The organism is Micromonospora sp. bgisy143 (genome assembly GCF_057708145.1).
This window is the reverse complement of record NZ_JBYIRN010000003.1, coordinates 57,672-173,014: the sequence shown is the minus strand read 5'-3', so window position 1 is coordinate 173,014 and position 115,343 is coordinate 57,672. Positions and strand designations below refer to the sequence as shown.

Annotated in this window: 95 protein-coding genes and 3 pseudogenes (1 of these 98 only partly in view); 51 read left to right on the top strand and 47 right to left on the bottom strand. The window is 68.8% G+C overall.

Translation table 11 applies throughout. The features are described 5' to 3' along the window. Nucleotides 1-490 precede the first annotated feature (490 nt). The 5 genes from AC3EN4_RS06445 to AC3EN4_RS06425 all read left to right on the top strand — a co-directional run bounded on the left by AC3EN4_RS06445 (nt 491) and on the right by AC3EN4_RS06425 (nt 8,162). Nucleotides 491-2,050, top strand: coding sequence for a hypothetical protein (locus AC3EN4_RS06445; protein ID WP_435204989.1), 1,560 nt, complete (start codon nt 491-493; stop codon nt 2,048-2,050). A 198-nt stretch (nt 2,051-2,248) separates the two neighbouring features. Further along, nucleotides 2,249-3,202: a DUF5954 family protein gene (locus AC3EN4_RS06440; RefSeq protein WP_435204988.1), complete on the top strand. Its 954-nt coding sequence runs from the start codon at nt 2,249-2,251 to the stop codon at nt 3,200-3,202. A 207-nt stretch (nt 3,203-3,409) separates the two neighbouring features. Continuing rightward, complete coding sequence (locus AC3EN4_RS06435) at nt 3,410-4,678, top strand: hypothetical protein (protein WP_435204987.1); 1,269 nt, start codon at nt 3,410-3,412, stop codon at nt 4,676-4,678. 137 nt (nt 4,679-4,815) lie between these two features. After that, a complete protein-coding gene (locus AC3EN4_RS06430) occupies nt 4,816-5,355 on the top strand; it encodes a hypothetical protein (protein WP_435204986.1) in 540 nt (179 codons plus the stop codon). Between the two features lie 155 nt (nt 5,356-5,510). Beyond that, on the top strand, nt 5,511-8,162 hold the full coding sequence (locus tag AC3EN4_RS06425) for an ATP-binding protein (protein ID WP_435204985.1): 2,652 nt from the start codon (nt 5,511-5,513) through the stop codon (nt 8,160-8,162). A 569-nt stretch (nt 8,163-8,731) separates the two neighbouring features. Here AC3EN4_RS06425 and AC3EN4_RS06420 read toward each other — a convergent pair. The 5 genes from AC3EN4_RS06420 to AC3EN4_RS06400 form a co-directional block, all read right to left on the bottom strand. Next, the gene (locus AC3EN4_RS06420) at nt 8,732-9,961 is read right to left on the bottom strand and encodes an EVE domain-containing protein (RefSeq protein WP_435204984.1); all 1,230 of its coding nucleotides are present in this window, start codon (nt 9,959-9,961) and stop codon (nt 8,732-8,734) included. 497 nt (nt 9,962-10,458) lie between these two features. Beyond that, nucleotides 10,459-10,941 carry a hypothetical protein gene (locus AC3EN4_RS06415; RefSeq protein ID WP_435204983.1) on the bottom strand — a complete coding sequence of 161 codons (483 nt, stop codon included), beginning with the start codon at nt 10,939-10,941 and terminating at the stop codon, nt 10,459-10,461. A 223-nt stretch (nt 10,942-11,164) separates the two neighbouring features. Continuing rightward, the gene (locus AC3EN4_RS06410) at nt 11,165-11,713 is read right to left on the bottom strand and encodes a DNA cytosine methyltransferase (protein ID WP_435204982.1); all 549 of its coding nucleotides are present in this window, start codon (nt 11,711-11,713) and stop codon (nt 11,165-11,167) included. A gap of 108 nt (nt 11,714-11,821) precedes the next feature. Continuing rightward, nucleotides 11,822-12,829: a TRM11 family SAM-dependent methyltransferase gene (locus tag AC3EN4_RS06405; protein WP_435204981.1), complete on the bottom strand. Its 1,008-nt coding sequence runs from the start codon at nt 12,827-12,829 to the stop codon at nt 11,822-11,824. Continuing rightward, nucleotides 12,813-13,727 (bottom strand): hypothetical protein, encoded by a 915-nt coding sequence (locus tag AC3EN4_RS06400; protein WP_435204980.1) that lies wholly within the window; start codon nt 13,725-13,727, stop codon nt 12,813-12,815. The genes AC3EN4_RS06405 and AC3EN4_RS06400 overlap by 17 nt, the downstream gene beginning before the upstream one ends. 832 nt (nt 13,728-14,559) lie before the next feature. Between AC3EN4_RS06400 and AC3EN4_RS06395 the strand changes: the two genes are divergently transcribed. The 3 genes from AC3EN4_RS06395 to AC3EN4_RS06385 all read left to right on the top strand — a co-directional run bounded on the left by AC3EN4_RS06395 (nt 14,560) and on the right by AC3EN4_RS06385 (nt 17,383). Continuing rightward, complete coding sequence (locus AC3EN4_RS06395) at nt 14,560-15,441, top strand: hypothetical protein (protein ID WP_435204979.1); 882 nt, start codon at nt 14,560-14,562, stop codon at nt 15,439-15,441. Between the two features lie 623 nt (nt 15,442-16,064). Then, entirely contained in the window at nt 16,065-16,466 is a 402-nt protein-coding gene (locus AC3EN4_RS06390) for a pilin (protein ID WP_435204978.1), read from the top strand. Between the two features lie 2 nt (nt 16,467-16,468). Next, a complete protein-coding gene (locus AC3EN4_RS06385) occupies nt 16,469-17,383 on the top strand; it encodes a TrbL/VirB6 family protein (RefSeq protein ID WP_435204977.1) in 915 nt (304 codons plus the stop codon). A gap of 118 nt (nt 17,384-17,501) precedes the next feature. On the opposite strand, the gene AC3EN4_RS06380 is transcribed toward AC3EN4_RS06385, so the two are convergent. After that, on the bottom strand, nt 17,502-18,512 hold the full coding sequence (locus tag AC3EN4_RS06380) for a hypothetical protein (protein WP_435204976.1): 1,011 nt from the start codon (nt 18,510-18,512) through the stop codon (nt 17,502-17,504). A 489-nt stretch (nt 18,513-19,001) separates the two neighbouring features. On the opposite strand from AC3EN4_RS06380, the gene AC3EN4_RS06375 reads away from it, so the two are divergent. From AC3EN4_RS06375 to AC3EN4_RS06280, 20 genes are all read left to right on the top strand, one after another. After that, a complete protein-coding gene (locus AC3EN4_RS06375; RefSeq protein WP_435204975.1) occupies nt 19,002-19,970 on the top strand; it encodes a PrgI family protein in 969 nt (322 codons plus the stop codon). Beyond that, nucleotides 19,967-21,811: a VirB4 family type IV secretion system protein gene (locus tag AC3EN4_RS06370; protein ID WP_435204974.1), complete on the top strand. Its 1,845-nt coding sequence runs from the start codon at nt 19,967-19,969 to the stop codon at nt 21,809-21,811. The genes AC3EN4_RS06375 and AC3EN4_RS06370 overlap by 4 nt, the downstream gene beginning before the upstream one ends. Then, nucleotides 21,808-24,309 (top strand): helicase HerA domain-containing protein, encoded by a 2,502-nt coding sequence (locus AC3EN4_RS06365; RefSeq protein ID WP_435204973.1) that lies wholly within the window; start codon nt 21,808-21,810, stop codon nt 24,307-24,309. The genes AC3EN4_RS06370 and AC3EN4_RS06365 overlap by 4 nt, the downstream gene beginning before the upstream one ends. 242 nt (nt 24,310-24,551) lie before the next feature. Further along, entirely contained in the window at nt 24,552-25,478 is a 927-nt protein-coding gene (locus AC3EN4_RS06360) for a replication-relaxation family protein (RefSeq protein WP_435204972.1), read from the top strand. A 174-nt stretch (nt 25,479-25,652) separates the two neighbouring features. After that, entirely contained in the window at nt 25,653-26,171 is a 519-nt protein-coding gene (locus AC3EN4_RS06355) for a P-loop nucleotide/nucleoside kinase family protein (RefSeq protein ID WP_435204971.1), read from the top strand. Nucleotides 26,172-26,734: 563 nt separating this feature from the next. Beyond that, the gene (locus tag AC3EN4_RS06350; RefSeq protein ID WP_435204970.1) at nt 26,735-27,547 is read left to right on the top strand and encodes a hypothetical protein; all 813 of its coding nucleotides are present in this window, start codon (nt 26,735-26,737) and stop codon (nt 27,545-27,547) included. A 407-nt stretch (nt 27,548-27,954) separates the two neighbouring features. Then, entirely contained in the window at nt 27,955-28,794 is an 840-nt protein-coding gene (locus AC3EN4_RS06345; protein ID WP_435204969.1) for a hypothetical protein, read from the top strand. Beyond that, complete coding sequence (locus tag AC3EN4_RS06340) at nt 28,791-29,108, top strand: hypothetical protein (RefSeq protein ID WP_435204968.1); 318 nt, start codon at nt 28,791-28,793, stop codon at nt 29,106-29,108. The genes AC3EN4_RS06345 and AC3EN4_RS06340 overlap by 4 nt, the downstream gene beginning before the upstream one ends. A gap of 257 nt (nt 29,109-29,365) precedes the next feature. After that, nucleotides 29,366-30,520 (top strand): FAD-dependent monooxygenase, encoded by a 1,155-nt coding sequence (locus AC3EN4_RS06335; RefSeq protein WP_435204967.1) that lies wholly within the window; start codon nt 29,366-29,368, stop codon nt 30,518-30,520. A 32-nt stretch (nt 30,521-30,552) separates the two neighbouring features. Beyond that, nucleotides 30,553-30,903, top strand: a complete 351-nt coding sequence (locus tag AC3EN4_RS06330; RefSeq protein WP_435204966.1) for a histone-like nucleoid-structuring protein Lsr2 — start codon at nt 30,553-30,555, stop codon at nt 30,901-30,903. 177 nt (nt 30,904-31,080) lie between these two features. Beyond that, nucleotides 31,081-32,079, top strand: coding sequence for a prolipoprotein diacylglyceryl transferase (locus tag AC3EN4_RS06325; RefSeq protein ID WP_435204965.1), 999 nt, complete (start codon nt 31,081-31,083; stop codon nt 32,077-32,079). A 95-nt stretch (nt 32,080-32,174) separates the two neighbouring features. Beyond that, the gene (locus AC3EN4_RS06320; RefSeq protein WP_435204964.1) at nt 32,175-32,822 is read left to right on the top strand and encodes a diguanylate cyclase domain-containing protein; all 648 of its coding nucleotides are present in this window, start codon (nt 32,175-32,177) and stop codon (nt 32,820-32,822) included. Between the two features lie 143 nt (nt 32,823-32,965). Then, complete coding sequence (locus tag AC3EN4_RS06315) at nt 32,966-33,439, top strand: hypothetical protein (protein ID WP_435204963.1); 474 nt, start codon at nt 32,966-32,968, stop codon at nt 33,437-33,439. A 193-nt stretch (nt 33,440-33,632) separates the two neighbouring features. After that, nucleotides 33,633-34,076 carry a hypothetical protein gene (locus tag AC3EN4_RS06310; protein WP_435204962.1) on the top strand — a complete coding sequence of 148 codons (444 nt, stop codon included), beginning with the start codon at nt 33,633-33,635 and terminating at the stop codon, nt 34,074-34,076. A 102-nt stretch (nt 34,077-34,178) separates the two neighbouring features. After that, on the top strand, nt 34,179-35,252 hold the full coding sequence (locus AC3EN4_RS06305) for a peptidoglycan DD-metalloendopeptidase family protein (RefSeq protein ID WP_435204961.1): 1,074 nt from the start codon (nt 34,179-34,181) through the stop codon (nt 35,250-35,252). A 113-nt stretch (nt 35,253-35,365) separates the two neighbouring features. Beyond that, entirely contained in the window at nt 35,366-36,031 is a 666-nt protein-coding gene (locus tag AC3EN4_RS06300) for a hypothetical protein (protein WP_435204960.1), read from the top strand. A 77-nt stretch (nt 36,032-36,108) separates the two neighbouring features. Then, nucleotides 36,109-37,206, top strand: a complete 1,098-nt coding sequence (locus tag AC3EN4_RS06295) for a DUF4314 domain-containing protein (protein ID WP_435204959.1) — start codon at nt 36,109-36,111, stop codon at nt 37,204-37,206. Between the two features lie 100 nt (nt 37,207-37,306). Next, nucleotides 37,307-37,432 (top strand): hypothetical protein, encoded by a 126-nt coding sequence (locus AC3EN4_RS06290; RefSeq protein ID WP_435204958.1) that lies wholly within the window; start codon nt 37,307-37,309, stop codon nt 37,430-37,432. 737 nt (nt 37,433-38,169) lie between these two features. Continuing rightward, nucleotides 38,170-39,345: an AAA family ATPase gene (locus tag AC3EN4_RS06285; RefSeq protein WP_435204957.1), complete on the top strand. Its 1,176-nt coding sequence runs from the start codon at nt 38,170-38,172 to the stop codon at nt 39,343-39,345. A 36-nt stretch (nt 39,346-39,381) separates the two neighbouring features. Then, nucleotides 39,382-41,019 carry a VWA domain-containing protein gene (locus AC3EN4_RS06280; RefSeq protein ID WP_435204956.1) on the top strand — a complete coding sequence of 546 codons (1,638 nt, stop codon included), beginning with the start codon at nt 39,382-39,384 and terminating at the stop codon, nt 41,017-41,019. Nucleotides 41,020-41,310: 291 nt separating this feature from the next. Here AC3EN4_RS06280 and AC3EN4_RS06275 read toward each other — a convergent pair whose 3' ends face one another. The 3 genes from AC3EN4_RS06275 to AC3EN4_RS06265 all read right to left on the bottom strand — a co-directional run bounded on the left by AC3EN4_RS06275 (nt 41,311) and on the right by AC3EN4_RS06265 (nt 43,924). Further along, on the bottom strand, nt 41,311-41,709 hold the full coding sequence (locus AC3EN4_RS06275; RefSeq protein ID WP_488179809.1) for a hypothetical protein: 399 nt from the start codon (nt 41,707-41,709) through the stop codon (nt 41,311-41,313). 193 nt (nt 41,710-41,902) lie between these two features. Further along, nucleotides 41,903-42,754 carry an ATP-grasp domain-containing protein gene (locus AC3EN4_RS06270; protein WP_435204954.1) on the bottom strand — a complete coding sequence of 284 codons (852 nt, stop codon included), beginning with the start codon at nt 42,752-42,754 and terminating at the stop codon, nt 41,903-41,905. Between the two features lie 198 nt (nt 42,755-42,952). After that, entirely contained in the window at nt 42,953-43,924 is a 972-nt protein-coding gene (locus AC3EN4_RS06265) for a hypothetical protein (protein ID WP_435204953.1), read from the bottom strand. Nucleotides 43,925-44,512: 588 nt separating this feature from the next. Here AC3EN4_RS06265 and AC3EN4_RS06260 point away from each other — a divergent pair. The 3 genes from AC3EN4_RS06260 (at nt 44,513) to AC3EN4_RS06250 (ending at nt 46,335) form a co-directional block, all read left to right on the top strand. Continuing rightward, complete coding sequence (locus AC3EN4_RS06260; RefSeq protein ID WP_435204952.1) at nt 44,513-45,124, top strand: hypothetical protein; 612 nt, start codon at nt 44,513-44,515, stop codon at nt 45,122-45,124. A gap of 366 nt (nt 45,125-45,490) precedes the next feature. Continuing rightward, nucleotides 45,491-45,859: a hypothetical protein gene (locus tag AC3EN4_RS06255; RefSeq protein WP_435204951.1), complete on the top strand. Its 369-nt coding sequence runs from the start codon at nt 45,491-45,493 to the stop codon at nt 45,857-45,859. Between the two features lie 14 nt (nt 45,860-45,873). Further along, nucleotides 45,874-46,335 (top strand): DUF4262 domain-containing protein, encoded by a 462-nt coding sequence (locus tag AC3EN4_RS06250; RefSeq protein ID WP_435204950.1) that lies wholly within the window; start codon nt 45,874-45,876, stop codon nt 46,333-46,335. A gap of 3 nt (nt 46,336-46,338) precedes the next feature. Here AC3EN4_RS06250 and AC3EN4_RS06245 read toward each other — a convergent pair whose 3' ends face one another. Next, nucleotides 46,339-47,361, bottom strand: a complete 1,023-nt coding sequence (locus AC3EN4_RS06245; protein WP_435204949.1) for a DUF2637 domain-containing protein — start codon at nt 47,359-47,361, stop codon at nt 46,339-46,341. Then, on the bottom strand, nt 47,358-50,432 hold the full coding sequence (locus tag AC3EN4_RS06240; RefSeq protein ID WP_435204948.1) for an AfsR/SARP family transcriptional regulator: 3,075 nt from the start codon (nt 50,430-50,432) through the stop codon (nt 47,358-47,360). Before AC3EN4_RS06240 ends, AC3EN4_RS06245 begins: the two co-directional genes overlap by 4 nt. A 403-nt stretch (nt 50,433-50,835) precedes the next feature. Here AC3EN4_RS06240 and AC3EN4_RS06235 point away from each other — a divergent pair, with 403 nt between their 5' ends. Beyond that, nucleotides 50,836-51,312: a DUF4279 domain-containing protein gene (locus tag AC3EN4_RS06235; protein ID WP_435204947.1), complete on the top strand. Its 477-nt coding sequence runs from the start codon at nt 50,836-50,838 to the stop codon at nt 51,310-51,312. 266 nt (nt 51,313-51,578) lie between these two features. On the opposite strand, the gene AC3EN4_RS06230 is transcribed toward AC3EN4_RS06235, so the two are convergent. From AC3EN4_RS06230 to AC3EN4_RS06220, 3 genes are all read right to left on the bottom strand, one after another. After that, nucleotides 51,579-53,672, bottom strand: a complete 2,094-nt coding sequence (locus AC3EN4_RS06230) for an AfsR/SARP family transcriptional regulator (protein ID WP_435204946.1) — start codon at nt 53,670-53,672, stop codon at nt 51,579-51,581. A gap of 1 nt (nt 53,673) precedes the next feature. After that, nucleotides 53,674-55,311: an Hsp70 family protein gene (locus AC3EN4_RS06225; RefSeq protein WP_435204945.1), complete on the bottom strand. Its 1,638-nt coding sequence runs from the start codon at nt 55,309-55,311 to the stop codon at nt 53,674-53,676. 340 nt (nt 55,312-55,651) lie between these two features. Continuing rightward, nucleotides 55,652-55,999: a hypothetical protein gene (locus AC3EN4_RS06220; RefSeq protein WP_435204944.1), complete on the bottom strand. Its 348-nt coding sequence runs from the start codon at nt 55,997-55,999 to the stop codon at nt 55,652-55,654. Between the two features lie 787 nt (nt 56,000-56,786). On the opposite strand from AC3EN4_RS06220, the gene AC3EN4_RS06215 reads away from it, so the two are divergent. Beyond that, the gene (locus tag AC3EN4_RS06215) at nt 56,787-57,017 is read left to right on the top strand and encodes a hypothetical protein (RefSeq protein ID WP_435204943.1); all 231 of its coding nucleotides are present in this window, start codon (nt 56,787-56,789) and stop codon (nt 57,015-57,017) included. A gap of 558 nt (nt 57,018-57,575) precedes the next feature. Next, nucleotides 57,576-57,824 (top strand): hypothetical protein, encoded by a 249-nt coding sequence (locus tag AC3EN4_RS06210; protein WP_435204942.1) that lies wholly within the window; start codon nt 57,576-57,578, stop codon nt 57,822-57,824. 58 nt (nt 57,825-57,882) lie between these two features. On the opposite strand, the gene AC3EN4_RS06205 is transcribed toward AC3EN4_RS06210, so the two are convergent. After that, entirely contained in the window at nt 57,883-58,557 is a 675-nt protein-coding gene (locus tag AC3EN4_RS06205) for an HNH endonuclease family protein (protein WP_435204941.1), read from the bottom strand. A gap of 788 nt (nt 58,558-59,345) precedes the next feature. Here AC3EN4_RS06205 and lexA point away from each other — a divergent pair. Next, nucleotides 59,346-60,014, top strand: a complete 669-nt coding sequence (gene lexA, locus AC3EN4_RS06200) for a transcriptional repressor LexA (protein ID WP_435204940.1) — start codon at nt 59,346-59,348, stop codon at nt 60,012-60,014. A 10-nt stretch (nt 60,015-60,024) separates the two neighbouring features. On the opposite strand, the gene AC3EN4_RS06195 is transcribed toward lexA, so the two are convergent. The 4 genes from AC3EN4_RS06195 to AC3EN4_RS06180 form a co-directional block, all read right to left on the bottom strand. Beyond that, nucleotides 60,025-62,055: a hypothetical protein gene (locus tag AC3EN4_RS06195; RefSeq protein WP_435204939.1), complete on the bottom strand. Its 2,031-nt coding sequence runs from the start codon at nt 62,053-62,055 to the stop codon at nt 60,025-60,027. Between the two features lie 54 nt (nt 62,056-62,109). After that, a complete protein-coding gene (locus AC3EN4_RS06190) occupies nt 62,110-64,101 on the bottom strand; it encodes an ATP-binding protein (protein WP_435204938.1) in 1,992 nt (663 codons plus the stop codon). Further along, entirely contained in the window at nt 64,101-64,784 is a 684-nt protein-coding gene (locus AC3EN4_RS06185; RefSeq protein WP_435204937.1) for a hypothetical protein, read from the bottom strand. Before AC3EN4_RS06185 ends, AC3EN4_RS06190 begins: the two co-directional genes overlap by 1 nt. Nucleotides 64,785-64,979: 195 nt before the next feature. After that, a complete protein-coding gene (locus AC3EN4_RS06180; protein ID WP_435204936.1) occupies nt 64,980-66,131 on the bottom strand; it encodes a hypothetical protein in 1,152 nt (383 codons plus the stop codon). Between the two features lie 142 nt (nt 66,132-66,273). On the opposite strand from AC3EN4_RS06180, the gene AC3EN4_RS06175 reads away from it, so the two are divergent. After that, nucleotides 66,274-66,453: a hypothetical protein gene (locus tag AC3EN4_RS06175; RefSeq protein WP_435204935.1), complete on the top strand. Its 180-nt coding sequence runs from the start codon at nt 66,274-66,276 to the stop codon at nt 66,451-66,453. Nucleotides 66,454-66,854: 401 nt separating this feature from the next. Here the strand turns inward: AC3EN4_RS06175 and AC3EN4_RS06170 are convergent, their stop codons facing one another. Continuing rightward, a complete protein-coding gene (locus tag AC3EN4_RS06170) occupies nt 66,855-68,096 on the bottom strand; it encodes a hypothetical protein (protein WP_435204934.1) in 1,242 nt (413 codons plus the stop codon). A 328-nt stretch (nt 68,097-68,424) separates the two neighbouring features. On the opposite strand from AC3EN4_RS06170, the gene AC3EN4_RS06165 reads away from it, so the two are divergent. Then, nucleotides 68,425-69,528 carry a gamma-glutamylcyclotransferase family protein gene (locus AC3EN4_RS06165; RefSeq protein WP_435204933.1) on the top strand — a complete coding sequence of 368 codons (1,104 nt, stop codon included), beginning with the start codon at nt 68,425-68,427 and terminating at the stop codon, nt 69,526-69,528. Here the strand turns inward: AC3EN4_RS06165 and AC3EN4_RS06160 are convergent. Beyond that, nucleotides 69,509-69,892: pseudogene (locus AC3EN4_RS06160) on the bottom strand (transposase); the annotation flags it as partial. The gene AC3EN4_RS06165 and the pseudogene AC3EN4_RS06160 sit on opposite strands and share 20 nt — an antisense overlap. A 185-nt stretch (nt 69,893-70,077) precedes the next feature. Here AC3EN4_RS06160 and AC3EN4_RS06155 point away from each other — a divergent pair. Continuing rightward, nucleotides 70,078-71,202, top strand: coding sequence for a DUF4238 domain-containing protein (locus tag AC3EN4_RS06155; protein WP_435204932.1), 1,125 nt, complete (start codon nt 70,078-70,080; stop codon nt 71,200-71,202). A gap of 157 nt (nt 71,203-71,359) precedes the next feature. Here AC3EN4_RS06155 and AC3EN4_RS06150 read toward each other — a convergent pair whose 3' ends face one another. From AC3EN4_RS06150 to AC3EN4_RS06130, 5 genes are all read right to left on the bottom strand, one after another. Continuing rightward, nucleotides 71,360-74,893, bottom strand: coding sequence for a hypothetical protein (locus AC3EN4_RS06150; RefSeq protein WP_435204931.1), 3,534 nt, complete (start codon nt 74,891-74,893; stop codon nt 71,360-71,362). Then, entirely contained in the window at nt 74,890-75,291 is a 402-nt protein-coding gene (locus tag AC3EN4_RS06145; protein WP_435204930.1) for a hypothetical protein, read from the bottom strand. The genes AC3EN4_RS06150 and AC3EN4_RS06145 overlap by 4 nt, the downstream gene beginning before the upstream one ends. Before the next feature lie 215 nt (nt 75,292-75,506). Next, nucleotides 75,507-75,977: a hypothetical protein gene (locus tag AC3EN4_RS06140; protein ID WP_435204929.1), complete on the bottom strand. Its 471-nt coding sequence runs from the start codon at nt 75,975-75,977 to the stop codon at nt 75,507-75,509. Nucleotides 75,978-76,016: 39 nt separating this feature from the next. Beyond that, complete coding sequence (locus AC3EN4_RS06135) at nt 76,017-76,994, bottom strand: tetratricopeptide repeat protein (protein WP_435204928.1); 978 nt, start codon at nt 76,992-76,994, stop codon at nt 76,017-76,019. Nucleotides 76,995-77,209: 215 nt separating this feature from the next. Next, complete coding sequence (locus tag AC3EN4_RS06130) at nt 77,210-78,133, bottom strand: DEAD/DEAH box helicase family protein (RefSeq protein WP_435204927.1); 924 nt, start codon at nt 78,131-78,133, stop codon at nt 77,210-77,212. Nucleotides 78,134-78,540: 407 nt separating this feature from the next. Here AC3EN4_RS06130 and AC3EN4_RS06125 point away from each other — a divergent pair, with 407 nt between their 5' ends. The 5 genes from AC3EN4_RS06125 to AC3EN4_RS06105 all read left to right on the top strand — a co-directional run bounded on the left by AC3EN4_RS06125 (nt 78,541) and on the right by AC3EN4_RS06105 (nt 84,790). Then, nucleotides 78,541-78,678, top strand: coding sequence for a hypothetical protein (locus AC3EN4_RS06125; RefSeq protein ID WP_435204926.1), 138 nt, complete (start codon nt 78,541-78,543; stop codon nt 78,676-78,678). A gap of 281 nt (nt 78,679-78,959) precedes the next feature. Further along, the gene (locus AC3EN4_RS06120; protein WP_435204925.1) at nt 78,960-80,420 is read left to right on the top strand and encodes a tyrosine-type recombinase/integrase; all 1,461 of its coding nucleotides are present in this window, start codon (nt 78,960-78,962) and stop codon (nt 80,418-80,420) included. Nucleotides 80,421-80,487: 67 nt separating this feature from the next. Then, nucleotides 80,488-82,305, top strand: coding sequence for a hypothetical protein (locus AC3EN4_RS06115; RefSeq protein ID WP_435204924.1), 1,818 nt, complete (start codon nt 80,488-80,490; stop codon nt 82,303-82,305). 344 nt (nt 82,306-82,649) lie between these two features. After that, nucleotides 82,650-84,380: a hypothetical protein gene (locus tag AC3EN4_RS06110; protein WP_435204923.1), complete on the top strand. Its 1,731-nt coding sequence runs from the start codon at nt 82,650-82,652 to the stop codon at nt 84,378-84,380. Continuing rightward, the gene (locus AC3EN4_RS06105; RefSeq protein WP_435204922.1) at nt 84,377-84,790 is read left to right on the top strand and encodes a hypothetical protein; all 414 of its coding nucleotides are present in this window, start codon (nt 84,377-84,379) and stop codon (nt 84,788-84,790) included. The genes AC3EN4_RS06110 and AC3EN4_RS06105 overlap by 4 nt, the downstream gene beginning before the upstream one ends. Nucleotides 84,791-85,290: 500 nt before the next feature. Here the strand turns inward: AC3EN4_RS06105 and AC3EN4_RS06100 are convergent, their stop codons facing one another. Together AC3EN4_RS06100 and AC3EN4_RS06095 are read right to left on the bottom strand one after the other, a co-directional pair. Continuing rightward, a complete protein-coding gene (locus AC3EN4_RS06100; RefSeq protein WP_435204921.1) occupies nt 85,291-85,722 on the bottom strand; it encodes a pyridoxamine 5'-phosphate oxidase family protein in 432 nt (143 codons plus the stop codon). 10 nt (nt 85,723-85,732) lie between these two features. Continuing rightward, the gene (locus tag AC3EN4_RS06095) at nt 85,733-86,455 is read right to left on the bottom strand and encodes a class I SAM-dependent methyltransferase (RefSeq protein WP_435204920.1); all 723 of its coding nucleotides are present in this window, start codon (nt 86,453-86,455) and stop codon (nt 85,733-85,735) included. Between the two features lie 86 nt (nt 86,456-86,541). Here AC3EN4_RS06095 and AC3EN4_RS06090 point away from each other — a divergent pair, with 86 nt between their 5' ends. Next, nucleotides 86,542-88,224, top strand: a complete 1,683-nt coding sequence (locus AC3EN4_RS06090) for a carbamoyltransferase family protein (protein WP_435204919.1) — start codon at nt 86,542-86,544, stop codon at nt 88,222-88,224. An 8-nt stretch (nt 88,225-88,232) separates the two neighbouring features. On the opposite strand, the gene AC3EN4_RS06085 is transcribed toward AC3EN4_RS06090, so the two are convergent. The 5 genes from AC3EN4_RS06085 to AC3EN4_RS06065 form a co-directional block, all read right to left on the bottom strand. Next, nucleotides 88,233-88,913, bottom strand: coding sequence for a histidine phosphatase family protein (locus AC3EN4_RS06085; RefSeq protein WP_435204918.1), 681 nt, complete (start codon nt 88,911-88,913; stop codon nt 88,233-88,235). Continuing rightward, entirely contained in the window at nt 88,910-89,431 is a 522-nt protein-coding gene (locus AC3EN4_RS06080) for an AAA family ATPase (RefSeq protein WP_435204917.1), read from the bottom strand. The genes AC3EN4_RS06085 and AC3EN4_RS06080 overlap by 4 nt, the downstream gene beginning before the upstream one ends. Next, entirely contained in the window at nt 89,424-90,179 is a 756-nt protein-coding gene (locus AC3EN4_RS06075; protein ID WP_435204916.1) for a hypothetical protein, read from the bottom strand. The genes AC3EN4_RS06080 and AC3EN4_RS06075 overlap by 8 nt, the downstream gene beginning before the upstream one ends. Continuing rightward, nucleotides 90,169-91,914 carry a hypothetical protein gene (locus tag AC3EN4_RS06070; protein WP_435204915.1) on the bottom strand — a complete coding sequence of 582 codons (1,746 nt, stop codon included), beginning with the start codon at nt 91,912-91,914 and terminating at the stop codon, nt 90,169-90,171. Before AC3EN4_RS06070 ends, AC3EN4_RS06075 begins: the two co-directional genes overlap by 11 nt. Nucleotides 91,915-92,285: 371 nt before the next feature. Beyond that, nucleotides 92,286-92,627 carry a hypothetical protein gene (locus AC3EN4_RS06065; protein WP_435204914.1) on the bottom strand — a complete coding sequence of 114 codons (342 nt, stop codon included), beginning with the start codon at nt 92,625-92,627 and terminating at the stop codon, nt 92,286-92,288. A 157-nt stretch (nt 92,628-92,784) separates the two neighbouring features. Here AC3EN4_RS06065 and AC3EN4_RS06060 point away from each other — a divergent pair, with 157 nt between their 5' ends. Together AC3EN4_RS06060 and AC3EN4_RS06055 are read left to right on the top strand one after the other, a co-directional pair. Then, entirely contained in the window at nt 92,785-93,717 is a 933-nt protein-coding gene (locus tag AC3EN4_RS06060; RefSeq protein ID WP_435205272.1) for an ATP-dependent DNA ligase, read from the top strand. A 129-nt stretch (nt 93,718-93,846) separates the two neighbouring features. Next, the gene (locus AC3EN4_RS06055; RefSeq protein WP_435204913.1) at nt 93,847-94,044 is read left to right on the top strand and encodes a hypothetical protein; all 198 of its coding nucleotides are present in this window, start codon (nt 93,847-93,849) and stop codon (nt 94,042-94,044) included. Between the two features lie 1,174 nt (nt 94,045-95,218). Here the strand turns inward: AC3EN4_RS06055 and AC3EN4_RS06050 are convergent. The 9 genes and pseudogenes from AC3EN4_RS06050 to AC3EN4_RS06010 all read right to left on the bottom strand — a co-directional run bounded on the left by AC3EN4_RS06050 (nt 95,219) and on the right by AC3EN4_RS06010 (nt 103,316). After that, the gene (locus AC3EN4_RS06050; RefSeq protein ID WP_435204912.1) at nt 95,219-95,464 is read right to left on the bottom strand and encodes a hypothetical protein; all 246 of its coding nucleotides are present in this window, start codon (nt 95,462-95,464) and stop codon (nt 95,219-95,221) included. Further along, nucleotides 95,461-96,363, bottom strand: coding sequence for a phosphotransferase (locus AC3EN4_RS06045; protein WP_435204911.1), 903 nt, complete (start codon nt 96,361-96,363; stop codon nt 95,461-95,463). The genes AC3EN4_RS06050 and AC3EN4_RS06045 overlap by 4 nt, the downstream gene beginning before the upstream one ends. After that, nucleotides 96,344-96,739 carry a hypothetical protein gene (locus AC3EN4_RS06040; protein WP_435204910.1) on the bottom strand — a complete coding sequence of 132 codons (396 nt, stop codon included), beginning with the start codon at nt 96,737-96,739 and terminating at the stop codon, nt 96,344-96,346. The genes AC3EN4_RS06045 and AC3EN4_RS06040 overlap by 20 nt, the downstream gene beginning before the upstream one ends. Nucleotides 96,740-96,764: 25 nt before the next feature. Beyond that, nucleotides 96,765-97,106: a glycosyltransferase gene (locus AC3EN4_RS06035; RefSeq protein ID WP_435205271.1), complete on the bottom strand. Its 342-nt coding sequence runs from the start codon at nt 97,104-97,106 to the stop codon at nt 96,765-96,767. Nucleotides 97,107-97,475: 369 nt separating this feature from the next. Next, nucleotides 97,476-99,404 (bottom strand): annotated as a pseudogene (locus AC3EN4_RS06030) (lantibiotic dehydratase family protein); the annotation flags it as partial. Nucleotides 99,405-99,472: 68 nt separating this feature from the next. After that, nucleotides 99,473-99,610, bottom strand: a complete 138-nt coding sequence (locus AC3EN4_RS06025; RefSeq protein WP_082159628.1) for an FxLD family lanthipeptide — start codon at nt 99,608-99,610, stop codon at nt 99,473-99,475. 23 nt (nt 99,611-99,633) lie between these two features. Continuing rightward, nucleotides 99,634-100,872 (bottom strand): methyltransferase, FxLD system, encoded by a 1,239-nt coding sequence (gene fxlM, locus AC3EN4_RS06020; protein ID WP_043330488.1) that lies wholly within the window; start codon nt 100,870-100,872, stop codon nt 99,634-99,636. A gap of 432 nt (nt 100,873-101,304) precedes the next feature. After that, the gene (locus tag AC3EN4_RS06015; RefSeq protein WP_046569670.1) at nt 101,305-101,847 is read right to left on the bottom strand and encodes a flavoprotein; all 543 of its coding nucleotides are present in this window, start codon (nt 101,845-101,847) and stop codon (nt 101,305-101,307) included. Then, entirely contained in the window at nt 101,844-103,316 is a 1,473-nt protein-coding gene (locus AC3EN4_RS06010) for a helix-turn-helix transcriptional regulator (RefSeq protein WP_435204909.1), read from the bottom strand. Before AC3EN4_RS06010 ends, AC3EN4_RS06015 begins: the two co-directional genes overlap by 4 nt. 349 nt (nt 103,317-103,665) lie before the next feature. Between AC3EN4_RS06010 and AC3EN4_RS06005 the strand changes: the two genes are divergently transcribed. Then, nucleotides 103,666-104,013: a hypothetical protein gene (locus AC3EN4_RS06005; RefSeq protein WP_091113588.1), complete on the top strand. Its 348-nt coding sequence runs from the start codon at nt 103,666-103,668 to the stop codon at nt 104,011-104,013. A 5-nt stretch (nt 104,014-104,018) separates the two neighbouring features. Further along, entirely contained in the window at nt 104,019-104,468 is a 450-nt protein-coding gene (locus AC3EN4_RS06000; RefSeq protein ID WP_124778772.1) for a hypothetical protein, read from the top strand. Between the two features lie 422 nt (nt 104,469-104,890). Here AC3EN4_RS06000 and AC3EN4_RS05995 read toward each other — a convergent pair whose 3' ends face one another. Beyond that, nucleotides 104,891-108,382: a M28 family peptidase gene (locus AC3EN4_RS05995; RefSeq protein ID WP_435205270.1), complete on the bottom strand. Its 3,492-nt coding sequence runs from the start codon at nt 108,380-108,382 to the stop codon at nt 104,891-104,893. 71 nt (nt 108,383-108,453) lie between these two features. Here AC3EN4_RS05995 and AC3EN4_RS05990 point away from each other — a divergent pair. Next, a pseudogene (locus AC3EN4_RS05990) lies at nt 108,454-111,285 on the top strand (helix-turn-helix transcriptional regulator); the annotation flags it as partial. On the opposite strand, the gene AC3EN4_RS05985 reads toward AC3EN4_RS05990, so the two are convergent. Then, on the bottom strand, nt 111,271-111,390 hold the full coding sequence (locus AC3EN4_RS05985; protein ID WP_223201434.1) for an IS3 family transposase: 120 nt from the start codon (nt 111,388-111,390) through the stop codon (nt 111,271-111,273). The pseudogene AC3EN4_RS05990 and the gene AC3EN4_RS05985 sit on opposite strands and share 15 nt — an antisense overlap. Before the next feature lie 505 nt (nt 111,391-111,895). On the opposite strand from AC3EN4_RS05985, the gene AC3EN4_RS05980 reads away from it, so the two are divergent. Then, a complete protein-coding gene (locus tag AC3EN4_RS05980) occupies nt 111,896-112,417 on the top strand; it encodes a P-loop NTPase family protein (protein ID WP_435204908.1) in 522 nt (173 codons plus the stop codon). 24 nt (nt 112,418-112,441) lie between these two features. Beyond that, the gene (locus AC3EN4_RS05975) at nt 112,442-112,663 is read left to right on the top strand and encodes a hypothetical protein (protein ID WP_435204907.1); all 222 of its coding nucleotides are present in this window, start codon (nt 112,442-112,444) and stop codon (nt 112,661-112,663) included. Between the two features lie 2 nt (nt 112,664-112,665). Here the strand turns inward: AC3EN4_RS05975 and AC3EN4_RS05970 are convergent, their stop codons facing one another. The 3 genes in view from AC3EN4_RS05970 to AC3EN4_RS05960 are tightly spaced (at most 2 nt apart) and all read right to left on the bottom strand, a layout consistent with a single transcriptional unit that may run on beyond the window. Then, nucleotides 112,666-113,829 carry a hypothetical protein gene (locus tag AC3EN4_RS05970; protein ID WP_435204906.1) on the bottom strand — a complete coding sequence of 388 codons (1,164 nt, stop codon included), beginning with the start codon at nt 113,827-113,829 and terminating at the stop codon, nt 112,666-112,668. A 2-nt stretch (nt 113,830-113,831) separates the two neighbouring features. Further along, nucleotides 113,832-114,779 (bottom strand): thiopeptide-type bacteriocin biosynthesis protein, encoded by a 948-nt coding sequence (locus AC3EN4_RS05965; protein WP_435204905.1) that lies wholly within the window; start codon nt 114,777-114,779, stop codon nt 113,832-113,834. Then, on the bottom strand, nt 114,761-115,343 hold the 3' portion of the coding sequence (locus tag AC3EN4_RS05960) for a lanthionine synthetase C family protein (RefSeq protein WP_435204904.1). Its footprint extends 581 nt past the window's final position; only the last 583 of its 1,164 coding nucleotides appear in the window; its start codon lies beyond the right edge, outside the window; its stop codon occupies nt 114,761-114,763. Before AC3EN4_RS05960 ends, AC3EN4_RS05965 begins: the two co-directional genes overlap by 19 nt.

Genomic DNA, 115,343 nt, shown 5'->3' with positions numbered 1-115,343 from the left:
CCCGACCGGTATGGACTGCATGCGGCTCGGGCCGGGCCCGAGGCTCGGCGGAATGTGCGCTCGAAGACCCACAGCTCGTCGCCATCATCGATGGAGTCGTGATTGTCAAGACCGATACTCATGGTTTTTAGCGGATGAACAGGTCCAGGCTTACCTCCTCGCCGTCGACGAGGTCTGTGCCACTGTGATCGATTACCAGCCACCACACCGGCTCAGCCTGCCGACAACAGCTAGTCCGGTCTATAAGTTCGAGGTCGCATGCGTCTGCTCCTAGGGAGGACCATTCGGGTGAATAACCTCAAACTGTCGAGTAGCGACAGAACCTCATACCACCGTTCGGGCTGCGGAGAGGGCAACGGCGGCCAGGCTCCTAAGCGGAACACGGCGCCCACAGACGCCTCGCGCTGCCGCAGTATCCTCTGTCCGCGCGATCATGAGCGACACCTGTCGAGTTAGCCCACAGTTACTCCTCGGATGGTCGGAGCGGACGATGAGCCTGCTGTATCGCACTGTATGGAAAGACACGACCGAGCCCGACCGGCATGCCGTGATTGACCTGGCTTTGGAGTATTTCAGCCGATGGGCCCTTGATAATCCTAAAGCGACGACGCTTCCTGAAGGCGAGACCCTCGTGGACGGGAAGGTTGTCACCGTACGACTCCTCGACAATGACAGCGGGTATGGCGTAGAGGCACGTTCGCGAGACGAGCGTCCGTCGGCCGTCTGGTCCGTCACGATGCGCGCCCTCGCCACCGACACCGCCGTTCACGTCTGGATCGATGTCGACATGGAGACCGACGACCCCACGCAACGGGTCGCGGTCGGTGGTCCCCGTCTGGTCAACGACCTACTTGCCCTGCCCGGCAGGCCAGCTCTCGGCGTGAACAACATTGTCACTGACGTCGTGGCCGTCACCGCAACTGAGGTCGCCGTTCTAGTCGACTTGCTGCGCTCGGCCGATCGAACCCTTCCGTTCATCGTGGTATCCGCTCCAGCCGGCGGCACCGACCCCCTTTGGCAGGAGCGTGCACGGCGGATCGCGCAGCGTACGCGCGGCATCGCCACGGTAATCGTGCTTGACGAGACCGCAACCGCAGCGTTCAAGGCGAAGCTTGGCCCACTAGCAGTCTGGAACGGCGCGGTGCGGACGTACGTGCCCGCACCAGTCGAAACAGAGGCAGACGGTTGGCGACACCGGTATGTGCCATCAGCTGCACTTGGCGGAGCTAGCGGAGCCGCAGCTGCTGACCGAATCGTGTACGCAGTGGCGCAGCTGTCCACTCGGCGCCGGGTCCCGGCCGAGTTGCGGGTCTTTACCGGGGACGACCGAGACTCAGTCGACCAAACGCTAGCGGAGCAGGTCCGCGAGGAGCTCCAGTTCGAGGTCGACCTTGCCCATGATGAGCTCGCCGACGTCCAGAGGGAGCTTGCCAGGGCGAACGGCCACCTGGAGCGACTCAGACGGGCGCTGGAGGCACAGGGCCTCGTCGACCTGTACTGGGGCACCTCGCAGGCCCAGGAAAACGTGGGCGACACCGATCGGCCGGAGACCGTTCAAGACGTATCCGAGGCGGTTGCCGCGGCACGGACGCACCTGAGCGCTTGGCTAACGATCGCTCCAAGCGCAGCCCGAGAACTGCAAGGCATCGACACCAGCCCGAACGCATTCGCTCTAGGCAACTCGGCCTGGCGTGGGCTACAGGCCCTAGCCGCTTACGCACAAGCGAAGCAGGCTGGGGCGGGCGGGAACTTCTGGTCCTGGTGCGAGCGTGGAGAGGCCTTTAGCTGGCCTGCCAGCAGCAAGCGACTCGCAATGCGGGAGTCGGAAACATTGCGTAACGGCCGACACGCTGAGTCGCGGATGTTCGAGGTCGACCCGCAGGCCGGGCTCGGACCGCGAGTGTTCATGGAGGCGCACCTGAAGGTCAGCGAGGGAGGCGGCGCCCTAGCCCCAAGAATCTACTTCTACGATGATACCGACGGGGCCACCGGCCGAGTCCATGTCGGATTCGTCGGCCCTCATTTCCTCGTACCGAATTCGAAGGCATGAGTCAAGCCGCGCACCGCGATTGTTCGGAGGCATAATGCGAAAACTCTCCACTACATCAGCAATTGGCTAGGCCGAGGGCGACTTCGGGCACGCCGAAGAGCTTCCCAGCTGAACGGCGGCGCGCGGCACCGATGACGCCGCTGCGGTGAAGGCGCGCCCTCGTGACACAGGCTATCGAGCCGTCGCACAATCCGTGGCATGAGTGCCGACGAAGTGCAGCCGCCGGTAATCCTGCGGGTGCAGCAGCCCGCAGACCCAGTCGGCGCGGTGGCCGAGGACGACGCGGTACGGCGAACGGCGGCCTACCCGATGGACCGCATTGGCGCCCCACTGTTCGGTCACGCCGTGCAGGTAGATCGCGGGCGGTGGCAGGTATATGCCGTTGTGTCGGACACGCCGCAGGCCGCGCGGGACGCGCTTGCGCACCACCTCATGGAGCAGCTCGACGAGACCACCGACCCCCTGCTGGCTGCGGAGTTGACCACCGCGCTCGGCGTCCTAGACCGGGAAAAGGTGAACGAGGTGGTGATCAACGGTCGCGTGCACCGCGTCGTGCGGGTGGACACGTTCGCGCGGTTCGGCCCGGACGGGCCTGAACCGCCCCGACCCACCGACCGCGACCCCCGCGACGCCGAGGACCACGACAGTTTCCTCACCCCAGAGATCGTCATCGACCCAGGCGAGGCGACCGGGCCGAGTGAGGCGATGCTGCGGGCAGAGCTGACGACCGCGCACTACCCCCGCTCCCAGGTGCCCGCCACCGTGTACGCCGAGAGCGTCGACGCCGTCGCCTCTCACCCAGTCGGGGTCATCCTGCCGACCCGCTACGCCGCAGCCGAATCTGTAGCAGGGTCGTGGCGGCCCTACAGTCGTGCGGTGGCCACACCGCAGCTGGCCCGCGACGAGATTGCCTTCGGCCTGCGCCACATCGAACCGCGCCTGCTGAGGCTGACCGACGACCAGACAGCCGCCTACCAGCAAACCGCCGACACCATCGATACCAATCCCGTCGACGACGTCACCGCGCTGGGGCGCCATTTCCGGGTCACCCGCATCGAGACGCTGCTGCGCATGAGCGCCAGCGGCCCGGAGATGCCCCGACCATCTGACCCCGATCCAGACCAGCCTCCGGGCGCGGCCCGACAGCGTTAAGACCAGCAACGGCACCACCTTAAGGGCCTGGGCAACATTCAACAGGCCGCCGCCAAGAGCCGCTTCGACCCCTCGACGTCGACAGGTCTGGCACAACCAAACCCTAAATAGTGCGCTGCGGCTGCTGACACGCCCCGCGGGGCGACTGACGACACGGCGCCGATCTGGTGTAGGCATGATCCAGGAGCGCATGACTGGGGAGGTGGCATGCCGAAGGAACCCGCGATCGTCGGGTTGCCTGGGCAAGTCTGGGGCCTGGCGGCCGCGGACCGAGACGGGCCGATCTATCTGACCAGTTATGCGGGCCGCAGTCCGAGCACCCGCAACCTGTACACCACGGTCCTTACCGCGGTCGATCTGAGCGGAGCCGTGCTCTGGCAACGCACGTTCGCAGGCCATCCGTTCCCACCCCGCGTCGACGCGGACGGGACCGTGTGGGTAACCCACCAGGACGGTGCCAGCCCGCCCGTGTTCACACTCACCGGCGTCGGCGCCGAGGGCTCGGTGCTGCACGAAGTGACCCCGCAGCAGGAACCGGGCGAGCACGCGGGAGCAGTCGTCCGGATGCCGGACGGCTTCTGCGTCCTGTGGCTACCGACCACGCCACGCCAGCGGCTTCCCCACGGCCGCACCGCGCGCCTGGCCCGCCACAGCGACACCGGCAGCACCATGTGGTCCACGCCCCTGCCCCTCGAGACGGTCTCCTTCTCCGGCGTCGTCGAAGCCAGCGTAGCGACCGAATGGCACGTCCAACCCAAGAAAGAGTGGAGGCCATCCACCCTACGGGCGGATCACCGGCAACCGCTGCTCGTGGCCGGCGACCGCATCCTCGCCGGGATCAGTGACGCAGGCAGCGGCATCGGAAAGTGCACCATCCTCGACACCGACACCGGAAACATCATCTCCACCACAGAGCCCGGCCCCTACCACCACAAGGCCATCGCCGGCCATGGCCGTTTCCTCGTCGGCGCCCAGGGCTACGGGGCGTTCTCCAGCACCCTCTACGGCCCTGACGGCCAGCCAACCCACACATGGCCCAGCCACGGCCAGATGCTCATCGACCAGCACGGCACCATCCGCGGCCCGGAATCGGAGAACAGGCTGCCCTCCCGGTCACGGTTCCGGGTTCTCAACCCCGACGGATCAATGCGCGACGGCCCACCCCTGTCCGGCTACTACACCAGCTATCCCGCGCTCGACGCCACGGGCACCGCAGTGTTCTGGCGCGACGGCAAACTCCTGGCCGTCGACGCGAACCTGGACCAGCACGAACTGTTCCGCACCGATGACGACCGAACCGTCATGAGCAGAACCTTTCTCCTCCAGGACGCAACCATCGCGTTCGCACTCGACAACGAGCTGCTCATCTTCCGCGACACCGGCCTGGCACCGCTCGCCGCCGGCCCATGGCCCTGCGCCGACGGCAACATCCACGGAAACCCTGCCATCGCAACCGTGGCACCCCCGACCATCTGAACACCCCCTTGACCGTTCCGACATCTACTCGCTCGAGCCCGCCGAAGAGGTCGCCAGCCCGAATGTTGTGGCGCCACCAGCGATAGCTGGTCGGAGCGTGGCACAGCACCACTCCGTGTGTCGATACAGTGAAATTTATGGATGAGCCAAGGTATGGGTATGGCAAAGGTGAACGGCCGTTGTGGTCCTCACGGGACCGCGACGCTGAGGCCGTACGGCGTGTGCTCCGCAGGGCTGGGTTTCGTGACGTCGGCGAGCGCCATCTGGACGGCTTTGCGGTCGAGGGCGCCAGCGGCGACGGACCGAAGCCGTTTTACGTCTCGTACTGCGGCTATCCGAAGAAGCCAGGGACGATAGGCCGCTGCGTTCAGGCGCTGAGGCGGGCTGGCTTCGAGGTTGAGCCGGATATGAAGCTTGAGGACGTGCTGGTTGTACAGCGGCGACCCGCCGGCTTGGTACTGAACGTGCCGCGCTCGGGACGAGCCCTGCTGGCGGCGGCGATCGTCTGCGCGGTACTCGCCACGGTCGCGCTGCTCGCCTCGTGGATAGGTACGGGGCAGGTTCGGCTCGCTGGCGGTATCGGCTCGGCCGTGCTCGGTGCACTGGCGGCCTTCCTCGCCGGACTCTGGTACCAACGCGAGCTTGATGAACGAAGCCGGGAAGAGCAGGCAATTTGAAGCCGCGTCACCGCTAGGTCGGCCGACGCCGAGCTGATGGAGGGCCTTCGCGCCGACGGGGTCGGGGATCTTCCGAACTTTCGACATCCGGAGGTATGTGGAGGCCTTCTGCCAGGATCGAAATACCATGATGGTGATCGCTGTCGGGAGGTCCGATGCCCGCTGAGCTGTTCGTCGGCCGAGAAGACGAGCATTCCGCAGTCCGCGCGCTAGTTGATCGCGCGTGCGGCGGCCATGGCGGTTTCCTGATCATCGAGGGTCCGGCTGGCATCGGTAAGAGTGCCCTGCTCCGACACATCCAGGAGGCAGGCACCCCGGCTGACTTCCTGTCTGTAGGGTGCCACGTTCAGGTGGGGCAGTTGGAGGCGTACGGACCACTCATTGACCTGGCCTGGCTGATCGATCGCGACCGGCCGAAGAGGAGGCGACTATTGCGACGGTCAGGTGAGGCGGTGAAGCAGCGTTGGCCAGAACTTTTGACGTTGGTTCCGGGAGTGGGGTCGACTCTGAAGATGGTCGCGGAGACCCTCTCCGGCCCGGTGCCCGGCGCTCCGCTGGTCGAGAACCACACCGCTGCCAGGGCGATGGCGGATGGGCTTCTACACCTCATCAAGGAGAGGTTCCCTGCGGTCATCTCCATCGATGACTTCCATCGGATTGATGAAAGCTCGTGTTCAGTGCTGTCATATCTCGCCAGGGCGGCCGAAGATCAGCGGGTTCTCTTCGTCCTCGCCGGTCGCGACGACGAACTCGTGGCGAATCAAGCGGCGCGCCTACTCGTGGATGACCTCGTCGTCACCGGGCTCGCTCAGCGAATACGGCTACGGGGCCTGCCGGTGTCGGCCGTCGCCGAATACGCCGAGCGGATGTCCGCGGCTGACGTAGCACCCGTAGAGCTTGCCCGGCGCACCGGCGGGCATCCGCTCCTGCTTCGGCACTTCCTCAGCAATCGGCGACAGCTGGCGCTGCCGCCAACCCCTGACCACCTACCGAGCGACCTGGTCGCACCGCATCTCGAGGGCATCCAGTTGGCCGAGCAGGTACGGCTGATGGTGGCCGCACGGCTGAGCCGCCTCAGCGACGACGACCGCCGAATGTTGGCGGTTGGAGCGGTCGAGGGCCGGGAGTTTCACAGCAGCATCGTGGCAAGAGTTCTCAAGATTGATCGTGACGAGGTCGCGGATCGGCTGCACCGGCTAGCCAGGGACACAGGGCTGCTGCACCCGCTTCCGTCAACCTCGTGGGACGATCGGCTGGAGGCCGACCGCTACCTCTTCGAGCATGACCTGGTGCAGGAGGCTCTGTATCGAGACCAGAGCGAGTGGCAACGGCGGGATCGGCATCGGCTGATCGGGCGGGTCTTGCATGAGTACTCGGAGGATCATCGAGATCTGACGCAGGATTTGGCGCTTGAGCTTGTGCGACATCACCGCTTGGGGCGGGACTGGCCTGCGGCCGGTCGGGTAGCGCACTTTGTCGCGTGCCGGCTCTCTCAGACCGGTGCGTCAGCACCCGAGGTTGTCAAGATCGCCGAACAGGGCCTCGAGTGTGTTCGGCGCGCCCCAGTGGACGAGGAAACGTGCCGGCTCCGAGCCCAGCTCGTCGAGCTCTTACTGACGGCCAGCGAGCTGAGCTGGCGGACCAGACCGGAACCAGACGGGACCGTGCGCCTGGAGGCTTTGTCAACGGAGGCGGTGCGGGCGGCAGAGGGCTCCGGGGACGCCAACCTACGGATCCGCGCCCAGTACTTGCACGGCAAAGTGCTGCTGTATACACAAGGAGTTCCGGCCGCACTCCCTCTGCTGCGGGAGGCATGGCACGAGGCGCTGAAGAGCGGCGACGCGGTTAGCATCCTGTTGGCGGGGTGCGAGTACGGACGGCAGCTGCCCAAGACTGACGTGGAGGGCGGCTTGGCAGTCCTGGCCCGTGCAGAGGCTGCTGCCTCCGAGGACGACTCCGTGCGACAGTCCGAGGATCCAGTCGTCCAGCGCGCCCGCCACATGGTCGCATTACAGATCGGTGTCAACCTCTACGACGCAGGCGAGCTGGGTGCTGCCTTGGCCCGGTTACGGGCCACCATCCCGCAAGTGCAGCAGCGCCCCAATCTGGGACTGCTGCCGATCGGTCTCAACTATCTGGCACAGGTAGAGGCTGGGATCGGCAACTACACCGAGGCCGAACAGTGCCTGACCGAGGCGGTCGGATCTCGCGATGAAGGAGAGCCGGACGGTTGGCATGCCGTCAACCTGGCCTACCTTGGGGCCCGCCGTGTGCAAGACCGCAGGGACGCCTCGGGACTACGCCAGCTGAGGGACGCGCAGGCTGAGGCAGCGGTGACCTGGCAGGCGAACCTGGCACCGCTGGTCGCGAACCTGTACGCGGCGAGCCTCTTGAGCATGGTCGACGCCGATCCGGCGTACGACGAACTCGCTGGCAACGTACTGCGGGACTGCCTTGATGAAACCCAACGCACCGGCATGCGGCGTAGCGAAATCGTCACCCTCTCATTGCTCGGGCAGTGGCATCTCAGCCGCGGTGACAGTCAGCGGGCTTTGCAGTTCAGCGAACGTGCGACGGAACATCTGCGGGATGCAGGATGGCGGCTCGCCGCGGTTGTGGCAGAGGAGATTCTCTACCGGCACGCGGCCGTGCAGCGTGCCCTGGGCCACGATGGCGACGCCGACGACTCACTCCGCCTCGCCCGATCGCTGGTGCTCGAGAAGGCAGCCACGCTGGATGGTCGCCTTCGAGACCGCTTCTTGCGCGACGTACCGATCAACCGGTCGATTCTTGCTGAGGCTCGCTGAGCCTCAGCAAGGTGAGAGCTGCGGCGCTGATTCAAGGCAGGCAGTGACGGCTCAGCAGGGGGATGCCTTCGACTTTCGAAGCGGCCCTCGATCCGGACCCCTCGGCGAGGCTCCAGGTGTGGGCCAGGGGTGTCTATGCGTCGTTAGCGGGCCAACCGCAGCTTGGTGGACGGCGGCCGCATACTGGCCGAAACTCGGTACCTCAACGTTGAGGCCGAGCTTGCCGTGCGTGGCTAACCCCTCGGCGATCGCTCGATCCTGCAATAGCCGCCGTTGCGCGCCGCCTGCATATTCGCTGTCTGGAGGCTGGGCGCGGTAGCCGATCCCCCGGCCTAGGGTCAGGGCGCCTTCGACCGTGCCGGCGTGAGAGCAGCGGGCTGCGGGCTCATGCCTACGGTGACCTGCATAAACGCCAGTGCCGTAGCGCGCGATCTTCAATCGCAAGCGGCAGTTCCGACCTCGGCACACGCGGCCCCGGAGGCCTTCTACCAGTCCAGGGACGGCGATCGCGGCGTCGGCCCCAGCTTCCGATGCCGTCCGACGCTGATCATCGCCGATGAACTGCTGCGTCAGCTGCGGAAGGTATTTTCGCGGTGCCATGCGAAATAAGCAGCGCTGCTGGTCGTGTGAGCGTCTACTCGTCGGTCTGCCAGCTCTGCCAGCCGTTGACCTAGCGCGGCCGTGTTGCCCGGGTCGCCGGTAACGATGACATGACCGGTGGGGCCAACAGCGATGTAGCCAGCCTCGAAGAGGGCGTCGCACCCAAATAGGCATGCGGGCATGGCGATGTGATCGAGGTCGCGTGCCTCTTGTTCGGTACAGACCGCGCGCTTCTTGATGTGGGCGGCGCGCAGGAAGCGGACCGGGTACGTCTCCCCGCAGATTGCACAGTCGGCGTCCGTGGCTGAGGCGAAAAGGCGCTGGCGCAGCAGGGCTTGCTCGCCACGATGAGTGGCTATACCAAACCGTTCGAGGTCCCCTTCGAAGGTGAATGCCCCGGTTGTGGTGTCGAGCTGCGGTGGAGCGTCGAGGGTGATCACGGGAGGGCTACCGGACGAGCGGGCACCCGGCAGGGTGAGCAGTACCGCTCCGATGAACGCACTCCGGTAGGTGCTGGTGCGCGGGTGAAGCTCAACGCACCCGTCGCGCAGGAGGCGGCTGAAGGCATCGTCGACCCAGGCGACCGGTACAGGTTGGCCGTTGGGGCTGCGTTCGGTGCTGACTATGACGTGTGGAGGGCGTACCTCGATGACGGTGTTGAGTCGGCCTGAGGCTGTGGTCAGCGGCCGACCGACCAAGCGGCGTAGGAGGTCGGTCGCGCCGGTCATCGCCTCGGCGGGTAGCCGGCCGTTCACCGAGGCGCCTCTACCGAACGAGTGTCGTACGACTGCCAGCCACTGTCGGTCTGTCAGAGGGAACGGGTTGCCAGACCACGGCCGCGTGAGTATCGCGCTTTCCGCGAAGTCCTGATCGCCAGCGAGGGCAGTGCGTAGCACCGGCTGGTCCAAGAATCGCCGCGTGAGCCGGACCGGCATCACCCAGCGGGCTGCGTCAGGATCAGGCGGCTCGGCGTAATAGCCATCGTCGACTCGCCCCTCTGCGGCCCATGTGGGAGGACCGGTGGTGTGACCCACCGCTACCACCCCGCCGGTGCTTCCAGTCAGCCAGAGAGCAACATCCTGCTCGGGACGGATATCGCCGAGGTGACGTGTCGCCGTCCACGCGGTGATCTCATGACCATCGGCGATGAAATCATGGATGCGCCATTTGGTTGGGTTGCATTGCAGGATCCACCGCACGAGACACCTCCAGCAGTCACCCATGGACTCTCGGCACCGCGCTGGCGCCGAACGTCGGCTCGGACGGTAAGGGTAAGCCGATCCCGCGCTGGTCGCGGTGCCCGAGGCGGGCCGCGCCCTGCGACGCCGGCCGGTAGAGCTGATCCGTGCTTGGGTGGACCTCACTGCGGCCAATGGGAACTCGAATAGCCTGGTCGGAGCCGTGTGAGCAATCGACGTCCTCGACGACGGAACAATCGGTGCGCCCGTGGTACGCGATCAGACCTCACCCATCGGTGCCGACCGCTGGTCACTTGGCGATCGTCGACTGAGCGACGGGTGGCGGTACCTCGCACATTCCGCTCGAAGGCTGAGGCATCGGCAGCCGCGCCGCCGCAGGTTGACAGACATCGATGACCCACGAACTCGGAAGTTCTGGCCGCAGGACAAAGCGGGTGGTGGCTCGTCGCGGGCGGTGTGTCGATACGCCGCGACGAGCCACAGAGGGCTGTTAGGAGCTAGGTGTGCTGGCAGAGCAGAAGTCGCAGAGCGCTCGCCGCTTGGGCGGGGACGACGCCGTTGCCGAGGACCCGCAGCGCGGTGGTGCGGGGCAACCCGAGGGTGGGGTCGGTGACCCAGTGCTCGGGCAGGCCCATCAGCCACTCCACGAACGGCGGCGCGAGGACGGGCTTGCCGTGCCGGCCGGTTTGAGTGGGTTCGGGTGCGGGGCGGCCGAGTAGCAGCCCCCAGCGGGCGACCGCAGGGGCGTAGCCGCCCCACCGCTGCTCGTCGGGCTGCCCGAGGGCGGCGATGGTGGTGCGCAGGTCCGCGCCGCCGTCACCGTGGTGCCCGGGGCCGCGCCCGTCGGACGCGCGCGGGGTGGGCAGGACCCGGGCCGGGACACGCACCGCCGCGGAGGGAAGGGTGAGGTCTCCGTGCGAGCCGCGCTGCCCAGGGCAGCCCTTCTCGCCGTCGCTGGCCCGCGGGGTGGGCAGCAGCACCTGAGACAGCGGGGGCCGGAACCCGGCGCCCGCGCGTCGCCCGGGCGTGCCGGTGTCACTCGCCCTGGGGGTGGGCAGCAGCCGTGCGCCATCGGTGCGCGTGGGCGCGTGCTGACCGGTGCAAGCGACGTGCTCTGCGGTGGCGGTCGGTAGTAGGCCGTGGGTGGAGCCCGACGGTTCGATGAGGTCGGGCAGGCCGTGCTGATGGCCGGGGCCTTTGCCGTCACGGGCACACGGTGTCGGCAGCGTCCGCACCCCCTTCCGGCCCTGCGGTGGGTGTGGCCAGCAGGAACAGCCGGTCGCGGCGATGGGCGGCGCCGATGTCGGACGCGCGTAGGCATAGCCAGCTCGTGTCGTACCCGATCGCGGCCAGGTCGGCTTCGACGACGTCGAATCCTCGCCGCAGGAGGGCGGCGACGTTCTCCACGAACACGAGCGGCGGTCGAAGGACGCGAACGGCGTCGGCGACGGAACGCCACAGGCTGGAGTGCTCCCCGGTGATGCCGGCGCGCTTACCGGCATTGGAGATGTCCTGGCACGGGAACCCGGCGGTGAGGACGTCGACGGGCTCGACGCGGGTCCAGTCGACGGTGCGGATGTCACCGAGGTTCGGCACGCCGGGCCAGTGATATTCGCAGACGATGCGGGCGTGCCGGTCGGTTTCGGCGTACCAGGTGAGTTGGCCGCCGAGCACCAGCTCGACAGCCATGTCGAGGCCGCCGTAGCCGGTGCACAGCGATCCGATGCGCGGTGCGGGTCGGTGGTCAATCACGCACCTCCGCCGCGCCGAGCGTCGGAGTTCCACCGCGAGCGGCCACTTGCGGAGGATGGGGGCTCCGCGCTCCTGCCATGAAGGTCGGGTAGCGGTGGGCGGGGGCACTCACGCGACCACCCCTGCCCCTTGGGTGCCAGCACGGGGGCCTGGTGCGGGCGAATCGTTCGGGTTCTTGACGAAGACGAGGACGTCCTCGTGTGCGATCAGGTGCATGGGGGTGCCGGCGGCCCGGGCCTTGCGTACGGCCTGCAGTTGGAAGAACGACGGCCGTGCGACGAGCCCGCCGTCGCGGACGGCGGCCAGCAAAGCCACGCACCGGTCGACGGGGGTGAGGCCGGCTCGGTTGCCGGCGCCGATGACCGCGCTAGGCAGGTCGACCAGTTCGCCGTGCTTGCGCCACGGTCGGGCGGTCACGACGACGACGCCGCCGGGGCGCAGGAGTGTGTGGCAGCCGGCGAGGATTTGGGTGAACCCGTCGGTGAGGCCGGTGAGGTCGCGGTAGGCGAGGTTGCCACGGTCGGTGCCGTCGTTGTAGGCGTTGTCGAACTTGGCCACGCCGTCGGCGCCGGGCCGGACCAGGCCGTGCACGGTGGGTCCGTACGGCGGGGAGGTGACCACGAGGGCGACCTGGCCGGTCAGGGCCGCCGGCATCAGCGAGAGGATTTTGGTGGCGTCGCCACGGATGACGCCGGCGCGGCCGGTCGCGCCTTGGTGGTGTGCGTGCGTGATGTTGGCGTCGGCGATGTCGGACCAGCGCGATTCGTACTCCACTCCGATCGCGTCGCGGCCGGCGTGGATCGCCTCGATGAGGGTGGTTCCGATACCGCACATCGGGTCGAGCACGAGGTCGCCGGGGTTGGTGTAGGCGGTGACGGCGTGCGCGGCGATCGCGGGGAGCATCCGCGCCGGATGCCGCACCGACTCGCGTACGTACCGGCCGCGGCGCTGGACCGGTCCGGTGGCCTGGGCGGTGGCCCATACCGATAGGCCCTGCGGGCCGGGAGCAGCCCGATGACGTCCGATCGGGCTGGCGCTCGGGGAGGCAGTCGGCGTGCTCTGCCCGTCGGGCTCCTGCGCGGCGGCGCCTGCGCGGTGCTTAGCCACGGCGACCACCACCCTCACGCCCGCCCTCGCGCGGGGCCTGCTGCTGGTTGTGGGCCTGGCTGAAGACCATCAGGTCCGCGTGGACTCGCAGGTGCGCCATCTGCCACCGCCGGGTGGTGGTGAGGGTGAGTAGTTCCTCGTCGGTGACGTGGTAGACGAACGCGTCCCCGTCGGTGTCGGCCGTGACGGCGACGAGATGCTGCAGGTAGCCCAGTCCGACGCCGGCGGCGGCCTGGACCACGCCGGAGAAGTCTTCCGGGCCGGCAGTGGTACCAGTCGACACGGCGACGGTGAGGATCAGGCAGCCGCCCGGTTGCAGCAGCGCCGCGCAGGCACTCAGCAGCCACGCCAGCCGAACCCGGTTGGCGGCGGCGCTGGCGTGCAGGGGCCAGCAGGCGACCACGAGACTGGTCGCTGCCTGCAAAGAGCTGCCGGGTGGCCGGTCGGCCGGCGTGTCGACCGGTGGGTGCAGCTGCGGGTCGGTGAGATCGTCACCGAACCAGGCGCTCATCTCGGGCAGGTCGTCCTCGTCGTCCAGTTCCGCGCCCCGGGAGGTGCCGGAAGGCGGGACCGGCGTGCTCGGGCCGATGATCAGGCTGGACGCGTCGGTGAACCACGCCGGGTGGTGACGGCGCGCCCCAGCCGCGCAGGCCTGGATGAGGGCGTGGTCGGCGGTGAGGTCCACGACCGCCTCACCGGGGCGGCTGTAGGCGCTGACGAGGCGACCGGCCAGTCGAGTGCCGATGCTGCGTCCGGCGTCGCCCGGGGTCCAGGCGGTGCGCCAAACGGTCAGCGGTACCGGCGGGTTGCCGGGGACCACGTCGGCTGGTGTCGTGGTGACCTCGGCGTCAGGGCCGGTGTTGACGATGGGACGCGGGTTGTGATGCTGCGGCGTGTGCTCGCTCATGTGGTGTCGGCTCCACGCCGCGCCGTGGTGCGCTGACACCCTCAAACCGGTGTTTGTGACCTGTGGCGAACACCTGCCGATCTCACCAAGTTCTGACAGCTGCTTCCTGCTTTTCGGCTTGTCCTGACCGGCCGGGACGCGTTCGCGGATGTCGTGGACCCTGGGCCGGCTCAGCGTCAGGGGCGTGTCAGAGCCCAGGGTCAACTCAGGTCTGTCAGACATCCCCGGCCACCGTCACCTCGCCCGTGACAGCGACGTGCCGGCGAGGACACGGGCGCTGGCCTGCGGTGGCAGACCGCTGTCCGACCCTGCGCGTGTTGGCACCGAGGACACCGGCTCCGGTCTGTCCTTCGGATGTCGGCTTGTCCAACCGTCGTGGACTGCCGGACGGACCTTGTCAGCTGGCACGGCGACGCAGTCGCGTCGGGGTGGATTTTGACAATCGGCGGGGCATCCCGCCGGTGGCGGTCTGACAGAGTTTCGCCGTGAGGCGCTGTCAGGCTCTGTGAGATCGACAAGGACGAGTCGTCAAGACCGCCCGAAGGTGTCCCGTTCTGACCGGTCAGCCGCCGCAGTGGACCAGGCCGGCCGTCTCCTGTCGTGTCAACGCGCAGGTCAATGTGGGTTTGCCAGAACGACGCCGCACGTTGACGCCGATCGCTGGCAAACCGGCTACCCGGGAGGAGGGATGGCGTCGAGCTGATGTCCTATGCCTGCTGGCCGGCGTTGTCAGGGGTCCGTGAGGCTCAGGTGGCGCACTTGTGGTCAGGCGCGCCGGCTGCACCGCTCTGGCTCGTCATCGACGTTCGTCTCCGACATGGGAGTTCGTGACATGACCGCCTCCGCCAAGGACTGGCCCGACTCGCCCCTGGACGCCGTGGACATCGCGTTCGCGGACCTGACCTGCGACCCCGACCCGTTGTCATTGGACCTCAACCCTTTGGCCAGCCAGCTCGGCGATGGCGCCGGTCTGCCCGGCGGTGTCATCGCGCTGCCGGCATTGCGGCAGTGGCTGCTGGACCATTCGCGCGCCTACACGGTGCGTGACGTCGTCTGGCGGGAGCTGATCCGCCGCGCCCGCCTCGACGGGCCCGCCTGGGTCATCGCCGCGGTCGCCCTGGCGATGCCCGCACTACGCCGCTACGCCGGCCGGCTTCACACCGGCTGGGCCGGCGACGCCTACGACCTGGACGCCGAGATCCTCACCGGCTTCCTTGCCGCCCTACGCGATCGGGTCGACCTGGCCAAGCCGGCCCCATATGCGGCGCTGTGCATGGCAGCCTGGCGGGCGGGCCATGAGCTGCGCCGGCGCGACGGCGCCGAGGCCGTGCCGGTGGACGACCTCGAACACCTCACCGGCTCGCGCACCCCGAAGCGGCCCTATGGGCATCCGGATCTCCTCATACGCCGCGCTGTCGAGCTGGGCATTGTCGACGCGTGTGACGAGCAGCCCTACATCGACCTGCGGCTGGGCCGACGCGCCATCGAACCCATCGCCGCCCGCCTCGGCGTGGAGGTCGACACGCTGCGGCGCCGTGTCGAGCGCATTGACGCCCGCGTCGCCGACGCGCTCGCCGCCGGCTTCCTCAGCGAGATGACCTCACCGCGGGTGCGGGAAGATCTTGCCGCGGCGGCCGAGCGACGCCGGCGGATCCGTGCCGCCCGCGGCGGAGCACGGTCCGCCATGGGGCAGGTGACGCTAACGGTTGCCTGACCACCGGGGTACCCGAGGCGGGCCCGACCATTTTGGTCGGGCCCGCGACCATGTGCGACGGACCCGACATGTCCCGCCGCCGCGACCGGCTCCCCCGCTGCTGTCGAAAGGGTCGTCATTCTCCCCATCGGGTGGCTGGCCGGCGGGGCCCGCGCAGGCCTGGCGGCGACGCCCTCGGCACGACGTTCGGCGGCGGTGAGACCACGGCGCCGACGCCGCAGGGGGTTCGAACGGATCGGCATGATCGTTGAAGGGGGGCCGCCGAGCTGGGATGTCAGGCACCGGTGAGGTTGTGTCGGAGCGCTGTGGGACCGGCAGGTGTTCGTCACCACTCACAAACGCCGGTTTGAGGGTGCGGAACTTCTCCGACGACACGGTGTCAGGGGCTGGTTCCGTCCGCCGCCGGGCCGGGATGCATGGCCGACACGGGATTGGGCGCCTCGGGTGCCGCGCCACGTTGATGCGCTGACACCTCATCGATCACGCCAACCCGAATGGGAGGACGAGCTCCTCCCGAGGCTCACTGCGGTCCCGTTCGACAGGTGTCTCCCGAGCCCGGCGGCGGCTCATTGATGACCGACTAGTCGCCCCGGCGTGAGCCGGGGCGGGAGGTGCAGCTACCCATGTCCCCCACGCTGTGGGCACGTTCGCGTGCCCTGACCACCGTGCTGTTCCCGTCCGGCAGCCTTCGACGCATCGCCCGGGTCGCCGCGACCGCCGCGGCTGCCCTCGGGATGCTGGCCGTGCCCGCCGCCGCCTACGGCGACACCGGCGGCCCGGTCATCCTGGCCGCCAACGACCTGCCCACCGTCATCGCCAACCTGCAGGCCTGGGTGATGGGCATCCTAGCCGCCGTCGCCACCCTGTTCCTGGTCCTGGCGGGGGTGTACTGGGCCACCGCCGGCGGCGACCCGGCTCAGGTCGACAAGGCAAAAGGCGCGTTGAAGAACGCCCTGGTCGGCTATGGCCTCGCCGTGCTCGCGCCCATCCTGCTGCAGGTCGTCCAGGGAATCGTCGGAGGCTGACGATGATCTGGGCGCTCAACCAGATCCTCGACTGGTTCGCCGGCCTGCTGCTGGAATGCCTGAACGGGCTCATCACCGCGATCACCCACGCGCTGCTGATCACCCCGGACGTCACCAGTCTGCCGCAGGTGCAGGCCCTGACCGGACGGTCGATCTGGGTCGTGGACACCGTCTTCGTCCTGGCATTCGTCGCCGCTGGCGTCCTCACCATGGTCGCCGGCGGCGACGAACGCGCCCGCTACACCGCCAAGGATCTCCTGCCACGGTGCGTTGTCGGGTTCGTCACCGCCCACTTCTCCCAACTGATCGCCGGCACGCTCATCGAGTTCGCCAACGCGTTCACCACCGCCCTGACCGCGCAGAATTTCAACGGCGACGGGGCCCTCGACGCCGTCAAAACCCACCTGATCGCGGCGCGGGACCAGACCGCCGGTCTGCTGTTCGTCGTCTGCCTGGCGATCATCGTCTTCCTGCTCGCCGCCACCGCCTGCAGTGTGATCGTCCGCTTCGCGGTCGCGCTGGTGCTCACCGCGGTCGCGCCGATCGCCCTCGCCTGTCACGCCCTGCCGCAAACCGACGGCATAGCCCGCCTGTGGTGGCGGTCGTACGTCGCCATGCTGGCGATCCCGGTGGTGCAGGCGTTCGTGCTGTTCGCCGGCCAGTGGATGCTGCTGGACACCAACACCATGCTGCCGCTGCTCGGCCTGCCCGTCGAACCGGGTGGCGCGCTCAACCTGTTCGTCGTGATGGTCCTGCTCTGGACCACGGTCAAGGTGCCGGGCCTGATGCGCCGCTACGCCACGAGCGGCGCAGGCGGGCGTGGCGGCAACGCCCTCGGTGCGGTCGTGCGGGTCGTCGTGGTGCGGCAACTCGCCCAAGGGCGGCGCACGCCGAGCGTGGGGGCGATGCGGCGCTGAGTAGGTGCGGCCGCGACGAACAGGCCTCACCGCTCAGATGTTGAGGCGCGCTCCACCGCGCCGTCTCCGTGTTGTCGGCCGGATAGGGGTGGACGTGGCCCGAAAGGGATGTGTGGCCTTACTTGGTGTTGCTCAATGCGCGCAATGCTCCTTCGGCCAGGACGTGTCCCACCTTGACGGCGACGGCCACATTGGTGGCGTCGAGCCAGCCAGGGTCGTGGCTCTCGTCCCAAGCGACGATGTCCGTCGCGGCCGCGAGGGCTTGATCGTCGCGCGTATGCACGAGCGCGGCGGCCAGCTGCAGGTATGCGCCGGGTTGAGTGCCGTCGAACTCGTGCGCCATGCCGGTGATCTGACCGCCGATCTGTCGCCCGTGATGCGGAAATAGGGCAGCCAGGCAGGCCAGCGCGAACCGCACCGCGGGCGGTTCGCTCTCCCACCGGTCGAGCAACGCCGGTAACTGCTCGTCGACGGCGAGGCGGACGTCCGAACTCCATCCGTCAGGTTGGGGCACACGGCCCTCGGCTGCGGCGCGGTCCGCGTCGGCCAGCAGTCCGTCAGCCCATCGGTCAACGGCGACGAGCAACCATACGTAGAGATCGAGCCGCTGCTCGGCGGGCAGCGCCCCGGAGACGACCATGCGCGCGAGGAACGGCAGCGCGGGCGCGGTGGCCGAGTAGCAGCTCCCCTGGTGCAGCAGGTCGTCACCGAACAGCTCGTCCAACGTTTCGTCCCAGTCACCGAACGGGTCCGCCAATTCCCGCAGCAAGTCGGGGATGTCCTGCGCGCTGCCGTGGGCGTGCCTGAGCGTCGCCCATGAGATCTCGTCCAGGCCTGACAAGTCTATGGGCGTGTCTTGGGCGTTATCGGGGGTCAGGGCCAACGGTGCGGCAGCTGGTGGGTCGATGACCACGATGACCGGGGTTGGGGGCCGTGCGCCGGGGTTGGTGCACACGATCGGCGCGTCAGGACCGCGGAGGATGTGTGCCATGCTCACGTCACAGCGGCTTCCGCCCTGCGGGTAGCCGCCGTGCAGGCGGGCGACGACGGCAGCGGCACGACCGACGGCCTCGATCAGGCGGTGTCCGGTCGCGTCGACCGGATACGGGCCGTCGTCGACGGCGGTCACCGGGTGGCGACGGCCGGGCGGTGACGTAGGCGAAGCCGTGCGACGCCAACGCTTCCGCCAGCTCGTGAGCATGCGTGTCGTCAGACACGGCGAACTGGTGGGTGCCCGCCATCGCTGACCAGCCGGTCATCTCGTCGCCTCCGAATGTCGGGACCGCTCCGGCAAGACTGCCATGACTGCTGTGCCGCTGGCGGTGCACCCACTGCCTGCTCTCGTGCTCACCCGAACACGTCTACGTCAGCAGTGGGCCTTGCCTGTCTTCCAGCGGCGCACAGAGGCGCGCTTGTCTTGGCGAGGTGCAGGCCGCCTGCGCGAGCCCGTCCAAGGGAGCCCGGTTCAGCCTGGCAGATGGCGAGTGGCCCACGGCCGCGGCGGCGGGATCCGGCGCTTCGCCCGCCGGCGATGAAGACCAACACCGCCTCGCCGGGGCCAAGTACAGCACTGACGACCTCTGAGCCATCTAAGGGTGGAAAGGGTATGTGACGACCAGTGAATCCGCAGAAGGACGTAAACGATGAGCCGTATAGAGCTCGTATTCCCGCCGACGTCGACGCGCCGGACAAGGTGCTGTACGGGCTGACGTTCCGGCAGCTCGCAGTCCTCGCTGTCGCCGCCGTCGTTCTCTACGGCGGCTGGAAGGCTTTGCACACCGTCATGCCCGCGCCGGTGCTGCTCGGCGCGGCCGTCGTTCTTGGCGGCTTGGTGTTCGGCCTCGCTGTCGGCCGGCGCGACGGACTGCCCCTGGATGTGTGGCTGGGCTGCGCGGTGCGCCACTGGCGGGCGGCCAAGGCGTTGTCCACCACCGACACCACCGCGAAGATCCCTGATTGGGTGCAGACGCCGGTGTCGAAGGTGGTGCTGCCGGCGCCGCTGAAGTTGCCCGCCGACGCCATCGACGAGCACGGCGAGATCAGCCTTGGAGCGGTGCGGGCGGCGATGGTCGCGGCGACCAGCGTCAACCTGGCGTTGCGCACCGCCGACGAGCAAGCCGCCTTGGTCGACACCTTCGGTCGCTGGCTGAACAGTCTGTCCACGCCGACGCAGATCGTGGTGTCGGCGCAGCCGGTCGACCTGCACTCTGCCGCCCGCACCCTCGCCCATGCGGCGGGCGAGATGCCCCATGTGGCTCTGGCGGACGCGGCGGCCGATCACGCCCGGTTCCTCGATGACCTCGCGCAGCGGCGGGATCCGCTGCGCCGGCAGGTCCTCATCGTCACTCGCACCACCAGCGGTGAGCGTGGCGAGCACGCTGCCCGGCGTCGCGCCGACCAGGCGGTCCGGTCGCTGTCCGGGCTGGGTGTCACCACTCGCGCGTTGGACGGCCACGCCACGACCGCTGCCCTGGCCGCCGCCGCCGACCCCTACCGGCCGCCCCGCCCCGGCGGACTCGCCGCGCCGGACACCACCATCATCGGCCCTGCTTTCTGGAGACCGACACCCAGGAGGACATCGTCATGAAGATCCGCTTGCCCCGCCCGACGGCCCGCGCTCGCACGGATGCCGAGTCGCTGCCCACCGGCGAAGGCGTGGCGGCGGCGGTGGCGCCGGCCTCGGTGGAGGTGACACCCCGGTTCCTGCGGGTCGGGGACGGCTACGCCGCCACCCTGGTGGTGACCGGCTACCCGGCCGAGGTCGGGCCTGCGTGGCTGGAACCGCTGCTCTCCTGGCCGGGCCGCCTGGACCTCGCGTTGCACATCGACCCGATCCCCGCGCCGGTGGCCGCGTCGCGGCTGCGCGACCAGCGGGCCCGGTTCGAGTCGTCCCGGCGGGCGGACGAGCAGAAAGGCAAGCTGACCGACCCGTACGTGGAGGCCGCCGCCGACGACGCCGCCGACCTGGCCGAGCGCCTCGCCCGGGGTGCGGCGAAGCTGTTCCGCGTCGGCCTGTACCTGACCGTGCACGCCCGCACCGAATCCGAACTCCTGGACGCGTGCGCGCAGGTGAAGGCCGCCGCCGCGTCCACGCTGATCGAGGTGCAGCCCGCGACGTGGCGGCACCTGCCCGGCTGGACCACCACCCTGCCCCTGGCCACCGACAGCCTGCAGATGCGCCGCACCATGGACACCCAGGCCCTCGCGGCCGCGTTCCCTCTCGCGTCGGCGGACCTGCCCGCGCCGCTGCCCGGCGACCCGCCCACCACCGGCGGGGTGCTGTACGGGATCAACCCGGACTCCCAGGGCATCGTCTGGTGGGACCGCTGGGCGCAGGAGAACCACAACAGCGTGATCCTGGCCCGCTCCGGCGCCGGCAAGTCCTACTTCGTCAAACTCGACGTGCTGCGCAACCTGTACCAGGGCGTTCAGGTCGCCGTCGTCGACCCCGAGGACGAGTACGTCCGATTGGCCGACGCGGTCGGCGGAACCATCGTGCGGCTCGGCGCACCCGGCGTGAAGATCAACCCCCTGGACCTGCCGACCGGGGACACCCGTCCGGACGTGCTCACCCGCCGCGGCCTGTTCCTGCACACGTTGATCAGCGTGTTGGTGGGGCAGGTGCCACCGCCGGCCGAGCGCGCCGCCCTGGACCGGGCGATCCTGCAGGTATACCGGCAGGCGGGCATCACCGCCGACCCAGGCACCCACCACCGGCCCGCGCCGCTGCTGAAGGATCTGGCCGCGACCCTGCGGGCCGACGCCAACGCCGCCGCCCACGAGTTGGCCGCCCGACTCGCCCCGTGGGTGGCCGGCTCGTTCTCCGACCTGTTTGACTCACCGACCACGACCCGCCCGCACGGGCATCTGGTCGTCTGGAGCCTGCGGCACCTGCCGGACGAACTGCGCGCCGTCGGCACCCTGCTCGCCTTGGACGAGATCTGGCGGCAGGTCGACCTCCCACCCGAGTATCGACGGCAGTCCCGCGAAGGATCCCAGCCGCAGGGCCGGCGGCTGGTCGTAGTGGATGAGGCGTGGCTGCTGATGCGCGACGGCGAAGGCGCCCGGTTCCTGTTCAAGATGTCCAAGGCGAGCCGCAAGCGCAACGCCGGCCTGTCTGTCATCACCCAAGACGTCGCCGACGTGCTCGGCACCGACCTCGGCCAGGCCGTCGTGTCGAACGCGGCCACCCAGGTGCTGCTCAAGCAGGCCCCGCAGGCCATCGACCAAGTCGCCGACGCGTTCGGCCTGACCGCCGGGGAACGGCGGATGCTGCTGTCCGCCCGCGTCGGGCACGGCCTGCTGATCTCCGGCACCAACCGGACCGCGTTCGAGTCGATCTCCTCGCCGGCCGAACATCTTCTCGCGACCACGAAGCCGTCCGACCTCGCCGACCTCGACCCCGACGACGGAGAGGAGGAGCTGTGACACCACCCCTTGCCGTGTCGCCGGCGCCGGTTCCTTCCGGGCCGGGCGCCGGAGTCATTCCCCCGCCGAGCGCGCCCACGCGCTGGGTTCTGCACGCCGCGGATTGGGCGGTGGACCGGCCGTGGCTGCTCGGCGTCGCCGCCACCCTGCTCGTCGCCTACGTTGTCGGACGCAACGTGGTCGGCGGGTGGCGGCACCGTCATCACGCTGACGGGGCCCGCCTCGTCACTGTCGCCCCACCACCGGAGGTCGACCCGCACAGCGCCGCCGCGCTGTGGGCGAACCTGCAGGGCACGCTCACCCCGTCCCGTCGACGCCGGCTGCTGTACGGCTGGGCGCATGTGGTGTGGCAGTACACGTGGGCCGGCCGGCGGCTCGTGATCTCGATCTGGGTGCCCGGCAACGTGCCGGCCGGGGCGGTCGAGGCCGCCGTGCGGGCCGCCTGGCCCGGTGCCGTCTGCACCACCGACCCGGCGTGGCCGCCGATCCCCCTGGACGCGCCGGCCGCGGTCGGCGGGCACCTGCTGCCGACGGTAGCCGAGTGGCTGCCTTTCGAGACCGACCACGACAACGACCCGCTTCGGGCGCTGATGGCCGCTGGTTCGCAGCTCAAGCCGGACGAGTACGCCTGCGTGCAGGTCCTCGCCCGCCCCGCCGCCCCCCGCCGGGCCGCACGCGCCCGCCGCGCCGCCGGCCGGCTGCGCAACGGCACGACGGTCGTACCGGCCATTAATCCCGCCGCCCCGCTGCTGTGGCTGATCGAGGCGTTCCTTCCCGGTCGCACCGCCACCGCCCGCAGCGGCGGGCAGCTGGCCGGCCGCCGGGACCCCGGTGTGGAGCGGGACGTGCGGGCGATCCTCGACAAGACCGCCCACCCGCTGTGGACAATCGGCATCCGCTACGCCATCGCGAAGAACACCCACCGCGGTGGTTCCCAGCCGGAGGCCAGGCTGCGGGGCATCGCGGACGCGGTCGCCTCGTCGTTCGCCGTGTACGCCGGCCGCAACCGCCTCCACCGGGCGCGGATGGCGCAACCGGTGGCCGTGCTGGCCACACGGCGGCTCGGAGCCGGGTTCCTGGCCTCCACCCCCGAACTGGCCGTCCTGGCCGCGCTGCCGCGGGATCTGGCCGTACCGGGGCTGGACCGGGCGCGGGCGAAGTCCATGCCCGCCCCCGTGGCGGTGCCGACCGGCGGCCGGGGAACGAAGGTCCTCGGCGACGCCGAAGTCGGTGGCCACTCCGTGGCCCTGTCTGTGCCGGATGCGAGGTATCACCTGCATGTGGTCGGATCGACGGGCTCCGGGAAGACGACCCTGCTGGTCAACATGGCCGTCGAGGACATCACCGCCGGCCGGGGCACCGTAGTGATCGACCCGCACGGCGACATGGTCCTCGACATCCTCGACCGGCTCCCCGCGAGCGTCGCCGGGCGGGTGGTGCTGTTCGACCCCGACCAACCCAACCCGCCCACCCTCAACCCGCTGTCCGGCGACGACCCGGACCTGGTCGTGGACAACCTTGTGTCGATCTTCGGGACCATCTTCGCGAAGGCGTGGGGGCCGCGGATGGACGACGTCATGCGGGTGGCCTGCCTGACCCTGTTGCGGCACGCCAACGTCACCCTCCAACACATTCCGCCTCTGCTGAACTCCGCCCAGTTCAGAAGCGCGATGACCGTCGGCCTGGACGACCCGGCCGGCCTGTCCGGGTTCTGGCAGTGGTACGACCAGCTCAACCCCGCCCTGCGCTCCCAGGTCATCGGCCCCGTCCTGGCGAGGTTGCGGGCGTTCCTGCTGCGCGACTTCGTCAAGCGCACCATGCGCTACCCCCGCTCCAGCTTTGACATGGGCAAGGTCCTCGACGGTGGCGCGCTGCTGGTGCGCATCCCGAAGGGCCAGCTGGGCGAGGACACCAGCAAATTGCTCGGCTCCCTCGTCCTGGCGCAGGTGTGGCAAGCTGCCACCGCCCGCGCCGCCGTACCAGCCGACCGGCGGCGCGACGCCACCCTGATCATCGACGAGTGTCAGAACTTCCTGACCCTCGCCAACTCCCTGGACTCGATGTTGGCGGAGGCGCGCAAATACCGGCTGTCGATGGTGCTCGCGCACCAGGACCTGGCGCAGTTCCCGCGCGATCTGCTCGCCGCGGCGTCGGCGAACGCCCGCAACAAGCTGTACTTCTCGGTCGCCCCGGAGGACGCCCGTGTGCTTGCCCGGCACACCCTGCCTGAGCTCGACGAGCACGACCTGACCCACCTGGACGCCTATACCGCCGTCGGCCGGCTCGTCGTTGGCGGGCGGCAGACGCCGGCGTTCACCCTTAAGACCCGGCCGCCAAAGCCGGTCGTGGGCGAGGCGGCGGTGATCCGGCAAGCTGCGGCGCAGGCGATGCCGACGCAGGACACCAGCGCGATCGACGACCTCGTCGACCGGTTCTCGACCCAACCCGACGGCAACCGCCGCCTCCGGCCTAGAAGCGGTCCCACGGCGAACGCCTAAGCGCCGCAGGTCAGCCGAAGCGAGATCGACAGACTGGTCGATCGGAGTGGCCTGCGTCCCGGTCACCCCTTCCGTGAGGGCTTCACCAGCCCTTCACCACCGATCACCGCGCGGCACTGACAGATTCGGCCGTGCGGGTCTGTCAGTGCCGCTCACCGGCCGTCACCAGCTCTATGTGAGCACCTCACCGAACTCAGACACCCTCCCTCGGAGGGACTCCTCTTCCGCCTGGAGCATCCACCGTGCCCACCAACAACCCCCCCGCCCGCTCATCGTCTCGACTCGCTCGTCTTGACCGGCTTCGTCGTCTGACCGTCCGCGACCATCAGCTGCTGCGGTGGCTCGCCGAGCACTACGTGCTGTCCACCGATCAGGTCGCCACGGCCCTGTTCCCCTCGCTTCGCGCAGCCCGGCTACGCCTGGCCCAGCTGCACCAGTTGGAGGCGGTCAGCCGGTTCGTCGACGTCACCACCGGCAGCGGCCAGTACCTCTACACGCTCGGCCCGCTCGGCGCTGTGGTCCACCCCACCCAGTTCAACGACCCGAACCAGGCCAGTGTCCGAGCCCCGCGCACCAGCATCGAGCGCACCGAACGCATCATCGGCAGCCGCCGCCTGGCCCACCTGCTGGGCACCAACCAGCTGTTCATTGACCTCATCGGCTACGCCCGCACCCACGAGCAGACCCGGTTGGCGCGCTGGTGGTCCGAACAGCACAGCACCGCCGCGTTCGCCGCCGCCTCCTACGCCGCCGGCCATGGGACCGGGGTGCAGCCGGACGGGCACGGCATCTGGCACGCCGGCGGGCGCATTGTTGGGTTCTTCCTTGAGCACGACAACGGCACCGAACCCCTCGCTACGGTGCTGCGCAAGCTGCGCGCGTACGAGCAGCTCGCCACGTACGGGCCGCGGTACCCCGTGCTGCTGCGCGTCCCCGGCCGCCGCCGCGAACACCACCTCCTCGGCGCCCTCGCCGGCGTGCCCACCGCCATGCCCGTCGCCACCGGCCTGCACGGCGAACATCCCGCCGGACCTGCCTGGACCCTGACCACCGACCCCGGCCCGCGCCGCTGCCTGCACGAACTGCCCTCCGACCATGGCCCGGACAACCCGGCCACCAACCCGCATCGGCTGACCACCAATGCGGATGACCTCAACGGCCTCGTGTGACTACCAGCCATAGGTGACGCTGCCCAAGCGTCAGCCGACACCGCCACTCGCAGGATCCGCTCAACCCCTGAACCCGGGGCCCCGCTAGCTGAAAGTGGCTACCGTCGTTGGAACCGAAGGGCGTCACATCGATGTCGACCTCCGGTCGAAGCGCTACAGGTAGCGTCGGATCCCATGATCGTGTGGATCAACGGCACCCACGGCGCGGGTAAGACGACGACCAGTGCACTCGTGCAGCAACTGATCCCGGACTCGCGGGTGTTCGATGCCGAGAAGGTCGGTGAGATGCTCATGGACATCAGTCCAGGGCTGCCCGCGACGGATAACTTCCAGCACTGGCCGCCATGGCGGCCTCTCGTCGTCGAGACCGCCCGCCGCGTACTCGAATACACCGGCGGCACTCTGGTGATCCCCATGACTGTTCTGGTCGAGCAGTACTGGCGCGAGATCAGCGGAGGCCTTGCCCAACATGCCATTGCGGTAAGGCACTTCGTTCTGCACGCCGACCACGACACCCTCCGCGGGCGCATCGAGGGGGAACACGTCATCCCCTCCCCGTTCCGCCTCAAATACCTCGAGCCCTACGCCGAGGCGGCCCGCACGTGGCTCCACCGCGAGGCCGAGGTCGTCGACACTACGCACCTCACGCCCGCCCAGGCCGCCCTGCGGATCGCAGAGGCCGTCAAGCGGTAACGCCGGCCCCGCAATGCGAACAGGCGCAGGTCGGCAACAGAGTGCTGCGGGATCAGTCCCGGCTGAGGGCGCAGGCAGATACCGTGCGCGACGGCGGCGGAGACGACATCCCCGTTAAGTCGTGACGTACTCAGCTTCAAGTGAGCGGCCATGTAAGTGGTTGTGAGGCCAGCAAGTCTCACAACCTTGCCGCCAACCCGTCGGCGAACCTAGGGAGCGTCTGACAGGGCAGGCCAATCCCACTCCTGACGATCATGTCGGCGGCTGGCGCTGACAGATCCCGCCGCTACCTTCATCGGCACCACCTTCACCCACATATCGCTCCACCCGGTCCGGTCCCACCTCGGGAACCACCGCCGTACCTCACGGTGCGCTCCGCCCACCCGCCGCCTTCACGGCCGGTCGGCGCCCGCGCCGCGCGGCGGCCCTCAGGTCGCACCGCACCACCAGCATTGTTCCGCTCCACTCATCCCCTGTTCGTCTCGTGAGCCGCCCCATGTACCCGGTGGGCCGGCCGATTCCGCGCGCCCACCAGCGCGCCCCAGCCGAAGGAGGAACCCCAGATGACCGCAACCAACGGTGCCGCGACTCCCCTGAGCCGCTACGGCACCCGCGTGCCGACGGTGACGCCCCGCCCGGCCCGCACGACCGCCCCCGCAGCCAGCACCGCCAGCCCCACGGCCGCCACCACCCCGGTGGTCACGCCGACCGCGACGATCAACACCATGATCGTCTGCCTGCCAGACGGCCTCCCGTCGCAGGCCCTGTCCGCCACCCAGCTCGACCGGCACTTCGGCGTGTCCGGCACCCTGCAGCCCCGCTTCTGGGCCACCCCGAACATGTGGCTATGGCAGCGCGGCCAGCTCGTCGCGCCCCGCAAGGGACGCCCGGTGTACTGCGCTGGCGGACCGGTCAAGCTGCTCGACCTCGCCGCCCTGCGCCACGCCGCCGGCGTCGGCGCCGGCATTCGCCACCAACTGTGGCAGCAGGTCGTGCACGGCACCCGACCGGCCACCCCGTGGCCCACCCTGCTGGCCCGCCACCTGGCGGACCCCGCCCGCTATCCCCGCGAGCGGGCCGAGGCGGACTTCCACCAGCAACCCCGCGTGAACGCGATGCGGATGCACAACGCCGCCAGCTACGGCGCCGCCTACCTCGCCGTGGGAGAGCTGGAGATGTTCCAGGCAGGCCCAATGGCCTACCAGCACTACAGCGCCACCACCGCGGTGTGCGGCGACGCCCTGCTCACGCCGGACGGGCACAAGCTCGCACCCGCGAGCGACGCCCTCACCCACCGGGTGACCTACCTCGAGCAGGCGATGCGGTACCTCGACACGGCCGAGGCCGACCAGCGGCTGCTCGCCGTCGCCCTGTAACACCAGCAAACCGGAACCGGTCGGGCACCGCCACCTAACCCTTGTCCTCTGGGGATCGGCGGCGGCCCGATCGCCCAATTCCGCCGCGCCGCGTCGGCCACCGGCAGCAGGCGCGGTCTCTGCAGCCGCGCTTCGGAGCTTGCCCTTGCCCTGCGAGGCGCAACCGGCCGCGACGAGTGCGGCCGCTGCTGTCACGCGATCCACCGCCACCTGAGCCACGCCTGCCTGGGACTACATCCGCCTCGCTTTCGCGGGCCACGCGCCATACCCCCAGGCCCGTCCAGCGGGGTTTAGGCCCGCTGCCGGCCCGTGCGGCACCGCCCGGCGCCCGGGCTGGGGTGTCCCGCAAGCCCGGCCAGCTCAGCGGCCGATCTTTTCCTCTTCCACGATCAGGAGGTTTGCCAGCCATGTCCGCTCGACTGTGGTTCCGCATCGACGACGTCCTGCCCCTCGCCGAACACGCCGTGGCCACTACCGCGCATCTCAGGACGCGGCAGCAGTATCGGGCCGGCGTCCCGGACCAGGCCGCGCTCATCTGGTCCCACGACACTGACGGGGACTGGTTGTCCTCCAACGGCGTCCCCCGCTGGTACGACGCCGACGGCACCGACCACCGCATCGTCGCCGAAACCTGGACCCACACCGCCACCGGCGCCACCGGCAACCCGGTCCCCTCCGACGAGGGGCACGCCTTCCTGCCCCTGCACACCGGCCACCTTGACGGCCGGCGGGACCTGCTTGACCTGCTCCGCTACGCCCGCCACCACGGCATGCACTGGTTCGGGCTGCACCCGGATCCGGCGAGCGAGGCCACCAATGACCGCTACCGCATCTGCCGCAGCCGCGGCGACATCGCCCCGCCGCTTGCCACCTGGACCCCGGCGACCGTGACCTGCGACGTGGTCGGCGGCGGCGCCTACCGCGCCATGGTCGCCACCGGCTACACCACCCTCTCGCACACCGGCGTGCTGTGCCGCTTCCCCCTGTTCTCGGTGCAGCGCATGACCGCCCACCTCGCCGCCCTCTATCCCGGTGACATGCCGGGCGAGCACCCCCGGCTGCGGTTCGACGGCGACGAAGTCGTCGTCGAGTGGGAGCACGACAACGGCCTGGGCAGTCGCTGGGTCGAGCACGACCGGGTCGTCCCGGACGCCAACCGCTGCTACGCCATCGGCGCCTACCAGTGGCCCTGGACCCTCGTCCCGGCGACCGCCCCCTCCACCAGCGTCGAGGACGGTTCGCGGTGATCGTCGACGAGGTGTTCCAGCAGGGCGGCCACGGCAACTACGAGCTGGCGCGGGTGCAACACGCTGACGGGTACGTCCTGCGGGTGCGGGTCCACCGGGACAGCTACGCCAAGCAGAGCACGGCAGTCGCCGAGGTTCTCACCCCGCTGTTGACCTGGACGATCATCGCGAGCAGCCCTGGCGGCGACTGGCACCGCAAGACCCCGGCCACGTCATCAGACACGACGCCGCTGATCCCGGTCGCCGACGAGGTGCTGCAGCGGGCGCGGCGGATCCTTCCCGTGCCGGCGCCGTTCACCACACCCGGCCAATAACCGTCACGGCCGCACCTTCGCCCGCTGCCCTGCCCACCCGGTCGCACTTCGCGCACCAGCGGACGCAGTCCGCCGCGCATTCTGAGCCTCCGTAAGCCCGCCGCAGCACGGCGGCTGATCAGCGCGTCCGCGGTCCACCGCCGCTGACGCGCTCTTGCCACTGGCACCACCTGGCCGATGCCCGGCCACCCGCGCACTCGCGCACACCCGGGCACGGCCGTGCCCGGGTTCCCACCCTTCAGAAGGGAACCCCACTCATGACATTCAGCACCGGGCTGGCCTCCGGCCGGCAGCTGGCCATCGCCGTTATCGGCGGCAGTATCACCGGCCCCGTCACCGCGCTGCTGTTGCTGCACGCCGGATTCGACAACGTCACCGTCTTCGAGGCCGCGCCGGCGTCCGCGCCCCTGGGCGGCGGCCTCATCGGCCTGGAACACCCCGCCCTCGACGTGCTCGACCGCCTCGACATCGGCCAGCACGAGATCGTCGCCCACACCTCCGAAGCCATCGTCCAAATGACCATCCGCGACCGCCACCCGGCCGAGAGCATCCGACGCACCTACCCGGGGCGGAACACCACCTGGACGCTGCTGCACCAAGCGCTGACCCGCCGCCTCCCCGCCGGTGTCCTGCACACCGGCATGAAGGTCACCGCCCTGGCCGAGCAGGCCGGCCAGCCGCTGCTGCGGTTCCGCGACGGCAACACCGCACCCGCCGACCTGGTCGTGTTCGCCGACGGCCGGTCCTCCACCGGCCGCCGGCTGCTGGATCCCGACCGGACCCTGCGCTACGCCGGCTACGTCGCCCACCGCGGCATCGCCGACATCACCCCCCAGCCCGGCCTGCGGGACTTCCTGCGGCTGCAGCCCTGCCCCGGCGTGCAGTTCAACCTCGCCCCGGCACCCGGCGGCTGCGACTGGACCTTCTACCTGAACTGCACCAGCGGCGAGTACGCGCAGCGGTTCGGCGCCGACCCCACCCGCCGGGTCTTCGCGCTGCCCCGGCACGTCAGCCCCGCCGCCCGCGCCCACGTCGACACCCACGCCGAACTGCTCCTGCCGGCCGACCACGCCGCCGTCGTGCACGCCACCACCACCCGCATGGCGGTACCGGTCCTCGACATCGCCCCACCGGAGCGCATGGTGTGGCCCGTCGGCGCTGGTCACGCCGTCCTGCTCGGCGACGCCCTCGCCCCCGTGCGCCCCCACACCGCCCGCGGCGCCAATAACGGCATCGAACAAGCCGCCGGCCTCGTCGCCGCCCTCACCCAGCACCGCAAGTACGGCGCCGACCTCACGGCCGCCCTGCGCGGCTGGCAACGCCGCCACCTGCCCGCCGCCGTCGCCGCCGTGCACCGCGGGCCCGTCATCGGCCACCAGCTCGGCCTCGGCACCCACCAACCCGCCCAGTAACCCACCCCGAGATGAAAGGAGGTGGTCCCCTCGTGGCCACCAAGACCACCGCGATCCTCGTCGACGACCTCGACGGCTCCACCGACGACGTCGCCACCTACCAGTTCGCCTTCAACGGCGTCACCTACGAGATCGACCTGTCCGCCGGCAACTTCGACCGGATGGCCGCAGCGTTCGGCCCGTTCCTCACGGCCGGACGGCGCCTGCCGAAACAGCCCCGGGCACCACGGCGGCAACACGGCACCGCGACCGGCCGCACCCAGAGCCAGGAGATCCGCACATGGTGGTGGACCGTCAACTGGCAGGAGCTGAACCTGCCCCGGCCACGAACCGGGGGCGTCATCCCCGCCGCGGTGCGCGACGCCTACTACGCCGCGCACTGACCCCGGCCCCGCAGCGTGCCGCCCGGTGAGCGATCACCGGGCGGCACACCTGTGCGCGTCGCCGGAGTCCCGCACTCCGGGCAGACGACTTGATCAATAGCCGATTCGAAGCGTGCATCAGTGCACGCGCCTCACTCACCAACCCTGCCGACGGCAGGAGAAAGGGGGCACGCGCCCATGCCCAGCACCCCCATCAACACGAGCACCGACAGGGCCGTAACAGCGCCACTGGCACCCAGCGTCGCGAAGGTCCTCGCCGCGCTGCACCGGCTCGGCGAGGCCACCGCGGCCGCCATCGCCACCGAAGCCGGCCTCGGCTACTCGACCACCACCCCGAAACTGCGCAGCCTGGCAAGCGCAGGGCTGGCCGCACCAACCCCTAGCGACGCTGGCCCCAGCCTGTGGCGGTTGACCGACGCCGGCGGCGCGCACGCCGACCAGGGCGATCACGGCCAGCCCGCAGCGGAGCCCGCCAGCCGCGATACCGACACATTCGGCACGGCGGTAGAACACGGGCCGCGCGGCGACGACACGCAGGAGACCGGCGAGGCTTGCGGGCAGGACAACGACCAGCGGTCAACCGCCGAGGTTCCCGCCGACCGGCAGCCGCAGACCGCTCAGGAGTCGGCATCGCCGGCTCCTGGTGATGTCGAGGCGGTATCCGACGAGGCCGTGGAAGCCGAGGACACAGAAGGCGACCTCGGCGACGACAGCGACCGGTCGACTGCCGAACCCGAGGTGCCGGTCACCACCGATGACACCGGCCCGGCCACCGACATGCCGCCGGCAACGAACGAGGAGGACGCCGGACCGGCCACGCCGGACGGTTTCCCTGCCGGCGCGGCCAGCGACACCGCCACGGGCGACGCCGCTAGGGAATCACCCGCCGCGCCGCCGGCCGCGCAGGCGGCGGGCGAGGCGGCACCGACCCCTGCGCGGCGGGCGTCGGGCAGCCTCCGCGGCACGATCCTCGACATCCTCGAGGCCAACCCCGGCCAGCAGTACAAGGTCAGCGAGCTGTGCAAGCTGGTGGACCGGGCCAACGAGGGAACCGGCGCCAGGAAGGCCAGCGCGGGCGCGGTCCACAACGCCGCCGTGAAGCTCGTCGGGACCGGGCGGGCGGTCCTGGCCGCCGAGAAACCCGTCGCGTTCGCCCTCGCCGATCCCACGGCCTGAAAGGGCCCACCCTGCCGGTAGCCCGGAGGCGGGCGTCGAACTTCCCGGAACCACGCCCACCCCCGGTGCTCCTTACTACAGAAGGAGCCCTCGGAGTGTCTCCCATCCTGACCTCGATCGTCACCGCCGCCGGTGGAGTCCTCGCCGGTCTCGCCCTCGCCGCAGCACTGCTGTGGCGCCAGCAGCAGGCGCTGAACCGCGCCCGCTACGCCGCCGACCACGACGCCACCACGGGTTTGCCCAACCGGCGGGCCCTGCTCGCCGCCCTCACCCAGGCCACACGCGCCGATGCCCCGTTCGGGCTCGTCCTGCTCGACCTTGACGGCTTCAAAACCGTCAACGACACCTTCGGCCACGAGGGCGGCAACGATGTCCTCACCGAGGTGGGCCGGCGCCTGGCCGCCCTGGGAGGGACGGTGCGGCTCGCCGCGCGGTTGTCGGGCGACGAGTTCGCCCTGCTGGTCGCCGGCGGCCCCGACGTCGTCGCCGCCGCGGCCCGCGCCGCCTGGCGGGCGGTCGGCCGCCATCCCGTCGACCTCGGCGAGCACGCCCTCGCTGTGCGCGCCAGCGTCGGGCACACCAGCGCCGCCCTCGGCGTTGGCCCGCGCACCCTGCTGCACCAGGCCGACATCGCCATGTACCAGGCCAAACAAACCGGATCCGGGGTCTACGGAGCCACTGCCACTACTGGCCACACCGGGCCGCTGCCGGGCGTCCGCCTGCGGGACCTGCGCGGCCGCTGACCGCTCACGGAGCACACCAAGGGGACCTTGTGCCCGTCGACGTGCGCGAGGTCCTCACCGTGCCCGGCTTCCATCCGCCCAAGCCCTTGCTTTCCCTGTCCTCGGTGACGGTCACCGGGACCCTGTTAAGGAGCGCATCCATCATGAGCAGCCCTCACACGTATTCCATCGGCGACCGGGTGACCATCGACCCGGCGGTGGCCCGCGCCAGCACTCGGGGCGTCACGTACCGGGTCACCCGGCTGTTGCCGGTCAACGTCGTCGTCGAACCCGTCGAGGGCGGCCGACCGGTGAAGGTCAACCCCATCTACCTGCGGCCCGCCTCTTCAGCGGACACCACCGCCGGCAGCAGCACCGGCGGCGGTCGCACCGGCAGCGGGTGGACCATGATCCATGAGGCGCCTCTGCACCCGGGCACCCTCGTCACCGTGGCCGGCGCGGGGTGGCAGCAGCCTCCCGGCGAGCTGTATGTGGTGCTGCGCGATACCGGCACCGGCCGCGTCTCCCTCGTCCCGCTCGGCGGCAACAACGGCCGCTACTGGCGCGGCGTCTCCCGCCAGCTGCTCACCACCGTCGACCCCACCCGCGTCCGCCTCGACCCCGAGCAGAGCACCTGAGCACGACCCCGCGCTGCCGTGTCGGCGGGCAACGTCCTGCCCGTCGACACGACTTGACCGTCATCAAGAGATGAGCGTCGATCAGTGCTGGTCGACGTCCGCCGTCCGGACATAAGCATCCCGCAGGGGTCTCGACGCGAGTCGGGCGGCGACCGCGCATGCCCACGATCCGCCGACCGAAGGGCCAACCGCCGTGGCACACCCACCACACCTTGAGGACCGTAGCTGGCGTCCCAGCGACCGCATCGCAGTACCGGACGACGTCACCGACCGGCTTCTGTGGGCGCTCGCGGTCGACGTCACCGCCGCCCACCAGCCCGGACCCGACAGCGCCTGCACGAACCTGCAGTGCCGCGGGCAGCACGGCCCCTGCTGGGCGCTGCGCACCGCCGGCCGCGCCGAACAACACGCTCGCCGCGCCACCACCCTCGCCCTGCCGCCCGCGAGGCCATCGCCGCGCCGGGTGGCAGCCGCACGCGGGCGCGCCTCCGTTCCCGCCCCACCGCGTCGCTTCACCGGCTGGTTCGCCCCCGCCCACCCGCCGGCACCCCTGATGCCGCCCGCGCCCGTACCGGACGCGGTGCCGCCGGAACCCCCGCACCACCAGCGTCCACCCGTGGCGGCGCTCGCCGCCTGAGCACGCACCCGGGCCGAAGGCCGCGCGACGCCACTGAACAGGCCCGCGCGGCCTTCATCGTCCCCGCGCCCGTCCGCCCGCTGCTGCAAGGAGTGACCCGTCATGACCACCCGCGTGCTGTCCGGGATAGCTTTCGCGGTCGTCGGTGTTCTGCTGCTGTGCACCGGACTGGCGACCACCCTGATCTCTACCGGCGGCGACGCTGGCGCGTGCAGGCCGACCACCGGCGTCACGCCCCTCGCCTTTCCGGCCGCGCGTAGCCCCGCCTCGGGCGGGATCGGTCCGATCGGTGACTGGAACACCGAGCAGGTCGGCAACGCCGCCACCATCACCACCGTCGGCATGCGTCTCGGCGTCCCGCCCCGCGGCTGGCTCATCGCCGTGGCCACCGCGATGCAGGAATCCTCCCTGATCAACACCCCAGGTGGAGACCGCGACTCGGTCGGCCTTTTCCAACAGCGACCCTCTCAGGGCTGGGGCGCCCCGGCGCAGCTGCACGATCCGCAGTACGCGGCGACGACGTTCTACCAGAGGTTGCAGGCTGTCGACGGCTGGCCGGCGATGCCGCTGACCGAGGCCGCACAACGGGTGCAGCGGTCGGCGTATCCGGACGCCTACGCCCGGTGGGAACCCGACGCCACCCGCATCGTCGCCGCCCTAACCGGAGTCAGCGCCGGCCCGGCCGCCTGCCAGGCGACGGTCAGCGCACAGGGCTGGGCTCAGCCGGTGCACGGGGACGTCAGCTCTGCTTTCCGCACCGCAGCCCGTCCCGGCCACAACGGCGTCGACCTGATCGTGGCAAAGGGCACCCCGATCCACGCCGCGTCCGCCGGCACCGTCACCGTCGTGCGCTGCAACGCCGTCAACGTGCGCACCGGCCGGAACTGGGGCTGCGACCGCGACGGCGACCCCGCTCTGACCCGCGGCTGCGGCTGGTACGTCGACATCACCCATCTCGGTGGGGTGATCACCCGCTACTGCCACATGCTCGCCCACCCGATCGTCGCCCAAGGCCAACAGGTCGCGGCCGGTGACGTCATCGGCGTCGCCGGCAGCTCCGGCCACTCGTCCGGAGCGCACCTGCACTTCGAGGTGCACCTCGGTGACCACACCTCCGGCACGGCCGTCGACCCGGTCGCCTTCATGGCCTCCGTCGGCGCGTCCTTGAAGCAGTAGTCCCGATCGCGGATGCCGGTGGCGGCTCGGTGGTCCACCCCCAGCTCGGTGGTCGTCCCGCCCCGGGACGACCACCGCAACCCCATCCATCGATCCCTGAGGAGGAGAAGCCCGTGAGCACACCCACGCTGATCGGTGTTGCCGCGTTCCGCGGCAGGTACACCGCCCGCTTGATCCAGTTCGGCGAGGACCCGCAGGTTCTGGTGCCGCTGCTGCGCCGAATCTGGACCGACACGTTCAGCCGCGACACCGACGCCATGGCCCTCGCGCTGCTGGCCCGCACCTGGTGGACTCTCGCCGTCAACCCCAAGCCCCGCCGATGGGACCAGCAGCCGCCCGTACCGGGCCTGGGCTATCCCGCCGACAACGACACCATCCGGCGGGGCTCGCTGCGCGAGGACGTCGGCGGGGCCCTGGAGTGGCTGTATCTGCTGCACCTCGAGCAGCGGCGGCTGGTGGTGTATGAGGCGACGGTCCACGGCCGCTGGCTGCGGCACAGCGCCCACCACCTCGACCCGGTCGAGGACCTGTTCATCACCGAACCCGGCGACGACGAGGGCGGCCCGGAGATGACGGTGTGCGCCGTCTGCGGCGCGGTCGACGAGATCGACCACGTCGAGGTGCCGTCCATGGCCGGCTACGGCTACGACACCGTCACCAGCTGCACCCGCTGCGGCTCCTCGGTCGCCACCGACCCGATTTTCGGCGACCACGTCACCCGCAAGCCCTGGCCTCCGAACGCCCCCACCACGGATGACGCGACGGGCGAGACCCGATGAACACCGACCGTATGCCGTCAGCGGCCACCCATGACGGCAGCCCGTTCACCGACCCCGACGACCGATCGGAGACCACCATGACTTCCTACGAGACCGGCCAGCGCGTCGCACTGGTCCACACCAGCGACCCGTACACCCTGCTGCGGCCCGGCGACACCGGCACCGTCCGCCGCCACGACCAGCGGCAGAACATCGTCGAGGTCACCTGGGACAGCGGCTCGACGCTGTCGATGTGCCTCGACGCCGGCGACCGCATAACGCCGGCCACCACCGCCCGGCTGCCTACAGACGGCCTGCTCGCCGAGGCCACCGGATGGGCCGCCGCGTTGCAGCGGATGCACGCCGCCGGCACCGAGGCCGGCCGCACCGCCGCCGAATGGTGGGCGCAGGACACCATCGGCGCCCGGGCCGGCGGCGACACCCGCCGGGCCGCGCGCCGGATCCTCGCCGGCATCGACGACGGCGATCCCGCCGTCCTCGACGCCCCACCTCACTTCACCTCGGCCGGAGAGTCGGTCGACACCAGCGGGTGGGAGCTTTTCGCCGACGCCACCGGCGACACCCCAGGCTGGTTCGGGCTGCGCATCCCGCAGCGCGACGAGGCGATGACCATCTACCGCGACGCCTTCGACACCGCTGCCACCGACCGCGTCGCCGACCTGTGTCACCTCGCGGCCAGCCCCACCGGCCGCGACGTGTCCCACCTGCACCCCGACCGGATCCGTATCGGCGACGTCGGCGTGTTCTCCGGCGACTGGGCGCGCACCACCGGCCCCGACGGCGACGACCGGATCGAGATCGGATTCGTCGGCACCCTGATCGACCACTGGAACGGGTGGGCCGTGTTCTCCTGCGCCCGCGCCGTGGCCGAGGCGATCGTCGCCGACCAGCAGCGCCACCGCGACCAGTACCGCGACAGCCTCCGGGACGAGGGCGTGCCGGAGGACGACCTGGACCGGCGGGTCGACGCCGCGCTGGCGAACCTGTCCGTCGACGGTGACGTCATCGTCGCCGACCAGCGCGCCCTGTCCGACGACCCGGACGCCATCGACCGCATCGCTCCGGACGGTGACGGCCGGTACGTGGTGATGGGCCGCAACTGGCGCTGGGAGGCCGTCGACCCGTACGCCTGCGACCAGATCGTCGGTGACCTGCCCGACACCGACCAGGCATAGACCGACACCCCCAACCATGCCGTGTCTGCCGAGGCTGAGCTGGATTCGGCGGCAGTATTCGACACCACCACGACAGACACGACAACAGGAAGGAAACCCCGTGGCCGTCCGTACCCAAGAGGAGGTCGTCAGCCGCGTCTGGGCTCTCCGAGCCCACCGCGGCGACATCTTCGGCTTCCGCGAGGAGGTACTCGTGGAGGCACTCGACCTCGACCACGCCCGCTAGGTCATCGCCCCCCGACACCCGGGCGAGTGGACCCTGCGGGTCGACCACGAGACCCACGCCCGGGACTACCTGCGATTCGCCATCGGAAAGATCCTCGACCACCGCGGCAACTCGGCGAGCCGGTCGGTGGAAAGCTCAGCGAGCTCGCCTGGCTCCTCGGCCGCGACGACATCGTGACCGGGATGGACCACGCCGGCTACCCGATGTACGGGGCGCCCACGGTCAAGGCGTTCGCCGACGGGTTCGGCGGGCCGTTCCTCGACGACCTCGACGGCGACGACAGGCTGGCCCTGGCGCGGGTGGCGCAGGGACATCAGTGCGACCCGCAGGGCTGCGAACGGGGCTGCGCCCACCGACCACGACCGCGCCGCCGGTATCTTCCCCGGCCCTCACGGTGCACGCGTAGTCAGCCGGGGCTCCCGCGATCCCGCACCCGCGCACCCATTCGACTTGATCGATTGGGCCGGCGGGGGTTCCATCGTCGGCGCCAATGCCGCCCGCGCGACGTCGACGTCGACGTCGACATCGACATCGACATCGACATCGACCAGCATGCACCAGCGGCGATCCTACGCGTCGCCGTAACCCTTCAGCAGAACCGGGGTGTGGTCGCCCACCCGCCCGGCTCGACATGGGCCGGCAGTGGTTGGCCCCGCCCGTCTCCGCTGTGCGGTACCCACCGCCCGCGCGCCCGGAGACGGGTGCGCGGGCCCGACCCTTGGAATCGAGGCGACCCCATGACCACACCACCCCTGCCGGCCCTTCCGGCCGGTTCGCCGCAGAACGACCCGGTCCCGGCCAGCGGCGCCGGTACTTCCGCTAGCGCTGCGGGCTCCAGCCGGTCCGGCTACCTCTACCGCAGAGTCGCCCTGCACTTGGCCGACCACCCCGCCCAGGTTCTCAAGGTCGGCGAGATCACCCGGGCCATCGGCGCACCGTCGTCCGGGGCGGTGTTCGAGGCGCTGAAGAAGATGACCGCCGCCGGGCACGCCACCCACCACCGCGACCCGCACCACCGCTTCCAGATCACCCAGGCCGGCATCGACGCCGCCGGCACCCTCCCACCCGCCGCACCCCGCACCCGCTCCCCCGGCAATGCTGGTGGTGGCCGGCAGGCCCGGCCCGCGCCGGTACCGCGACCGAACGGGACGCTGTACCACCCGCGGCGGCTCGGCAAGGGCTGGGACGTCGAGGAACTCCGGCGGCTCCGCACCCAGCAGGTGCCCGTGCTGCTGTACGGGCCGCCCGGCACTGGCAAGACCGCCATGGTCGAGGCGGCGTTTCCCGACCTGTTGACCGTCGCCGGCACCGGCGACACTGTCGTTGACGACTTCCTCGGCTCCTACAACCCGATCCCCGGCGGCGGCTATGAGTTCGTCCACGGGCCCCTCGTCACCGCTATGCGGGAGGGGCGGGTGCTGCTGGTCGACGACGCCACCCTCATCCCGCCCCGCGTGCTGGCCGTGCTGTACCCGGCCATGGACGGCCGCGCCGTTATCGCCATCCCCGCCCACGGCAACGAAACCGTGCGGGCCGTCGACGGGTTCTACATCGTCGCCGGCCACAACCCGGGCGTGCACGGCGCGGTGCTCACCGAGGCTCTCGCCTCCCGGTTCACCGTCCACTTGCACGTCACCACCGACTGGGACCTCGCCCGCCAACTCGGCGTCCCCAAACAGGTCGTGGCCGCGGCGATCGACCTGAACGCCGACCTCGCCGCCGGCAAGACCGTGTGGGCGCCGCAGCTGCGCGAACTGCTCGGCTTCGTCAAGGTCCGCGACCACCTGGGCATGACCGCTGCCTTGGCCAACCTGGCCGGCATCGCCCCCGAGGACGCCCGTGACGAGGTCACCGAGGCCCTGTCCCGGCACACCGGAACGCCCATCACCGCGCTCGCCCTCGGCAAGCGCTGACCGCCGTCCACCTCAGATTTCTGGAAGGAGCAATCTGTGTCGCACCCCAGCACCCACCGTCAGCAGGGCGCACCGCCGACACCGGCTGGCGCCAGCGACTGGCATGACTGGTCGGCGGCGTGGACGAAGCACGTCCCGCTGCTGACCGGCCGTACCGACCTCACCGTCCTCGTCTCGCCCGGCGCCGCCGGGGACGCGCCCGAGTGCTTCTATCCCGACCTCAACCGGATCGAGGTCGACGCCACCTACATTGCCGACAGCCCCGATGTCACCGACCCGGCCAAAGCCCGCCACAAGCGCGTCGTGCCCACCGGCTACGGGCTGCTCGTGCACGGCGCCGCGCACGCCGCGCACAGCCGCTGGGCCACCCCGCCCGGCACCCCGCCGATCCTCGCTGACGTCGCCGACATGTTGGAGGAATCCCGGGCTGAGGGACGCCAACGCGCCCGCCGCCGGGGCGACCGCCGCTGGCTACGCCACGTCGTGACGACCCTCCTCGACCCCGACGACGCGGCCGTCGACGACCCATGGCACGCCGGACAACTCGCCGCCCTGCTGCTGGCCCGCGTCGACGCCCGCATCGTCACCAGCAAAGACGTGCGCCCTGTCCGCGCCGCCGTCACCGGCGTCCTCGGACGCACACGCCTGCGACAGCTGCGTGACATCTGGCGCGAGGCCCACACCTGCGACGACACCGACGCCGACACGATGATCTGCCTGGCCCGCCGGTGGTGTCAGGTCCTCGGCATCGACCCCGACAAGCAGTACTACACACCAGAGCCCGACGCCGGCGTGTTCCCCGGCCGGCTCGCCGCGGCCCTCGTCGGCTACCTTGCCGTCGCCGCCGGCGTCACCCCGGCCGAGTACGCCGCAGCGCTGTTGGCCCACCGGCACAGCCCACCAGCAGAGTGGGACCGCACCGACCCGAGCGAGCAGGAACACCGCGCCGCCCGCGACCTCGCCAAACGGCTGCGGCAGGCCCGCACTCGCCACCCCGAACCCGGCCGGCGCCCCTCAGCGATCCCACCCGGTCGGCTGCGCACCCGCCAGGCCATCACCGCCGAAGCGCAAACCGCCGCCGGGCAACTTCCGACCGCCGCCCCCTGGCAGCAACGCGCCCAACTGCCTCCGGAGAAACCCCGCCTGCACCTGGCGATCCTGGTCGACCTGTCCGGGTCGATGGCCCGCTACACCGAGGCGATGTCCTCTGCCGCGTGGATCTTCGCCAACGCGGCACGCCGCGCCGAGGCGACGACCACCACCATCGGGTTCGGTGACCGGACCACCGTCCTGGTGCCTCCACGCACCTATCCGCGGCAGGTGTTGCACATGCGCACCGGCCTCGCCACCGCCACCTTCCCGCAAGCGGTCAAGGTCGCCGATCAACTCCTCGACCTGCGCCGCGGCCGCACCCTGCGGATGCTCGCCGTCGTCTCCGACGGCTACCTCGACGACATCCCCGCCGGCCAACAACTCGTCACGACCCTGCACCGCGCCGGCTGCGCCGTGCTGTGGCTACACCCCGCCGACCCGCCCACCGACGGCGAGCCGACCGATCCGGACCAGATCTGGGGTCACGCCTTCACCCACGCCACCACCCTGATCGTCGCCGACCCGGCCGAGGCCATCGCGGCGATCGCCGACGCCGCCGTCACCGCACTCACCCAGGCCTAAGTCCCCACCGAGCAGGCTCCATCCGACAGCCAACCAGTCCTGTCGGCGTACAGGTCCAGGTGCACAAGCAAGGTACGGCCGGAGCGTACAAAGGTCGACGCTCCAGAAGAGGCGAAGACGTCTGTCGGGCACCTTTCCATGTCGCATAGCGGACCGCCCTGCCGACTACGGTCCGTCGCCGCTGGGGTGGTCGCGCTCGCGGCGGGTCGCGGCATGTGCGGACACCCTGCGTTGGGTCCGGGTGCACTGCGCTTGGAGGCTGGCCTGCCCACTCGACACAGGTACTGCGCGTCACTGAACCCAGGGGTGGCGGAATGGCTGTCCTCCGTCGGTCGTCGGTAAGGCTGCATTTCTCGCAGCCCAGTGGTCGACGTAGGTCTCTATCCCGTCGGCATTGCGCGGAATGCTCAACCAGTCCCAGGCAGCGTCGCGAATCTCCCGTTGGGCGATCATCTCGGTGCCATCGCCGTAGTCGAACGGGTAGCCGTCGATGATGTCCGACAAGTCAGCGTAGATGCCGTACAGCCCGCCGACCTTCCCGACGTCGTCCCCGGGGAGCAGCTCGATCAGCGCAAACTTCAGCTCCTCGACCACGCTCACCGGATCTTCTCTGCCCTTCAGCACTCGATGCATGTATCCATCGATGAGGTCGATCACAGCGGCCAAGGAAGGTGGTACGGCGTCGGTCACCCTCTCATGGTCGCTTGCCGTGTCGCCCGCGCCGCTCCTGACCCCGGCATCGCCGAACGCTCCAAGGCCACGATGCCGCGAAGAGACGAGAAGATCGAGTGCGCTCTCATCGGCATGACAGCGCATCGCAGTGGGCTGGGCGCGGTCAATGCGCGGACAGCAGCATGAGCGGATGTTCAGACAGTGCTGCCGGTCAGCGGGCCTGTACAAGTAGGGCTGTGATCATCGTTTGAGGTTCGATGGTGGTTGGTCGGTCGCTCACCTGCCCGTCGCCCAGTTCCATGACACGCCATACGCCGTCCTCGCGCCGAGCGAGGTCGACGGTGACGAAGGGCAGGCCGAGCCCGGCGATCATCGGTGCGACCGAGGCCAGGTCGATCTCGGCCGGCGCGGGATCGTGCGGGCTGTCGGGATGCGGTCCGATCAGGACGCACACGCCGTCGACCCACCACGTACGTACTTCGGCGGAGGTGAACCGCTCGAAGCGCCGCAGTACAAAACCGCCCACGAAGTCGTCGTCGCGCAGCTCCAGAAACCGGCTGGCGACGTTCCACGCAGCCGCGCCGTCCTCCAGGTCGGGGATGAACGTCGCCTCGTTCCAGTAGTGCTTCAGCGACTTGCTGTAGTCACGTAGCACCGCCGGTCCCGCGCCCAGTTCGACCCGCGCGCGGTCGAAGTCCGCCCGGTCCGAGCCCGTGGTCCACACCGACGGCGGGGTGACCGCAGCCAGAGCGGCATACCAGCCGGGCAGCTCGTGTGCCCGCCGGTAGTGCTCAGCAGCGGTCCTCAACACCACACCGCGTTCGGCGAGCAATTCGGCGAACGCGGTGTACCGCTCGCTCCGCAGCATCCAGCCGCGGTACACGCCCATACCGCTGCCCGAGACCGATGCGACCGCCCGTCGCGCATCTCCGCCCCGTGCCAACGCGTCGTGGTCGACCACCGCCACATCGATCCCGGCAGCACGGGCGGCCTGTGCCTCCGCCGCGAAGTGCTCGTCTGGGTGGCGCGGCCGTAGAGGGTTCGCGGGAACCAGAAGGATCACGCTCATATCCTGCCCCACGCGGCCGTTCGACCTCGAACCGTTATCCCGGCCGCCGCCCGAAACGCGGCATGTGAGTTGACCCAACCGCGCAGGACGCTCGATGCGCCGTCACGCTTTCGAGTTATGCAGCGAGGCCGGACGAACGTGCGGCGGCAGCGCGTACGAACTTGAGGGATAGTCAACGCCTGTGAAGTCGGATCAGTCCTCGCGGGCGATGTCGATGCGCAGGGCGACTGGTGAGCCATCGACATCCACGTCCAAATGGACAGGAAAGAAGCCGTCACCGACTGAGGTCATCGCCATCAGGATGCCCGCTCCGCCGACCTGGATCACGCCGGCCTCGTGTTCAGAGGCCCTAACGAGACCCATCACCTGCCAATGATGCGAGTGCGGGCGGAAATCGAAGGCGAATTTCGGTCCGTCGGGTTCGTTTCTCCGCGTCTCGATGGCCAGCCCTCGCTGGTATGCCTCCGTGATGGGCAGGTCCACCCACCCGTACTTAACGTCGGCAGTGTCACCGAGCCGGGGCGCGCCGAACTCGGCAGCGACCTGTTCCTGGTCGCGGCCCCAGAGGACCAGGTCGGCCAGCCCGTCCAGCGACCTGACATGCTCCCACGAGCTCAGCGCGTCAGCGTCGGCGAAGACGAACCGCGCGTGGTCGACCCCCAGCTCCCCGAACACCCACGAATCGGCCACCGGCGCGTCACTGAACTCGATCCGCATGGACTGCCAGCCGTACTCGCCGGGGACGGCGGTGACACGCAGCGGGCGATCAGCTGGTACCTCGATCGGCAGCACCGGAACGCCCATGACGATGAATCCGGGTTCCCGGGCCGCGACCGCGTGCCGGACGCGTTCCCGGTGCGGGACCTGCTGCTCGAACGCGCGCAGGCTTGCGCCGTGCCCATGCTCGCGGCAGTGTTCGTCGAACGTGGCGGTGAACTCGACGACGGCGTGGGCGGGGATGTCGTACAGCCGGGTTCCGGTCTGCCGGTCAAAGGAGTCCGCCGCGGCGTCGGCGTCCGGCCCCACGATCGCGAAGTCGGTTGCCGGGCGCTCCTCGTCGTCCGGCACCCGGTCGCCGGACCACAGTTCGAGGTAACCGCCGTCCATAATCACCAACTGCCCGGACGGACACGTCACCTCACCGAGCATCACTTCGACCGCCATGATCATGGAGTGTAGGGGTCGGCAACGTCGTTCAGGTACGCGAGGCGACAGTCTCTGCTGCTGAGCGCCATTACGGTCCTGGACCTGCACAGAACATGCTGGCCGATCAGCCGCGATGTCCAGCGAAAGTTCGTTCCACAATTGATCGCCGGAATTTGCGGATTCCTGGTACCGCCTCTCGGAGGTTACGACTCTCGGCAGATCCGGATTCCGAGCGGCACGGCGCTCGGCATCCGACCGTTACGTAACGTCACCTACTTCGATCATGGCCAGGTCAGAGGGCCAGTCGCCGGACGTAGACCCAACTCGGCGCGGGTGTGCACGTGCAGCAGTACCTACCTCTGCACTCGGACCTGCACGCCGACAAGTCCCACCGCACGACGCCGTGGGGCACGGTCCGTGACATACCGGGGCCTAAAAGTGCGGGGCGGTCACAGACCCGCCCGCATCTCGCGCAGGGCCGACGGCGATTGGACTCGCTGCTGTCCCCGCGACTTGACCAACCCGCGCCATCGAAGCGTGCATGTATCGCGTCCCGACCAACCCGGGTCCCGGCGCGGTACGACGCTGCCCATCAAGGAGTTCCTTATGCGTTACAGCACTGACGACGAATACCCCTTCGACACCGATAACCGCGCTTGGCGGCGCCTGAGCGATATCACCAGCGAACACTTCGACGCGATCATTTGGAGCCGGGACTCCGACGGACGGCCGGTCCTGCTGACCCTGCGCGACGTGCGCACCGGGGACACGGTCACCCTCGCTCTCATTGACTCGCTGGAGATCCGCGACCCGCACGCGCTGCTCGCGGTCCACACCAGCGGTGATCTCGCCGCCCACGGTCCCACCAGCGGCGCCGAAGCGGCCCACTCCTATGCGGACACCCTCGCGCTCGACAGCACCACGCTCGCCGCGACCAGGCCCGTGCCGCTGAGTGACCCCGCCGTCACGGAGCTGCCCGCCGCCAGTTGGGTCGATTTACCGTCACGCCTGGCCCCGGCATTGCGGCCGGCCCTCGACGACGCCCGCGCCGCCGTTCTCGTGCTGCTCGAGCGCACCGATGGCCGGCTCGCCGCCGTCGGCCCGTTCCCCAACCACGCCGCCGCCGACACGTGGCACCCCGCCGATGGACCCGGCCGCATCGCCGAGCGGCTCATCGTGCCGCTGCATGGGGTCGCCATCGAGGAGCCCCAGCTGTGACCAGCACCCCGACCACTGGCACAGCCGCCTCCACACCCATCGTGGCCATCGGCGGCGGCGTCCTCAACCCCGCCGACCCCACTGCCGAGCGCTCGCCTGCCGAACGGACCGCTACGACGGACCCGCTCCCCCGACCGTCGGCATGTCACGGCACTCGTCTGGCCGAACGGCCGACCACGCACCCACTCTGCTTCACCCGATCGACCCGGGCCACGGGCTGCGTCGTGCCGACGTAGACCGGCGCCGACAGGGCTTGAGTCAGTTCTGACGGGGCCATTACCGGCGCTGAGGGCTGCTCTGCACGCGGATTCTCGGGGTCCGCATCCACGGATGCGGGCCCCGCGCCACATCGACAAGGAGTTGACTATGGACAGCCCGATCGAACCCGTCGACGAACCGGACACCGGACGGTCACCGCGACTCAGCGTCGGCGACCCGGAACTGCGCAAGACGCGGCGGCTCGCCCGCGAGTGCGCCACGTGCATCTTCAAGCCCGGCAACCCGATGCACCTCACCCCCGGCCGCCTCAAGCAGATGGTGTCCGAAGCCCACAGCGACGCCGGCTACATCATCTGCCACTCGACGCTGCCCTACGCCGGGAGTCCGGTCCCGCCCGCGGTCTGCCGTGGCTTCGCCGACCACTACCGCACCTGGCAACTGCTCGTCATGGAACGACTCTGGGGCTTCGTCGACGTCGAACCGCCCGACGCAGGCTCCACCCATACCCCCGAATGAGTAGGAGACAGCACGTGCCGAACATCGACGACTTCCTGCGGCGCCAAGACCAGATCATTGACACCATCGACTGGGCGGTCACGCACGTCCTGCCCACTGACGACGACCCCGACACCAGCGTCCCATTCGCCTACACCGTCGGGCTCACCGCCCACGACCACCCCGAACTGATCGCCGCCGGCCTGCCACCCGAGGTCGCCCACAGCCTGCTCAACGACCTGGCTCTCCGAATCTACGACACAGCCGAAAGGTTCACCCACGGCCAGCGCATCAGCGACCTCATTGCCGGCTACGACGCGATCATCATCGACGGGCCACCCACCGACGAGCTGCTGCCCGGGATGGCGATCAACCGCTACGGTCGTGACCGAGTCCGCCTTCAGCAGATGGTGTGGCCCGACCAACAGGGCCGCTTCCCCTGGGACAACGGGTACACCTTCGACCCGCGGGCACAGCCGCTGATCGCCAAGCTGTAGTGCTCACGAGGCACCGACCTGCTCGGTGACTCGGCTGGGGTCGTGTCCGTTCGCGGTTCGCCGCCCAGGTGGCCAGTACCGGCGGACGGTGCGTTCGGACCGGCCGATCCTGGTGGCGATGTCGGCCGGGTGCAGGGACGGGTCGTAGCGGTACCAGTAGGCCACGGCCCCTGCCGTGTCGGACGGCACCTCCGCGCTGCTTCTGCCGCCGTCCGCGACGGGGGCATGTCCCTGGCCCTCGATGGTGTCCCGCTCAGCCTCCTCGGTGCCCGCCGGCAGTTTCACCCTATCCCGTTCGGCCGAGTTCTCGGCGGGCGAGGCTGGCGAGCCGGTGGTGCGAGACCTGCTGCTTCGCAGTCGGTCCGTATCGCGGTGAGAGGAATCTGTGTCCCGCGACGCCGTCGTGCGCGGGGACGCTGAGGCGTCGTTACCGGTTCGGACGCAACGATTGTCTGCCGCACGGATCGGCCTTGCCGCGGGAGCCGGTGCCTCCCGGTTCCGGGGTTCGGCCGTCGAGGACGGCGTCGGCGTTGGCGTGGCGGCGGGTTGCTGGCCGTCGACCGCGCTGACGAGAGGGGTGCGGATCCGTCCCGCTATCTCGACCAGGCTGATGCTGGCCACGACGACGAGGCCGTCGACGGAGATGGGCAGCAGGTAGGAGGCGGCGGCGTCGGTCTCGCCGTAGCGGGCGGCGACGCCGACCATGTGCCAGTAACTCACCCAGGCGGCGATGCCGGCGATAACGGCGGCGGCTATCAGCCGGGCAGCGACCAGAGCGCGGCGATCCGCGGGTACGCGAGAGATGAGTTCGACGGTGAGCAGCAGGGCTAGCGGCGGCCACGCGGCGATGACCTGGCTGATGAGGTTCGGCCGGGCATGCAGGACGTTCGCCGCGATGGACGCGGTGACGCCGAGGGTGAGCACGGCTCGCACCGCCCAGCGAAGACGGGTGAGTCGCTGGGTGTCGACATCCGCCACCTGCGGGGCACGGGTGGAAGGATGCCGGGGCGGCGACGTGGCGCTCACGCGGCGGCTCCGTCACCGGTCCGGGACGCTGGCCGCAGGTCCAGTCGGCGAGCGGGACGCTGCACGTGGGCGACCAACTCGTCGGCCAAGGCGATGGTGTCGCCGCTGGGTTCGGCGTCGATGTCGCCGAGGGCGCGGGTCAGGGCACGGCGCAGGTCGCGGATCGCGTCGAGGTGTCCGAGCGCGGCCCGGGCGCGCATCGCGTGCTGGTACAGCTCTTCGGCGTACGGGTTGTGGCTGATCGCGGTGTTCAGGACGGTGAGTTGCTCGGCGGGGTTGTCGGTGAGGGCGTCGGCGAGGGCGAGGTGGGCGTCGAGTGCCTGTTGCCGGACGGCTTCGCGGTAGGGCTCGATCCATTCGTAGTCGGCGCCGTCGGCCAGGTGTCCTTGGTAGGTGTCGACCGCGCGGCGTAGTGCGGCGAGGCGTTCGGCTGGGTCGGTGGCCTGGTTGGCGTCGCGGATCGCGGCGCGCATGCGCCACAGGTCCACGTCGACGGCGTCGCGGTTGAGGACGTACCGCCGGTGGGGGTGGGTGAGGTAGGTGCCGGGTCCGGCGGTGCGGCGCATGATGGTGCGCAGGTCGGACACGTAGGTGTAGAGCCGGCCGGGTGCTTTGCTGGCGGGGGCGTCGGGAAGCAGGTCGTCGAGGATCGCCTCGGCGGAGGCGGCCCCGTCGTGGACGGCGAGGTAGACGAGTACTTCGAGGGACTTCTTGCGCAGCGTCGGTCCGGGCGGCACGTCGACGATGGCGGCCGCGCCGAGGACGGTGACCCTGATCCGACCGTGCCTGGTTTCTCGAATGTTCTCGGCCGCGCCGTCGGTGTCCGGATCCTCCAGAGCGGACGTGGTCGCGCTGTCGGGGGTTTCGCCGTCGCCAGCCGGGCCGAGGGCGCGGGCGTCGGTAGGCGAGGCTGCCGCTGTCGGGACGTCCGGAGTGGTTGGTCTGTCGTGGGCGGTGTCCCGCGTGCCTCGAGCGGCGGGTACAGATTTCGGATCGGACGGCAGCACGAGATCGCCGTCGCGGAAAGGGCCGTCGGGTAGCGCTGATTCGGCGTCGAGAGAGGGTTGATCGTCGGGTGCGGCTGTCCTGGTCGGGGCGGTGGTGACGAGGTCGGTCGAGGTGGGTGCCGGCGGCTGGCCGGTGTGGGACTCGGCGAGGGTCGCGAGCAGGTCGCTGGTCTCGGTCGGGGTGAGGACGGTCAGCCGACCGATGTCGGCAGGGTGGCCGCCGAGGGCGGAGGTTTCGTCGTCTGCGCGGTGGGTGGTGCCGTCCGCGGCTACGACGAGGGTGTCGCCGTCGTGCCACGTGCCCAGCAGAACGCCGTGGATGTCCAGGCGCTGGCCTTGGGCGAGGAGCGCGGCGATGCGGGTGCGCTGGTGGGTGTTGGCGTCGGCTAGGAGCAGGATCGGCGGGAGTGGTTCCTCGCTCGGGTCCGCGGCGCGGGCCTGGGCGACGGTGGTGGCCTCGTGGGCGTCGACGATGCGGCTGCGGTGCAGGGTTTGCGCCTCGAGCAGGTCCAGTGCCTCGTCCAGGGCGCCGGTGACGGTCAGTCGCGGTGTGTGGGGCAGCGCGGCGGCATCGGTGCCGAGCAGTGTCGCCGCGGTCGTTGACGGCATGACCAGCCAGGTGCGGTCGTCCGGTGCGTCGAGGCCTCCGGAGGCGAGAGCGGCGGCCATGAATCCGCGGGCGGCTGCCTGCGCGCCGGGGCCGTTGAGTCCCAGTCCAGCGGGTGGCCAGGGCGCGGCGAGGGGGTGCGCCAACGACGGCACCAGCGGGCTGCCCGGCTCGCTGTTTCCGGCCGTTGGGGGTGTGCCGGTCGTGTTCTCGTCGTCGGGTCCGGCAGGTTTGGGGCTGCCGTCATCATCCTGTTCGGAAGGTTCCACGCTGTCGTCGGGTAGGTCGATGGTGGCGGGCGGCTCGCTGCGGGGCTGCGTGGTGGTGGTGCGGAGTCGGCGGCGGATCTGGTGAATCACTGCAGGCATCGGTGCCAGGTCGGGGTCGTTCAGGCGCGGGTCGGGCGAGACGGGTCGGCGGGTGTAGCGGTGGCGGCGGCGTGCCCAGACGAGGGCGACGGCGGCGAGGATAGCGGTGACGAGCCCCGCGTCGAGCCAACTGCCGGTGTCGAGTGTGATCCCCGGGCAAGGGTGCGGTCGCTGCCTCGGCGTGTGCGGCTCTTCGGTCGCAGCGGGCTGGGTGGGCGTGGTCGAAGCGTGTGAGGCGGGTGCCCGGTCGTCGGGCAGGGTGGTGCCCGTGGCCGTGGGTGCGCCGGGTTCGATGCCGTCGTCTCGCTGCTGTGGCGCCGGCGTGGTCGGCTGGGCAGGCGTTGGGGCCGGCGTCGATGGTGGCGCAGTGGGAACCGATGGTGGTGGCGCGGTGTCCCTGGCCGGCGGGTCGGTGGGTGACGTCCGTGGCGCGGGCGTGGTGGGGGCGCTGTCGCCGGGTAGGCGCAGCGTCCAGCCGGGATGGATAAGGTCCGGGTCACGCAGGGTTCCGCCGACCCGCGGGAAATGGGTGCCGCGGTTGAGGGCGAAAATCTCCGGCCAGCGGCCGGCGTCGCCGAGGCACCGGCGGGCGATGGCGGACAGGCTGTCGCCCCGTCGCACGGTGTAGGTGCCAGCCGGCGATCCGGTGTCTCGGGCGGCCGGACGCGGGACGGCTGTGCCGCTCGGGCGCGCCGAATAATCGTCATTGCCAGCGGTGGTGCTAGGCGGGGCGGCGTGCGCGGCACCCGCCACAGTTGTGACGGCGGTGGCGCCCAGCAGGGCGGCCGAGATGCCCTGCACGGGACTGGGGACGCGCAGCGCCGGCACGCCACCGAGGCGACGGGCCACCGCGCTGTAGGCGCGCAGGAGAATGGTGGTGCACAGCAGCAGCCACAGGCCCACGGCCGGGACGGCACCGAGGGCCATCAGGAAGCCGCTGGTCATCGGATGCGCGATCCACTGCCGGACGGCGGCCGACGACGGCAACGTCGGCGTCCAGACGCCGGTGCCCGCAAGGACGATGGCCACGACCGCGGTACCCAGGATGGAGGTGGTGATCGCGGCGGTGCGCGGCGATCGCGTTGACATCGTTCCCCCTTCCTACGGCGGATGCTCCGTCCCACCGATGCGCGTACCCCGCAGGGGCACGGGCCGGCCTGCCGGGCCGGTGAGGCGGTTGGGCTGACGCTATGGCCGCCGGTGTGCCGGTGGGAGGCTCTGGTGACTGACAGCACCTCACGGCACCTCACACGACCTCACATCCGCAGATCAACGCAGTGGGCCACAGCGGGCGGGTATGCCTGCGAGGTAGCTGAGGGCTACGGGTGGAAAGGGCTCGCGGCCGAGGCTGGACGGCGAAGGGATCGGCCATTGGGCGGCCAGCCACCGCTGGGCTGGAGCCGTTCGGGCCAGGGGGTGGCGCGAAAGACGACCTGCTGGATAGACACGAATTCAGGTTCTGTCTGCTCGTCGGCCTCGATAGGGTCCGTGCGTGCTCGTGTCCCAGTACGCCTACTTTGCGCTGACCTCGAACCACGTCACGGCGGCCGAGATCACGGGCCGGCTAGGCATCGAGCCCGACGAAGTCATGATTCGCGGCAGCCGTCAGCTGGAACCGCCACGTCCCGCTGCGCACGTATGGAAGGTCTCCTGCCGGAGCCCTCACCTGAGCGTGGACCAGCAGATTGGGGCGATTGTCGATCGACTGTTCATTCACGCTGGTCAGATCGGTGACCTCGTGGCCGAGCTTGACGACATCGATGGTGGCCCGGGCGGCAGTGTTCTGCAGATCGTGCGGGTCTTCGAACAACCCGCCGGCGAGGCCGAAGACCTGACCGGCCCGGCCGAGAACCTCCATAGGCTGCCCGGACGGCATCAGCTACTGGGCTGGCACCTTGACCTCCGAGCCATGGAGTTCCTCAGACTGACACGCGCGGAGTTGGACGTCGACGAATACGCCTACGGTTGAAGCCGCCGATCCAGGCCACAACGTCGAACCGCTGCGGTCTGAGGTCCGCCGAATGCATCGACTGGGTCGTAGACTCGGGCGCTCGCCGGCAGTGGCAGCTCCCGAAGCTGCGGACCGCGCAGGGCTTCGTGCAGATCGGCGGCGAGTTCGTCGGTGCCTCGTTGCCGCTCTGCGCGGCGCAATGCTGCCGCGCTCCGAGCGCGGAACAGCTCGGCCGTCGGGCAGGTATCCCGCCAGCCGCGACGGCCCTTTTGGGATCTATGAGGTTACGGCGTTACCGGGTGGGGATGGCGGGCTGACCTGTCCGGGGTGAGCGTCGTGAGGTCGGTGTTGGTGGGGACGATGCCCGCTGCGGCGAGACGGCGGGCGTAGCCCTGCCGCATGTGGTCGGCGGCGCTGTGGTCGCCGAGGGCGATGAGTGCGGTGACCGCGCGGGTCTGCAGGTCGGCGTTGTACGGGTCGATGCGGATGCCGGCCTGCAGCCATTCGAGGGCTTGCTGGGCGTCAGGGGCGGTCTCGGCGAGGGCCGCGTAGGCGTCGATGACGTGTCGGCGTGCTGCCTCGCGGATCGGGTCGAGCCAGGGCCAGGTGCGTCGGGCGGCGAGGTCAGCGGGGTAGGCGTCGACGATGGCTTTCCAGGTTGTCGCGTCGGTGGTGACGGCGGTGGTGGCGTCGCGGACCGCGTGGTGGAAGCGCCACAGGTCGACGGTGATGCCGGCGGGGTCGAGGCGGTAGCGGTCGTCGCTGTGCTCGATGATGCTCACTCCGGCTGCGGATCGGATGGTGGCGCGAAGGTCGCTCAGGGTGGTGTAGAGGCGGCCGGTGAGAGAGTGTCGAGGCAGGCCCGGCCAGATCGCGTCGGTCAACGCCCGGGTGTCGGCTCCGTCCGGGTGGGCGGCGAGGAACACGAGGACCTGGAGCGCGGCGGAGCGTCGGACCGTGAGGGGTTGACCGTCCAGGAGCAGCGTCGGCTCGCCCAGCACGCGCAGCTGAAGCCGTCGATCGTCGTCGCCTGACGGGACGTGGCGTTGCGAGCCCGTTGCCGGTGACCGCGGTGGACGAACAGGCAGGTCGGGGTCGCGCGGCGGTCCTGGGGTTTCCGGGTGTGGTGGTGACGGATCGGAGTGGGCGAGGACGGTAAGTAGGTCGGTGGCCGTGACCTGGGTGAGCACGCACATCCGTGGCCCTACCGGGCCGCGCCCGCTGGGGGAGCTTGTGTGCCCGGCGGGGTCGACCTGCCATGTCTGACCGGCCGGCCATGGTCCGAGCACGGCGACGGGGGCGGCGTTGATGGCCAGGCTGGAGAGGGATTCGGCGTTGTCCGTTGCGGTTGCCTGGTCGACGATGAGGACCGGGCCGGGTGGGCCAGGGTTGTTCGGCGTTCGATGCTGTGGCTGTTCTCGCCGGTCGAAACCACGGCCTGCGGGACGAGGAGGCAAGAGTTGGGATGCCTCCTCGAGGGTGTCCACGACGGCCAGCCTCGGCAGGCGTCGGCTGAGTGGTTCGGCGGTGGGTCCGAGCAACGTGGCCAGGGCGGTTCGGGTGACGACCACGGAAACCGTCGGGTGGTGCACGGCCAGCAGGCCGGTGACGAGCAGGCCTCGGGCCACGTTGTGCGCCCCCGACCCGGTGAGGCCGATCCCTGCTCGGGGCAAGGCTTCCCCCGCCTCTGGTGCTCTGCGCAGCGTCGATCCCGTGGAGGTGGCGCCCGTCTCGCTGCGTGGTGTGGGGGTGTCGGCGAGGGCGGCTTGCACGGCGGTCACTGTTGGGGGCAGCGGGGCCAGGTCCCGGTCTTCCGAGCTCGGCTGCCCGGGCGGGCGGGGCCGGTAGGCGCGGCGGCGGCGCAGCCACACCAGCGCCGCGGCGGCGTTGACCCGCTCGGCCACGTCACGTGACATCCAGCCACCGGCGATGCTGATCCCGCCGTCGTGCAGGACGTCATCGTCTGGTGGGCCCTGGTCGAGGGAGTCGGCGGCGACGGGCTGCGTGGACGGTGGTGGGGGTGCGGCGATCGCGTGGGAGCTGACACCGAGTACGGCGGCGCCGGCGATGCCACCGGCGGTGGCCTGCAGGGGTGTCGGCAGCGGCATGCGCCGCAGCCACGATGCGGTGGCGCGGAGCCGGGTCAGCGCCCGGATCGTGACCGTGCCGGCGAGCAGGAGCCACACCAGCCAGGCGGCGATGGTCAGCGCGGCGGTGAGGGTCTGTTCGGTCAGCGGCTGCTGTATCCACTCGCGCGCTTGTTGGGGGGTCGGCCAGTCAGGTAGGGGCGGCCCGGCCAGTGACAGCAGCACCAGCGGTGGGCCAGCCACGAGGGTGAGGACGAGCAGCAGCGACATCAGCTGCCGCGGCCACCGCATCTCACCCGCCCCCGCCCGGCGACATACCCGCCCGAGCCAGGCCCGTCGACGGTTCGGTGCGAGGGGTCGGGGTGGGACGCAGGATTCGGTTCCACAGCCGAGTGGCCCACCAGGCGGCGACCGCGATGGCGTAGATGACGCCGAGCATGCCGGAGGCCCGCTTGCTGACGATCGCCGCCGAGATCACCCCCAGCGGGGCGGCGAGGATGAGGCGGAACACCAAGGGTGTCACCACGGCCATGACCACGGCGATGCCGAGAAGCAGTCCGCCGACGCGGCCGGCGAGATCGATCCACAGGAGCCGTTGCGGCCACCGGTCCGCGGTCAGGGAGTACTGAATCAGCCCCATGCCGAGCGTGGCGGCGGCGATCGAGCCGGTCGGCGCGGCCAGCAACGCTGACCAGCCGCCGTGCGGAGCACGCCACTGGCGGGCCGCGATCACCGCCATCGCCACGGCCATCACCGACACCGGCGCGATCGGCCACAGCGCCCACCTCAGGTACGGGCCGACCGGCATACCGAGGTACTGGCTGGACACCACCGCGTACAGGCCGGCGATCGCCCCGCCGAGTGACACCGCGGCGAGGATCCCGACGCTGACCCTTCCCCCTTCGGTTCGGGTGCCTGGGGTGGGACTGCGGGCGGCGATCAGCGAACCGAGGACGGTGCCCGCGGCCAGGCATGCCAGCAGGGCCATCACGGCCGCCATCGTGAGCTCGCCCCAGTTCACACTCACCGAGTAGTACACGTTGAGCGTCTCGCGTCGCTCCGTAGTCAGGAGGCACTGCCAGATCAGCGCCAACGACGCGAAGCCGGGCACCGCGATCGCCGCCGCCCGGCGCACGGGCGGCACCGGCACCTCCACCCGCTCGGCCGCGTCGGCGTCCACGGCACCGACGTCCGCGGCGCCGCGGGCCGCGACCAAGGCCGGCTCGGACACGACGACGGGGGCAACGCCCGTGTGCTCACCGATCGCCGCCGCCAACTGCGGCAGCTGGGCACTGCCGCCCACACAGTAAATACCGGCCAAGTCGGCGGCGGTCAGCTCCGCGGCGACGACGGCTTCCTGCGTCAACTGCGCCACGCGCCACGCCACAGGCCGCACAGCCTCGTCGAGCATCGCGCTGCTCGCCACCACCGGCGGCCGATCTGGAAGCGGAACTGTGACCGCCGGGTGGCTTACCAACGCTTCCTTGGCCACCCGAACGCTGTGCGCAACCGACGCGTGCGACGTGCCCTCACCCGCGCCCGCCGCGGCGCCGACGAGGACATCGGCGAACGCGTGGTCGATGGCGGTGCCGCCGGCGGCCGGGTCGGCGAGGGTCGCGAGAACCTCGAACCCGGTGGGTCCGCGGCGAAGCACTGTCACCTCCGTGCCCGCGCCGACGTCACAGACGACAAGGAACGCGCCGACGGGCACCCGCACACCGGTGGCGAGGAGATACTCCGCGACCGCCACCGGGGCTTCCACCAGGCGCGGCTGCGGCAACCCGGCCCGGTGCGCGACCTGCCGCATCCAGGTCCGGCGCCGTGGCCCCCACCCGGCCGGCACCACCACCCGCACGTCCCGCACCGGCTGACCAACCAGCCGCTCGGCTTCGGCCGCGACCCCGCGCAGCGGCGCCGCCGTTACGTCCATCGCGTCTCGACCGGCGTCACCCGCTGTGGCGTCGTCGATGGGACGACGCGGGCCTGGAACGACCGCTCCAGGCTGATCCCCGCCGGGCTGCCCTTCGGTCGGCACCTGCCCGGCCGTGGGTCCGAACGCCATGGTGGACAAGTAGCCAGCGCCTCCGGCCGACAGCACGTGCGCGCTGCCGTCGGCCCAGGCCAGGACGGCATGGGTTCCGGCGCTGCCGCAATCGATCGACAACCGTGCGTCCCCCGCCCCCATGTTCATAGTCAAACATGAGGATCACATTCACGTCACCTGTCAATCACTCACGGCCAACAGGAAGTCCGCCGCACCTGCAGCGGCGTCACGGTCCACCGAAGCGCCAAGGGACCTCATCGAGGAAGTCCTCGTGCTGGGCCGCTTCCCACGCCTGCATGCTCGGGTACCGGTCACCGCAGTACCGCCGCCGCAGATGCTCCACGAACCGTTCCCGCTCCTGGTCGTCCGCCAGCAGCAGCCCGCGATCATCAACACCGGCCCGAAGCACACACCCGCCGTCCGGGTTGACCGCCACGGTGACCTCGCCCTGGCGTGGCTCGCAAGCATGCGCCACGAGGTACGCGAAGTAGATGTACCGGTAGTCGAACTCGTTGTGACGCTGGCGTATCCAGTCCAACCACCGGTCCAGCTCATCCACCGTCCACGGGTCCATCGGATCCTTCCCTCCCCCGACCCACTACCTCCATGCTTATCGATGGCGGCCGCGAATCCAAGGCCGCCGCATGCGCCTCAACGTCAGGCGTTGGTCGGTGTCGGGCTCGCGCCGTTGGGGAAATCGGCGGCCCCGGATCTTTCTGAAGGGTCCGCGCTGCGGGCGCTGCGCTGCGTGTCGTGCGTCAGCTCCGCCAGCTCATCCAGCGTGCCGATTCCGCTCGAGCACGCACGCGACCTCGACCGCCCGTTCTTCAACCCAGCTTGTGCCACGGCTACCGCTGCCCCTGCGCTGGGCGTGGCCCTTGCCTGATGGCGGTGCCGCGACGGCACGCCGGCTAGCGAGCCTCGCACCCTCTGCCGGTACCGCTGCGACTGCCGGCCACTGTCCCGTGGAACGACGTTTCGTTCCGTTAGGCAGAGTATCGAGGCCGTGACTCGCACCCGCGCGGTTGGCGACACCGCGCGGCGCATGATCCCAGACGATCGCGATGATCATCTTGTTATCCACAGGCGCTGCGTTATCCACAGGTGCCGACGTGAAGGGTTGAGCGGCTGGACCACGCCTGCTGAAGTACCTCGGCAAGGGGGCGACGCCACGCCCCCACCGAAACGGTGAGGAGAGCAGCCATGCCTAGCGGTGAACGCGGCCGATCACAACGCAGGGACCAGCAGGTCCCACCGAATCAACTCGTCGGTGTCACCGCTCTCGTGGGTGCGGTGGCGACTCTCGTCGCGGCCATCGCCGCGCTGCTGACAGCTGCCGCCACGCTGATGGGCAATCGCTGATGCCCGCCGTCGACGTGTGGTTGCTCGGCGGACCCGCCGACGGCCGAATCACACCGGTCGAGGTCAACGAGGACGGGTCCCTCCCGCAGGCCATCATCCTGCCGCAGACCGGCGCCTACCTCGGCACCCGCGACCAACCCAGCCCACCGGCGCACCACCGCTACCTTCGCTGCGACGGCGACGACGACCCGCCAACCTTCCAGTACGACGGGCCACTCCCCCACAACTAGGCCCTCGCACGTCAGGCAACGCCCGAGCCGGCCCGTCCGGCATAGCCGCACACGTCATGCACCCAGTAGTGCAGATACCTAGCCACCGCCTCGCGGTCGGCAAGGTCCAGCGCTAACCACCCCCGTGCCGCCCGCACCATCTCCGCTCACTCTCGTCAGGCTCGAGCTCCATCCGGTCGGTGAGTTCGCCCCAGATGAGCCACACGAAGTTGGATCACCCCACCTCGCCGACGCGTGCGCGGACGCCCCGTGGAGCTCCAGCGCGACCTCCTAAGGGTCGGCAGCGATATGGTCCCTGGCTAACGCGGTGACCTGCCGCATGTACGCCACCTCGGCGTCAACCTTGGTTGGTTTGGTCATCACTCGAGAACGCATCCGCGACGAACCCGCGCGGAGGGCGCTGAGGGTCCGCTACTGACGCGGGGAGGGGTCGTCAAGGGCTTCAGCGGAGAGCCACTGAAACCGCAGGACCGCCTCGCACCACAGGATGAGCCGGCGGTGCTGGCGCGGTCCCGCACCTACCGTCAACCCTGATTCGAACGTTTGTACTATGCACCGGTGGAGGACGTGGTGGGGCGCTGGTGGAACGGGATCTGGGGACGCCTGGGCCGGCGAGATGTGTGGCTCATCCGCGAGGTCCGATGGAAAATCACCGCCCGAGCCGGTGACGGGGAAAGCGGCCGGGTGCTTCGGTTCGAGTTCGACGACGAAGACGAGGCCCTCGCCATGGTCAAGCGCCTCCTGCGCGCGGACAGCGGCGGCCAGTGGCGCCAGCAGTCCAGCGACAGACAGCCACCGCAGACCTAGGCCCGGCTTGCGACTCGCCGTCCCCTGCGGGAGACGAACCGCAAGCCGGGAACAAGCGCTAGGAGCTGCAGGTGCTGAGCATGGTCTGCAGTGCGGACTTCTCCGAGGACTGCAGGGTCAGACCCCAGCTGTATTTCACGGTGATCCACATTTTGCTGTAGGTACACCGGTACGACGACAGCGGCGGCTGCCACGTTGAGGGGTCCTGATCACCCTTGGCCTGGTTGACGTTGTCCGTCACCGCGATCAACTGGGGGCGGGTGAGGTCGTTGGCGAAGCTCTGCCGACGGCTGGTCGTCCACGAGCTGGCCCCCGAGCGCCACGCCTCTGCCAGGGGAACGACGTGGTCGATGTCGACGTCGGAGGCCGCCGTCCAGGTCGCCCCGTCGTAGGGGCTGTACCAGCGGCCCGAGGTGGCCGCACAGGAACTATCGACGACGACGGAGGTGCCGTCGCGCTTGAGGACCTGCTCGCGGGTGTTGCAGCTACCGCTGATCGTGATCCAGTGGGGGAACAGGTCACGGGAGTAGCCGCTGGTCGAGCCCTGCGTTGCCACGGTCAGGGCGTTGAGCTGCGACTGGGCCGTCGCTTTTGACGGGATGCCGGGAGGCGTGGCCGAGGCGGGCTGCGCGCTGACGGCGACCAGTCCGGCGCTCGCAAGCGCGGCGAGGACGACTGCGGCGGCGTGACGCGTGACGCGTGGGAAACGGGCTGAGACTCGGGTTACCCGCATAGGGCCTCCTCGGCAGTGGGTGGACGGTAACCGTCTCTGACGATCATGGCCATCGAAGGGCGTGTTTGTGAAGGGGTGAGGAAGCAGCTACGAAACTTCGAAGCGCTTCGCTGGTGTGCGAGCACAAGCTGGGCGCATCCGGCGGACCTCGTGCTGCTTCTCGTGCTGCTTCTCGTTCCGCTACCGCCATCGAGCGTTCGGCATCTTCCAGCGCCACCCCTGTGCGCCCTTCAACCATGTGAGAGGGGGTGAGCGAAATTCGGTTTCGATGTCGTGGGTCGGTCATAAGATGACTCCAGCCCGTCGGCGTGCCGGTGCCACCACCGAGGGGCTGCGTCCGCCGCTCACGCCGATGCTGGCGAAGGCCGTCGACGCTGTCCCTGAGGCATCGGACCTGGCATACGAGCCGAAGTGGGACGGTTCTCCAGAGACTTTGAGGTGTCTCAGTGGCGAGACGTCGCCGCGCAGTCAACCTGACCAGCCAACCCACACGGCTTGGTCGAGACCACGCTGATTTGCTACCGGCAGCTCTGCGAGATCGATGCGGTGTCCGCTTCTGTCGACGGCCTCTAGGTAGTCGGACAACGGGACGTCGCGAAAGACCCCTGCGTTCGAGCGGCAAGGTTTCAAGGCGCCTCGCGGTGGTGAGGCTTGGTCCCGCTCTTGCTCAAGGGGTGCCGCCTGATCCGAGCGGCCCGAGCCGAGGGCCTACGACCAATTGCTCGGGACACATAACAAACCCGACCAGCATTAGCACATATGATCTAAGACTGAGGTATCGTCCGGGAATGACGTCCTCGGATGCGGCGCCCAGTTCACCCAGGTTGAGCCCTCGACAGCAGCGGATCTTGGAAGTGATCCGCGAGTGGGTCGAGCGCCACGGTTATCCGCCGACGGTGCGTGAAATTGGTGCTGCCGTCGGACTCGGCTCCCCGTCATCGGTGACACATCATCTGAAGGTGCTCCAGCGGCTTGGCCTTGTGCGGCGCGCTGCCCATGGGCCGCGCGCCGTCGACGCGCGGCCATCGGCCAGCGCCACCGCGCCCGGTCTGGACTTGTGCCCCGGTGTCCGAGTCCCGCTCGTCGGGGCCATCGCCGCCGGGGTCCCGATCCTCGCAGAGGAGCATGTCGAGGAGATCCTGACCTTGCCGTCCGAGCTGGTCGGCCGAGGCACGTTGTTTGCGTTGCACGTCCGCGGGGATTCAATGATCGAGGCGGGCATTGCCGATGGAGATGTCATCGTTGTACGGCAGCAGGTGTCCGCTGAGAACGGCGACATCATTGCCGCGCTGATCGATGACGAGGCCACCGTCAAGGTCTACCGCAGCCGCGATGGGAAGGTCGAGTTGCTGCCCCGCAACCCGCTCTACCCGGTCATCCCGGGGGAAGAGGCGGTGATCCTTGGCAAGGTCGTATGCGTGCTCGGTCGTCCTGAGCCCCAAACACCCTCGTATTGATCGCGGCTGGTCAGTCCGAGTAAGAGCGCGGGGTATCGCGGTTACCGATCACCACACCGACCACGACGTAGCGGTCGATGCTGCTGTCGGTCGGGCGGTGCGTTGCGACCCACGCGCTCTCGCGGAGGTGCCGCACGCCGTCGCTGTGGTCGGTAAGGTCGAGCACCACGAGTTGCCCGAGTGCCGGGTTCGTTCCGGCGTAGTCTGCGGCTTGGGTCAGGTAGGACTTTTCCAGCGCAGCGTTGCTGGCATCGTGAAGTTCGCGCTTGATCTCGATGTAGAAGCGGACAGTGCCGAAGCCGGCCTGGATGTCGACGCGGCCGGTCGCCACGTGCGACACCTCAAACTGCACGCGTCCGACGAGTTTGCCGCGTTGCAGCCAGTCGAAGTAGTCAACCTGCAGCTTCTCCTCGTGTGGGGCTTTTCCGGCCGGGAAGGGCTTTAGGTACGCGAGCTTGCCCGTCAACTGCACGTCGTGGCGTGCGGCGAGGAAAGTGGCCAGTTCCCAGGTGAGCAGATCGAAGTACTGGCGGACTCGGCCAGCGTAATCGGGGCATTTGGCTAGGTCGGCCTCTAGTTTCCGCCGGATCAGGTCTACCTGAGGTCCGGCAGCAGCGTCAAAGGTTTCGCGGTATGCAACGCCTTCCATAAGGTCGAGGGCATCGTCCGTCATCCCCTGAGCCGCACGCATGGCCTTCTCTAGACCAAGCCGGGCCACCAGCGATGGCGCCCTCTCAACTAATCGGAGGAGCGCCGGTGATTCGTCCTCCGATGCGGTGCCGGGCTCGCGAGCGTGCCGTCGTTCGATCGGCCGTTCTGTCAGGACATCGACATGAGTCAGCAGAATTTGCAACTGGGCGGCGTCGATGGGTGGATCGTCTGCCGAGGCCGCTACCTCAGCAGCATGCCTCAGGCCTGCTAGCAGCGACTGCTCCCGCACGATGCCCTGTTCGACCATCGGGCGGACGACAGCTTCGAGTCCTGGCGCGTTGGACATGCCCGGAACCGGGATGACTTCGCGGTCGAGTTCGTACGCGTCGAGCACGGCTGCGAGTGCTTCCCAGACGTTCAGCCAAGCGGGAGCGGCGATGTGCTCGGCGGCGTTGTCGAGAATGAGGACCAACCTGGCCCATGCTCGCTCCGCCTCGCGTCGAGGCCGTCGCCATGCGGGGGTATGGAGACCCCGGAGCCACGCCTCCCGCTTGTCTAACAGGGATGACACCGAGTCGCGGGAGGCGACTAGCAGGTCGCGGTCGGCTCGGGAGAACGCCATGATGGCGTCGAGGCCGGCGCCGTAGAGCGCCGCATCGTCACGGTCTTCCTCGGCGGCGACGGCGGTCGCCATCTGCTCCCGTGCTTCGAGAAGCAGCGCGAGGGCACTTGCTGCTTGTTGGTTCGCCGCGCGGCGCAGCAGATCCAGCCCGTACTCGAACGTAGCGTCTGCTGCGGCATCCGGAACTTCACGGAGGCTGTCGAGGTCTTGGCGCAATGGCGGTGCGAGATTCTCGTCAGCTCCCCATCGGTCGAGTGCGGCGCCGATGAGCCGGGGAAGACGCTCGGCGTATTCAGGGTCGACCCGCGTGACGTCGTCGAGTTCGAGCGCACTGAGTACGCGGACGGGCCGGGCTGCGTTAACGATGGCAAGGCGAAGGGCGCCTTCAAGGTGGCCGGCGGCGAGGAGCGGCTGCTGGTCGAGCGCGATGGTGTGCCCGCGGAGGAGCGCATCGCACAGTCGTTGACCAAACTGCTGCACGAATGGCCCGCTGTCGAGCAGCGCGTCGACTGCGTCATTCAGAGTCAGCAGACTGCGTTGGCTGGTGAGGCCCACGAGCAAGGCGTCGATGATTTCGCTGCCGGGAGGAGTGCCGATCTCGAGCGCGTGGACGGTGGCCCGGCAGGTCAGGTGACCCAGTGGACCGGCTGCACTGTCGCGTATAGCAATCGTCTGTTCATCGACGGGGAGGTTGCCCAACAACTCGGTAAGGGGTGGGGCGCTGTCCTGCGCAGCAGCGTCCGCTAGGAGTGTGTCTAGCGCGTTCACCTCCACCTCCTGGTGCCGGGGAAGCCCTCGTTGTCATCGAACGTCAGCCGCTGGCTACCACAATGGCCCTCCTGGCACCGCTGGCGCAATGATGTTGGACCGGGTCAGGACGCTGCGTGTAAGCGGCTCGTCGGCGGTCGTGAGGATGACCTGTAGGCCTGGTAGATCGGCGGCGGCCTGCTCCAGTTCGGTAAAGAGGGCGTTCGCGTCGACATCCTGAACCTCCTCAGCCTTGGGGCTGTCGACGAGAAGCAGGCCGGGGTGCGTGGCGAGGCCGAACTGCGTCCCAACCCGCAGCAAAGCCACCACGACCGCGATCCGCAGCCGCAGCCGTTCGCCGTTGCTCTGGTTGCTGAACCACTCACGAGGCCCGCCGACCTTGAAGACCTGGAGGCGGGCCGCTCTGTCAATCTTGACCCGGTCCAGGTCAGTCATGCCGAACCGTCGAGCCGCTTCGACGATCTCCTTATTGAGTGCGTCGAACAGGCCTTCACTCGCTCGGCTTCCGTCGGTCTCTAGAACCTTGACTGCGGCACCGAGCACACGCTGCACATCGTCGACCAGGCCAACCGTGATGTCGTCTGGGGGCACGAGGACGGTGAGCATGCCCTCCAAGCGTGCGATCAAGGCCATCAACTCTGCGCGCTCGCCGGCCTGCGATGCTTGTTCGGCAAGCCGGAGCCGCTGTTCGGTCGATGTCAGATGCTGACGCAGCACTTGGGCGTTGTCAGATGCCGCGGCCATCTCCGTTGCTGCCGCCTGCTCGGCCTGCTGGCTTGCCTTCAGGCGATCCTGCGCCTCTTGCTCGATCTGCTCCCGGCCTTCGTCGTCGACGACCGCCACGGCAGTCGCACACACGGCGCAAGTGTGCGCCTTGCTCTCTGCCGCCCGGCGAGCGCTCGTCACTGGTGCCTCGCATCGAGGGCAGGCGACCGGGTCGAGCGCATGGAACAGGGCACGAGCGACCGCGCTTTCCCGCAGGTCGTTCAACGACTTCTCGTCACTCTGGCGTTGGGCCCGGAGCAGGTCATGTGTCTGCCGGGCGGCTCTGAGCCGGCTCTCGGCCTCTAATAGTTGGGATCCGAGCCGCGCGACTCTAGCGGCCAGTGAAGAGACCGGCTCGATGGGTTCCGCTTCGACGGTGAGTTCGCGAAGCCGTTCACGGGCTTCCGAAAGTTGCCGAAGCGCATCGCCGTACTGTTGAGCTTGCCGAGCCCGCAGTCGCGCGTCGTCGGCAGATTCGGCCTTCGCGCTGGCAACGCGGGCGTCGCGGATGGCCTTGACTTGGCTCAAGAGCGCGACGCTTGGTAGGTCGAGGAAAACTTGAAGGAGTCGGCCCGCAAGTCCCCCCATCACGACGTCTCCAAGCAGCGCCCGGTCGCCGCCGACGGGAAGGTAGAGCGCGCCGAAGTAGGTGGGCCACCCATGTGTTACCCGGCCGCTCGCAGCCTGTGTCGATGCGTTCTCGAGACGTCCCAGATTCAGCAGGTCCAGCATCAGCGCTGCTACTGCGTCCCCGTACGCCGCTGCGTCCTGGACGGCAACAACCTCTGTCACCCCCAGGTCGGGGCGGGCCTCCCGGACGCCCTGTAACGCATCGAGGGTGGGCGCCGACAGGATTCGACCGTCAACGATGTCGCCGTGGTCCATGCTGAGCCGTAAACCGAGGGGGCGACCTGCCACGAGAGCGTCGCAGTCCAGCTGCGAGATCCACGACTTGACGACGCCCTGGAGATCGTCGCGGTGTCTGCCCCGCAAGCACCAGGTGATCAGCTCGAGGATACTGGTCTTGCCCTTCAGGTTGTGGGCAACGAGTGCGGTCAGGCCACTCCCGAAGCGCAAGGTGGTGTCGAAAGGGCCCCTGGGTTCGACCGTGCGGTCGCCAGCGATGCGCAGACGGCTCACCGACAGCGGGCGCGGGAGTGCCGTTGAGCTTGCCAGGGGTAACCCGAACTCTTGGAATACCTCCAGCACCCGGTGACGGCCAACTTCCGCCTCCAGCGCGATGCGGTCCGGAAGGTCACGCGATTCGTCGTCGTTGTCCATCACCGCTCCACCGTTTCAGCCAGTTCGGCCCTCAACTCCGCCAGCCTTGCCCTGGTCTGTGCCGCGATACTGCCGATCCGATCCCCGATCGGCGTGTCCCGATACTCTTCGTGCAGGTACTGGCGGGCTTTCAGCTGCGTGCCGCCGTATCCCTCGGTGAGCGCGGCTACCAGGTTCACTCGGTCGACGTAGTAGGCGAAGACAGGTTCGGTGCTGAGGATCGTGTCGACGGCCTGCCGGCCGCGCGCGGTGAGAAAGTAGTCGTGCTGCTGGACGTGGCCGGGCGTTCCGCGTTTCCGACGGATGATGAGACCGGCGCTGCGCAACACAGCCAGCGCATCGTCGAGTTGCTCGTACGCCCCGAACAGGTACCGAATCATGGGGCACCGGCGCACCTCTGGCTCCTCGGACGTCAGGATCTCCTCCGCCAGCTGCAGCAGATAAGGCTCGCGGCTGGTCTCGTAGTCCTTCAGCAGCGTCGCTGCAAGAAAGTCCGGATTCCGCACCCAAAAGTCGATCTTCTGGAGTTTCACCTGGGTCTCTAGGACCGCTACCGCCTCGGCGAGCGTCGGGTCTGGCAACGGGCTCTGTGGCATCGGCTGGGCGGCAGCGGCGATGATCAGCAGAACTCGAACGGCGTCCTGCTCACGGCTTGTAGGGGGTGGGACCTCGACGTCAGCCACGCCCGCAGTCTAGGAAGATCCGCTCCGGAAGGCTACCCACGGCGAACAGACTTTCGCGTTCAGTATCCGACAGATAGATTGTCGCGGACCTGTTCTCGCTGCTGTCTCTGGTCCATCGACTCCTCGACGGCGCCCACGTCACGCCCCGGCGCTGATAGATCTCGGTTCGGGCCGCGGTGAGGCAGGCCGGGGTGGTCACGATGGCGTGGCGGGGGTCGGCACGCCGGCGAGCGCATGTAGGAAGGGCGGCAGGATCTGGGGCAACAGCTCGAACTGCCCGTCGGGCACCAACTCGCGTAGCCGGTGCAAACCGTCGCCGATGAGCAGCAGCATGACCGCGGTGCTGACCCGGGTGCCGATGGATGGGCGGCGATCGCGCAGCACATCACGGACGAGCAGTCGCGGCAGGCCGAGAACGGCGCCCATCATCCAGGTCAGCGTCGCATCGCCAAGGTCGCCGCTGTCCAGTTCGGCTTCGACGGCGCTGCACTGGGCCAGCGCCCAGTCGCGCATGTCAGCCGCAGCGCGCCAAGCGGCCCGCAGTTGCTCCGTCGTCGCCCGGTCGATGATGCGCAACAGGTCCTCGCGGACGTCGCCAACCGGCAGCAAGCTGGTCCCAGCCCCGTCGTTGATCTCCGCCGGGTCGCGGCCTGGCCCGTCCGGGTACTCCAGCCACGATGCGATCGGGCTGACCGCGCCGGCCGGCAGCAGGGCGCGCACATGCGGAGCCATCGCCGGGCCGGACAGCTCGGGAGCGCCAGCGAGCACGGCCGCCACGGTGAACGTGGCGAACTCCTTGGCGGTGACCGGTTCGTCGCTGCTGGGGCCCCGGTCGAACTGCGCAAGCTCGGGTGGCGCCCACGACACGCCCGCCGCGGTGATCCGCTCGTCGATGCGGCGCATCCGCCGCGGCAGCACGACCGAGTGGGCGTCGGCGGCCGCGCGCTCGGCCACGCCCCATGCCCAGTCGGAGCGGTCACCGGAGTCGGCGGGTGGCCCGGGCCCGTCATGTTCGCCTGGCAGCACGACCCGTTCGACGGCGGCGCGCCATGCCGCACGCGCCGTGCTCTCGGGCACGGCGAGCCCGTCGCCGAAGGCGTGCAGGGCGAGGTCGTGCGGGCGCCGACCGGGCCCGGCATACCGGCCCAGCCACATCACCAGGTCCAGCGCGCCGGCGGGAGCGGTCGACGTGCTGCCGCGGCCACGGCCGAGCGAGCGGGTCATGTTGCGCGGCAGCAGCCCGGAGCCGCGCCAACGCTCAAGCTGGGTGCCAGTGACGACGACGCCCCGGGTTCGGGCAGCCGCCAGCAGGTCCTCGTCTGCGGGGCTGGTGGTCTTGCGCGGCATCGCCCGACCGTACCCGGCTGGTGGCGGTTCCAGCGAGCACATTGGAGCCCCGTGAGCTCGGCCAGAATCCTCCGCTGCTCGCCTGGTCTCCTGGGGGCGTCGCCGCTCGACCGGAGCGGCGCGACGTCGGGAGGACAAAGGCGTGAGTAGGGAGAACGTGTCGAGGCGTAAGCGGTCGCCGCGGGGGTGGCGGAGACTGGCAGCGGCTGCCGGTGTGGCCAGCGGGGCGGGACTGGCTGCCGCGCACAGCCCGGCCTGGGCGGTGGGAATCGGAACGGCGGCCGCGGTGCTCGCCGCGGCCGCCGAGGTGCTGCGCCGGTGAGGCGCAGCGATGCACCTCCCGCCGGGAGCGGTCAGCTCGGTGGGGCCGCCAGATCCGGCACGATCTTGGCGATCTTCCGCACGCCGCCCGGCGGTGGTGCGGTACGACTCCTGGTGAGGCGTGTCCTCATTGGCGGTGGCCGGCCGGCAGGTCACCTCGTAATCGACGCCGCTCTCCTCTTCGCGCTGCAGGGCCTCGACGACGAGCGTCGCACCGCTGCGGCCCGGACTTCCACTTCCGCGGTGGTCTCGCCGCCGAACGCGTCCAGCGGTGGGCACCGAGCGAGCTGGGGCAATCGACCCCGGACGCGAGCGGCGCTCACACCGGCCGCGCTACGCCACACCGGCGACCGAACTCGGAACCCTGCGTCTTCCTCGGCGCGGACGCCGCACGCTTGCAACCTACAACCAGTAGTGCTTGGCGGTGTAACTGGGCTCCGACCATCCCGCGTTGTTTGGATGGCTCTGCCAGTGGCCTCGCAGGGCGACCAAGCTCGCCGTCACTTCTTTGAGCAGCTCAACCTGCTTCCTGACGAACGTCTTGTCGGTGACGTTCGACCGCAGCGTGTGCGCTGGCCCTTGCCGGGCGGATCGCACGTCTCTGATTGGTTTGAGAATCTCGCGTCGATTGGCCCGCGTGACGGCGTTGTTCTCCAGGAGGCGGTCGAGGCGCGACAGCGTGCCAAGGTTCTGCCCGTTCTTGTCCTGCTTCGGGATGCCGGCGCTGTCGAGGGCCTCGTGCCGCAGGTTCTCTGAGAGCAGCTTGTCGAGTAGGTGGATGAAGGCGTCGTACTCCTGCTGCGACGGGCGCAGGATCCAGCCGAACTCGCGGGGACGCTCGGTCGTCCGCACCAGATCGACGCCGAATATGCTGTTGTGGAACCCATTCCACGTCCGCAGCTCGAACAGCAGGCGCTCGAATGGGCCCAGACCGTCCGGCCATGCACCGTGCGCCTGCGCGTTCCACCACACAGGATGCGGCTCCAGGCCATCAACCTTCGACACCTCGTAGGTGCGCCACCTCTGCTGGTGCGTCGGCGTCAGATCCCCAAGGTCGCAGAGGAAGGCGCACGCCCGCCGGATGATCGGGGCATTCGCGTCCTCGGGGTCAAACTTCGACAGGTCGTAGGCGAAGCCGACGTGCGAGATCGAGGTCTTGTCCTCCTCGTGCTCCTCGGCGTCCTCATACGTGTCGTCGGTGACCGAGCTTCGTACGCCAAAGTCGGTTAGGTCGAAGTGGTAGCGCGGGTCGTTGCGGTAGGGCTCTAGGACATCGAACCGGAAGTAGGCGACTTCCAGGCGGCCGCCGCCTTCGGCCTGCCTGCGCCGGTAGGGCTGATCCCGGTAGAGGTCGGCCGGTAGGCGATCGGCGAGCGCGGCCGCCGTCGGGTAGAGGCACACCACCCTCCCCGTGTCGCCGGACTCGGCAATGTCGAGAAGCTGCTCCTCCCGAGTGCGGCGACTCGACCACCGGCGAATGTGAGGGTTCATCGAATCGACGTCGCTGATCACCTCGATCAAGCCGGCGGTGACCAGCTCAGCGGCCTCGTCAAGAACCTCCTTGGTGGCATCGCGCAACGGCAGGCCGTTGAAGTCGGTCGGCTCTAGGTAGAACTCGACAACGTCCTCAAGCAGCGACTTCACGCGAGAGACACTAGCAACTGCCCGGCACCGCGGCTCCCTACCTGAGCGTCGGTTGGCGTCGGCGCCTTCACGCCGTTCCCGAGGAGGCGTCGTTTTCCGACCGCTCTTCTTCGAGCCACGGGCGTAAGCGCATTGCCGCCGCGGAGACGGGGTTCCCGAGACCTACCGGGCCTGATCAGCTTGTAATGAGCCGGGCGGGGAGGTGTCGCTCTCCCTGCCATGTGCGCGCTCATCAGCATGTTCGGGAGCCGAGCGGCCCAACTTGGTATGACGCTCTGTAGCGCGCTAATCGCGGCACGTTGTTGCATCCCTGGTTAGGGGAGGCCCGGTGGTGCTGTCCGGCGTAGGGTTGCCACGCACGGCATCAGCGAGTCAAAGACCTGGCGCCATCCAGCACGCGAACGTACGGCAGAAGCAGCGCAAGCGGAGCGAGTGCCGGCGGCAAATTGATGTGCGGGGGCACACCCGTCATGACCGATCCTTCGGCCGTGGCAAACTACGACTCGTGTCCGACACCCCCAAAGCGATCTTCGTCTACGGCAGTCTTCGCCGTGGCGAACTGGCCCACCGGCAGGTAGCGCCTTTGGTGTCGCGGATTGATCGTGCGGAGGTCACGGGCTTTGGCCTCTACGTGCGCGACGGGCTTCCGTTCATCACCGAGGTCCGCGGTGGCTGCGTCCGAGGCGACCTGCTCAGCGCGTCAACGATCGAGGGCGCAGACGTCCTCCGGCACAAGGTTCGGGCGTACGAGGACGATGCCCTGTACATCGAGCGGGGGGTGAGGGCAAGGACCGAGACGGGGGATGAGGTCGATGCCTGGGTGTACGTCGGTCGTGGTCCAAGCAAGGGGAACCCGCAGCCACACGAGCAGCAATGGTCATCTGCCGATGATCCCTTGTTCCGTGGTGGACTGGACGGCATCTTCGCTATCGCCAAACGCCACTTCGAGAGCGTCAGGCCCATGCCCGCCGACATGGAAGGCTTCTGGGACGCGTTTCTCCCGATCCAGGGCACGTACCTCACGCTGTGCACAGTGCTCGAAAGGTACACGACCCTCGTCTTCGGCCCGACTATTGACCCGGGCGAACGGTTACGCGGACTTCGAGGCGATCGTGCCGCCGTTGAGGCCGTCGAGACGGCGAAGCCGCCATCGATCGAGGTCAGCGACAGCCGAGACCCGGGGCGGCGACAGCGTGCTCCCGGCCGGAGATCATTCGATGCCTGGTACCGGGTCCGAAGTAACCTCTCGCACCGCGGTAAGGCCGCGTATACCGACTTCAGAATCGTAGAACGAAGCATCGTTGGCCTCCACGACACCCTGCGCCGGTTACTTTCCAGCCAGCTAGCTCTGACTGACGAGGCGCGGCAGAGATTCGCGGGCGGCGACCGGATGCTAGGACCAATCTATGCGCAATTCCGAGGGCCGAAGTGAGGTTCTCCAGCCGCCGAGTCGAGACACCGACGAGGTAAGAGGTGGCCACGACTGACACCAGGGTCTGCTCGGCCCGCCGCCGGTGCGTCAACAGCCAGTCCGGGAAGTGGCTGCCCTGCCGCAGTTTCGTGATCGCCAAGTCGATCGTGCCGGCGCGGGTGTCCCACTCCCTCGGCCGGTAACCGTTGCGGGAGTTCACCCGCTCGTCGCTGCGCTGCCCGTAACCGGCGCCGCAGATCGCGTCGGCTTCAGCGGGCATCGCCGCCTGCGCGAACGTTTTGATCATCGCCTGCAACCTATCCGGCGACGCGCCCGCGATCTGCTCGCACAGCAGGTCAACTGACCACCTCGACACGGCCAACAGCCCCAGCCCATGGTGCTTGGGGCCCTTGTCGGCGCACAACTGCACCTGCCAGGCAGACCCGCAAAACCGCGCCCAGTATGGAGCAGCGTGTCGAGCCGGTTACCGCAGGCAACCACTCGCTGCTCCAAGCTTCTACCGGGTCACCAATGTGGCGTCTCTGCAGCGCAACTGGCTACCCTGGCGACGTGGCAATCGACTCGGCGTCTCTCGGCCTCGGAGATTGGAAGGTCGTCAAGCGAGTCCGGAACCCGTGGGGGCAGGTGCCCCTAACTGTGGGTGGCCAGGCACTGCACGGACGTGCACGTGACTACATGGACAAACTGCTAAGCTTGCAGACGGCTGTGGACCCAGTCAGCCGCCGACACCACTACGTCCCAAAAGCGTACCTTCGGCAGTGGTCAATAGATGGCAAGCGGGTGTGGGCTCTCGACACAGTCACAGGAGCGGTGAAGCTACTCGGCCTGGCCAACGTCTGCGTCGAGGAAAACTTCTACCGAGTCATCGGGCCAGACGGCGCCGCCCACAACCGAGTAGAGCTGCTCTTCGGCGTCGTGGACGGCGAGCTTCGGCGAGTACAGACCTTGTTCAACCAGCTCGAAGACCCGGACAACCTGGAGTTCGATGATCTGATCGGTCTCGGAGTCACCATGGCCGTCCAGCGCATGCGCACCCTGCAACAGCGCCGACTTCGACAGCAGCACAATGCGTGGCTCGTCGCACAGAATCCACGCGACTTCAAGGCGATGAACGACCTCGAGAACCCTCACCTAGCGGCGGGCATCCATACCAAGTTGTTGTTCTCGGCCATGTGGGAGGCCGCCGATGTGCTTACGACTCGACAAATCGAGGTATGGCACGATCCCAACGGCCGATTCATGACATGCGATGCTCCGGTGCTGCTCCCGTTCAGACGCAACGTGCGCCCAAGCCTCGTGGCCGCACCTTACATCGTCTGGCCGATCAGCCCGCACCGCGTGGTTGCCCTCGGTAACGACGTCCTCGGCGAGAAAGCCGTCATACGTGAGGCGACCGGCAAGCTCGTAGGCGTCGTGCGCGACGCCGTGGAGCAGGGCCGGGAGCGCATGATCTTCGGTAACGGAGAGCAGAGCGACCGACTGCCACACACCAAGAAGTTCCGGCGACGGACACAGATGCGGTTTCGGTGCTCGCAGCGGACGCCGCAGGGCGAATACGTGGAGCCTCCTGGCTGTTGTGTAGAGCAGTCAGAGGCCTTTGCGGTGGGCCCAGACGTCGCCCTCTGCGGCCAGGATCTTCACTCTCCTGCAGCGGACATGTGGCTGTACACATAGCCAGACCCGGTCTTCGGCTTGGCAACGTGGACTGACCGGGTTCGGCGTTGCTTCATGGCCGGTGGGCGTTACGGTCGGTGATGCGGCATGCCACGGCGGCCGACGACCCCGGAGATCGCGGACATATGTGGCGCCTCCCGACGGACGCGACGGCTCCTCACCAGTCACGGTGCTCCAGGAAGCGGCGCTCGTGGTCGACCTCCGAACGGATGGCTGCCTCCGCCGTTTCGACCAACTCGTCATAGAACGCCCGCTCTGGCGAGCCGTCGGGCAGTGTCGCCGCAACGGCCCGGCTCCGGTCGCGCTGCTCAACATCTTCGGGGAATGGTTCACCGACCGGGCCTCCCCATCCGCCGCTAAGCACGGAGCGGCGAAGGCCACGGTGGACGTCTCGTCGGCACTGTTCACCGTGCTCTTCCGCAGCGCGAAGGACTCGGACGACGAAGTCCGAGTGCTCCCAGACGAATGTGCGGTGTGCGTGCTCCAGCACGATGCCAACCGCCCTGATGTGCTGCACCGAGTTGGCTTTCAGGGCTCTGTCCAGCGTCTCCCGGACGTCGTCGTCGAACGTCACCGCTACCGCTGCGAAGAGCGCCCCACAGTCATCGATGCTGGTGTCGTCGATGTTCTCGGCGACCCATTCCAGGGCGTCCCACAGGAACTCGCGGAAGCGCGCCATACCGCGGAACCGGAGGCTCTCCTGCCATTCGACCGGCAAGGCACGATACCCGTCGGCCTGCGGTTCCGCGCCCGGCTTCGCCCGGCGCTTCAGTAGCTGCATAACCGCCTCCGGGTGCACGGCCGAGAGGCCGGCCAGGAAGTCCTGGACCTCGTACTCCTCGATCCTGGCGAGTTCGGCTATCCCGGCGAGGAGCCGTTCACGGTCCGCAGCACCGACATCGTCGTATGACAGATAGCCGTGCTCGCCGAAGGCGGAGAGCACCTCCTCGGCCACGGGCGGCGAGTGCTCGAAGGTGACCGACAGGACCAGTTTGGCGGCGCTGGCCCGGTCGTACTCGCCGATCCACCGCACCGCCTGCAGCGCGAGGCGTCGGGTTGTCTCGTCCTCGTGGCGTAGCAGCCGACGGAGTGTCGACTGCTCCCGGACGTCCACTGGCCCTTGGTGGCCGCGGTAGCGGCTCAGACCGTTCGCGGTCAGCCGTGTCAGCGTGAGGTGATCGCGGTGCAGCAGCCTGCTCACCGCTTCCCATCCAGCGTCGGCGTCGCTCAGCAGGAGGTCCTGCACGGCGACCGGAAGCAGGCCTGCTACCGGGTTTTCCGGTTCGCGAATCACCGACGCCATGAGAGCCTGCGCGAGCGAGGGGCGGTTCCGCATCAGGGCGTGGGCGAACGGCTCAGGGTTCGGCTGCCGGCCGGTCAACGCGGCTTCCTGCTCGGCCAGCAGGCCACCGGCGATTTCGCCGAGCAACGCGCTCTCCGACCACTTCGCCAGGGCCCGGCAAGCGAGAGAGTCCAGCTTTTCCGCCAGCACCCGCTGCGCCTCGTGGAAGTCGTTCACCTCCTCCAACAGGTCACCCCAACCATCGTGCAGCGCCACTGCGAGCTCGTATTCAATGAAGTCCGGGAGCGCGTCCAGGACCGCCCTTGCTGCTGCCCTAGTCGCGCCGGGCGCATGACGAGTGTGCCACCTGAGGCTCCTCCGGACCGCAAGCGCGACAACGGGCTCGATCGGCCGGGTGGCGACCCGGTCGCGGAGCCGGCCGAGCGTTTTCAGGAAGTCGGGTGTCCACTCGTCCCGCTGCTCCACAGGAACGGTGTATCCGTAGTACCCGTGGGGGTACTCCAGAGCCTTCCGCAGGGTCTCTGCGGCGCGAACGGCTTCCCAGCGGTCCGGCGACCACAGTTCGTCCAGGACGAGCTCGACGACCTCCCGTCGTAACGCCGACACCGCCCCGGGGTCTAGCTGGAACTGTTTCAGGGTCACCTGGGTCCCATCGGACTCCTTTTCCTCGATCTCAGTCGCCAGCAGTGGCTCGAGAATCTCCAGCGGCGAAACCCGGGGGTTGCTGCCCCGGCTCACCGCGATCCACCGCCTCGCGGCGTCGACCATGCGGGTGTTGAACGCCAGCGGCTTCCACCGCTTGAACTCGGCCAGGTCTCGCAGGACCTGGATCGGATGATCTGTCTGCCGCCGGTCTGTTCGCCCGTCCTGCCCAGCCAGCTCCCAAAGCAGATCGACTGAAGCGGAGAAGGTTTCCGGATCCAGCGCCGCCTTCTCGAGCACGGGCGGCAGTGCGGCCCTGATCCGGTCCCGGCACTGCGGATCGCCGTCCGGTGCCCTACAGCTCTCGTACGCGAGCTGGCTAATCCTCAGCAACGCGGCTGGCTGATAGAAGACCACCCGTCGCAGCCGCCGGAGCAGGGCTAGTCTGTCGTCGAGATCCGCCCGGTCGAAGCGCGCGACCAGAGCGTCCCACAGCTCGTCCACCAGCGAGGGCCGCGGCTCCGGCGCCGTGTGGCGGACATTCCAGTCCACCCGAGTGGCGTTGAACACCAGATGAAGAAGTGCCTCGCCGTCGACCACCCGCAGGATGCGCTCAAGGTACCCCGTGCCGGCCCCGGAGCGGATGTCGACGATGGCGTCAGCGAGAAGGGTGTCACCCAGCAGGTCCGGCACGACCCGCACCGCGTTCTCCCGGCGCAGAAGGACTCCAGCGTTCTCCAACTCATGCAACTGCAGCAGGATCTGATCGAACGCCCTGCCGGTCAGCGCCTCGGCTGCCCCCCGAAATTCCGGCACGTTCAGCCGAAAGGGTTGCAGGGCCGCAACCGCATGCAACACCTCGCGCCGCAGGCCGGGGTCGGCGACCGCCGTATCCGCGGTGAGCGCCTTCGTGAAGGCCGCCATCACCTCGTCCCGCAGCAAGTCATCGTTGGTCACCCGGTCGGGGTCCAGCCGGCCCTGGCGGATAAGGCCCCCACCCACCACGATGATCAACGGGCAGTCGCGGCCGATTACGGCGAGCCTGCGCGCCACGTCCTCGTCGTGCCCCGCCCCAAGCACCGTGCCGGCGAGATCGGTCGCCTCTGCGAAGGACAGATCCTCCAGCCGCCAATGCGGCACATCGGTCCGATGCAGTCCGGCGCCGCGCAGTTCCCGCAGCAGGTGATCCACCCCGTAGGGCCGCGTCGCGAGCAGTATCCTCGCCGTCGGTCGCACCCGCCGGATGCCGACGACCGTGGTGGCAACGCCCGGCGACTCGTGGGCATCGTCCACGATTACCAGGAGGCGGTCCGCGGACGGCAGGACCTCAACGTCCTCTGGCTGCACGGAGACCGACCGATCGACAAAGCGCACCAGGTAGCCGCGCTCCCTCGCCGCAAGATCGGCGAAGGCACGCAGCAGACGCGACTTCCCGATCCCACCTCGACCACTGAGAACGGCGACGCTCGGCCCGTACCCGCTGAGCCACTCGACCAGGCCATGCAGCTCCGGTCCGCGGCCGACCAACGCCCAGTCGTGCGAGTACAGGCCGGTGCCGCTGTGCAGGCCGAAGAACCGGTCCGTCTCGAGCCAGATGCTGGAACGACCGCTGCCCGACACGATCACCGTGGTGTTGATGGTTCCGTTGTTGTCGCCGCCGACCGCGACCGCTCCGGGGCCAGACGCCTCCACGCGGACGACATCCGGCGCGCCGGGAGCGACCTGCCCGCGTTGCCAGAAGATCACTGTCGCCGTTGGGCGTCCGGCCCAGTGACTCGGGTGCTGATCGGCGCGGTGCTGTCACCGCCGACAGCAACCGAACCCGTGCCGCCCGCATGGATGCCAGCGGCCCCGCCGGGCACTGGAGACGTCGATTCCGCCACACCCGAGACGTCGGTCCGGATCTCGCCGCTGCTGCGTCCCCCGATGCCCACGGCGCCGATCCCCGGCGCGGTCACCGCCGGGGCGGCGCGGCTGACCGCCCGGGTCTGGCGCCACGTCAACCAGCCAAGGAGCAATCCGCCGCCGCTCAAGGCCGTGGAGACGCACACCCCGACGATCGAGATCCACTTTTCCGCCCGGTCGAGTCCCTCACCGAGCAGGAACCATCCCCCGCCGACCGCCCCAACGACGACCAGCAACACCGCGGCGCACGCCTTGAACCCGATTCTCACGTCTCTATGATGCCAGCGGCATACTCAGCTGCGGCGGAGCGAATGGGCCTGCATGCCCTCAGCGATCGCCTTCAACAGGGATAAGGAGCCAGCGCGCGAAGCAGCTTTCGTCGTCCAACTCGGTGTACCACCGGATCTTGAACCGATACAGCCTGGTATCAGCAGTCTGGATCAGCATGCCCGGATCAGGCTCTCGCTGCGGTCTGCCGTGAACGATCGGCACCGGCCCTGGCCGTGCTGGCCAGCACCAGGGCGGAGTGCTCGCCTACACCGTCGACTGCTGTGCTGAAGACCGCCAGTTCACCACTGCCGCCGGCCAGGTCGTCACCCTCGTCGTCATCGGCATCCGGATGCTCGAGTGCTGCAGCGAGCACACGCGGATAGTCCGGCCCAGACGCCTGTACGAAGGCGAGGACGCCGTCGTCGGACTGGAAGACCTCAATCCAGCTGTCGTCGCGGACAACCCCGTCACCGCCGGCGAGAGCCGCTCTTCCAGCGCCCACGGGGATCGTGGTGTCCTCCGGCGTGATGTCGACGACCCGTTCGAAGTCGTCGTTGCTGTAACCGCACCATCCGCTGCGACGCACGGCGTCGATCGCCAGGAAAGGTTCGCCGTTGGTCCACAGCCGGCCAATATGAACCCATGATCGTCGCACTGACCCAGTATCACTGCCGCGCAGGAAGACGAGCAGCAGTCACATGGGCAGACTGGCACGAATGCGCGTATCGCGGGAGTCGGGGCTGGCTATCGTGCCGTCGGGGTTGAGGCCGAAGCGTCGCAGCTGGTCTGCCTGTTCGACTCGCCCATGGTCGGTCAGCAGGTTAGCTAACCACTTGCCGGCACAGGGATTGCCCGCGCGAAGCTCTGCCTTGAGTTCATCGAGGAGGCCGTGTGTGGCCAGTAGTTCGGCGAGTTGCTCGGCAGGATCGATGTCTCCGCCGTTGTCGTAGTCTTCCTCAATGTGCCGCCGCAGCTCGGCTACTGCGTCGTCAACGTGGCCGAGGTCGAGCAGCGCCGTAAGGATAATTCCCTCGTGCGCCTCGCCGGCGGCAACGCGCGCGCGAAGCTCATCTAGGTGGCCTTGCCGGGCGAGCAGTCGAAGCTCGGCATACTCATCCCCAGCGTCCGCTCGTGTTTGGAGTTCGTCTAGACGGCCGAGCAGTGCGAGGCATTCGACGACCCAGGCAGCGGCCCATTCGTTGGGTGGGGTGGCATCGGCCTGGGGGCGTACCAGGGCAAGGGCTTCTTCGGGGCGGCCGCGTCGTGCGAGCTGGAAGGCGAGTCTTCGGGCCGCGTAGTCGTCGCCTGCCTCTGCCAGCGCCTTCAGCTCGTCAAGTCTGTCGTTGTTCGATAGCAGGGCAACGATTTCGAGCCTGGAGCCCCAGTGGTTTCGGGTCCGCAGTTCGGAGGCTGCGGCGTCGATATGTCCCCGGTTTTGTAGGGCCCAGATCAGGAAATCAGAGGCGTCCGGGTCGCCTTCGAGGTCCCATTCCCGCGCCTCAGCGATCGCGCCTTCGAGGTCGCCTTGATCTATTCGTACCTGGATCTCGGCACCACGGTTGCCGGCGTCGGCCAGCCGCTTAAGGATGGGCCGGCTGTAGCGGTACAGCATCCGGGCGTCGGCGTTGGCCTCTAGCTGTTCCAGCGCATCGTGGTCATCGATGTGGTCCACCAGGGCCTGCCATGCAGAGGCGGGTGGGCAAAGGGTGCGTCGGGTGCGGCGACTACGGTGGAGCAGGTAGTCGGCCGCAATGTATCCGCTGATTCCTCCCATGGTGCCGTCGTCGACCGGCCTGAGGGCGGACGCGGCACCACGAAGAAGCGTGGTGGCGTAGTCCAGGGCGTGATCAAGCCAATCATTCGCGGCGGCGGCCCGCTGGGCGGAGGTCAGATACCCGGGACAGCATCTGCGAGAAGCTCACGCGTCAGCGGAGCGCCGACGCCGAGGCACCGCGCATCGACTGCGGCTGTGATAACAGCCTGGCCGTAGGGATTAGTGGCTTGTTCCCACCTGCGAAGCAGTTCTGGTCCCGCAGCCAACACCTGGGTCACCCCGGCGTCAGTATTGTCAAGAGCTTCCCAGATACGCGCATCCTTGCCGGCCAACTTGTGCGCCCGCCGGCGCTCCACGCCGCTGAACGCAGGTGAGACGTCAATGACATGAGCAAGATCAAGAAGTTCCCGGCCGGAAGCGTGGTGGTCGTCATCCCCAGGCCGGCGCGGGGCGATGCGGGTGGCGTACTCATCGGGCCACATAGTGCCGACCAGCACCGTCCCGGCCCGAAGCAGGGCGCGTGCCGTACCGGCGGCTAGGCCAGTGTCGCGGGCAAGGTACCTCTGCAGTTCATCCAACCAGACCACAGTACGGGCGGTGGGCGCCGCAGCAAGGGTCCGAATCTCCTCGGAGTCGGCTGGGTGGACCAGCCACCACTCTGGAAAGGTATTCCGGACGGCTTCATAGAGGGTCCGCGTCTTTCCTACCGATGCTCCGCCCACCAGCAGAACGAAACAGCCCTGTTGGACGCCCTCAGCCAACGCCGCTCTTAACTGGGGGTCGATATCGCGAGGGATGTACATCGGTAGCTCGCCGGGAGCGCCCTCGGTCCGGATCGCAGCGTGAACACCGAGCCGCCGGGGCAACGCTTCCCGTACCCGCATCGAACCGGCGGGTTGAGCGAGATCGGCGGTGCGCGCACGCTCCCAAGCCGCGAGCCACTGGACGAAGTCAGCCGACGCGACTCGGCAGACTGCCAGGTAGGTCAGCAGCTTGTCCTTACTGGGTAGTCGTTTGCCATTAACGATCTCTCCCACGGTGCTCTTGCCCAGGATCTCCCGAGGCGATTCACCTGGACGCGACCGCAGCCTTCTCGACTCCCGCTCCATAGCCTCGTACGACAGGTCCCGGCGGCGGCGGAGCCCATCCAGGCAAGCGGCCAGCTCGACCAGAGTGTTTACCCGGGACGGATCAACTCCTGGCACGGAGCTTGATCGATCCACTCTAGCCCCCGCCCATCCGCTTACCGTCCGACAACTGGCACCGGCCTCCGACGGACAGAGTAGTAGCCGGTCGCTCACCGCTATGGCCACAGATCATCCGTTCGTGGCCGGCGGTGCCACCTCCGGGATCCTCCGACGCCATCGCCGGAGGGCTCGCACCACCGCTGCACTGGGACTCGTCCGCCAGGGCCGGCTGGCCCCCACCACGCAAGGAGTTCCGCATGCAGCAGTGGCTCGACGTCATCCAGGCCACCAGCGACCTTCTCGCCTTCGCTGCCGCCCTCACGAACCTCACCATCGCGCTCGCTAGCCGCCGCAGGCCTTCCGATCGACGGTCTCGGAGCGGCATCGAAAACTAGCTCACCATCGGCGGTGGTCCTGGCGCCGCCTCGGGCGCCAGGACCAGCTTCTTCTCCACTTTGGTCGTCTTGAAGGATCGACGCGATGGCCGGCTCTCATCTACGCAACACGCCTATCACGCGCAAGTCGTACACCGGTACCGTGGACGCGATCTTGTAGTGACACGCTGTAGTCAGCTGGCGTAGTCATCCAGTGAATCTCATCAGGCTATCCGCCGCGACTGTCGGACGCTGGCGCCGTTGAGTGGTTGACGTAGTTGTTGACTGCCCCCGGAGCTGTAATGCACCTGTTCTTCGCAGACGTGCGGACGGTCCGTAAGGCTGGTGGTGTCCAAGGGCTGAATGCATCGGAAACGTCCGATGTGCTCGCGAGGTTCGCGCCGGCACCGGGTACGCCGGTGCTGCTGTCTGAGTCGATGTGGCCGGTGGAGCCGCTGTGCAGCTGGTTCCGGGCGCTGGCGCTGAACCGGCGTAGCCCAAGGACGATGCGCGGGTACGCGTATACGGCGGTGATGCTGCTGCGGTTCCTGCAGGCCCGAGGGCTCGACCTGGCGTCGGCTTCCGAGTCTGACGTCCAGGACTTCCGGCGGTGGCGGCTCGATGAGGCCGAGCAGACGGTCGGTGAGGCGGCCTGGGATCGCGACGCGGCAGCGATCGGCTCCCTCTACGGCTTCCTGCTGCGGCAGGGCGTCGTTGAGCGCCGGCCATGGCGAGCGACGACCCGGCGGCAGCGGACCCTGGCCAGCGGGACCCGCCGGGATCTGCGGGTGCGGCACATGGAGCTTGAGCAGTACCTGTACTGCCGCGACGTCGGATTTGGCGGGCTGGCGCCCGACGGCGGTCTCGACCAGGGCTTCCGGGGCTGGAGACCGCATCGCAACCGCGCGACCTGCGAGCTGGCCCTGCTGACCGGGATGCGGATCCAGGAGTGGTCGACACTGCTGCTGCCCGAGCTTGGGCTGCTCGATGGCCGACGGCCGCGCACCGCCGACGTTGAACTCGGCGCGTGCGCGAAGGGCGGGCACCACCGCTCGGTCTATGTGCCAAGCGACGCGATGGAACTGCTGGACCCTTACCTGCTGTTGGAGCGGCCCGAGATCGTCGCGAAGGCGCAGGGCACGCTGCGGCGCGACCACCGAGACCTGTTCGTCGTCACTCGGCTGGAGGCGGACGGCGCGAAGGTCTGCGGCGTGCTTGAGAGCCGTACTGTCACCAGGTCGATCCGGGGCATGGATCCGCGGCTGCGGCGGATCGCGGTGTGGGAGACCGGGGACGGTCTCGATCCGCTGGCGGTGTTCATCGGCGCCGGTGGGCGGATGCTCACGGCCTCGGGGTGGGACCGGGTTCGGTGGACGGCGTGGGAGCGGATGAAGGCCGCGGTAACCGGTGGGGTGGGGCCGCAGCTGCCGCGCCGGTGCTGGGTGTATCACGATCTGCGTCATACGTTCGCGCTGCGGCTGCTGATCTACTTGACCCGGCTAGCGCTGGGTGACGGCCGGGCGCAGCAGCTACCCATGTCGACGCTGCTGGACCACATGAGCGGCAACCCGTTGTTGGAAGTACAGCGGCGGCTCGGCCACGCGAGTCCGGCGACGACCTACCGCTACATCCGGTACCTCAAGGACCCGATGCGGGACGTCGATAAGGCATTCCGGGCCTGGACCGCCGCCGGCGGGGCGTCCTACGTCGACATCGCCCGGACGACGATGAGTCTCGGGGACGGCGATGCCGCGCAGGGGTGAGCACCGCTCCGGATTCCCTCCAGCCCGCGCCGCGGAGCCGTCTGTCTCCAGGATTGGGGTGAGGCGGGTGACGGCGCCCGCGACCGGCCAGGCGGCTCTGCGCTCGGCCACGGCGGTGCTGTCATTCGATCCGGCCGCGTTCGCGTGTGCGCGGCTTGCCGCGGAACTGGCCGACGAGTGGGTGGACCTCGTGCAGGCCGGACGGCTGCGTGAGACCGCGGGCCGCTCGTATCTGACCGCGATGAAGGACTTCCTGACGCACGTCGATGCCACGGTCTCGGGCTCCGGTTCGGCGTCGCTGGCACGGAGCTCGCCGGACCTGCATCACGCGGTCACCGAGTGGATCCGAATTTTGCCGTCCCGGCATGCGCCAGGGTCACGAACGCCGGGCTGGCATGCCGGGCGGGTCCGTGCCCTGATCGCCCGGCGCGCCGAGCACCCGGACCGGCCGGTCGCCGGGCACCTGTACGGCTGGATCGCCGGCGCACTCGGGGTCCGGCGCGGCGGCAGCACCGAGCTGGATGAGTTCAGCCGCGCCGATAAGCAGAAACTGGTCCGAGCCGCGCAGGCGGCCCGGCGGGCGACCGAGACGAGGATCCGTGCCGGGCGGGCCTTGGCCGCCACCGGCACGGACCCTGAGGCCGGCGGCTGGACTCAACCAGAAAATGTGCTGTGGGCCATCGCGCACAACGTCCGCAGCTGCAACGAGATCGTCAGCCTTCTGCCGGACCCGTCCGGCATGCCGCCGCAGCAGGACTCGGCAATGGGGAGGTTCTTGCGGGACCGGCGGGACGTGCTGCGCCACCTGGTGGGTCAGCTGTTCCTGACGAACATGGACCTGCACGCCTACAAGATCTTGCTGATGGCGGCCACCGGCAGGGCACCAGAGGAGATCACCGGCCTGACCGAGGACGACATCGAGTTCAGCCCGCACGGCGTGACGATCACCTTCGGCAAGAACCGCGCGCACGCCCGGATGCGGCAGGCGTTCTTTAGCGAGCCAGCCGAGGCCGGGCTGCTGCATCCGTCCGGGACGCGGCTGGACGCGGCGGAGATCATCCGGTCGCTGCTGGAGCTGAACCGGCCGCTGGCCGAACGGATGGGAATCTCACCGGTCCCGCTGTTCCTGCGGGCATCGCTGGCTGGCGTGTCGCTGTCGGTCGGGCTGTCGACGCGGCACAAGGGCCAAAGGTTCAGCGACTGGTTGGCGATCAACAACGTGACGGTCGACGGCGCCGCCGACATCCGCAGGCTGCGCAAATCCACCAAGGTCGAGAAGGCCATTACCTTCTGCGGGCGGATCAGTGACATCGCCGACGACCATTCCGCGCAGACGTTCCGCGGCCACTACGCCCACGGCACGACGCTGCGGCTGATCGCCGGAGACGTGGTCACCGCCGCGCAGCGGCACTGGCTTGACAAGGCGCTGGCCGGGCCGACCGTCCTGGACGAGCAGGCCACCCAGTCGCTGACCGACCCTCAGGCCGCGGCGGCGCTCGGGCTGAGCCCGGCCGACGTCGAGGCGCTGCGGGCCGGGCATCTGGACATGGGCGTCACGGACTGCACCGACCCGTTCGCGTCGCCGTTCGGCCGGCCCGGGCAGCTGTGCCCGGTTGCGCCGCTGCGCTGCCTGGAGTGCCGCAACGCCTTCGTGCTGCCATCGAACCTGCCGCAACTGCTGCTGTTCGCCGACCACCTGGACAAACTCGCGCTGCGACTGTCGCCGCAACACTTCCACGCGCTGTGGGGCCAGAGCCGCGCGAACCTGATCGAGGTGCTCAAGTCCCGCACCTCTGCCGAGATCGCCCGAGCACGACGGCAAATCGCCGAGGACGCGATCACCCTGCACCTTCCCCTGGCCAGCACCGTGGAGTTCGACGCGTGACCACCACCGCCTCACCGGCCGTACGCCCGTCCGCCTTCTACCGCGACGACGAGGCGGTCATCCAGTCGCACCCACTGTTGCCCGGCGCGACTCCGCCCCGGTTCGGTGACACCAACCGCTGGGACCTTAACGGCGTAGTCCACAAGGCGCCCAGCCACGCGTCGGCGGCCATCCGCGTGCTGTTCCACGACCTGATCCCGGCCTGGAACCTGATGGCGCGTGAGCTGGCGATGCTCTGGCTCAATCCACGCCACCCGGCGATCCTGGCCGCCGGCGTCCACCTGCGCGCCGACCCGCTGGCGGTGATGACCGTGACGCAGCGGATCGGACACCTGCGGCCACTGATGGCGTTCGGCGCCGAACGAGGGCTACCACCCGACCTGCGGGGCTGGGACCCGGAGGACTTCAAGGCCTACATCGCACACCGGCAGACGATCACCGAGCCCGGCTCCGTCACCAACCACGTCCAACTCATCAAAGCCCTGCACCAATTCCGGGCGGCCCTGACCTGCGGCGGCCTGCCGCACGACCCCTGGCCCGGAATCTCGACCAACGCCGTGGCCAACCAGCCGATCGTTCCTGAGCTGCGCACCCCGGTCATCCCGCCGGAGACCTGGTTCCCGCTGATCCGCAATTGCTGGACCTACATCGACGTCTTCGCCCCCGACATCCTGCGCGCCGCCGCCCACTGGGACGAGCTTCGCAGCCGACCGTTGACCGGCCCCGACGCGGCGAGACGGTTCGACACCTGGCTGGCGGATACGGCGAAAACGATCCCGACGCGCCGCGCCCGGCCGAGCGAAACCCCAGGACCGAAGATCAACATCAGCCTGCTGGCCCGGATCATCGGCGTCCGACCGGATTTCTTCCAGAACTCCACACCCCACGGCCGCCGGCGCCGAAAAGCCCTCGAACGTCTCGTCGTCAACCGGCGCACCCACCCGGGTCTGCTACCGGACCTGACCGAGGTGAGCCGGCCGGACGGCAGCCGCAGGCCATGGCACGACAGCCTCGGCCCCACCGAGCTGCAGGTGGAGCAGGTCATGCTCCGCAACGCCTGCTTCGTGTTCACGGCCGCGCTGTCGATGATGCGCGAATGCGAACTGCGGACCATCACCAAAGACGCCCTGGTCGAGCACTACGGCAGCCCCGCGGTGAAGTCTACGAAACAGAAGCTGGACCCCGGCCTTCCGATCAAACACTGGTGGATCACTCCGCCGGTCGCCCGCGCGATCGAGCTGGCCGGCCGGCTCTCGCAGCACGACAAGCTCGTGTTCGCCTCCGTCGGCGACCGGTGGGCCGGGGACAGCTTCGCCAGCATCGCCGCCATCGACGACTTCATCAACCACATCAACCGCTGGCGGCACGCCAGCGGTCTTGAGGAAATCCCGGACGGCAAGGTCACCCCGCACATGTTCCGCCGCACCATGGCCATGCTCACCGGTGACTTCCCCGGCTCCGAGATCGCCGTCGGCATGCAGCTCAAGCACGTCACCACCAGAGCCCTGGCCAACCGCGTCACCGGCAGCTACATGGACAACGACCCGTCCTGGGCACGCCACCTCGACACCGCGATCGCCGACCGCCGCTTCGACCGGCTCACCGAACTCTTCAACGCCGACACCGCCGGCCAGCACATCGGCTACGGGCCCGGCGCCGACCGGATACGAGAAGCCTTCGCCGCCGTCCGCGACCAGGCCGAGCGCCTGCGCGCCACCGGTCAAGCCCAGCGCGGCGACATCCGCGTCGAACACAACCTGCTACGCCGCACCCGCATCTCCATCCGTTTCGGCAAACTCAACCACTGCACCATGAACGACAACGACCCCACCGGCGCCAAATGCATCGAAGACGCGATCAGCCCCGACGGCCACCGCGGACCACTACTCGACCGCTGCCAGCCAGGACGTTGTCCCAACAGCGTCATCGCCCCCGAACACATCCCGATCTGGATCGCAGAACGATCCGCTCTCGGCCGGATACTCGCCGACGGCAAGATCGCCGCGAACCATCGACGCCGCATCGAGTCTGAACTCCAGGAAGTTGACCGAGTGCTGAAGCGGAGCAATCAATGACCGCCCCCGTGTCCCCAGCCACACAACAACGGCTGCGCGAGGCGATGAAGCGCCTGTTCGACCGCCAGCCGATTCACACCGACGGCAAGCTGACCAAGAACAACCTGTGGCGCGAGGCCGGGGTCAGCCGCGCCACCATGAACCGCGCCGTCGACATCCTCGCCGAATGGAGTGCTCGGGTGGCGGACAGCCCGGCCGAGGCCGCCGCACGGCACCACACCGCCGAACTCGCCGAACTTCGCGGCAGCCTGGAAGCCAGCCGCCGAAGGTGCCGACAGCTGCAAGATCAGGTTGATGCCGCGGCCACCGTCATCGCCGCCCTCGCAGCAGAAAACGCGGCGCTACGCAGGCAAGCCCTGACGACCTCGGCCGTCGTTCCACTTCAACACCGGGCAACAGCGCGAGCGTAGGCCGCACCGAACCTCGGGCCGGGCCGAGATCGACGCCGACGTCGCGTTCGAGCACGGCCGCTCGCATGGCCGGGTGCGGTATGTGCGGGCCTGCCCCGACATGTCGGTGTACGACGTGCCACTGCTGCTCGGCGAGGGGGAAGAATCGTTTGGATGGCGGCTGGCTGAGCGGGGCAGCTCTGCCTGTGGCGACGCGACGGTCAAGGATGGCGATGCTGACTGGCCGCTCGCACCGGCCTGACCACCTCTCTACCACCTCCCGGATGAGATGGGCGAGGGCGGCGGCCATGCCGAGCACGCCGACCGGCAGGCAGATGACCAGGCTGGTGGTCCACCACGGCAGCCTGGATGCCGGCGGCGGCCAGAAGGTGTAGGTGAGCTGGCCGGGCGCGCCGAAGCGGACAGTCGTCATGGCAGAAGGAATTGGTAAAGGGATGACTCCTGCGGCGCCTGGTCCGCGGAATGGGGGTAGCACTCGCTTCTGGTCACGTTCCAGTGGCTCAGGATACCGCCGATCCGGCGCCCGTTTCATCGTCGGCTCGGGAGGTCGACGGGACATACACGAATTCGTGGTCCGGACGGATGCGGCAGATCACCCGCGGGCTGTCGATGCGCTTCCCGTACGGCCGGCGGTTGTAGATCATCGAAAGCTCGTGAAGATGGGCAAGCGCCTCGTCGCCGTGGACATGGCCAACGACTGTTCCGCGGACCTCGACCCAGGATCGCGACGACTCGAATATCATCAGCGCTATTGGGTCACCCACCTGCATGTTCCCGAACTTGTAACGTTCCACCTCAGTGTTCACGTAGAGAAAATCGTCGTCGCAGCCAACCCACATCATGTGACATGAGAGCGCGCCGTCTGGGGTGATCGTGGCCAGTGCGGCGTAGCTGCCCGCACGCACGAGCCGAAGCGTCTTCGGGTCCAGCATGCAATCCACTCTAGGGCCTCGGCGCACGCCGCCGAGCTGTCCACAGCAACATGTTGGGAACCCCCTCCCAGCGCCGAAACCGCGGGTGCGCCGCGATTTGCTCCGCGCCGGGTACCGGCTCGACTACTGCCTCGAGCGTCAGGCCGGCGTCGATCGACCAGGTCAGGTATGTACCGACCGGCCGGTGGAAGTGCTCGTACGTTAGTAAGACGCTTCGCTGCACTAGACGGGGAGCAGGGAGCGAGCACTTCCCGTAGTCGCTAACCCTCAGGTCGCCGTCGTCGCCCATGCGCCCGCAGGTAACCAGTGGATGCAGGACAGCGAAGACGGCCAGCCCGCCGCCGCGCAGCACTCGTGCGGCCTCGCGTACCGCCGACCTAGCATCGGCGATCGACATCAGCACCATCAGCGACACCACACAATCGACGCTGCCTGGCTTTATCGGCAGCGCACAGGCATCGCCGTTCAGCAAAGCCCGATTACCGTCCTCCCCGGCAAGCTGGAGTGCCCGTAGCATGCCGAGCGATCGCTCCACGGAGAACACGGTGTAACCCCGAGCAGTCATCGCCCGGGTCAGCCGTCCCTCACCAGCTCCAAGATCGAGCACTTGACATGGCGGCGGCGGAAGGAGTTCCATCACTACTGGAAGGTTAATCTCCCAAAAGAACGGGTCGGATTCCGCAGACCGGGCATGCACCGTCCAGCTTTCTACCTGATCATCCCAGCTCGTCATTCGGCACTTCGCTCCAATCCACGGTAACTCGTCGCGGCCATGGAGTATTGCCCGGCGACACCAGGATAGCACTCTGAGGCGGATAAATGTATACCCTTGGCATCGGCGGCGGGTTTGGACACGACGCGTCCTCCTGCCTGCTTAAGGATGGAGAATTGATCGCGTTCGCCGAGGAGGAACGCCTTATCCGCGTAAAGCTGGCTTACCGAGCGGCACCGGCGCAGTCGGTCCTGTATTGCGTGCGACGCGCCGGGATCTCCCTGGCCGACGTTGATGCCGTAGCGTTCGGGTGGGATCCGGCGTTGGATCCCGACCTGGCTGTGCTGCGGGAAACCGCCAAGTCGCTTATGGACGCGCCGGCCCTGCGGCAACTTCGACCCAGCGAGATCGTTTATCTCCCACACCACGACTGCCATGCCGCGATGGCCGTAGTTGCTAGTGATTACGCCGCAGACGCGGTACTGGTAATGGACGGCCGAGGCGAAACGGGTTCAAGCACCATCTACCACGCCCGCGGCCTCGATCTGAATCCGGTCCTTAGTGTGGACGTGCTCGACTCATTGGGAAGCTTTTACTCCGCTGCGACCCGCTTCGCCGGATTCGGTCGGGGCGGTGAGGGCAAACTGATGGGCTTGGCGGCGTACAGTGATCCGGCTGCTGCCGAGCCCGTTCGTGGCTTCAAGCTGTCGGACGACGGGATCACCGCACTCCTGCCCGCAGACCGGTCCCCTGCCAGTGCCACCGAGCGGCACAATCAGACTCGCTCGGGTTGGTTCCAATTGTTCGCCAATACGATTGGCGGCGCCCGGGAGACGCCCGTACCCGCGCCAGACCCGTTCGACCTACTCGCCGCCGACGACCATTTGCCACCCTCGCCTTGGCCCGACTTCGCTCTGGCCGTCCAGAACGAGCTGGAGCGAGTGGTCGACCACTTGGTTGGCCTGGCGATCGCGCTGACCGGCGCGAAGCATCTCGCGCTCTCCGGCGGGGTAGCGCTCAATTGCAGCGCAAACGGTTCACTTCGACGCCGCTTGGGTCCACGGCTGTCAGTACACGCCCTTGTCGGCGACGCGGGCACCGCCATTGGCGCGGCCGCCTTGCAGCAACACCGGCATGGCATCGACGTCCACCCCGTACGGCATGCCTACCTGGGCCCGCAATGGTCCGATGACGAACTTCGGGCCTGCCTGGAACAGCTCGGGTGCGGCTGGAGGGAACCCAGCGATCTGGCCGCCGCTCTAGCCGCCGAACTCGCCGACGGTCGCGTCGTGGGCTGGTTCCAGGGTGCCGCGGAAGCTGGCCCTCGGGCCCTCGGGCACCGCTCGATCCTCGCTGCACCGAACCGGACCGGAATCGCGCATACAGTTAACCGCCTGAAGCGGCGTGAACGATGGCGACCATTCGCTCCATCGGCCCGGAGCGAGGACGCGGTGGCCCTGTTCGATGTCGCAGAAGCCCCTTACATGTTAGAGGCGACCGAGGCAAGCGCCGACGCGCGGCTGGCAGTGCCAGAGATCATCCACCGGGATGGTACAAGCCGGCTACACGTCCCGCAGCCGCAGACCAGCGGCCGGTTTACGGATCTACTTGACCAGATGAAGACATCAACTGGCCACGGGGTTGTGCTGAATACGTCGTTCAACATTGGTCCCGAACCGATCGTTTGTACGCCGGTAGACGCGGTCCGCAGCTTCTTCGGCTCGACGCTCGACGTGCTGACGATGGGCCCGTTCGTCGTCACGAAGTCAGACCGCCGAAGCCGGCGGTGACCACAACCTCACCGCCTACGCACTTCGGGTGGCATGAAGGAGTCGTCCCCAATGCTGTGAAGGCTGAACGCAAAACGGCTGCCCACCTGCACAGGAGCGAGCCGGGTGATCGATGCGTTCGGAACCGGGAACCGCTGGCGTTCCCAGGCCACGGGGGCTAACCCTAGGAGCAGGGACACGATGGTGGCGAGGCTGCCCACGTGTCCGATCATCGCAATCCGCCGTTGCGGAGAGGTGAACTCCCACAGGGCCGGATCGCATGGCGACCGGACCAGGCCGTGCCTTCGCAGGAACGATTCTGCGCCACCACGGACTATGGCGATGTGGTCCCGGGCGGACTCCCCGCCGGCAAGGCCCGCCCAGCGTTGTTCCACGCTCTCCCGGTCGTGCTCTCGGAGGATGCTCTGCACGGTGGCCAGCCGCCAGCCGCGCCAGTCCGGGTAGTGAATCTCCCGGAGCCACTCCTGGAAGTCGGTTGCATTCCCGGGATGTCCTGTGACCACCGCGAAGGTTGCAGCGGCGCGCCGCAACGGGGAGCTGACCACGACGTCGACCGGCTCACTCTGCAACGCTTTGGCCAGATAGGACGCCTGAAGGCGACCGTTGTCCGTCAGATCGGGGTCCCTGACTACCTCGTCCACGGCGGCTTCGGTCCAGATAGCCTCGGCATGCCTGATCAGCAGGATCACGTCTGGTCCGCGATGATCCGGGCTACTGCTGCACTGTCCACCCACGGAACGGCAAGCGAGTTCCAGTCGATCTCAGCGAGATCCTTCACGAGCCCGTCCCACACGTGGTCATCGTAGACCACGCCCTGGTGCGCGCGGCGTCGTCGGCACACCTCTTTCGGTTCAGAGAAACGAACGACGAGCCCAGCACGGCCTGCGGCCTGCGCCGCTGCCAATGCATAGTTCCGATCGACCGCGCGGACGTTCGTCGCGTCGAGGTAGGTGGTCAAGCCGTTGCGCAACCGAGCATCCAGGATCTCCCGGACGTGGCGGAACACTAGTTCCTCGTCACCGAGCCAATCCCGCCGGCCGCCGAGCCGCTCTCGTAGCGTGTCCGTGCTCAAAATCCCATGCTGATGCATCAAGCCGTGGGCGACGAGCCGACCACCCAAGGTGGACTTACCGGCACCGGGCAGCCCGACCGGCACAAGTAGCCAGCCGGGGGTCGACAGCAATTTGTACACCTCATCATCACGCATCGGGCTGAACTCCGCCCAAAAACTTCGTTCGCAGGTAGTCACGAAACTCCGGTCCGATCGACAATCGCGGGTCGTTCAGGAACTCCGCGCCCACCTCAGCCAGGTTTGCACGCAGCTGGCTCCAAGATGACGCCGATAGGCCCGTGAACGCTCGCACTTCGTCCGTCAGCAGGCGAACCACTGCGTGGTCGAGGTCCACGTTTTCCCTCGTCCGCAAGCCTAGCTTAGTCGCCAGCGCGTGCAGGCCGGCCGGCCCCAAGCGCGCCGCTGTGTCGGCATACGTCTCGGCCGGGTCGGACTTGCTCAGCGCCAGAAATCCTTTGTGAAGGTGGTACTGGCAGAGTCCCGGCCCACCTGATCGAACTTGGGCGAGGTTGAGCACCGCAAGCACCTTTTGCGCTCTCAACGATAGCGTTTGCTGGTAGTTGTATGGATGGATGGAAAGACGCAGTGCCTGCGTCCTACGCTCGTCGGCGTCCGCGAAAAGCGTCGCCTCGCGATGCCGGGCTTCCAGGACCGTCCAGGCGTCGACGTCGCTGAAGCTAAAGCCGTCAGCCCAGGAAAGATGGAATTGACCGGTCCGCCACGAGCCCAGCGCCTGCAGACCGGATTCTTCGAGCTGAGTAATGACGTTATTCCACATCTGCCGCCGACGTGATAAATACGTCCGCAACTCCGCCAGACTAGTGCAGGTCAAAGCGGGCAAAACCAAGCCGACCACATCGCGTGCCTCTGACTCAGAAGTCATCTTGAGTGGCCTTGTTCTTGCGCCGCAATGACCACCAGGCCGTGACGAGAAAAAGTGTTGCCGCCCCCATACCGATCCATATTTGCCTGGCAGACAATCGTTGTAGGGGGGTCCACTGGGCAAGCTTCTGTTGGAACAGCGCGAGATATAGGCCTAGCGGCACCGCTACGATCGACAGGAACTGCAGAAGCGTCTCGGTGCGACGGGCGACGATACTGTGATTCTTTGTGGCCCTAGCGCTAAGATGATTGCGTAGCCGCTCTACATCCAAAAAGACCTGCTCGTGCTGGTGCGCGAGACCCATGCGATCGGCGAGCAGTTCATACAAGGGCGCACCTACAGGCGTTGTAGAGACCTGATCGAACCATAACCTGGTGTTGAACCGGATTAGCTTACCCTCGATGCTGTCTAACTGATCAATCGCTCGCCTTAGGTCGCCGGGGACGGACGCCAGGTCGCTTGCGATCAGGTCCAATATGGAGCGCTGGACGATCGCTAGAATGAACATCGTCAAGTACTCGTACTCGAAGTTTTCGCAGTGGTTTAAGAACTCCTGTTCGAGACGCCTGTCGTGCGCATCAACCGCGAAGACAAGATTGTCATAGTTGTAGATTGCCAGCCAGCTCTCCCACAACTGGAGCTCGCTTCTTGCGCGCAGCCGCTGCAGGTCTGAAGGTGCTGGCAGGTTTTCCAGTTCCTTTGGCCCTCGGCCGACCGAGATGCAGAATGCCGCCTCCTCCAGACCGGACGTAAAACACTGCAAACTGCTCCGCGGATCCGCGCGGACGATCACGGCGAGCCGCCAGTTTACCCGCCGGCTGCCGGCCCATTCCAGCTCCGAGAGCACGCTAACCGGGCCACGGTCCATGGTCAGGTCCTTCAGCAGCGACTCCAAGATCTTCGCCCATGAGGTGACGCTGCCGTCCGGGCGCCGGATCGACGGCACGCCAACCGTGAGCCGACGGCGGTAGACAATCTTTTTAATGTGCCGAGTGACTGATGCGATGTCCTCCAGATCTGCCGCCTCTAGGTCGACCCGCAGGACGACGGCGCCGATGTGACCCGGCATCATCAAGGCGTCGGCCCAGCGCACCTGAAAGGTGAATCGGCGCAGCGTGTTGCGCAGGTCGATCTCGAGCACCAGCGGTTGCCGGATCCACAGGCTCGGCGCATTCCAGGTCAGACGGACCGCTCGATGCTTATAGGCCTCCCGCCAGTCGCCGGCTGCCGAGCTAGCGGCCATCGCCCGGCGCACCTCCGTCACGCCGGCTGCTGCCGGAACGCCCTGTGCCACCAGCTGCTCACGCTCGCGGCCGAACATCTCCGGATTCAGCACCGCCTTCACAGGCGGTATGAACGAGTACGAGTGGTCGACCGCGATGGCGAAATCCGTTACCGACAGACGGGTGAACCAGTGCGCCCACCCTGAAGAAGGGGACGGTTCGAATCGCGCAACGTCGCGATCCTCAAGATGGTGTCGAAAAGGATAGACTAGGTACATTGTCGCACTTAGCACGTTCATCCCATCCGTCAGAATGCCCAGCCGCGACCGATCGCAGAATGGCGCCGCACACGCGCTGCTCATCCATGTGTTGAGCGCGGACGGCGCATGGACCGCCGTCGGTACCGTTGCTGAGGACCGACGACCCGTCACAACAGGTAGCGTATCAAGAACCGTCAAGACGGCACTCGAGGCGATGATCGTTTCATGCACCGAGGACAGTGAGCCGGTCATAGATATAGATCTTGGCGTCAGATCTCTCGAACCGTTCGGGGGAAAGCTGCGATGGGCCCGCGGCCCGCCCCTCAACATCCTGCAGGCCCCCTCCGCTGGTCATGCCAGATCAGCCGAACGGCGCGGCCGATCAAGGACCTGACAGATTCCCGACATCGGCGCCATAGGAGCGGAGCCGTCCGCTGGTCGCGAAATGGCGGACGGCACTGGACAGGCTGCAACCAGCGGCTGCAAAGGCACGTATTGACACCCCGCACGCCGAATCCAGCCGGTGGTGTCGGGCCCGGGGAACGCCGCCAACAGCGACAGTTCCACGCCGGGGTGCGACCGCTCGTGGCGGACGATGACCGGCATTCCGGCCGGCCATCCCGTCAAGCCGAGCAGCTCGCGACCTGGCCGCTGTCGCATGTTGCGCCGTCGGCGTTCGGCGCCGCCGTCCCACCCGCGGTCGGCACGGCACCGATCGCGGCGCGATCGGTCTCGCCGATCGACCAGCCAAGCGAATACTCCACCCGCCAGCTGCGCAGCTGACCAGAACAATTTCTGGCGCGGCCGAGCTCAGCCGCGCCACCATGAACCGCGCCGTCGACATCCTCCCCGAATGCTCGGTCAGGGACAGCCTTGCCGAGGCCGCCGCACGGCACCACACCGCCGAACTCGCCGATCTTCGCAGCAGCCTGGAAGCCAGCCGCCGAAGGTGCCGCCAGCTGCAAGATCAGGTCGATGCCGCGGCCACCGTCATCACCGCCCTCGCAGCAGAAAACGCGACGCTACACAGGCAAGCCCTGACGACCTCGAACGTCGTCGTTCCGCTTCAACACCGGCTGATTTGCGCGAGCGTAGGTCGTACCCAACTTCCGGTCCAACGGACTGTCTCACGAGACACCGGCCAGTCTGGAGAAGGACGGCTGGCGGGCGTTGGCCTTCCGCCGGCCCGACGGCGTGTACCTGCAGTCCCGTGCCGGCCGGGACGTCAGCACCTACTTCCCCGACATCACCCAAGCCGTCGCCGAAGCCGTCGAGCTGGGTGCCGTCCTCGACGGCGAGCTCGTGGTGTGGGAAGGCGATCGAACCAACTTTGCTCACCTGCAGCGACGAGTCACCGCCGGCGCGCAGCTCCCGGACATCGCCCGACGTCATCCCGCGCACTACGTGGTCTTCGACCTGCTCAGCGCCCCACCGGGCCGACCCCTGCTGGACCGTCCTCTGCACGAGCGGCGTGCCCTGCTCGCACAGCTGCTCGCCGGCGCACCCGCCCAACTCACCGTGTCCCCACAGACCACCGATCTCGATCAGGCCGGCGAGTGGTTGACGACCTGGACCGCTGCGGGCATTGAGGGCGTCGTGATCAAACGGCTCGACGGGCGCTACGAGCCGGGCCGGCGTGGCTGGCAGAAAGTCCGGTCCTACCGCACCACCGAAGCGATCATCGGCGGCGTCACCCCCAGCATCGACAACCCTGAGACCCTCCTGCTGGGTCGCTGCGACCAGCAGGGACGGCTCCGCTACACCGGCCGAACCAGCCCTCTACGACCCACACAACGCGCCGAACTGTCCACCCTGCTCACGCCTCTCGACCCGGAGGGGGCACACCCCTGGCCGCGACCCCTGCCCGCCGCGTGGACCGGACAACTCGACCGACCCAAACCCCTCCCGTACAGCCCCGTGCTCCCCACCATCGTCGCGGAGATCGACGTCGACACCGCCTACGAACATCACCGATGGCGACACCACGTCCGCTACCTACGCCCCCGACTCGACCTCACCCCCGCCGACGTACCACCGGCGAACGGTCAGCGTTGAGCCCGGCGCGAGGACCCGCTGCCCCGCATGTCGCAGCAGACGGAGATCCTTTGAGGTTCGCAGCCTCACCTGCGGCAGGCTGACCGCTCGTACCACCAGCTGCCCCAGGAACCACGTACCGTTGATCGAGTGGACGTGTTGCTGAGCGGCGGGCCGGGTGACGGCCACGTCGTCCGCGGCGGCGGGGAGAACGTCCTGTGGCAGGCATGCCTGTACGAGGCCACGTCCGACGTAACACAACGTCACGGACATGATCTGCGGGTGTACCGACACCGCCCCGATTGCTGCGAGCAACACGGGCGAGGCTCCGAAGACAAATGTGAGTGAATGCGTCCGACGCCCGACGCCCGCATGGCCGTCTAGCGGCTCGATCCGGGTGGGGATGGGGTGATCACCTCAGGTCTGCGCTGAAGGGTTGCGGCGCAGGGATTCTCGCTCGGGTGCTGATGCCGATAGCCGCGAGGATGCAGCAGATCGCAACGGCGGCGAGCAGCGGCGTGTATCCGCCAGCGGTGTGCAGGAGAACGGCGGCTGTCAACGGCGCAGTTGCTTTGGCGATGGTGACGAGGGCGGCGAGGCGTCCAGCGATGGTGGCGTATGCGGTGGTGCCATAGCGGTCGGCGAGAAGGGCTGGCGTGGCGAGGCTGCCGCACCTCAGAGGGCCGGCAGGGATAGCAAGTGGCGTTGATCACATCAGCACTCTGCGTGGCTTTTGTTGCAGGTGAAGGTTATGCACGTCTCCGACATACTTCAAATCCTCAAATCGTGACGTAATGCCGCACACTGCCGTGCCATCTGCAACTTGCATTCCGCAGGCAATGCCCCAACGTATCCGGATTTAGCAGCTAGAAAAGCGGTCAAATGCCACTGCGATGTCGCACAAAATAGTGCGATGTAGATCTTGATGTAGCGGGAAATGTGCGAAGACCGTTTCGGCCCGTCCCTCGTTACTCAAGGGACGGGCCGAAGGTCCGTTGGGGGCGGGGGCGGCACTTACCGTTGGCGCGGGTGCCGCCCCCTGACCTGCAACCAACTGGAGAAAGTGCAGGTCTCATGAGGCTAACGAACAGGGGGGACGGAGGGACTCCCCCGAAGGGGGAGGCTAACCTCGGCCTTCCCCGTCAGCGTCGGCACCGGCGCGGGCAGCCACCTGAGGGCCGGACGCGTCGCAGGGCTGAAGGGGTCCGGGTCGCTCGATCTTCCGTGCAGCGGAAGCATGACCGGAGTCCAGCCAGGGCAGAAAGGCCTGCCTCAGGCCGCGACCGTATCGCGCTGACGTCCGCTGGTGTCGCAGGCGCAGCAGTTGTCGCCTGCGTCGTCCTTGCGATGAGCGGTGCTCCTGATCTGGCGTATACAGCGGTCGCGGGCGTCGGCGTGGCGGCAGCCACTGCGGTAGGGATCTATTTCAGGCACCGCTGACTCAGCCGTGGCCGGACGGGTCCATTGGGCCCGTCCGGCACGGCCTTGCCCCTCCCCCCACAGCCCGAGCGGAGCCGGCCTCCTAGGCAACAGGGCCTGGCAAGGCTGCGTCGGCGACGGCCTCGCGGTGCTGAGCCAGGTCTTCGGTGCGGGGAAGCGAGACGACGGTGACATCCTGCGCCTGCAGTGGGTGGGGTGATTCCTGCGTGATCATGGTTACCGATGCGCCCAGGTTGGCCAGTTGCCGGGCCAGGGCGCGGTAGAGGGTGCAGATGCCGCCGCGGCTCACTTCGTGGAGGTCCCGGTGGACCAGGGCTACGTGGATCATGCTGACCTCGCCGCGGTGACCCGTTGTAGGCGGGTGCTGGCCGAGGTCCAGGCGGCCTCGATGATCGGCAGACACCGCATCCGGGTCGGGTCGTCCTCGGGCAGTTCGTGGTGCAGGCGCAGCTCACGGGTCAGGATCACAGCGAGGTTGAGCGCGAATGCGGCCTCGATGCCCGTCTCACTCACGATCGCCTCGATGCGCTCGCGGATCACTGGCGTACTCGCGCCGACCTGGGTGTGGAGCATCGCAAGGTCGAAGCCAGGAAGGAACAGCCCGGTGAACTCCCAGTCGACGAGCACCGCCGTGGTCTCGGCCTCGTCATCGCTGTCGGATCGGCCGGCATCGAGGAGGATGTTGCTGGCCAGCGGGTCGCCGTGATTGAGCTGCGCAGGCGCGTCGCAGCGGGCCAGCAGACTGTCCAGAGCTTCTCGCTGGCCCTCAGTGAGGTACCCCTTGGCCTGGTACCGAGCCACGCGCTCGGAGTAGTCGAAGGTGGGCGAGAACCGGGCGGCGGGGTAGGTCCACTCGTTCAACGCGGTGATGCAGTCCAGGACGGCATCGACCTCCCGGGTATCGACCTTTCGCTGGGGGTAGCGTTCGACCGCGAGGGGCGATGCGTCGAACCATTCCAGGACCAGCAGCCGGTCACGGTCGGTATGGAGCAGCCGAGGAACGCGGACCGGCGGGATATTGTCACCGAAGACCTCGTACACGTCCAGCTCGTGCCGCCACCTGGCCGCCCAGAACGAATCTGGGTCGATCAGATATTTCACCGCTGCCGGTTCGCCGCGGAATGAGCCTCGCGCCAGCAGGGTCTTGTCCGTGCGCCGTAGCACCGTGTCGATGGTCAGCCCGATCGTGGCTGCTGAGCCAGGCAGATCAGGCGGCGTGTGCGACATCGGCGGTCTCCTTGATCGAGTCGATGATCCGCTGGCGAAGGCCGGTCTCGGAGCGCTCCCCGTGCCAGACCGCGGCGATCTCAGCGACGCAGCGTTGAAAGTACTGGTCACTGAGCGCATGACCGGCCGCCAGGCACGCCAACGAGTGCCAATACATGACGGCGATGTACAGCCGGAAGTGCTGCGCCTTGGGCGTGCGGGCCGGCCAGCGACACCACATCTGTTCGGTGAGGATCCCGGAGTGGGCGAGGGCATGCCCATCGCCGACGGTCGCGCCGACCGTGCTGGCCTCGCCCGCGAGGCGGTGGTAGACAACGGTGGGCTCCGGGACGTGCACGAACCGGTAACGATGCTCGCGGGCCAGACGCAGCCACATGTCCCAGTCCTCAAGCGCGGGAAGGTCAGGGTCGAACCGGGCCGACTCCGGTGGGCGCCGAAGCACTGCGGTATGGACCGGCATGAAGTTGGCCACCGACAGCAGGTCCGGATTGAACGAGAACGTCGTAGGGGTGCTGCTGAATGCCGGCGGGTTCGTGGGTCGACGCGCGTTTCCTGGACGACGCACACCGTGGAAGCCAGGTCGGCATCCCCGTGCTCAGCGCCGCGAGGGCTGTACCGAGGTGGCCGGGCAGGAAGATGTCGTCGTCGTCGAGGAAGGCGAGGTAATCACCTCGTGCGAGCTGAATGCCGACGAGGCGGACGACGAGGCCCTGCTCAAGGCTGCGTTCGCGACCGATGCTCACGTCGATTCCGCCGACATTGACGACGACTACCTCGACGGAGCCGGGTACGGCGCGCTGGGCGGCGACGCTGGCCAGGGCATGCTGCGCTACGGCGTTCGCGACCACAAGGGTGACCTCGTCAGCGAGGCGGCCGCCACCTACCGGTGGTATGTCCTCAACGAACAGACGCAGTTCGCCGAGCTGGCGGAGGTAGGCCTCGACGCCCCGCCCGCGTCGCTACGGTCGTGCAGGCTACGCCAGCGGGCCGCGCGGGGCTGCGCCGGGACGGACGAGCCGGGCCGGGCCGGGATTGCTTGCGAGATTCACTCATCTGGCTGCCAGTGTCGACGTCGGTCGATACCCTCGTAGCACGGATGCAGCTCGGCCGACTCCGGGGCTGAACACGAGGACCGCCCGAGGGGGATCAGTGACCCAACCAGTCTGGGAGCAGCTCGACCCGCTCAGGTCCAGACGTACCTGCACGTCGTCGGCGCCGACCAGGACCTCGTCCGGGAGCCGGTGCTGTTCACGGTATCGCTGCCAGGCGTCGCGCCAGTGGGACCATGCCAGGGTGCGGGCGGGGAGCGCGGTCCGGTCGATGGTCCAGCGGGCGGGGTGCACGATGCTGCGTCCGCGTCGCAGGCGTGGCAGGAACGGCAGGCTACGCGCGTGCCCCCAGTCGAATCGGCTGCACGGAGCCGTCCACGCCGTCCAGATCTCGGTCAGGAACCGCATCAGGGGCTGCTGGAGGTCGGGTAGCAGCACGCTGTTGAGCAGCAGCGGCTCGACCGGTCGCCCGGAGGTCCGCGACACCAGCCACAGCCGCTGGCCGTCGCCGGTCACCGCGAGGTCCGCGAGCGTCCACGGCGGGTCCGGGTGGAAGTCGCCGACGGGCAGGACGGGCAGCACCGCAGGTGTCCGGGCGACCGCGGCCAAGCGGGCATCCAGCGGCGGGCCGGACAGTTGCACCGTGTCCGCGCCGGGCAGGGCGGTCGGCAGGTTCCGGTAGACGTGCTGGAACGACGCCAGCTCGGCGGGAGAAAGCAGGTGCAGGAACCGGCCGGCGGCGACCCCGGCGTGGCGGGCTCCGCTGACCACCGTCAACGTGAACGCGCCTCGGTCCAGGTCCTGTGGGGTCGCGGCGGCGAGGGTGAACCGTAGTTCGGTGTGTGGGATCTGCGGCCGGTCGTCATCTCCTCGTAGGCGGCCTGTCAGCTCGTCGTCGAGGATCACCTCCGTACAGTCGTTCAGCGCCGACTGCTGGGCGAGCTGCGCGAGGAGCCGGTCGCGGGCGGTGAACACCGCAGGTACACGCCGGGTGGAACCCCGGTATCCGGCGGGAAAGCCCAGAACGTTCAGGACGTCGCGTAACGGCACGGCCGCGCCCGGGCCCCACCGCTGAATGAACGCGCCGTGGTATTCCGCCCATCCCGGCAGGGGCGCTGCCACCGCCACCAGCGTCGACGCGGCACGGGCCGCCTCGTGGAGCACCGCCGGTGGCAGCGTCACCGAGGCGTCGACACGCAGGTCGACCGCGACCCGGTCGCCGGGATCGGGCATCGGGACGTGACGGGCCAGGTGGGAGGCCGGGTCGGTGACAGTCGTCGCCGGCCGCAGCGCCGACAGCAGGACACCCGCCTGGACGAGCGACGCCAACATCCGTTCGGCCGCCCCGGTAGCGGCGGGCAGCGGCCCGGCGACCCGGGCGGCGAGGTCACCGAACATGACCGGGGAACGCGCCGCGCGGATCGCCGCCCGCACCGGCCTGGTCAGACGGATCTCTATGTCCCACCTGCGGTCGCCGTCGCCGCGCAGGCAGGGCAGCACCCACACCTCGCCGCGCTGGTACCCCACCGAGTTCGTCACCACCGCGACGTCGCGCAGCGCCGCCAGGTCCTGCTCGGCGCGCCCGGTGTGCTCGGCGACGAACGTCCCGTCAGGGCGGGTCACCACCTGATGCGCCTCGCCCCACCGAACCGATGCGCGGGCGCCGAACTCGACCGGAGCCACCCCGGCGAAGGTGCCGAACGGTGTCGCCCGGGTGGTCCACCTCAGCAGGTACCGGACCGTCGAGTCGACCATGCGCCCGAACCGGCGGTCGGTGGTCGGCGCACTGGCCACGGTCCGGGTGATCTGTTCGGCCAACTGGGGTGTGGCAGCGGCGACGGCGGTGGCGAATCCCGGCAGCGCCCACACTGCGGCCAGCCACTGCCGCCACTGCTCGGGCTGATCCGTCGTCAGGTCGGGCCACGCGGGCAGGGTCAGACCGCTGGGGTAGGCGGCAACTCTGATCAGCGCCGCACCGGCCGTGGGGAACATGAACGCACCCTCGAAGACGGGGGCCCGGCGCTGGAGACGCCGGGCCCGGGGTGGATCGTCAGGGACGGTTACTTGCTGCCGCCGGAACAGGCGTTCGAGCCCGTGTTGCCCGAGCCGCAGCCGTCGTCGGTGCTGGTGGCGTACCCGCTGGCAGCGGGGCCGGCGTCCACCAGGGTGATGTCCAGGTCGAACTCCTCGAGTTCCATGGTCTCCACTCGCGTGTTCCTTCCTATGCGGAGGTGAAGGTGAGGACGAGGCGACTGTGTCGCTTGTCCAGCACCGTCCCGGCCGGCAGGGCGCCGTCGGGAGTACCTGCGGGTAGGACGTGCAGCACCGGAGAGGGCTCGCCAGCGTCCACCCACGCGCGCATGTGCCCGGCCATCCGTCCCGCCGCCGCGGCGGCGTCGGGCCCGTGAGCGCAGGCGCCGAGGTCGAACGTGTCGTCGGTCCAGCGCAGCGTCGACCGGTAGGAGAACGTCCCCTCGTGCAGGGCGGCGGGCGTACCGAACCGCCAGGCAGGGGCGACGATGCCGGCGTCGACGGCCTCCTGCTGCGCCGAGAGCACCACGAACTGGTCGACCTCATCGGCGAGGCGGGCCGCCAGCCACAGGTCCAGGTCGGCCAGGACGCTACGAGGCGGCAGGCCCACCCCTGCCCATGCCTGCTCCTGCGGCTGCGACAGCAGCCCACCGACCGATTCCGGGTCGACCTGCTGGCCCTCATCCAGCCGCAGGTGGACACCGGCGGCGATGTCGACATACCGCATCTCGTGGGCTCCGGTGCCCCGCATCGCCACGAACCCGCAGAGGCGCTGGCTGTGGCTGACCAGCCGGTCACCGACCCGGCGCAGCGCCCACGACCGGGTCATCCCGAACGTCCGTAGCGGCACCACCAGCACGCCGTCCTCGGCGAGCTGCGCGATCCACGCCGCGGGGATGTCCCACGCCCCGGCCGTCACGATGATCAGGTCGTAGCAGCGCCCCAGGTCGATCGGCTGCTCCGCGTCCGCGCACACCACGCTGACATCGCCGTAACCTGCCACCGCCAGACACGCCACCGCCCGCTCGGTCACCTCCGGGTCGATGTCCACGGTCGTGACCGAACCCGACGGCCCGACCAGCTCGCGCAGCAGCGACGCGTTGTAGCCGCCCGATCCGATCTCCAGCACGTGCCGGCCGTGCAGGCCACCGGTGAGGGCGTCAGCCGCCTGCCCGAGCATCTCCGCGATCAGCCACGGCGCGGACACCGAACTGACGGTCTCATCACCGAGCCGCTTGGTGACGACCGCGGTGTCGCTGCGGTACGCCTCCTCCATCGGGACACCCGGCGTGTACAGCTCGCGGGGAACCACCCGCAGTGCCGCCTCGACCTCGGGCCGCATCGTCAGCCCCTTGGCCGCATGGTCAGCGACCAGCTGGTCGACCATCGCGTCACGGAGGTCGTCGCTGCTCATCGTGTCGACGCTCATGTGCGCGTCACTCTCCTGTTCGTCAGGACCGCCGCCGTTGCGGACGGCCCGCACTTTCCGTTATCCGCCAAGGACGAACACGGCCTCAGACGCCCGAGGACTGTTCCCCTGCTGGGCAGGACGCAGGCCGAACTCACCGGGTGCCCAACCGGCAAGGCGACGCAAGGCGGCCCGGGTTCGATCAAGCCGCAGTCAACGTGAGGTCCGAGCCGTCCCGGCCACCAGCGGTCCCGGATTCCTCGGCAGCGGCGAGAAACTGCGGTACAGGGTCACACGGATCAACTCCCCTCGGGTTGGGCGGTGCCGGGGACCCCTGAGCGGCGGGCGCCGAGCGGTCATGTCCACCACTCAACGCCGGTCTGACCGTGTCGAACACCCTCGACACGGGATTTCGACACGGTCAGACCAGCCCCAGCGCCTCTCGGGGGCCGACTACGACAGGCGGGCGGACAGCCTGTGGAGTTCGTCGAGGATCACGTTCCAGCGGAAGGGCTGATCGTCGTGAGCTGGTCGCAGCGCCTCGGTGGCGGTGAGGCGTACGCCGTGGTCGGCGAGGAGCCGCAGGTGGGCGTCGAACGCGGGGTGGCGGGCGAGGGTGGGTTTGACGTACGGGGAGACGATGATCGGCATGCCTGCGCCGAGAGCTTCGTTGAGGATGCCGAGGGCCAGACTGTCGTTGATGCCGGTGGCCCACTTGTTGATGGTGTTGAACGTCGCCGGAACGACCGCGACGGCATCGGCGCGTGGCAGGACGCTCGGTTCGTCAGGATGCCGCTGCCGGTAGCTGACGGGCCTGCCCGTAACGGCGGCCAGCCGATCGTTGGGAAGCCAGGTGTGCGCGGTTTCGGTCGCGATGACGTACACATCCCAGCCGTCGCGCCGCACCGCCTCGACCAGCTCGACGATGCGGCGGGCCGGTGGCGCGGCACAGACCACCAGGTAGAGCAGACGGGCATTCGCGGATCCGGACGTCACGCGGCGATTCCGGCGCGTTCGGCGAGTGCCCGCAGGCCGGGGGTGACGGCGCGCCGCTCACGGGTGAGCAGGTCGCCGATCAGATGGCGCGTCCGGCCGTGCACGTGCACCGTCTGCGGCGCGATGCGTTCGGCTTCGAGCAGGTGCAGCACGGCTGCGGGATCGTTGCCGGGCGAGCAGGCGTAGGCGGCGGCGAGGTCGAGGTGGACCCGGGCGCGGCGGCTCACCAGGGCCGCCGGCAGCGACGAGGTGTCGAGCTGTTCTCCAAGGTGGATCGCCAGCTGAGGCTGGTCCGTTCGGGCGGCGATGCTGATGCGGTGGATCATCACGTTCGTCGGACCGAACCCGGTCCACAGGTCGTTACGATCGGCGCCGAGCCGCCGGGCCAGGGCGTTCGCGTCGTCGAGGTGCCGCTCGACAGCGGCGGGCTGGGCCTGCCGGGCGGCGATCAGCGCCGCGAGCAGAGTCAACGCCCCGTGGGCCGACAGGACACGCGGACCCGTCGACGCGGAGTCCCTCGTGTCCGTCACACCATCGAGAGCGGCCAGCACCACCTCCTCGGCATCGCCGACGCGGTCCGGCATCGCCAGCAGCGCAGTAACCACCGAGAACGCCGCCGCAGCGACGAGCGCAACATCCTCGGCCTGCTCGGCGGCGACACGAGCGGCACGGTCCGCCGCCACCCAGGCAAGGCTGGGATCGCCGAGTTTCACGGTGAGTTTGGCGGCGGCGAGATTCGCCGCCGCCAGCGACCCGACGGCCAGGGCGCGCTGCGTGCCGGTGCAGGTCCGGGTCAACAGGTTCGCCTGCTCGAACGTGTCGGGCAACGCCCGGACCGCCTCGGCATAGTTGCCACGCTGGTAAAGGCTATGGAGATGGGCCACCCGCTGACGGACCTCCGAAAGCGTGAGAGGCTCGACCGGCTGTTTCGGTGCGGCAGGTGCGAGCAGGTGCCGGCGCAGCTCGGCCAGCAGTCGCGACCTGGCATCGTGGTCGGCTTCCTCGCCACGGCCTGCTACCGCGTTGACGACTGAGACCTGCCCGATTCGTGTGGTGCGGCCCGCCTCCGGGCGCTCGCCGTGGAACCGGTCCGGCGGGCGTCGATTGTCGCCGACTTCGCCGTACCTTTCGCCTGTGGCCTCGCCGGCTGCCATCACCGCCTCGGGTACCGCTCCCCACCGCGCCCGCTGTGCCGCCTCGGCCTGCTGTGCCTGGAACCGGGACTGGAGGTGTCGGTAGGCGTCGTAGGCGGCGAGTAGCTCGCCCTGGGCGTCCAGCAGGGTGTCGCACTGCAGCCAGAAGATCCGGTCCACGACCTGCCGGCCCCGCTCGACCATTCCCAGGGTGCTGCGCGTCGTGTGCACCTGGCGTGCGAGGGCTTCCTGAATGAGTCCCCTCGACCTACGCAGGGCGGCGAGCTTACGGCCGAGATCGTCCCTGGCCTGTTGAAGATCCTGGCGATCAATCATGGGCTCGCCTTTCCGTTCGCATCGACCTGCGTCGAGCCGACTGTTGCGGCGCCCCGACGCACGGCGATTCGACGTTAGCGGATCGCACGCGACCTGGGCGTGGAGCTGGTGCGAATGGCGTGCTGGCCTGGCAGAGAGGGCGCCTGTGTCGAAAACCGGCGGGGGGAGCGGGGTTGGCACCTCGAACGTCAGCCACGATCACGGCGGAACACACTTCAGCCATCCCCACTCCCGGCCCAACGGGCACGGCAACCTCAGCCTGCCGCCGTCACCGACAGACACCCCGGACACGATGTGCGAGTTCGGTGGGCATCGGCCCTCTTCGACGAGCGCGGAAGAGCGTGCGGTGATGCCCATAAAGGGCGCGCGGCGCCAGCCCTGCCGCAAGGGCTTTCGGCGGTTCAGTAGCCCCACCGGTGCCGGACGCGGGTTTCGCGTACCGGGATTTCGGGGTGGGGACTTCGGGTTCGTCGCCTACGCCGACACCGACACCGCCCAGGACGTCCTGGTCCGCGTTGTCGGTGGCGACACCGACCCGGGAGCCCAGACCGCCCCCCTCGCACGCGCCCGCGAGTTGTGGTGGCTCTCCCGCGCCGTACGGGCCAAGTACACCGCCATCTCCCGCGCCGTGCCGCTGCTGCTCGCCGGGTACGCCGGCGCCGCCACCACCGCAGCCCTGGCGATCTGGGCCCGGTGACCACGATGACCGCGACCACCACCCTCGTCGTGCAGGACCCCGTCGACGCCTACGAACTGTTCGCCCACGCCCGCACCGTGCTCAGGCTGCCCCTGGACGGCCGATGGCACCTGGTCGACCACGGCCGCGTCCACATGCTGCAAACCCTGCCCGGACAGGGCGCACCGGCCCTGGCCAGCGTGCACCTCCCCGTCGACGGCAGCCGGCACCCCGGCGAGCCCCACGCCGGCATCCCCGGCGGCTACGCCCTGCTCGCCTTCACCACCGACGGCGGCGACACCAACAGGACCCAGCGCCGGCACCGCGACCTCGCCGGCCAGGCTAGTGCGTGGCTGACCCACCGACGGCTTCGCTGGACCTGGTCACACGCCGACGGGCCCTTCACGACCAACCACGCCGATCTTGCGACCAGGGGCCAAATAGTTGATCTTTTTGGGGGTCTGCGCGGTCCCTGATCGCTGCCACGGTGGTTGACCGCTGTGAGTCGATCTCCTCTGAGCATCGGCGAGCTGGTCGAGCACTGGACCCTTGTCCCTGCTGAGCTGGACCTGGTTGCGTCCAAGCATGGCGAGATACGGCCGGGTTCGCGCTGTTGCGGAGGTTCTACGACCGGTACGGCCGCTTCCCGCGAGGTTGGGCAGATCTGCGCCCGGAGGCGATGGACTTCGCCTCTCGCCAGGTCAAGGCGGAGCCGGGTTACTTGGCGTTCTACGGAGACCAGGGCCAGCGGATCCATCACACCCCCAATCGGCTAGATCAACCCGACAACGCACCCAGAATCCAATCCACGGATTCAGGCTAAGGTCCGGTCCGGCAGCGGAACAGGGGCGCAGGACCGGCGGCAGGGTGGGGCGAGCGCCCCACCCTGCCGTTGAACTCAGCCGATCTGCAGGGTCACGTCGTCCAGCACGAAGCTGGTCTGTAGGTAGGCGTCCTCGGTGCCGGTGAAGGTCAGCGTGACCGTCTGGCCGGCGTACGCGCCGAGGTTGACGGTGCGCTGCGTGTAGCCCGTGGCAGCGTTCATGTTGGACAGCGACGCCACGGTGGTGCCGTTGGCCTTGATCGTGAACACGTCGTAGGCGAGCGCCCCGTACTCGTTCGTGTCGATGTGCAGCCAGTAGGTCAGTACCGCACTGGTGCAGCCCGACGGGATGGTGACGGTCTGGCTGATGGCCTCGGTCGCGGTGTAGCCGTATCCGCCGAGCCACGCGTACCGGGTGCCGCTGCGCGGCACCTGCCCGATAGAGGTGCCGATCGCGCCGGTGGAGCCGGTCCACGGCGAGGTGCCGCTTTCGAACCCGCCGTTGAGGATCAGCTGGGCGGCGGTGCAGCCGCCCGGTCCGCCGGTCACGGTCAGCGTGTACGTGGTGCTGTGCGACACCGACCCCGTGCCGGTGATGGTGATGGTGTAGGTGCCGCCGGCCACCGACGAGCCGACCGCGATGGTGGCGGTCGACGAGCTGCCGGAGGTGACCGACGACGGGCTGAACGAGACCGTTACGCCCGTGGGGGCGCCGCTGGCGGTCAGGGTCACCGTCTGGGCGCTGCCCGAGGTGGTGGCGGTGCCGACGGTGGTCGTGGTGCTGGACCCCGCGTTCACGGTGCCCGACGAGGGGCTGGCCGAGATCGAGAAGTCGTTGGTCGGCGTCGAGGTGCCGACCGCCCGGTTCCACAGCGTGTAGGCGATGCCGTCGGCAGCCCGGTTCAGCGCGGTGGCGTCGATGTTGCTGAGGGTGTCGCACGAGGAGTGGTAGCAGGAGTCGTAGGACTGACCGGCCGTGCCGCCCCACTTCGACGCCTGGGCCGACGTCTTGGTGGCGCTGGCGCCCATCGCGTAACCGGAGGTCGGGATGCCCGCGTTCTGGAACGAGTAGTCGTCGGAACGGCCCTGGCCCTCGACGTTCTCCTCCGGCTGCAGGCTGAGGGAGTCCCAGTACGCCTTCATCGGCTGCGACGCGGTCGAGGTGATGTTGTTGATGAAGTAGCCGCCGTTCTTCGACGCGATCATGTCGAAGTTGTAGTAGGCCTTGATCGCCGTTCGCTGGGTACTGGTCAGCGAGTTGACGTAGAACTTGGAGCCGTTGAGGCCCTGTTCCTCGTCGGTCCACCAGCCGAAGCGGACCTTGTTCAGCATGGTCGGGTTCTGCGCGGCCAGCGCGAGGGCGACCTCGAGCAGCGCCGCCGAGCCGGAGCCGTTGTCGTTGATGCCCGGACCGACCGAGACGCCGTCCAGGTGGGCGCCGAACATGTAGACGTTGCTCGCGTTACCGCCCGGCCACTCGGCGATCAGGTTCGGGCCTGCACCGCTGGTGCAGCCGGAGGTGCAGGGCTGTTCGGTGACGGTGAAGCCGGCGGCCTGCAGCTTGCCCTTGACGTACGCCACCGACTGCAGGTAGCCCTGGCCGGTCGAGCGGCGGGTGCCGCCGTTGTTGGTGGCGATGGTGCTGAGCTGTGTCAGGTGCGCCTGCACGTTGGCGACGTCGATGTCCGGCGCGGTGCCACCGGGGGTGCCGCCGTTGACCGTGAGCGTGTACTGCGCGGTGTGGGTGATCGAACCGGTGCCGGTCACGGTGATGGTGTACGTGCCCGCAGCCGCACTGGAGGTGGTCGCCACCGTCATCGTGGAGCTGTTGCCCGACGTCACCGACGTCGGGCTGAACGACACGGTGACCCCCGACGGGGCACCCGAGGAGGTCAGCGACACGGTCTGGGCGCTGCCGGAGACGGTCGCGGTGTTGACCGTCGCGGTGACCGAGGAGCCCGCGTTGACGCTGCCCGAGGTGGGGCTGACCGAGACGGAGAAGTCGGTGCTGGAACCGGTGCAGGTCGGGTCGCCGGTCTGGGCCGGGACCGCGACCGCGTTCCACGCGTCCTTGGTCCGGTTGAACAGGACGCACGAGGAGTCCAGGTTCTTCGCGGCGGTCAGGGTCGCGGTGCGGTACTTCTTGTGGGTCATGCCGGAGGTCTTCAGCAGCATGCCGCCGTAGAAGATCTTTCCGGCGGACTGGATGCCCACGCCGGTGACCGACGACGGGCCGCCCGAGCAGATGGGGCTGTTCGGCTTGCCGCCGCCCGGCGCGCTGCCCTCGGCGAGCAGGTAGAACCAGTGGTTGAGCGGACCTGCGGCCGCGTGTACCTCGGTGTTGGGAATCGACGAGGAGTAGCAGTTCGGGTGGCCGCCGACCAGCGAGGGGTTGTACATGTTGCGGATCGGGCCGTCGCCGACGAGGTCGATCTCCTCACCGACCAGGTAGTCGGGTTCGTCGTAGGCGCTGGACTGGTTGGCGTATGCCTCGGTCAGGGCGCCGAAGATGTCGCCGGTGGCTTCGCCGAGGCCGGCTTCGGAGCTGGTGCCGCCGGGGGTGTTCTGGTCCATGCCATGGCCGAACTCGTGACCCACCACATCCATCGATGAGATCCAGTTGCCTGCCGAGTTCTTGCCGATCGTGATCGTCGAGCCGTCCCAGTAGGCGTTCTGCTCGTTCAGGCCGACCTTGATCGGCCAGCTGCCACCGTTGCCGTTGTGCCCGTTGCGGCCCAGCCAGGCCGACAGCATGTCCCATTCCTTCTGCGCCGAGTACACCGCGTCGACGCAGCCGGTCTCCTTGCTGGTGCCCACCCCGTTGCCCCAGCTGTCGTCCGCGCCGGAGAAGACGGTGCTGGTGCTGTAGTCCTGGCAGTTCAGGCCGGTGCGCGTGGTGTCGCGCAGGTAGTACGTGCTGCCCGACTGCGACGTGGTGATCGACAACGGGCTGGGCCCGTTCCACTTGCCGGTGCCGGAACCGGCCGCGGCGTCCTCCTGCTTGGCCAGCACCTGGCCGTTGCGCGCGTCCACGAAGACATGCAGGTGGCTGGGGGCCGAGGCGGTGCGCCCGGCGACGACGACCTCCCACGCGAGTCGCGCGGTGCTGTCCTTGACGTGCACCACGAGGGTGCGTGACTCGACCTGGTCGACCTTGGTGAGCAGGCCCTTGGCGGTCTGCTCGGCGCGGTCGGCGGCGACCGTCGGCACGACGGAGACGTTGATCTTCGTCTTGGTGGCGGCCGAGATCGCCCGGATGGCGCCCCGGCCGTCGGCGAGTACGGCGGCGTCGCCGCCGACCACCGGCAGGCCCCGGTAGGTGCGCTCGTAGGCAATGGAGAACAGGCCGTCCACCCACGGGATCACCATGCGACGGTCGTACTGCTCGAAGGGGCCTTTCGCCAGCGCGTCGTGACCGCCGTCGGCAGCGCGGTCGGCTGCAGAGATCGCCAGCGACAGCGGGCTCTGTGCAACCGTGGGTGTAGGGGGCGGGGTGGCTGCGGTCGACTGGGTGGCCACCCCGGTCACGGTGCCCAGGGTAAGCGCAACCGCGACAGCGGCCGCCATGGCAGTTCTTCGATACATCGCAATCCTCCCGCCGAGATGGGTTGAGGGGTGTGGCAGCAGGGCCCGTGTTGATGGGATCTCCGGCAACCGGTGACAGCTCGGCTTTGGCGATGACACTAGGAACGGCGGAGGCTGGCCGAAATCAGGGCAACCCCTTGCTCTGGTGCGCGAAGGACCGTCGGGCGCACTATGATCCGGTGCCAGATTCTGCGACGGCAGTGAATGCGCATCAGGGGGCCACCGGCACCATGCTGCCGGTGGTACCGGGCGTCGTGCGCGGCGCCCGTCGGGTGGTGCTGTTCGGTCCGCCCGGGATCGGCAAGACCGCTGCGGCCGGTGTACTCGGGCAGCAGCTGGGCATGCCTGTCCTAAGGCTGGCTCCGAGCCCACAGGACGCCCAGGTCCCCTACACCGGACTGCTCGAACTCGCACTGGCCCTCCAACCGCTGCCGGCCGCGCGGGAACTCGCGACCGGAATCGACAAGGCCGTCGGAGTGCCGGGCTCTGCCGATCCCGCCGGGACCGCTCTACGGCTGCGCCGGTTGACCGCCACCCTGCTGCTGGACACCCCGCCTCTGACACTGGTGGTGGACAACGCCCAGTGGCTGGATACGGCCAGCGCGGCCGTCTTGCGTTGGGCACTGCGCCTGGCTCCCGACCTTCCCGTCATAGCCGCAGAGCGAATCTGGCGCCCGGGGAGCGAAGGCCACTGGTGCGGCGAGGACCCCTGTGCGGTACGCATCCCGGCGCTGACACCCGATCAGGTCGCAACCCTGCTGTCGCCGTACCGGCTAACCCCCTACGAGGTCACGCAGACCCACATCCGCAGCGGAGGGAACCCGGCCCTAGCCCTCGCATTCGCCGGGGCCCGCAGCCGCGCCACCGACCTGCCGGCCGCTCAGGGTCTCGTAGACGACCTGGTCCTGCCGCCGGCCGCCCGCCGACTGGTGAACGAATGGCTGGGCACTGTGTCGGCCGAAGTTCAGGAACTGTTGACGGTCGCCGCACTCGACGACCGGCCCGACCGCGAACTGCTGAGCCGCCTCGCCGGCCCGCCCGCCGACAACCTTCTCGCAGAGGCCGAGGCAGCCGGACTGATCAACATCGGGCCGGCCGACGGGAAGATCCGGTTCGCCGCCTCCGCGATCGGTGCCGAACTCGCGGCCCGACCGCCGGTCGCCACACGCAGGCTCCTGCACACCCGCCTGGCCGAAGCCAGCCGCGACAGCATCCGCCGCGACCGTCACACCACGCTGGCGGCCGACACCAACGACCCGCAGTCGGCCGACCGCGCCGCCCGCGCCGCCGCCCGCGCCCGGCTGCGCGGAGAACCCGCACTAGCGGCCGAACTCTCCCTCCTCGCCGCCGAACGTACCCCGGAGACCGACGCCGACCTGCTCACCGAACGGGCGCTGACCGCCGTACGCGACGCCGCCCACAACGGCGACCTGCCCCGCGGCCAGGCCGCCGTCCGCCTCGTCCTGCACCACGACAGCAGCCCCGCCAACCGCGTCAACGCCCTCATCTCCCTGATCGACTCAGGCGGACAGCACCTGCACAACGGCGACAAGCTGTTCGCCGACGCACTTCACGAAGCGGCCGGACATCCGGACCTGACCGCGCAGATCCTCATCCGCCAGGCGATCTGGGCCAACGTCAACGGCGATCCCGACCGGGCGTGCGCCCAGGCTGCCCGGGCCGCCAGCCTCGCCCGGAGCGCTGGCGACACCGCCACCACCGCCATGGCCCTCACGATGCAGGCCCGCATCCAACGCATCCTCGGCCGCCCCCAAGCCGAGACCACGCTCGGCCACGCCCTGTCCCTGCCACGCAGCACTCACATCCCCGTCAACGCCAGGCCCGAACAGCTCTCCGCCCGGCACGCCATCTTCGACGACCGTCTGGACGAAGCCCGCAGCGCACTGCTGCCTCTGCTCGTCGAAGCCGAGCGGACCGGAGACGCCGAAGCCACCGTGGATGTCCTGCGCAGCCTCGCCGAAGTCGAGATCCGCGCCGGACGGTGCGGACTGGCCCTCGACTACGCCGGCCGCGCCCTGTCGCTTACCGACAGAGCCGCCTTGGACCCCGCACCAACGTGCTACACCTCCGCCCTGGTCGAGGGCACCGCCTCGTGCACCGACTCCGCCCTCGCTCACGCACGCCGCGGGGCGGACACCTCCCGCCGGGAGGACAACAAAGTCTTCCTCTCCCGAAACCTCTTCGTCCTCGGACATCTTCTCCTGGTCACCGGGCGTCCGAAAGAAGCCCTGGAGGCGCTGGAAGAGGTCCGTACGCTTGAGAAGCGCCAGCAGGTCCGCGACCCGTCCGTCCTGCGCTGGCACGCCGACCTCGCCCAAGCCCTCATCTCCCTCGGCTACCTCGACCAAGCCCGCAAACTGCTGACCGATACCCGTCGCACCGCGACTGATCTAGATAGAAGCTGCGTCCTCCCCGTGCTCGACCGCTCCCAGGCACTCCTGGAAGCCACCCTGGGCAACTACGATGCGGCCGCCGACCTCCTCACCGCAGCAGCCGACCACCTCCGCCACCTGCCCATCGAACACGGTCGAACCCTCCTGGCCCTCAGCCACACCGAACGACGCGGACGCCGACGCGCCAGCGCCCGCACCGCGGCGCAGAGCGCCGCCGACCTCTTCAGCACGCACCAGGCACACCCCTGGATCGAAGCCGCCACCCGCACCCTCCACCAACTGGAGCCCGTCCCCGCGCACAGCAGTACGCTCCCCTGCCTCACCTCCGCCGAACAGCGCTGCGTCGAGCTCGCCGCCAGCGGAGCGACCAACCGCGACATCGCCACCGCCCTCACCATCAGTGTCAAAACAGTCGAAGCAAACCTCACCCGCGTCTACCGGAAGCTCGGCATCCACTCACGCGTCCAACTCGCGCACCTTGCAGCCCTGACGGCAGCGCCGGCAGAAGCCCTGCAGCCCGGCCTGGCGCATCAGCCTGGCAACGCGTTTGCGCCCACTTCCGACTCCGGTGCCCAGGCGTAACTCGGCGTGCGGCGTAAAGGAGCGGGTTGGGCGAGGATCGCACGTGCTTCCCCGGACAGCATCCTCGCTACGTCAAGTCGCAAAATGCCGTGACGAGGATTTAGAATCGAGAAAGTTGACACAAAAAGCAACAGAGGCGGCCGGTTTGCTACTGTAACCGCCAGCAACGGAGCGCAGCAGCTATCCAATGCGACCAACAAACAGAGGTAATGAACGGCTGAATCGCAGGCAGTCGGCCTACCGACATGCATAGATGACGGTCTTAGGAAACCGATGCTCTATCCCCTGACCCGCAAGGGCGCGGGGGCCTAGTCTCGCGACCTGGGGGCTCACCTGGGGTGGCAGAGGGTGTCCCAGTTCTCCACACCCAGTTTTTTCAGCCCAGGAGCACGCCGGCATACCGTTGCTCGACTGCTTGTTGCACCACCGCGAGCCGGTGCGGTCATGACTCACCGTGTCACCACCGGACGAGCTCACCGCACCTCTACCCTGGAGAACTATGGACAGGATCGCCATCATCGGCTGTGGCGGCAGCGGCAAGTCCACCGTCGCACGCCAGTTGGCCCGGGTCCTCGACGTGCCGTTGACACACCTCGACGCGACCTACTACAACGAGCACTGGAAGCCGCTACCGCACGACGAGTTCGCCGCCCATCAGGAAAAACTCGTCGCTGGGGAACGGTGGATCATCGACGGAAACTACGCTGGCACCCTGCCCATCCGGCTCACCGCCGCCGACACCGTGATCTTTTTCGACCTGCCCGCCACGACCTGCCTGTGGAGCATCGCCCAGCGCCGCTGGCGTTACCGCGGCGGACAGCACCAGCAGGACGGCGTCTACGACCGCATCACCTGGAACTTCGTCCGCTACATCCTTGGCTACCGGCGCACCATGCGCCCGCGAGTCCAGAACCTGCTCCGCAGGCACGGACAACACGTCCGCTTGATCACTCTCACCAGCCGCCGCGAGGCCGCCCATCTGATCAAACGCGTCTGCGACGAGCATCAGACCATGACCTGACCGCAGCGGGACCGGAGGCGGCAGATGTCGACCAACCCGTTTCTTGACCCCGCATTGGTTCACGGGGACCTCTATCGGGGCAGCGGCCGGTTCGCTGACCGCACCCGCGCGCTGCATTGCGCCAAGACCAGCGGAAGCGACGTCGCCCAATCGATTCCCTACTTCCCGGAATTCTGGACCTTGAATGGAGGTCCACGACAGCTGGCCAATGACGAGGATTTGGACATGCGCCACTTGAGAAAGTAGGACTATCGGTGCAGCGACTGGCGGTTCTCAAGTAAGGCGCGGTCGCCAGCCACTCCATGAAGTGCGGCAACTAAGGCTGATTCGGCCAAGGCCACAATTTCGGAGACCTGCTTCAAGCTCCTTTCCGATAGCCGTGCAGGTGCGAGGCCCGCGTCGGCCGCGGTGCGGCTCAGATCGGTTCGCTGATCTGAGGTGATGCCGCCGATGGGTTCACGGAAGCTGAGGATGTCCCGAGCGGCGTAGCCATCCTTGGAATCGATGGCTCTCTGGGCGGTCCGGTGCAGCATGTCTGCCACGACTTCGGCCCGAGTAGGACTGGCGAGGATGGCGGTGGCGAGTCCGAGCCGTGCGCGGTAGGACGCATAGTTAAGTGCGGATATAGGCGTTGCAAGATTTTCGGTGGCGATCATGAGGTGGTGGCCGGCACCTGCGTCTGTAGGCGCGGCGCAGACCAGGTTGAGGCAGACAGCTACCTGGCGTTCCCACGGCTGGGTGAGGATGCTGCTACCGAGGATCTTGCGCCCCTGATCGGGCTTGCCCTGGACGCAGGCGGCGATGATGGCCGCTTGGCGTCCTTCCATGAGATGACCGCCGATGCCGTTGTGCTTTTGGGCCAAAGCAGCGGCGTCGGCCCAGCGGTTACTCAGGGCGAGAATGCGGATTCCTTCGCCGAGCAGTTGCAGCCAAACCCACTCTCGCAGTTTGCGGCGTTCGCTCGCTCCGCCGTCGAGGGTGGAGGTGGGCAGGGACTGGTCATCCACGATCAGGTCGGTGCGGTGGGTCACGGCGTCGTACATCGCCTCCAAGAGGCGCAGTGCTGATGCGCCGTGATCGGCGCGGATCTGGAGACGAGCCAGGTTGAGGACGGGTTCGAGCATGTAGCGAGCTTCGAGGATCGACAGCGGCCGGCCCTTGTGGTGATAGGCGTTGATGTGCTGCCAGCACAACTTTCGGGCGAGGTCAGGCATGCCGGCGTCACTGGCGATGAGCGCCGCCTTGTTCAGGGTGTGTGCCGCGTCGGGCATCCCGTGCTCACGCTTCTGGATCGCGGTTTCGGCGGAGTCGGCGATCTCTTTGAGACGCAGCGGTAGGGCTGGGCAGTCGGGGCGGGGGCGGCCGAGGAGCGGGAAGTAACGCAGGGCGGCGGCGACGCTGGCGTGGTACATGATCAGCTCCTGGGCAGGATGGCGGCGGTCGCGGCGTGGGCGAGGATTCCTTGTGCGTGGGCCGGTAGGTCGAGCCGGTTCCAGTGGAAGATCACGATCTGGGCGAGAACGGCGCGGATGCCTCGGCGAAGTCGTCCGGCGTGCCCGGCGTCGGCGAGCTGGCGGCCGGCGGTGGCAAAGGCTGCGTGCCAGGCGTCGGCCTCGCTGCAGGGTCCATCGGGGGCGAACATCGCGTCAGCGGGGACCGCGAGGAGGGGTCGCATCTGGGCGGCAAGCTGGTCGACGCGGCTGGTGTCGGCGGCTGCCGGGGCAGGGCGCATCTGGGCTACCTGGTCGAACACGTCCGCTGCCTCGTACCAGTCGAGTCCCGCGTGGCGCTGCAGGGTTCGGATGAGCAACAGTGACAGCTCCCTGCGGCCGAGCGGGGGCGCATGATGCCCGCTGTAATCGAGGACGCCTCGGCTGTCGGCGCAAAACAGCTCGTGCACGATGGCCATGGCGGTGTCTCCGCCGAACGCTCCCGTCTCGGGCTCGTAGATCCCTGGCTTCCAGCCGGCGAGCACTCCGCTGGCGGTGAGGTCAACGAGCAATGCGCGTATGGCCTCGGGATGGGCGCCGCGGACGCGGATCCGCCAGTACGGGTGTTTGCGCAGGAACCACCAGCCGGTCTGCCCGTCGAGTTGGTCGAGGCGCGGGGCAACCTCCGTCCGGAGCACGGCCTCGGCGGTGTTCCAGTCGACCGGCTTGATGTGGGCATGAAGCCAGGTGTCGTTGTGGCGGCGGTGCAGAGCGGCGAGTCCGGCGGTGCGGTAGGTGTGCACCGCCGCGTCGACATCGTCCACGTCGATCCCGGCCTCGGCAGCCGCGGTGGCCATCGGAGCGCCCGCGAGGACCGCCTCCACGACAGCGGCCATCCGATAGGGGCTGATGGTCAAGCGATCAGTAGACATGCGTCCCACCTGGTGCGAGGAGGTGTGTTCGTGCGCGCGGTTTCCGACGCGAGCGAGCAGCCAGGGCGGCCCGTGAGCAATCCGGCGTGGTCGGGGCTGGAGATGCACCGGAGGCGTTCAGCCAGCGCGGGAAGCTGCGCGGCGATATCCGATGTGCGGGCGTCTCGGGCCGCCCGGTAGGCAGTCGCGTAGAGCCCGGCGACGCCGTGGCAGATGCCCGGCTCGGTGAGCCGGTCGAGTTGAGTGCAGCTCAGGCTGGCCGCGAGCGCCGCCTCGGCTGCGGCCTGGCGGGTGGGCTGGTGGGTGGCGATGGCGGCAAGTTGGAGGGCTCGTGCAATGCCGGGCGTGCCGTAGCACCACGCGGGCCTGCCGGAGCCGTCCTGTGCCGGGCCGCCGATTCGGAGGTCATCGCGGGTGAGCCACTGCGGCCACCAGGGTCCGTGCATGCTGTCCTGCTGCCACCGTTCGAACCAGGAGCACAGACGCTCGATCGCCTCTGCCTGCCGCTCGACTTGCCAGCCGGCGCGTAGGGCGAGGGCGAGCAGGGCGAGAAGGCCAGAGGCG

Excerpts from the sequence above, each read along its gene's own strand:
- AC3EN4_RS06445 (WP_435204989.1), top strand. The coding sequence starts at position 491 with ATGAGCCTGCTGTATCGCACTGTATGGAAAGACACGACCGAGCCCGAC.
- AC3EN4_RS06440 (WP_435204988.1), top strand. The coding sequence starts at position 2,249 with ATGAGTGCCGACGAAGTGCAGCCGCCGGTAATCCTGCGGGTGCAGCAG.
- AC3EN4_RS06435 (WP_435204987.1), top strand. The coding sequence starts at position 3,410 with ATGCCGAAGGAACCCGCGATCGTCGGGTTGCCTGGGCAAGTCTGGGGC.
- AC3EN4_RS06430 (WP_435204986.1), top strand. The coding sequence starts at position 4,816 with ATGGATGAGCCAAGGTATGGGTATGGCAAAGGTGAACGGCCGTTGTGG.
- AC3EN4_RS06425 (WP_435204985.1), top strand. The coding sequence starts at position 5,511 with ATGCCCGCTGAGCTGTTCGTCGGCCGAGAAGACGAGCATTCCGCAGTC.
- AC3EN4_RS06400 (WP_435204980.1), bottom strand. The coding sequence starts at position 13,727 with ATGAGCGAGCACACGCCGCAGCATCACAACCCGCGTCCCATCGTCAAC.
- AC3EN4_RS06395 (WP_435204979.1), top strand. The coding sequence starts at position 14,560 with ATGACCGCCTCCGCCAAGGACTGGCCCGACTCGCCCCTGGACGCCGTG.
- AC3EN4_RS06390 (WP_435204978.1), top strand. The coding sequence starts at position 16,065 with ATGTCCCCCACGCTGTGGGCACGTTCGCGTGCCCTGACCACCGTGCTG.
- AC3EN4_RS06385 (WP_435204977.1), top strand. The coding sequence starts at position 16,469 with ATGATCTGGGCGCTCAACCAGATCCTCGACTGGTTCGCCGGCCTGCTG.
- AC3EN4_RS06370 (WP_435204974.1), top strand. The coding sequence starts at position 19,967 with ATGAAGATCCGCTTGCCCCGCCCGACGGCCCGCGCTCGCACGGATGCC.
- AC3EN4_RS06355 (WP_435204971.1), top strand. The coding sequence starts at position 25,653 with ATGATCGTGTGGATCAACGGCACCCACGGCGCGGGTAAGACGACGACC.
- AC3EN4_RS06350 (WP_435204970.1), top strand. The coding sequence starts at position 26,735 with ATGACCGCAACCAACGGTGCCGCGACTCCCCTGAGCCGCTACGGCACC.
- AC3EN4_RS06345 (WP_435204969.1), top strand. The coding sequence starts at position 27,955 with ATGTCCGCTCGACTGTGGTTCCGCATCGACGACGTCCTGCCCCTCGCC.
- AC3EN4_RS06335 (WP_435204967.1), top strand. The coding sequence starts at position 29,366 with ATGACATTCAGCACCGGGCTGGCCTCCGGCCGGCAGCTGGCCATCGCC.
- AC3EN4_RS06325 (WP_435204965.1), top strand. The coding sequence starts at position 31,081 with ATGCCCAGCACCCCCATCAACACGAGCACCGACAGGGCCGTAACAGCG.
- AC3EN4_RS06315 (WP_435204963.1), top strand. The coding sequence starts at position 32,966 with ATGAGCAGCCCTCACACGTATTCCATCGGCGACCGGGTGACCATCGAC.
- AC3EN4_RS06305 (WP_435204961.1), top strand. The coding sequence starts at position 34,179 with ATGACCACCCGCGTGCTGTCCGGGATAGCTTTCGCGGTCGTCGGTGTT.
- AC3EN4_RS06295 (WP_435204959.1), top strand. The coding sequence starts at position 36,109 with ATGACTTCCTACGAGACCGGCCAGCGCGTCGCACTGGTCCACACCAGC.
- AC3EN4_RS06285 (WP_435204957.1), top strand. The coding sequence starts at position 38,170 with ATGACCACACCACCCCTGCCGGCCCTTCCGGCCGGTTCGCCGCAGAAC.
- AC3EN4_RS06265 (WP_435204953.1), bottom strand. The coding sequence starts at position 43,924 with ATGGCGGTCGAAGTGATGCTCGGTGAGGTGACGTGTCCGTCCGGGCAG.
- AC3EN4_RS06260 (WP_435204952.1), top strand. The coding sequence starts at position 44,513 with ATGCGTTACAGCACTGACGACGAATACCCCTTCGACACCGATAACCGC.
- AC3EN4_RS06255 (WP_435204951.1), top strand. The coding sequence starts at position 45,491 with ATGGACAGCCCGATCGAACCCGTCGACGAACCGGACACCGGACGGTCA.
- AC3EN4_RS06240 (WP_435204948.1), bottom strand. The coding sequence starts at position 50,432 with ATGTCAACGCGATCGCCGCGCACCGCCGCGATCACCACCTCCATCCTG.
- AC3EN4_RS06230 (WP_435204946.1), bottom strand. The coding sequence starts at position 53,672 with ATGCGGTGGCCGCGGCAGCTGATGTCGCTGCTGCTCGTCCTCACCCTC.
- AC3EN4_RS06225 (WP_435204945.1), bottom strand. The coding sequence starts at position 55,311 with ATGGACGTAACGGCGGCGCCGCTGCGCGGGGTCGCGGCCGAAGCCGAG.
- AC3EN4_RS06220 (WP_435204944.1), bottom strand. The coding sequence starts at position 55,999 with ATGGACCCGTGGACGGTGGATGAGCTGGACCGGTGGTTGGACTGGATA.
- AC3EN4_RS06215 (WP_435204943.1), top strand. The coding sequence starts at position 56,787 with ATGCCCGCCGTCGACGTGTGGTTGCTCGGCGGACCCGCCGACGGCCGA.
- AC3EN4_RS06205 (WP_435204941.1), bottom strand. The coding sequence starts at position 58,557 with ATGCGGGTAACCCGAGTCTCAGCCCGTTTCCCACGCGTCACGCGTCAC.
- lexA (WP_435204940.1), top strand. The coding sequence starts at position 59,346 with ATGACGTCCTCGGATGCGGCGCCCAGTTCACCCAGGTTGAGCCCTCGA.
- AC3EN4_RS06190 (WP_435204938.1), bottom strand. The coding sequence starts at position 64,101 with ATGGACAACGACGACGAATCGCGTGACCTTCCGGACCGCATCGCGCTG.
- AC3EN4_RS06180 (WP_435204936.1), bottom strand. The coding sequence starts at position 66,131 with ATGCCGCGCAAGACCACCAGCCCCGCAGACGAGGACCTGCTGGCGGCT.
- AC3EN4_RS06125 (WP_435204926.1), top strand. The coding sequence starts at position 78,541 with ATGCAGCAGTGGCTCGACGTCATCCAGGCCACCAGCGACCTTCTCGCC.
- AC3EN4_RS06120 (WP_435204925.1), top strand. The coding sequence starts at position 78,960 with ATGCACCTGTTCTTCGCAGACGTGCGGACGGTCCGTAAGGCTGGTGGT.
- AC3EN4_RS06110 (WP_435204923.1), top strand. The coding sequence starts at position 82,650 with ATGGCGTTCGGCGCCGAACGAGGGCTACCACCCGACCTGCGGGGCTGG.
- AC3EN4_RS06105 (WP_435204922.1), top strand. The coding sequence starts at position 84,377 with ATGACCGCCCCCGTGTCCCCAGCCACACAACAACGGCTGCGCGAGGCG.
- AC3EN4_RS06100 (WP_435204921.1), bottom strand. The coding sequence starts at position 85,722 with ATGCTGGACCCGAAGACGCTTCGGCTCGTGCGTGCGGGCAGCTACGCC.
- AC3EN4_RS06095 (WP_435204920.1), bottom strand. The coding sequence starts at position 86,455 with ATGACGAGCTGGGATGATCAGGTAGAAAGCTGGACGGTGCATGCCCGG.
- AC3EN4_RS06090 (WP_435204919.1), top strand. The coding sequence starts at position 86,542 with ATGTATACCCTTGGCATCGGCGGCGGGTTTGGACACGACGCGTCCTCC.
- AC3EN4_RS06080 (WP_435204917.1), bottom strand. The coding sequence starts at position 89,431 with ATGCGTGATGATGAGGTGTACAAATTGCTGTCGACCCCCGGCTGGCTA.
- AC3EN4_RS06075 (WP_435204916.1), bottom strand. The coding sequence starts at position 90,179 with ATGACTTCTGAGTCAGAGGCACGCGATGTGGTCGGCTTGGTTTTGCCC.
- AC3EN4_RS06070 (WP_435204915.1), bottom strand. The coding sequence starts at position 91,914 with ATGACCGGCTCACTGTCCTCGGTGCATGAAACGATCATCGCCTCGAGT.
- AC3EN4_RS06050 (WP_435204912.1), bottom strand. The coding sequence starts at position 95,464 with ATGATCCACGTAGCCCTGGTCCACCGGGACCTCCACGAAGTGAGCCGC.
- AC3EN4_RS06045 (WP_435204911.1), bottom strand. The coding sequence starts at position 96,363 with ATGTCGCACACGCCGCCTGATCTGCCTGGCTCAGCAGCCACGATCGGG.
- AC3EN4_RS06040 (WP_435204910.1), bottom strand. The coding sequence starts at position 96,739 with ATGTGGCTGCGTCTGGCCCGCGAGCATCGTTACCGGTTCGTGCACGTC.
- AC3EN4_RS06025 (WP_082159628.1), bottom strand. The coding sequence starts at position 99,610 with ATGGAACTCGAGGAGTTCGACCTGGACATCACCCTGGTGGACGCCGGC.
- fxlM (WP_043330488.1), bottom strand. The coding sequence starts at position 100,872 with ATGAGCGTCGACACGATGAGCAGCGACGACCTCCGTGACGCGATGGTC.
- AC3EN4_RS06010 (WP_435204909.1), bottom strand. The coding sequence starts at position 103,316 with ATGATTGATCGCCAGGATCTTCAACAGGCCAGGGACGATCTCGGCCGT.
- AC3EN4_RS06005 (WP_091113588.1), top strand. The coding sequence starts at position 103,666 with ATGCCCATAAAGGGCGCGCGGCGCCAGCCCTGCCGCAAGGGCTTTCGG.
- AC3EN4_RS06000 (WP_124778772.1), top strand. The coding sequence starts at position 104,019 with ATGACCGCGACCACCACCCTCGTCGTGCAGGACCCCGTCGACGCCTAC.
- AC3EN4_RS05995 (WP_435205270.1), bottom strand. The coding sequence starts at position 108,382 with ATGGCGGCCGCTGTCGCGGTTGCGCTTACCCTGGGCACCGTGACCGGG.
- AC3EN4_RS05980 (WP_435204908.1), top strand. The coding sequence starts at position 111,896 with ATGGACAGGATCGCCATCATCGGCTGTGGCGGCAGCGGCAAGTCCACC.
- AC3EN4_RS05975 (WP_435204907.1), top strand. The coding sequence starts at position 112,442 with ATGTCGACCAACCCGTTTCTTGACCCCGCATTGGTTCACGGGGACCTC.
- AC3EN4_RS05970 (WP_435204906.1), bottom strand. The coding sequence starts at position 113,829 with ATGTACCACGCCAGCGTCGCCGCCGCCCTGCGTTACTTCCCGCTCCTC.
- AC3EN4_RS05965 (WP_435204905.1), bottom strand. The coding sequence starts at position 114,779 with ATGTCTACTGATCGCTTGACCATCAGCCCCTATCGGATGGCCGCTGTC.